General features: G+C 60.5%; 99 protein-coding genes, 1 tRNA gene and 1 pseudogene (2 of these 101 only partly in view). 51 read left to right on the top strand and 50 right to left on the bottom strand.

Going from position 1 to position 115,343, the window contains the following annotated elements; translation table 11 throughout:
• Window positions 1-306, top strand: partial view of a sulfotransferase domain-containing protein gene (locus tag R3E82_12190; protein MEZ5551643.1) — the final stretch only. The gene continues 624 nt to the left of window position 1, outside the view; the window shows 306 of its 930 coding nt (coding positions 625-930); the start codon falls outside the window, past its left edge; it ends in the stop codon at window positions 304-306.
• Window positions 307-325: 19 nt separating this feature from the next.
• On the opposite strand, the gene R3E82_12185 is transcribed toward R3E82_12190, so the two are convergent.
• The 4 genes from R3E82_12185 to R3E82_12170 form a co-directional block, all read right to left on the bottom strand.
• Window positions 326-1,102 (bottom strand): polysaccharide pyruvyl transferase family protein, encoded by a 777-nt coding sequence (locus tag R3E82_12185; protein MEZ5551642.1) that lies wholly within the window; start codon window positions 1,100-1,102, stop codon window positions 326-328.
• Between the two features lie 13 nt (window positions 1,103-1,115).
• Entirely contained in the window at window positions 1,116-3,920 is a 2,805-nt protein-coding gene (locus R3E82_12180) for a DUF349 domain-containing protein (protein MEZ5551641.1), read from the bottom strand.
• A gap of 18 nt (window positions 3,921-3,938) precedes the next feature.
• Complete coding sequence (locus R3E82_12175) at window positions 3,939-4,178, bottom strand: CDGSH iron-sulfur domain-containing protein (GenBank protein ID MEZ5551640.1); 240 nt, start codon at window positions 4,176-4,178, stop codon at window positions 3,939-3,941.
• Between the two features lie 63 nt (window positions 4,179-4,241).
• Window positions 4,242-5,099 (bottom strand): crotonase/enoyl-CoA hydratase family protein, encoded by an 858-nt coding sequence (locus R3E82_12170; protein MEZ5551639.1) that lies wholly within the window; start codon window positions 5,097-5,099, stop codon window positions 4,242-4,244.
• Between the two features lie 270 nt (window positions 5,100-5,369).
• Here R3E82_12170 and R3E82_12165 point away from each other — a divergent pair, with 270 nt between their 5' ends.
• Window positions 5,370-6,500 carry an acyl-CoA dehydrogenase family protein gene (locus tag R3E82_12165; protein ID MEZ5551638.1) on the top strand — a complete coding sequence of 377 codons (1,131 nt, stop codon included), beginning with the start codon at window positions 5,370-5,372 and terminating at the stop codon, window positions 6,498-6,500.
• Between the two features lies 1 nt (window position 6,501).
• On the top strand, window positions 6,502-7,398 hold the full coding sequence (locus R3E82_12160) for an alpha/beta hydrolase (protein MEZ5551637.1): 897 nt from the start codon (window positions 6,502-6,504) through the stop codon (window positions 7,396-7,398).
• 463 nt (window positions 7,399-7,861) lie between these two features.
• On the opposite strand, the gene R3E82_12155 is transcribed toward R3E82_12160, so the two are convergent.
• From R3E82_12155 to R3E82_12140, 4 genes are all read right to left on the bottom strand, one after another.
• Window positions 7,862-8,506: a class I SAM-dependent methyltransferase gene (locus R3E82_12155; GenBank protein ID MEZ5551636.1), complete on the bottom strand. Its 645-nt coding sequence runs from the start codon at window positions 8,504-8,506 to the stop codon at window positions 7,862-7,864.
• 31 nt (window positions 8,507-8,537) lie between these two features.
• A complete protein-coding gene (locus R3E82_12150; GenBank protein ID MEZ5551635.1) occupies window positions 8,538-10,874 on the bottom strand; it encodes a penicillin acylase family protein in 2,337 nt (778 codons plus the stop codon).
• A gap of 212 nt (window positions 10,875-11,086) precedes the next feature.
• Entirely contained in the window at window positions 11,087-12,421 is a 1,335-nt protein-coding gene (locus tag R3E82_12145) for a ribonucleotide-diphosphate reductase subunit beta (GenBank protein ID MEZ5551634.1), read from the bottom strand.
• Between the two features lie 74 nt (window positions 12,422-12,495).
• A complete protein-coding gene (locus R3E82_12140; GenBank protein MEZ5551633.1) occupies window positions 12,496-15,510 on the bottom strand; it encodes a ribonucleoside-diphosphate reductase subunit alpha in 3,015 nt (1,004 codons plus the stop codon).
• 908 nt (window positions 15,511-16,418) lie between these two features.
• Between R3E82_12140 and glpK the strand changes: the two genes are divergently transcribed.
• The 3 genes from glpK to R3E82_12125 all read left to right on the top strand — a co-directional run bounded on the left by glpK (window position 16,419) and on the right by R3E82_12125 (window position 23,210).
• Complete coding sequence (gene glpK / locus R3E82_12135; protein MEZ5551632.1) at window positions 16,419-17,909, top strand: glycerol kinase GlpK; 1,491 nt, start codon at window positions 16,419-16,421, stop codon at window positions 17,907-17,909.
• A gap of 91 nt (window positions 17,910-18,000) precedes the next feature.
• Window positions 18,001-19,095, top strand: a complete 1,095-nt coding sequence (locus R3E82_12130; protein MEZ5551631.1) for a GGDEF domain-containing protein — start codon at window positions 18,001-18,003, stop codon at window positions 19,093-19,095.
• Window positions 19,096-19,136: 41 nt separating this feature from the next.
• Window positions 19,137-23,210 carry a DUF1631 family protein gene (locus R3E82_12125; GenBank protein MEZ5551630.1) on the top strand — a complete coding sequence of 1,358 codons (4,074 nt, stop codon included), beginning with the start codon at window positions 19,137-19,139 and terminating at the stop codon, window positions 23,208-23,210.
• 589 nt (window positions 23,211-23,799) lie between these two features.
• On the opposite strand, the gene argF is transcribed toward R3E82_12125, so the two are convergent.
• From argF to R3E82_12110, 3 genes are all read right to left on the bottom strand, one after another.
• Window positions 23,800-24,714, bottom strand: coding sequence for an ornithine carbamoyltransferase (argF, locus tag R3E82_12120; GenBank protein MEZ5551629.1), 915 nt, complete (start codon window positions 24,712-24,714; stop codon window positions 23,800-23,802).
• Between the two features lie 3 nt (window positions 24,715-24,717).
• Window positions 24,718-25,881, bottom strand: a complete 1,164-nt coding sequence (locus tag R3E82_12115) for an aspartate aminotransferase family protein (protein MEZ5551628.1) — start codon at window positions 25,879-25,881, stop codon at window positions 24,718-24,720.
• 157 nt (window positions 25,882-26,038) lie between these two features.
• Window positions 26,039-27,238 carry a PatB family C-S lyase gene (locus R3E82_12110; protein ID MEZ5551627.1) on the bottom strand — a complete coding sequence of 400 codons (1,200 nt, stop codon included), beginning with the start codon at window positions 27,236-27,238 and terminating at the stop codon, window positions 26,039-26,041.
• Window positions 27,239-27,334: 96 nt separating this feature from the next.
• Between R3E82_12110 and grxD the strand changes: the two genes are divergently transcribed.
• On the top strand, window positions 27,335-27,679 hold the full coding sequence (gene grxD, locus R3E82_12105; protein MEZ5551626.1) for a Grx4 family monothiol glutaredoxin: 345 nt from the start codon (window positions 27,335-27,337) through the stop codon (window positions 27,677-27,679).
• Between the two features lie 22 nt (window positions 27,680-27,701).
• Here grxD and rnt read toward each other — a convergent pair whose 3' ends face one another.
• The gene (gene rnt / locus R3E82_12100; protein MEZ5551625.1) at window positions 27,702-28,346 is read right to left on the bottom strand and encodes a ribonuclease T; all 645 of its coding nucleotides are present in this window, start codon (window positions 28,344-28,346) and stop codon (window positions 27,702-27,704) included.
• Between the two features lie 118 nt (window positions 28,347-28,464).
• On the opposite strand from rnt, the gene R3E82_12095 reads away from it, so the two are divergent.
• The 3 genes from R3E82_12095 (at window position 28,465) to murI (ending at window position 31,185) form a co-directional block, all read left to right on the top strand.
• Window positions 28,465-29,496: an OmpA family protein gene (locus R3E82_12095; GenBank protein ID MEZ5551624.1), complete on the top strand. Its 1,032-nt coding sequence runs from the start codon at window positions 28,465-28,467 to the stop codon at window positions 29,494-29,496.
• Between the two features lie 291 nt (window positions 29,497-29,787).
• The gene (locus R3E82_12090; protein ID MEZ5551623.1) at window positions 29,788-30,372 is read left to right on the top strand and encodes a hypothetical protein; all 585 of its coding nucleotides are present in this window, start codon (window positions 29,788-29,790) and stop codon (window positions 30,370-30,372) included.
• A 9-nt stretch (window positions 30,373-30,381) separates the two neighbouring features.
• Window positions 30,382-31,185 (top strand): glutamate racemase, encoded by an 804-nt coding sequence (murI, locus tag R3E82_12085; protein MEZ5551622.1) that lies wholly within the window; start codon window positions 30,382-30,384, stop codon window positions 31,183-31,185.
• A gap of 37 nt (window positions 31,186-31,222) precedes the next feature.
• Here murI and nth read toward each other — a convergent pair whose 3' ends face one another.
• From nth to metG, 7 genes are read right to left on the bottom strand one after another with little or no spacing between them, the layout of a single operon-like run.
• Window positions 31,223-31,861, bottom strand: a complete 639-nt coding sequence (gene nth / locus R3E82_12080) for an endonuclease III (protein MEZ5551621.1) — start codon at window positions 31,859-31,861, stop codon at window positions 31,223-31,225.
• A 7-nt stretch (window positions 31,862-31,868) separates the two neighbouring features.
• Window positions 31,869-32,546, bottom strand: a complete 678-nt coding sequence (rsxE, locus tag R3E82_12075; protein MEZ5551620.1) for an electron transport complex subunit RsxE — start codon at window positions 32,544-32,546, stop codon at window positions 31,869-31,871.
• Window positions 32,534-33,049, bottom strand: coding sequence for an FMN-binding protein (locus R3E82_12070; GenBank protein MEZ5551619.1), 516 nt, complete (start codon window positions 33,047-33,049; stop codon window positions 32,534-32,536). Before R3E82_12070 ends, rsxE begins: the two co-directional genes overlap by 13 nt.
• Window positions 33,042-33,983 carry an RnfABCDGE type electron transport complex subunit D gene (locus R3E82_12065; protein MEZ5551618.1) on the bottom strand — a complete coding sequence of 314 codons (942 nt, stop codon included), beginning with the start codon at window positions 33,981-33,983 and terminating at the stop codon, window positions 33,042-33,044. Before R3E82_12065 ends, R3E82_12070 begins: the two co-directional genes overlap by 8 nt.
• A gap of 1 nt (window position 33,984) precedes the next feature.
• A complete protein-coding gene (locus tag R3E82_12060; GenBank protein ID MEZ5551617.1) occupies window positions 33,985-34,854 on the bottom strand; it encodes an RnfABCDGE type electron transport complex subunit B in 870 nt (289 codons plus the stop codon).
• Between the two features lies 1 nt (window position 34,855).
• On the bottom strand, window positions 34,856-35,434 hold the full coding sequence (gene rsxA, locus R3E82_12055; GenBank protein MEZ5551616.1) for an electron transport complex subunit RsxA: 579 nt from the start codon (window positions 35,432-35,434) through the stop codon (window positions 34,856-34,858).
• A 6-nt stretch (window positions 35,435-35,440) separates the two neighbouring features.
• On the bottom strand, window positions 35,441-37,510 hold the full coding sequence (gene metG, locus R3E82_12050; GenBank protein MEZ5551615.1) for a methionine--tRNA ligase: 2,070 nt from the start codon (window positions 37,508-37,510) through the stop codon (window positions 35,441-35,443).
• 340 nt (window positions 37,511-37,850) lie between these two features.
• Between metG and apbC the strand changes: the two are divergent.
• Window positions 37,851-38,654, top strand: a pseudogene (apbC, locus tag R3E82_12045) (iron-sulfur cluster carrier protein ApbC).
• A gap of 34 nt (window positions 38,655-38,688) precedes the next feature.
• Complete coding sequence (dcd, locus tag R3E82_12040; GenBank protein ID MEZ5551614.1) at window positions 38,689-39,252, top strand: dCTP deaminase; 564 nt, start codon at window positions 38,689-38,691, stop codon at window positions 39,250-39,252.
• Between the two features lie 8 nt (window positions 39,253-39,260).
• On the opposite strand, the gene purM is transcribed toward dcd, so the two are convergent.
• Window positions 39,261-40,385, bottom strand: coding sequence for a phosphoribosylformylglycinamidine cyclo-ligase (gene purM / locus R3E82_12035; GenBank protein MEZ5551613.1), 1,125 nt, complete (start codon window positions 40,383-40,385; stop codon window positions 39,261-39,263).
• 138 nt (window positions 40,386-40,523) lie between these two features.
• Here purM and R3E82_12030 point away from each other — a divergent pair, with 138 nt between their 5' ends.
• From R3E82_12030 to R3E82_12010, 5 genes are all read left to right on the top strand, one after another.
• A complete protein-coding gene (locus tag R3E82_12030; protein ID MEZ5551612.1) occupies window positions 40,524-41,675 on the top strand; it encodes a DUF2066 domain-containing protein in 1,152 nt (383 codons plus the stop codon).
• Complete coding sequence (locus R3E82_12025) at window positions 41,660-42,256, top strand: CDP-alcohol phosphatidyltransferase family protein (GenBank protein MEZ5551611.1); 597 nt, start codon at window positions 41,660-41,662, stop codon at window positions 42,254-42,256. The genes R3E82_12030 and R3E82_12025 overlap by 16 nt, the downstream gene beginning before the upstream one ends.
• Window positions 42,253-42,951: a DnaA regulatory inactivator Hda gene (hda, locus tag R3E82_12020; protein MEZ5551610.1), complete on the top strand. Its 699-nt coding sequence runs from the start codon at window positions 42,253-42,255 to the stop codon at window positions 42,949-42,951. The genes R3E82_12025 and hda overlap by 4 nt, the downstream gene beginning before the upstream one ends.
• A complete protein-coding gene (locus R3E82_12015) occupies window positions 42,951-44,006 on the top strand; it encodes a UDP-N-acetylglucosamine--N-acetylmuramyl-(pentapeptide) pyrophosphoryl-undecaprenol N-acetylglucosamine transferase (protein ID MEZ5551609.1) in 1,056 nt (351 codons plus the stop codon). Before hda ends, R3E82_12015 begins: the two co-directional genes overlap by 1 nt.
• A 78-nt stretch (window positions 44,007-44,084) precedes the next feature.
• Window positions 44,085-45,260 (top strand): phosphoglycerate dehydrogenase, encoded by a 1,176-nt coding sequence (locus tag R3E82_12010; GenBank protein ID MEZ5551608.1) that lies wholly within the window; start codon window positions 44,085-44,087, stop codon window positions 45,258-45,260.
• 1 nt (window position 45,261) lies between these two features.
• Here the strand turns inward: R3E82_12010 and mnmD are convergent, their stop codons facing one another.
• Both mnmD and R3E82_12000 read right to left on the bottom strand, forming a co-directional pair.
• Complete coding sequence (mnmD, locus tag R3E82_12005; GenBank protein MEZ5551607.1) at window positions 45,262-47,256, bottom strand: tRNA (5-methylaminomethyl-2-thiouridine)(34)-methyltransferase MnmD; 1,995 nt, start codon at window positions 47,254-47,256, stop codon at window positions 45,262-45,264.
• Complete coding sequence (locus R3E82_12000) at window positions 47,178-48,032, bottom strand: sulfurtransferase (GenBank protein ID MEZ5551606.1); 855 nt, start codon at window positions 48,030-48,032, stop codon at window positions 47,178-47,180. Before R3E82_12000 ends, mnmD begins: the two co-directional genes overlap by 79 nt.
• Window positions 48,033-48,237: 205 nt before the next feature.
• Here R3E82_12000 and R3E82_11995 point away from each other — a divergent pair, with 205 nt between their 5' ends.
• Entirely contained in the window at window positions 48,238-49,437 is a 1,200-nt protein-coding gene (locus tag R3E82_11995; GenBank protein MEZ5551605.1) for a fatty acid desaturase, read from the top strand.
• An 18-nt stretch (window positions 49,438-49,455) separates the two neighbouring features.
• On the opposite strand, the gene argS is transcribed toward R3E82_11995, so the two are convergent.
• From argS to R3E82_11965, 6 genes are all read right to left on the bottom strand, one after another.
• Window positions 49,456-51,162, bottom strand: a complete 1,707-nt coding sequence (gene argS, locus R3E82_11990; GenBank protein MEZ5551604.1) for an arginine--tRNA ligase — start codon at window positions 51,160-51,162, stop codon at window positions 49,456-49,458.
• 14 nt (window positions 51,163-51,176) lie between these two features.
• On the bottom strand, window positions 51,177-51,683 hold the full coding sequence (locus R3E82_11985) for a cold shock domain-containing protein (GenBank protein MEZ5551603.1): 507 nt from the start codon (window positions 51,681-51,683) through the stop codon (window positions 51,177-51,179).
• A 96-nt stretch (window positions 51,684-51,779) separates the two neighbouring features.
• Entirely contained in the window at window positions 51,780-52,334 is a 555-nt protein-coding gene (locus R3E82_11980; GenBank protein ID MEZ5551602.1) for a peptidylprolyl isomerase, read from the bottom strand.
• Between the two features lie 384 nt (window positions 52,335-52,718).
• Window positions 52,719-53,489, bottom strand: a complete 771-nt coding sequence (locus tag R3E82_11975; GenBank protein MEZ5551601.1) for a pyridoxine 5'-phosphate synthase — start codon at window positions 53,487-53,489, stop codon at window positions 52,719-52,721.
• 22 nt (window positions 53,490-53,511) lie between these two features.
• The gene (locus tag R3E82_11970; protein MEZ5551600.1) at window positions 53,512-54,228 is read right to left on the bottom strand and encodes a TIGR04211 family SH3 domain-containing protein; all 717 of its coding nucleotides are present in this window, start codon (window positions 54,226-54,228) and stop codon (window positions 53,512-53,514) included.
• Complete coding sequence (locus tag R3E82_11965; GenBank protein ID MEZ5551599.1) at window positions 54,225-54,800, bottom strand: inner membrane-spanning protein YciB; 576 nt, start codon at window positions 54,798-54,800, stop codon at window positions 54,225-54,227. Before R3E82_11965 ends, R3E82_11970 begins: the two co-directional genes overlap by 4 nt.
• Window positions 54,801-54,883: 83 nt before the next feature.
• Here R3E82_11965 and R3E82_11960 point away from each other — a divergent pair, with 83 nt between their 5' ends.
• From R3E82_11960 to R3E82_11940, 5 genes are all read left to right on the top strand, one after another.
• Window positions 54,884-55,495: an L-threonylcarbamoyladenylate synthase gene (locus tag R3E82_11960; protein MEZ5551598.1), complete on the top strand. Its 612-nt coding sequence runs from the start codon at window positions 54,884-54,886 to the stop codon at window positions 55,493-55,495.
• Window positions 55,496-55,540: 45 nt separating this feature from the next.
• A complete protein-coding gene (locus tag R3E82_11955) occupies window positions 55,541-56,752 on the top strand; it encodes a tryptophan--tRNA ligase (protein ID MEZ5551597.1) in 1,212 nt (403 codons plus the stop codon).
• Window positions 56,753-56,816: 64 nt separating this feature from the next.
• Window positions 56,817-57,653, top strand: coding sequence for a ScpA family protein (locus tag R3E82_11950; protein MEZ5551596.1), 837 nt, complete (start codon window positions 56,817-56,819; stop codon window positions 57,651-57,653).
• Window positions 57,650-58,591, top strand: coding sequence for an SMC-Scp complex subunit ScpB (scpB, locus tag R3E82_11945; GenBank protein MEZ5551595.1), 942 nt, complete (start codon window positions 57,650-57,652; stop codon window positions 58,589-58,591). The genes R3E82_11950 and scpB overlap by 4 nt, the downstream gene beginning before the upstream one ends.
• A 143-nt stretch (window positions 58,592-58,734) precedes the next feature.
• Window positions 58,735-59,592: a pseudouridine synthase gene (locus tag R3E82_11940; protein ID MEZ5551594.1), complete on the top strand. Its 858-nt coding sequence runs from the start codon at window positions 58,735-58,737 to the stop codon at window positions 59,590-59,592.
• Here the strand turns inward: R3E82_11940 and R3E82_11935 are convergent.
• From R3E82_11935 to R3E82_11920, 4 genes are all read right to left on the bottom strand, one after another.
• Window positions 59,589-60,440 carry a diguanylate cyclase gene (locus R3E82_11935; GenBank protein ID MEZ5551593.1) on the bottom strand — a complete coding sequence of 284 codons (852 nt, stop codon included), beginning with the start codon at window positions 60,438-60,440 and terminating at the stop codon, window positions 59,589-59,591. The genes R3E82_11940 and R3E82_11935 overlap by 4 nt on opposite strands.
• Before the next feature lie 295 nt (window positions 60,441-60,735).
• A complete protein-coding gene (locus R3E82_11930) occupies window positions 60,736-61,527 on the bottom strand; it encodes a YciK family oxidoreductase (protein MEZ5551592.1) in 792 nt (263 codons plus the stop codon).
• Complete coding sequence (gene ubiG / locus R3E82_11925) at window positions 61,520-62,281, bottom strand: bifunctional 2-polyprenyl-6-hydroxyphenol methylase/3-demethylubiquinol 3-O-methyltransferase UbiG (protein MEZ5551591.1); 762 nt, start codon at window positions 62,279-62,281, stop codon at window positions 61,520-61,522. The genes R3E82_11930 and ubiG overlap by 8 nt, the downstream gene beginning before the upstream one ends.
• Window positions 62,278-63,597: a TRZ/ATZ family hydrolase gene (locus R3E82_11920; protein ID MEZ5551590.1), complete on the bottom strand. Its 1,320-nt coding sequence runs from the start codon at window positions 63,595-63,597 to the stop codon at window positions 62,278-62,280. Before R3E82_11920 ends, ubiG begins: the two co-directional genes overlap by 4 nt.
• A 292-nt stretch (window positions 63,598-63,889) precedes the next feature.
• On the opposite strand from R3E82_11920, the gene gyrA reads away from it, so the two are divergent.
• From gyrA to R3E82_11865, 11 genes are all read left to right on the top strand, one after another.
• Window positions 63,890-66,517: a DNA gyrase subunit A gene (gyrA, locus tag R3E82_11915; GenBank protein ID MEZ5551589.1), complete on the top strand. Its 2,628-nt coding sequence runs from the start codon at window positions 63,890-63,892 to the stop codon at window positions 66,515-66,517.
• Window positions 66,514-67,596: a 3-phosphoserine/phosphohydroxythreonine transaminase gene (gene serC, locus R3E82_11910; protein ID MEZ5551588.1), complete on the top strand. Its 1,083-nt coding sequence runs from the start codon at window positions 66,514-66,516 to the stop codon at window positions 67,594-67,596. The genes gyrA and serC overlap by 4 nt, the downstream gene beginning before the upstream one ends.
• Window positions 67,583-68,692, top strand: coding sequence for a prephenate dehydratase (gene pheA / locus R3E82_11905; GenBank protein MEZ5551587.1), 1,110 nt, complete (start codon window positions 67,583-67,585; stop codon window positions 68,690-68,692). Before serC ends, pheA begins: the two co-directional genes overlap by 14 nt.
• Window positions 68,692-69,849: a histidinol-phosphate transaminase gene (gene hisC, locus R3E82_11900; protein MEZ5551586.1), complete on the top strand. Its 1,158-nt coding sequence runs from the start codon at window positions 68,692-68,694 to the stop codon at window positions 69,847-69,849. Before pheA ends, hisC begins: the two co-directional genes overlap by 1 nt.
• Window positions 69,800-70,684: a prephenate dehydrogenase/arogenate dehydrogenase family protein gene (locus tag R3E82_11895; protein MEZ5551585.1), complete on the top strand. Its 885-nt coding sequence runs from the start codon at window positions 69,800-69,802 to the stop codon at window positions 70,682-70,684. Before hisC ends, R3E82_11895 begins: the two co-directional genes overlap by 50 nt.
• Entirely contained in the window at window positions 70,677-71,369 is a 693-nt protein-coding gene (gene cmk / locus R3E82_11890; GenBank protein MEZ5551584.1) for a (d)CMP kinase, read from the top strand. Before R3E82_11895 ends, cmk begins: the two co-directional genes overlap by 8 nt.
• A 128-nt stretch (window positions 71,370-71,497) precedes the next feature.
• Complete coding sequence (rpsA, locus tag R3E82_11885; GenBank protein MEZ5551583.1) at window positions 71,498-73,183, top strand: 30S ribosomal protein S1; 1,686 nt, start codon at window positions 71,498-71,500, stop codon at window positions 73,181-73,183.
• 221 nt (window positions 73,184-73,404) lie between these two features.
• Window positions 73,405-73,740, top strand: a complete 336-nt coding sequence (gene ihfB / locus R3E82_11880; GenBank protein MEZ5551582.1) for an integration host factor subunit beta — start codon at window positions 73,405-73,407, stop codon at window positions 73,738-73,740.
• Window positions 73,737-74,012 (top strand): lipopolysaccharide assembly protein LapA domain-containing protein, encoded by a 276-nt coding sequence (locus tag R3E82_11875; GenBank protein MEZ5551581.1) that lies wholly within the window; start codon window positions 73,737-73,739, stop codon window positions 74,010-74,012. The genes ihfB and R3E82_11875 overlap by 4 nt, the downstream gene beginning before the upstream one ends.
• Window positions 74,013-74,066: 54 nt before the next feature.
• Window positions 74,067-75,275, top strand: coding sequence for a lipopolysaccharide assembly protein LapB (gene lapB / locus R3E82_11870; GenBank protein ID MEZ5551580.1), 1,209 nt, complete (start codon window positions 74,067-74,069; stop codon window positions 75,273-75,275).
• 88 nt (window positions 75,276-75,363) lie between these two features.
• Window positions 75,364-75,648, top strand: coding sequence for a ComEA family DNA-binding protein (locus R3E82_11865; protein ID MEZ5551579.1), 285 nt, complete (start codon window positions 75,364-75,366; stop codon window positions 75,646-75,648).
• Between the two features lie 112 nt (window positions 75,649-75,760).
• On the opposite strand, the gene R3E82_11860 is transcribed toward R3E82_11865, so the two are convergent.
• The 3 genes from R3E82_11860 to tcuA all read right to left on the bottom strand — a co-directional run bounded on the left by R3E82_11860 (window position 75,761) and on the right by tcuA (window position 79,038).
• Window positions 75,761-76,690 (bottom strand): zinc-dependent metalloprotease family protein, encoded by a 930-nt coding sequence (locus R3E82_11860; protein ID MEZ5551578.1) that lies wholly within the window; start codon window positions 76,688-76,690, stop codon window positions 75,761-75,763.
• Window positions 76,656-77,240 (bottom strand): hypothetical protein, encoded by a 585-nt coding sequence (locus R3E82_11855; GenBank protein ID MEZ5551577.1) that lies wholly within the window; start codon window positions 77,238-77,240, stop codon window positions 76,656-76,658. The genes R3E82_11860 and R3E82_11855 overlap by 35 nt, the downstream gene beginning before the upstream one ends.
• A gap of 310 nt (window positions 77,241-77,550) precedes the next feature.
• Complete coding sequence (tcuA, locus tag R3E82_11850) at window positions 77,551-79,038, bottom strand: FAD-dependent tricarballylate dehydrogenase TcuA (protein ID MEZ5551576.1); 1,488 nt, start codon at window positions 79,036-79,038, stop codon at window positions 77,551-77,553.
• Between the two features lie 84 nt (window positions 79,039-79,122).
• Between tcuA and R3E82_11845 the strand changes: the two genes are divergently transcribed.
• The 5 genes from R3E82_11845 to R3E82_11825 all read left to right on the top strand — a co-directional run bounded on the left by R3E82_11845 (window position 79,123) and on the right by R3E82_11825 (window position 83,293).
• Window positions 79,123-80,220: a zinc-binding dehydrogenase gene (locus R3E82_11845; protein ID MEZ5551575.1), complete on the top strand. Its 1,098-nt coding sequence runs from the start codon at window positions 79,123-79,125 to the stop codon at window positions 80,218-80,220.
• A gap of 84 nt (window positions 80,221-80,304) precedes the next feature.
• Window positions 80,305-81,261 carry an IS481 family transposase gene (locus R3E82_11840; protein MEZ5551574.1) on the top strand — a complete coding sequence of 319 codons (957 nt, stop codon included), beginning with the start codon at window positions 80,305-80,307 and terminating at the stop codon, window positions 81,259-81,261.
• A gap of 25 nt (window positions 81,262-81,286) precedes the next feature.
• Entirely contained in the window at window positions 81,287-82,294 is a 1,008-nt protein-coding gene (locus R3E82_11835) for an LLM class flavin-dependent oxidoreductase (GenBank protein ID MEZ5551573.1), read from the top strand.
• The gene (locus R3E82_11830; GenBank protein ID MEZ5551572.1) at window positions 82,291-82,734 is read left to right on the top strand and encodes a PaaI family thioesterase; all 444 of its coding nucleotides are present in this window, start codon (window positions 82,291-82,293) and stop codon (window positions 82,732-82,734) included. Before R3E82_11835 ends, R3E82_11830 begins: the two co-directional genes overlap by 4 nt.
• Window positions 82,721-83,293, top strand: coding sequence for a hypothetical protein (locus R3E82_11825; protein MEZ5551571.1), 573 nt, complete (start codon window positions 82,721-82,723; stop codon window positions 83,291-83,293). The genes R3E82_11830 and R3E82_11825 overlap by 14 nt, the downstream gene beginning before the upstream one ends.
• On the opposite strand, the gene R3E82_11820 is transcribed toward R3E82_11825, so the two are convergent.
• Complete coding sequence (locus R3E82_11820) at window positions 83,282-84,943, bottom strand: hypothetical protein (GenBank protein MEZ5551570.1); 1,662 nt, start codon at window positions 84,941-84,943, stop codon at window positions 83,282-83,284. The two genes, R3E82_11825 and R3E82_11820, sit on opposite strands and share 12 nt — an antisense overlap.
• On the opposite strand from R3E82_11820, the gene R3E82_11815 reads away from it, so the two are divergent.
• Entirely contained in the window at window positions 84,908-85,372 is a 465-nt protein-coding gene (locus R3E82_11815) for a hypothetical protein (GenBank protein MEZ5551569.1), read from the top strand. The two genes, R3E82_11820 and R3E82_11815, sit on opposite strands and share 36 nt — an antisense overlap.
• A gap of 46 nt (window positions 85,373-85,418) precedes the next feature.
• On the opposite strand, the gene R3E82_11810 is transcribed toward R3E82_11815, so the two are convergent.
• Together R3E82_11810 and R3E82_11805 are read right to left on the bottom strand one after the other, a co-directional pair.
• Window positions 85,419-85,649: a hypothetical protein gene (locus tag R3E82_11810; GenBank protein MEZ5551568.1), complete on the bottom strand. Its 231-nt coding sequence runs from the start codon at window positions 85,647-85,649 to the stop codon at window positions 85,419-85,421.
• Window positions 85,649-86,446 (bottom strand): transglutaminase-like cysteine peptidase, encoded by a 798-nt coding sequence (locus tag R3E82_11805; GenBank protein ID MEZ5551567.1) that lies wholly within the window; start codon window positions 86,444-86,446, stop codon window positions 85,649-85,651. The genes R3E82_11810 and R3E82_11805 overlap by 1 nt, the downstream gene beginning before the upstream one ends.
• A gap of 195 nt (window positions 86,447-86,641) precedes the next feature.
• Between R3E82_11805 and R3E82_11800 the strand changes: the two genes are divergently transcribed.
• Window positions 86,642-87,865, top strand: coding sequence for a tetratricopeptide repeat protein (locus R3E82_11800; GenBank protein ID MEZ5551566.1), 1,224 nt, complete (start codon window positions 86,642-86,644; stop codon window positions 87,863-87,865).
• Here R3E82_11800 and R3E82_11795 read toward each other — a convergent pair.
• Complete coding sequence (locus tag R3E82_11795) at window positions 87,823-90,534, bottom strand: ATP-binding protein (GenBank protein ID MEZ5551565.1); 2,712 nt, start codon at window positions 90,532-90,534, stop codon at window positions 87,823-87,825. The two genes, R3E82_11800 and R3E82_11795, sit on opposite strands and share 43 nt — an antisense overlap.
• A 214-nt stretch (window positions 90,535-90,748) precedes the next feature.
• Between R3E82_11795 and R3E82_11790 the strand changes: the two genes are divergently transcribed.
• Entirely contained in the window at window positions 90,749-91,414 is a 666-nt protein-coding gene (locus R3E82_11790) for a glutathione S-transferase family protein (GenBank protein ID MEZ5551564.1), read from the top strand.
• A gap of 69 nt (window positions 91,415-91,483) precedes the next feature.
• On the opposite strand, the gene R3E82_11785 is transcribed toward R3E82_11790, so the two are convergent.
• Complete coding sequence (locus R3E82_11785) at window positions 91,484-92,695, bottom strand: CoA transferase (GenBank protein MEZ5551563.1); 1,212 nt, start codon at window positions 92,693-92,695, stop codon at window positions 91,484-91,486.
• A gap of 127 nt (window positions 92,696-92,822) precedes the next feature.
• On the opposite strand from R3E82_11785, the gene R3E82_11780 reads away from it, so the two are divergent.
• The 4 genes from R3E82_11780 (at window position 92,823) to R3E82_11765 (ending at window position 99,088) form a co-directional block, all read left to right on the top strand.
• On the top strand, window positions 92,823-94,730 hold the full coding sequence (locus tag R3E82_11780; protein ID MEZ5551562.1) for an NAD(P)/FAD-dependent oxidoreductase: 1,908 nt from the start codon (window positions 92,823-92,825) through the stop codon (window positions 94,728-94,730).
• 32 nt (window positions 94,731-94,762) lie between these two features.
• The gene (locus tag R3E82_11775; protein ID MEZ5551561.1) at window positions 94,763-96,610 is read left to right on the top strand and encodes a SpoIIE family protein phosphatase; all 1,848 of its coding nucleotides are present in this window, start codon (window positions 94,763-94,765) and stop codon (window positions 96,608-96,610) included.
• A 109-nt stretch (window positions 96,611-96,719) separates the two neighbouring features.
• A tRNA-Asn gene (locus tag R3E82_11770) sits at window positions 96,720-96,795 on the top strand.
• Between the two features lie 166 nt (window positions 96,796-96,961).
• The gene (locus tag R3E82_11765) at window positions 96,962-99,088 is read left to right on the top strand and encodes an AAA family ATPase (protein ID MEZ5551560.1); all 2,127 of its coding nucleotides are present in this window, start codon (window positions 96,962-96,964) and stop codon (window positions 99,086-99,088) included.
• A 1,343-nt stretch (window positions 99,089-100,431) separates the two neighbouring features.
• Here the strand turns inward: R3E82_11765 and R3E82_11760 are convergent.
• From R3E82_11760 to R3E82_11730, 7 genes are all read right to left on the bottom strand, one after another.
• Window positions 100,432-100,854 (bottom strand): hypothetical protein, encoded by a 423-nt coding sequence (locus R3E82_11760; protein ID MEZ5551559.1) that lies wholly within the window; start codon window positions 100,852-100,854, stop codon window positions 100,432-100,434.
• The gene (locus tag R3E82_11755) at window positions 100,851-101,450 is read right to left on the bottom strand and encodes a hypothetical protein (protein MEZ5551558.1); all 600 of its coding nucleotides are present in this window, start codon (window positions 101,448-101,450) and stop codon (window positions 100,851-100,853) included. The genes R3E82_11760 and R3E82_11755 overlap by 4 nt, the downstream gene beginning before the upstream one ends.
• 1,214 nt (window positions 101,451-102,664) lie before the next feature.
• Window positions 102,665-104,095, bottom strand: a complete 1,431-nt coding sequence (locus R3E82_11750; protein MEZ5551557.1) for a replication endonuclease — start codon at window positions 104,093-104,095, stop codon at window positions 102,665-102,667.
• Between the two features lie 830 nt (window positions 104,096-104,925).
• Window positions 104,926-105,510 carry a hypothetical protein gene (locus R3E82_11745; GenBank protein MEZ5551556.1) on the bottom strand — a complete coding sequence of 195 codons (585 nt, stop codon included), beginning with the start codon at window positions 105,508-105,510 and terminating at the stop codon, window positions 104,926-104,928.
• Window positions 105,497-106,687, bottom strand: coding sequence for an integrase arm-type DNA-binding domain-containing protein (locus R3E82_11740; GenBank protein MEZ5551555.1), 1,191 nt, complete (start codon window positions 106,685-106,687; stop codon window positions 105,497-105,499). The genes R3E82_11745 and R3E82_11740 overlap by 14 nt, the downstream gene beginning before the upstream one ends.
• 331 nt (window positions 106,688-107,018) lie before the next feature.
• The gene (locus tag R3E82_11735; GenBank protein MEZ5551554.1) at window positions 107,019-108,029 is read right to left on the bottom strand and encodes a tyrosine-type recombinase/integrase; all 1,011 of its coding nucleotides are present in this window, start codon (window positions 108,027-108,029) and stop codon (window positions 107,019-107,021) included.
• A gap of 282 nt (window positions 108,030-108,311) precedes the next feature.
• On the bottom strand, window positions 108,312-108,497 hold the full coding sequence (locus R3E82_11730) for a hypothetical protein (protein ID MEZ5551553.1): 186 nt from the start codon (window positions 108,495-108,497) through the stop codon (window positions 108,312-108,314).
• A gap of 329 nt (window positions 108,498-108,826) precedes the next feature.
• Between R3E82_11730 and R3E82_11725 the strand changes: the two genes are divergently transcribed.
• From R3E82_11725 to R3E82_11715, 3 genes are all read left to right on the top strand, one after another.
• Window positions 108,827-109,069, top strand: a complete 243-nt coding sequence (locus R3E82_11725; GenBank protein MEZ5551552.1) for a hypothetical protein — start codon at window positions 108,827-108,829, stop codon at window positions 109,067-109,069.
• 167 nt (window positions 109,070-109,236) lie between these two features.
• Window positions 109,237-109,473, top strand: a complete 237-nt coding sequence (locus R3E82_11720; protein MEZ5551551.1) for a hypothetical protein — start codon at window positions 109,237-109,239, stop codon at window positions 109,471-109,473.
• Between the two features lie 69 nt (window positions 109,474-109,542).
• Window positions 109,543-110,754: a site-specific integrase gene (locus R3E82_11715; GenBank protein ID MEZ5551550.1), complete on the top strand. Its 1,212-nt coding sequence runs from the start codon at window positions 109,543-109,545 to the stop codon at window positions 110,752-110,754.
• Between the two features lie 303 nt (window positions 110,755-111,057).
• Here R3E82_11715 and R3E82_11710 read toward each other — a convergent pair whose 3' ends face one another.
• From R3E82_11710 to R3E82_11700, 3 genes are read right to left on the bottom strand one after another with little or no spacing between them, the layout of a single operon-like run.
• Window positions 111,058-111,567 carry a hypothetical protein gene (locus R3E82_11710; protein ID MEZ5551549.1) on the bottom strand — a complete coding sequence of 170 codons (510 nt, stop codon included), beginning with the start codon at window positions 111,565-111,567 and terminating at the stop codon, window positions 111,058-111,060.
• Between the two features lie 6 nt (window positions 111,568-111,573).
• Window positions 111,574-112,368, bottom strand: coding sequence for a nucleotidyl transferase AbiEii/AbiGii toxin family protein (locus R3E82_11705; GenBank protein MEZ5551548.1), 795 nt, complete (start codon window positions 112,366-112,368; stop codon window positions 111,574-111,576).
• Window positions 112,365-113,168 carry a type IV toxin-antitoxin system AbiEi family antitoxin gene (locus R3E82_11700; protein ID MEZ5551547.1) on the bottom strand — a complete coding sequence of 268 codons (804 nt, stop codon included), beginning with the start codon at window positions 113,166-113,168 and terminating at the stop codon, window positions 112,365-112,367. The genes R3E82_11705 and R3E82_11700 overlap by 4 nt, the downstream gene beginning before the upstream one ends.
• A gap of 141 nt (window positions 113,169-113,309) precedes the next feature.
• Between R3E82_11700 and R3E82_11695 the strand changes: the two genes are divergently transcribed.
• Both R3E82_11695 and R3E82_11690 read left to right on the top strand, forming a co-directional pair.
• Window positions 113,310-113,897 carry a hypothetical protein gene (locus R3E82_11695; GenBank protein MEZ5551546.1) on the top strand — a complete coding sequence of 196 codons (588 nt, stop codon included), beginning with the start codon at window positions 113,310-113,312 and terminating at the stop codon, window positions 113,895-113,897.
• A gap of 25 nt (window positions 113,898-113,922) precedes the next feature.
• Window positions 113,923-115,343 carry the 5' portion of a type I restriction-modification system subunit M gene (locus tag R3E82_11690; protein ID MEZ5551545.1) on the top strand. It continues 88 nt past the right edge of the window, so 1,421 of the gene's 1,509 nt are visible here — the first part of the coding sequence; it begins with the start codon at window positions 113,923-113,925; the stop codon falls past the right edge of the window.

Raw genomic sequence — 115,343 nt, 5'->3', positions numbered from 1 at the left:
CTGGGTGGTGAAATGCGGCGCATTGCCGGCTATCTCGACATCGATCTGCCGGCCGGGCAGTGGCAGGACGTCGTGCGGCGCTGCAGCTTCGAAGAGGTGAAAAAGGATCCGGGGAGGGTGGTGGGGGAGAACATCGATTTCGCTTTCAAGGGGGGTGCTCACACTTTTATAAACAAAGGAACCAACGGACGCTGGGTCGGCGTGCTGGATGAGGAAGATCTGGCGCTGTATGAAGCAGTCATGGCGCAGCTGCCTGCCGAGTACCGGAACTGGCTGGAAAATGGACGTACGGGCGGGATGGACTGATTGCGCGGTGGCCCGGAGGTTAGCGCGGCAGAAAGGGAAAGCTGGTGCACAGGGCGTCTTTCAGCGTCTCCAGCTCCTCCCGTCGACAGTCACCGATATGGGTGGCGATATCGTCGAGGGTCGGTAGCGAATCCTCGATGCGCAGCGGTTCCGGAGCGTCGAGGCCGAATGCACCGTAATAATCGGCGTATTTGAATCCCTCTCCGCGCTGCCTGTCCGAGACTTTCAGCCAGCAGTTGGGTACCCGGTAGCTGTCGGCCACCACCAGTCCGTGCAGGCTCGAGGACACCACAAAGTCGCAGGACGCGATCTGAGCCACCACGCTCGGCGGTGGATCGAAGACGTCGATGATGCGGCTGCCGCTGATTCCCGCGGCAAGGGCCGCGATGGAGCCATCCTCCTGATCCCGATAGTGCGGGACGATGCCGAGCCGGGTCCGGCGCTGCGGCTTCGACGGACCGAACACACGATCCACCAGCAGACCTGGATCACCGAATACCTGGACAGAATGGTTGGTGATACAGGCGGCAGAGAGCGGTCCGCGCAGGGCGTGATAGTGATGGCGGCTGGGTGCGGGCGCGCGTGCGGCGATATGCCCGGTTCCCCAGACCTCGACACGCCGGTTCCAGAAGTGCTCGGTCGCACGCTGCAGCAGACTGCCCACGGCGACGAGGTCGCAACTGGAAAACTCCGCGTGCACGATCGGACGCCCGCTCAGATACTCACAGATCAGCGGTGACAGCCAGTCGCCGAAATTGGGCTTGGAGTGGGACCAGTGCAGCTTGAGAGGCGCCATGGGCCCCGCAGACTCAGAGCTTTTCCAGCACGTCGAGTGCGGCGAAAAAACGGGATCTGAGCCCGGCCACATCTTCGAGTTTCGGTCCCAGTCGGCACCAGTCCTCGGCCAGCGCCCTGGCGTCTGTGCGCAACGCCCGTCGGCCCATGCCGGAGTTCATGATGTCGACCTGGATCGCCAGCCGGGTATCCCGATCTGCCGGCGGAGAATCCAGTCCGGCGGCGATCTCCGCTTCGATGGTCATGCGCTGCAGTACGTCGGTGGCCACCGGCGCCGTCGACGTCCAGCGCTCCAGGAGCAGCGCATCGGTCGGCTCGGCGCCGGCTTCTGCGCCTTCGGCACGCGCGCGCTCCTGAGCGCTGACAGACTCATCCAGGGTCTGCAGTGTGCGCAGACGATTGCGTCTGCTGGCGGCTGCAGCATCCCGGAGGGCGAACTGATAGCTGCGGGCGAGATCGTCGAAACGTTTCTGTGCTGCCCGCTGGCTGCGTTCGGGGAGCAGGGGCAGGGATTCGAAGCGTGTCTGAAAATCGCTCAGAACCCGCTGCTCGGGCCGGTGGTCGGCATCCAGCGCCGCGACGGCCGCGGCAAACTCGGCAAGCAGCTGCCCGGTTGCCCGTTCATCCGCGATCGCGGCGTCTCTGGCGGCCGCTCGAGCGTCGTCGAGCCCGGCAAATACCCGGTCACTGGCCCGGCGCAGCGCCTGCCAGAGCTGCTGATCCGGACGCCGCGGGGTCGGTCCCACCGCCTGCCAGCGCCGCTGCAGCGCTTTGCTGGCGGCTGCGCGCTCGGACGGACTCAGCTCCGAGGAGAGCAGGGCTTCCGCCTCGGCAACGATGCCACGCTTGGTTTCCAGATTGCGCTCCCACTCGGCCCTGATATGGTCGTGGAGTCGAGCCTGCAGCGACTCGAAGCGGGCCTGAATCTTGTTGCCGGCACCCCGATCCACCGGGTGCAGCGGACGCCAGGCATCCCGGGCGGTGCGCATGATTTTTTCCGCTGCCTTGTAGTCGGCCCGGGGCCAGTCGGTCTCTTCCAGATAGCGCTCGAGCTGGGCACAGATCTGTTCCCGGGCGGCAAGATTCGCGGCGCGCACCTCGGCCTGCTCGGCAAAGTAGGCGCGGCAGGGTTCGAAGGCGCGCTCCGCAGACTGATTGAAGGTCTCGAGCAGAGCCCGATCCTTTGCCTGGGTGATGGGTCCCAGGGCGCGCCATTGGGCACGCAGATTCTTGATGCGCTGGGCCTGATCGGCGGGTGGCAGAGGCGCATCCGCCAGCCGGGCGATGGCCTCGCACAGTGCTTCACGCTTGGGCGTGGTCACAAAGGTCTGCCAGTCACGCAGCTCGCCCAGTCGCGCAGCATCCTGGCCCAGGCGTCGATTCAGCGGCTCCGCGAGATGTTCAGGCAGGCGGCGCAACTGGGCACGCAGTTGCTTGAGACTGGCCTGGGCCGCCTGGCTCTGTCCCTGCTCGACCTGGCTGTCGAGGGTGGCCAGCAGCGCTTCCGCGGCATCGCGCTCGGTTTCCGCCTGGGCCAGCAGTGTGTCGATCCGCGCCTGGGATGCAGTCTGAACTGCCAGGAGCGTAGAGAGGGGCTCGGCCAGCGGCGCCCAGTCCGGCCAGTTCAGGCGCGCTAGAGCCTGTCCGATCTGCCGCAGCTGGCCGCGCTGTCTGCGCACCTGCTGCCACAGTGCCTGGGCCGCGTCGGCCTCTCCGGGAATCTGCTCCGGCAGACTGTCCTGCGCGAGCTGTGGGATCTGGATCCCTGCGAGCTTTTCCCGGGCGTCCGCCAGCTCCCGGTAGGCGTGGGATATCCGCTCGAACACCGCATGCTGAGGTCCGCTCGGCGGCTGATGATCTGCGGCGACCAGCCACTGCTCGGTCAGCGTCTGGCGGGTGGCGGCCAGCGCATCGAAGTCCGTGCGGGTTTGCAGATCCTGCTCGAGGCGTTCGAATTCGCTGACCAGATGGATGAAAGGGTCGATACCGGCGGGCAGGTCGGCTATGACGGGCTGAGGGTCAGCCGCGGCAGGTTCGGCACTTATCTTGACGCGCAGCTGGTCGAGACGCGTCTGCTGATCGGCCAGTGCACTCAGCGGTTCGCCGCAGGCGGCCATCCCGGGTGCAAGCTGCTGCAGATCCGCCAGCGCTGAGTCTGCTTCGACGAGCAGCGCGCGCTGCTTCTGAATCTGGCTGATATCGGCCTGATTGAGTGAGCGCTCCAGTGCATCGAGAAGTTCATCGAGCCGCGTCTGCAGGTGTTGCGCCTGAGTACGGCTGGTCCGGATGGCATCGAGTCCGGTTCGGGCCAGACGGTTCAAGGTCTTATCCCTGTTCCGGGTGCGTCGCTCAAGCTCCGTCAGCGCACTCGACTGCTTGAGCAGGGGTGCGTCGAGGAGTCTGTCACGCGCGCCGCGTTCGGCGCGCAGCAGAACGTCGATCAGTACAACCGGATCGTCAATACCGGCAATGCGCTCCGGGCTCGGTGCCAGACACAACAGCGAGCGGGCAACAAGCGGGTGGTGCCGGTGCGGGCTCGAGGTGTCGGAACCCTGAGCGAGCAGATGTCTGCCGAGACGTTCTGCCGCTGCTTCGGCAAAGTCGTCGGCGTCCAGCAGCGCAGCGAGCTGGCTTTCATCGCTGAGATACTCGAATGCCGCGCGTCGCACCCGATCATCCGTATCGCTGCGAACCATGGCCGCCAGGGTGGCCTGACTGGCCGCGGCCTGGTCATCGTCCAGGGCAGTAATGGCGGCAAGGCGATCCGCCGGATCCGGGGCGTCGAGCCGTTTCTTTGATTTGAGAAGCTTGGAGAGCATGTGATTACCGCGGATCTGTCACAGCGAGTTGTGGGTATCATCGCACAGGGGCGCACCGGCGGTTTTCTTGCAGCCGCAGAAATACAGGGTCCGGTCCTTTTCAGCGGTATAGGCCATCGGCGTGAAGCCGGTGCCTTCGTGGGACCCATCACAGAAGGGTTGTCTGCCGCTGCGGCCGCACGCGCACCAGAAGTATTTCTTACCGCTGGCGACCTCCACGGGGTACGGGGATTTCTGTGCGATTGTCGGTTCTGTCATGGTTCCTCCTCGACGGGGTGCTGATGCGGGGCTGCGTGTGAAAACCCGGGCAGCCGGGCGAGTTTACGAAAAGGGCCGTTCCTCCCACCAGGGAAAGAACTCGGGCAGATCGGTGGACACCTTACCGGGAAACTTTGCAGGGCGTTTTTCCAGGAACGATTGCACACCTTCCTGCGAGTCGGCAGAGCGGCCGGTGTAATAGACGCCTCTGGAATCGATCTTGTGCGCTTCCATGGGGTGATCGGCTCCGAGCATGCGCCACATCATGTGGCGGATCAGGGTCACGGAAACGGCCGAGGTGTTGTCGGCGATTTCCCGGGCGATGGCGCGCGCAGCATCGAGCAGTTCGTCCTTGTCGTGCACACTGCGCACCAGACCCGCCGCCAGTGCCTCGGCGGCCGGGAAAACACGACCGCTGTAACACCACTCAAGGGCGCGATTGATGCCGACCACCCGGGGTAGAAAGTAACTCGAGCAGGCTTCCGGAACGATGCCGCGACGGGCGAAGACAAAACCGAATTTGGCGCCATCTGAAGCCAGACGGATGTCCATCGGCAGGGTCATGGTAACCCCTACGCCAACCGCAGCGCCGTTGATGGCGGCGATGATGGGCTTCTTCAATTCGAAGATCCGCAGGGTGAGTATGCCGCCACCATCGGGCTGCAGACCGGATTCGCGATCTCCCCGGGCGTCGGCATTGAAGGTGTTGCCCCCGGAAGACAGATCCGCACCGGCACAGAATCCGCGGCCTGCGCCGGTGACGATGATGGCGCGTACAGAATCATCGGCGTCTGCCCGATCGAAGGCGTCGAGCATTTCCGCGAGCATCTCCCGGTTGAACGCGTTGAGAATCTCGGGTCGATTGAGGGTGAGAGTCAGAATTGCATCGGCAACTTCGTATTTGATGGTGTTATAGGTCATGACGCCCCCTTCAAGTGAGCCGGCTATGTTGCCTCGAAGTGGCGGTCTTTGCCATTGGCGGTCCTCACGGGGTGCCAAGGATCAAGCGTTCGGGTATGTTGGCGCACTGGGCGGTTGTGCCGGTATGCCGGAAAGTCCGGGCCTTGCCTGCCGGTCTCTGGTCCGCGGCCGCCGCCGGAGTGTTTCAGGACAACTGCCCGTGGAGACCGGTCCGCGCGGATACCATCAACTCAAGCCGAGACCGGCACAGACCGGTCATTAGGGGATTCCATGGATTTTTCTTTTTCCGACGAACAGACCCTGCTGCAGGACAGTATCGGAAAGTTCATCCAGAACGACTACGCCTTTGCGGAGCGGCAGAAGCTGGCCAGGTCTGAGCAGGGTTTCAGCAGCGACAACTGGCGTACCTTCGCGGAACTCGGCTGGCTGGGGGTGCCTTTCACGGAGGCGGACGGTGGCTTCGGCGGCACTGCGGTGGACGCCATGATCGTGATGGAGCAGTTCGGCAAAGGGCTGGTGATCGAGCCCTATCTCGCCACGGTGATTCTCGCCGGCGCAGCGCTCAAGCTTGCGGGCAGTGTGGAGCAGAAAAACCGCTATCTGTCCGGCATCATCGATGGGTCGCTGCAGAGTGCGTTCGCTTTCGCCGAGCCCCAGGGACGCTTCAACCTGGCGGATCTGACGACCACGGCGACCGCTTCCGCGAATGGCTGGGTGCTCAACGGCTATAAGGCGGTCGTGCTCAATGGACCAGCCGCCGACTTTCTGGTGGTGTCGGCACGCACTGCGGGTGGGCAGCGCGATGCGGAAGGTGTGTCACTGTTCATCGTTCCCGCAGATGCAGAAGGCCTGAGCCGGCGTGATTATCCCACCGTGGACGCCTTCCGGGCTTCGGAAATCACCTTCGACAACGTGCAGCTTTCTGCGGATGCGCTGCTCGGCACGGCGGGAGCGGCACTGCCGATCATCGAGCAGGTCATCGACGAAGGCATCATCGCTGTCGGTTCCGAAGCGGTAGGCTGCATGGAGGTGCTCTACAAGACCACTGTGGAATACTGTAAGACCCGGGAGCAGTTCGGCCAGCCGATCGGCAAATTCCAGGTACTTCAGCACCGCATGGTCGATATGTTCATGGAGCATGAACAGGCCAAGTCCCTCATGTACATGGCTGCCATGCGGATGGACGAAGGTTATGGTGATACGGCCCGCAAGGCGGTGTCTGCCTTCAAAGTACAGGTCGGCAAGTCCGGCCGCTTCGTGGGCCAGGGTGCGGTGCAGCTGCATGGCGGAATGGGGATGACCGATGAGCTCAATGTGGGGCACTATTTTAAACGGCTCACCATCATCGACACCCTGTTCGGTAACGTGGATTTCCATCTGAAGCGTTTCGGAGGACTCTGACATGGCGCGGTGGGACAAAGGCGGTGGTTCCACCATCCCCGAGTGGTTCTTCGAGGCGGTGGAAACCGAATACGAGACCGGCTCGGTCGAGGTCGACGAGTGCGATGTGGTTTATCAGCACTGGAAGGGCGGCAGTGGTAAACGCGGGCTGCTGCTCATACACGGCATGTATGCCCACTCCCACTGGTGGGACTTCATCGCACCCGCCTTCCTGGACAGTTACGACGTCGCGGCGACCAATCTCACCGGGATGGGGGATTCGGACTTCCGCTACGAATACGACAGTGTCACCTATGCGGATGAAATCGTCGCGGTGTGTGATGAGCTCGGCTTCGGTAACGATGTGATGGTAGTGGCGCACAGCTTCGGCGGCGCGATGGCGGTCAAGGCCATGAACCTTTACCCGGAGCGATATGGCGGACTGATTCTGGTGGATTCCGGCATCCGCCATCCCGACGATCCACCGCCCGAGCATCTGACCATGATGATGGGCGGCAAGGGCAAGGTGTATCCCGACAAGGCAACCGCGCTCGGCCGCTTCCGCCTGCAACCGCCTCAACCCTGTGAGAACGCCTATATCCTCGAGTACATCGCCCGCCATTCCCTGCTGCCGATGGACGACGGCGGCTGGAGCTGGAAATTCGACGACGACCTGCCGGCGACCCTCAAGGGGGGTGAAAGGGTGCCCGATGACTTCCGCAATCTGCAGGTGAAGCTTGGTCTGATCTACGGTGCAAAGAGCGAACTGTTCTCCGCTCGCACGCTCGAGTACATGCGTGAACTGGTGCCACAGTCGTTTCCGGCCGTTGGCATTGAAGACGCCCAGCATCACGTGTTTCTCGACCAGCCGCAGGCGTTTATCGCTGAGCTTAAGGCGATGCTGACAAAGCTGGGTTGATCCACCGACTCTCTGTTTTTGGAGCGGATTGAGAGGCTGGGGTGGAGAGGGGAGTGTGACGGACCTACGCTCGGGCCCTCCGGGCTGCCCTCGATTGGCGGAGTTGCCTCGCGCAGAGCCGCGAGTCAATCCACCTCACTCGGCCTCGCTCCACGGTCCGCCACACTCCCCTCTCCACCCCAGCTTCGCGTTCGATCCAAGACAGCGCCGGTCGATTTCCCTGGCTGTCAGCCGGACCCACCGCCGCGAAGCTCGGGATGGTGGCCAAGGCGAGGGTGAGGACGGGCTGCGCCGGGCCGTGTAGCGAGGCCGACGACGGCGGGTTGACTCGCGTGTTCCTCACGCGAGGCAAAACGCCACAGGAGGGCACAGCGGAGCTGCCGAGCGAGGCCCGGCGCACCCCGTCCTCACCCTCGCTCTGATCAACCTCTTTCCGAACTTCGTGGCCGTGGTGCCCGTTGGATCACGCTCGAATCGCGTGAACAAACGTGTCCAGCGCGATCGAGGGGCCCGCGCCAGGCTCCGCTGACTCGTTGTGCGCCTTGTCGGTGTGGCCGGGATCACTGTCTACCGTTCGCGATACGACTTCAGCGCGCTGTATCCGGAATCCCGGGAGCGCAGCGCACAGCGCATCCACACCTGGCAGCAGCGCGGCATCCTGGGGACCGCCGACCCCGTGCTCAATATTGCTGGGGTCGTGCCCGATGTAGACGAAGCTGCCACCGGAGCGGACTGTGCTGATGAGATTCGGCAGCCAGATCTGCCGCTCATCGGGAGCGGTGTGCAGGTACAGTATGGCGAGAAGATCACAGGAATCCCGGGGCAGCGATAGTTCGGTGAGATCTGCCGTCACCCACTCGATATTCAGCGCGCGGCGTGCGGCGATCTGTCGCCCTTTGTCGATGGCCACGTCGGAAAAGTCGATGGCGGTGACAGACCAGCCCTGCTCGGCGAGCCACAGTGCATTGCGACCCTCACCACAGGCGGCATCGATGGCATGCCCGGGGGTCAGGGATTTCACCGTTTCAGCAAACAGAGTATTCGGGCCAGCTGACCAGATCAGCTCCTTCGTCGCGTAGCGTGCATTCCAGGTTTCCCGTCGGGACATGCTCGGAACTCCCTCCTCTGACTCAAATGTATCAGGGTTTCGGCAGCGGCTGCAGCTCGATCCGCAGTGCCTGGTTGGCCATCACCGCTGCGCGGGAATAGAGCAGCGGAAAGCTCTGTTCCTGCGCCCAGCCTTCGAGAAGATTGTCATAAAAGGGTGAACGGGGATCACCGGACTGACCGGGTGCGTTGGTCATCTCCGCGTCGTCCCAGTTGCCGACATCCAGCACCATGCGGAAAGAAGCGCCGGAGCGGACCAGAAAATCCCGGGGGGAATAGCCGGTATTGTTCGTGGTGTTGGCGTCGCCTCCCCGGGGATAAGCCTGGTAGGCCATCTGTCCGGCGAGTTCGGGATCGGCGAGGTGTGCCAGGGGGTGGGTGAAGCGGATCTGATGCAGATCCCCCCAGCGCCAGCCCGCAGAATTCTGTCCGAGCAGAATGCCGGTCTCCATCCAGGCGGCATCCAGAGTGGCCAGGATGAGCGCGCTGTTGGCAGGGAGTGCAACCTGTTCGAGCACGACACCGCTGTCCAGGGATGGCAGCAGGCTGCCGTTGCCGGGCAGCAGATGCTCAGCCAGGGCCGGGAGCAGATGGCGGTGGTACCAGACCGCGAAGAAAGCGGCGCGATCGGATTCCGCCGAGAGCACCGCATCCCAGTCTTTGAGCCATTCGGCGGGACCGTTGCCGTAAGGCGACCCCGGCAGCCGGGCCAGGAGTTCCCTGGCCAGCACAGACTGGTAGTCTCTCTGCAGGATGTGGGAGTCGGTGAGATCGTGGGCCTCCTGGCTCTCCAGCACCTCCCAGAGTCGGCGGTAACGCCAGGGTGCCGACCACTCGAAGCCGATGCGCTTCTCGGCGATCGGATAGTCCGGGGGCAGGTTCATGGAGTTGGCGCTGCCCGTGAAACCGCGGACTGGATTGAACTCTTCGGGCAGAACGTCCATGTCGAAAAAACCGTCCCACTCGTAGCGACCGTCGCCGGGTACCGGCAGCAGACCATCCCAGTTGTGGCGGCGCGGGAACAGGCCCGCGGGCTTGTAGCCGATGTTACCGTCCGTATCGGCGTATACCTGATTTTCCGAGGGCGCTCCCCAGCGGTTGAGGGCACCGACAAACTCCCGCCAGTTCCCGGCGCGCATGTATTCCACACTGCCGAAATAGGGCGACATGCCGGGTTTGAGCCAGGCCGCCCGCACGGCGAAGATCAGGTTGCGGGCCTTCATCACGATGGGACCATGACGGGTGAATTCCAGACGCACCGGCCGGGGAGGGCCATCGCGGACGTTGATCAGTTCTTCCACAACCTCGATACGCTCGCTGTCGCCGTCGTAGAGATAGCCGCCGCGGCGGGAGCGGTACACGTAGAGGTCTTCCTGATCGATGGGAAAAATGGTCAGACCGAAGGCAACCGTCTGGTTGTGGCCGATGGAAATACCGGGCAGAGCCGGCTCGCCCGCACCGATGACATCGAGCCCCGGGGCGTTCAGGTGGGCGATGTAACGCAGCGAGGGAGAAGCGTGTCCGCGATGCGGATCATCGGCAAGAATGGGCCGGCCGGTCGCGCTGCGCCCGGGTGCGACCACCCAGTTGTTGCTGCCCGGATCTCTGGACAGCGCCCGGCTGCGGCTCCCGGTGAGCAGAGCCGATCTGTGGTCGACGGCCGTGCTGCCGGGCGTGGCTGGATTGTCGAGCTGATCGGGGAAGCTCACCGGCGCTGTCGCGAGCAGATAGAGGTCCAGCACGTTGGCGGGTATGTCACAGGGGTCGAGACCTTCGGGGACGGATGTCTGCCAGTCCGGCTCCAGGCGGTGCCACCAGCCGGCTGCCTTCAGGCCGGTCTCTGTACCCAGCTCGCAGAGCAGCCGGGCCCGCTGCACTTCGTTTGTCACGTTGCGCCACAGTCCGTTGCTGCGGATGCGCACCACGTCTTCCGGCTGCCAGCGCGCCGGGCGGTAGTCGAGCAGATCGAATTCCGGTGGCATGAGGTGCGGCTGGAGGTCGATCAGATCGACATAGGCATTGATACCGGCGGTGAAAGCCTGGGCAATGCGTTTCGCATCAGAACCGTAAGCCAGCCATTCGGCATACATGTCCCCCCGATAGAGAAACAGCCGGGCGGCCTTGTCCTGCTCGACATGGGCTGCGCCGAACACCTCGGACAGAGTGCCTAAGCCCCGGCGTCGCCAGGTGTCGATCTGCCAGAGCCGGTCCCTGGCTGCGTTGAAACCCTGCACGAAGAAAGCGTCGTAGTGGTCGGCGGCGTAGATGTGCGGTACCCCCCAGTGATCGACGACGATCTCAGCGGGGGCGGACAGACCTGCCACAGTAAAGGTGGTGGTGGAAATGCCTGTCCCGGACGCCTCCTGCACCGCAGCAGCTCCGCCAGCGGCACAACTGAGCAGGATGAGGGCCAGGAGGAGATCGGCGAATGGGTGCTTTCGGCTTCGAGTGGCAAAGCCAGTGGTGTCTCGAATCGGGTGTTGCAGCGGGTCCCTGCCCGTCGAATTGCCAGCGCGCATAAAAAGCCCCTCCATCAGGAGGGGTTAGTGTAACGCGCCATACGCCCTGCGGACGCGGCAGATCAGTCCCAGGACAGGGCGCCGCCGGTCTGATAGTCAGTTACCCGGGTCTCGAAGAAGTTTTTCTCTTTCTTCAGATCCATGATCTCCGACATCCAGGGGAAAGGGTTCTTGACGCCGGGGAACTGCTCGGGCAGTCCGATCTGGGCCAGCCGCCGGTTGGCGATGAACTGCAGATACTCGGCCATCATGTTGGCGTTCATGCCGAGGATGCCGCGGGGCATGGTGTCTTTCGCATACTCGATCTCGAGCTGCATGCCTTCGAGAATCATCTGCCGGGCCAGAGACTGGGTTTCTTCGTCCCAGAGATGGGGATTCTCCAGCTTGATCTGATTGATCACATCGATACCGAAATTCACGTGCATCGATTCATCCCGGAGGATGTACTGGAACTGTTCTGATGTGCCCGTCATCTTGTTGCGACGACCCATGGAGAGGATCTGGGTGAAGCCGCAGTAGAAGAACACGCCTTCGAGAACGCAGTAATAGGCGATCAGGTTCTTCAGCAGTGTCCGGTCCGCCTCGGGAGTGCCCGTGTTGAAGGTCGGATCGTTGATCTCCTGAGTGTACTTCAATGCCCAGGAAGCCTTGCGGGCGACCGCAGGCACCTCATGGTACATGTTGAAGATCTCGCCTTCGTCCATGCCCAGTGATTCGATGCAGTACTGATAGGCATGGGTATGAATGGCTTCTTCAAAGGCCTGGCGCAGCAGATACTGCCGGCACTCCGGATTGGTGATCAGCCTGTAGATGGCGAGCACCAGATTGTTCGCCACCAGAGAATCCGCGGTGGAGAAGAAGCCGAGATTGCGCTTCACCACGGTGCGTTCGTCGCTGGTCAGTCCACCTTCGGATTTCCACAGGGCGATATCCGCCGTCATGTTGATTTCCTGGGGCATCCAGTGATTAGCGCAGCCGTCGAGATATTTCTGCCAGGCCCACTCGTACTTGAAGGGCACCAGCTGGTTCAGATCCGCGCGGCAGTTGATCATGCGCTTCTGATCGACCGTTACCCGGCTGTATTCGCCATCCTCCGTGACCATGGGCGCTTCCAGGGCGGCAACCGCGGCCTGGGCATCTTCCAGAGCGGAAGTTTCCGCTGCCTGCAGCAGAACCTGGGGCTCTGCAGGTTCCGCAACGTTGATGGCTGCCTCCAGAGGTGTCTGCGCCACTGCCGCAGCAGTGTCTGATTCTGCAGCGGGCACCGCGACTGGTGCTGGTGCAGCCGCCGGTGCGGCCACCGAGGTCGCAGTGCGCACCACTGCGGGAGCAGCTGCAGCAGCGGGTGCCTCAGCAGGCGCCGGGGCCATTGCAGGTGCAGTGACTGCTGCGGACATGGCCCCAGTGTCCTCATTCGATTCTTCTTCGTACTCGTCCCAACTCAACATCGTGTTTCGTCTCCTCGAATCTTTTACTGGCAGGCTTCGCAGTCCGGGTCATCCAGTGAACAGGCCAGCGGCACATCGGCAGGTGTGGCGTCTGCGAGACTGTCGTCGATCGCTGGCGCGCCCGCGGTCTGCTTCCGCGATCCCTGTGCGCCTGCTCTGGTGTCCTGCTGACTGGCAGCAACCGCATTCAGCGTGCCACGGTCCAGGGTGGACTTCTCCGCACTGGTGGCGGACAGGGCGCGGAGGTAGTAGGTGGTCTTGAGACCGCGCAACCAGGCCATACGGTAGGTGATGTCGAGTTTGCGACCCGAGGCGCCGGCAATGTAGAGATTCAGGGACTGGGCCTGATCGATCCACTTCTGCCGACGGCTGGCAGCGTCAACCAGCCAGCGTGGTTCGACCTCGAAGGCGGTGGCATACAGCCGCTTGAGTTCATCCGGTATCCGCTGGATCTGACTCAGGCTGCCGTCGTAGTACTTCAGATCGTTGACCATCACCTTGTCCCACAATCCCAGGTTCTTGAGATCGTGCACCATGAAGGGATTCACCACTGTGAATTCCCCGGACAGGTTCGATTTCACATAGAGATTCTGATAGGTGGGTTCGATCGACTGGGAAACTCCGGTGATGTTGGCGATGGTTGCCGTGGGCGCAATAGCCATCACATTGGAATTGCGCATGCCGTTGATCTGCACCTTGTTGCGCAGCTTGTCCCAGTTCAGCGTGCTGGAGAAATCAACATCGAGATGTTCATCTCCGCGCTCTGCTTTGAGCAGTTTCAGAGAGTCGATTGGCAATATGCCGCGGCTCCACAGTGAGCCGGAGAAGCTGGCGTAGGCGCCACGCTCCTTCGCCAGCCTGCAGGAGGCGTCGATCGCGTAGTAGCTGATCGCCTCCATCGAGCGGTCCGCAAAGGTCACCGCCTCGTCGCTGCCATAGGGAATACGCTGCTTGTAGAGGGCATCCTGGAAACCCATGATGCCGAGGCCCACCGGGCGATGGCGCATGTTCGATGTGCGGGCCTGGGGTACCGAGTAGTAGTTGATGTCGATCACGTTGTCGAGCATGCGCAGTGCGGTACGCACGGTCTTTTTCAGCTTTTTCAGATCCAGCTCGCCGTCGACGATGTGCTGTGGCAGGTTGACCGAACCCAGGTTACACACCGCGATCTCTTCTTCTGAAGTATTCAGTGTGATCTCGGTGCAGAGATTGGAGGAGTGAACCACGCCCACGTGCTGCTGAGGTGAGCGGACGTTGCAGACGTCCTTGAAGGTCACCCAGGGATGACCGGTCTCGAACAGCATCGAGAGCATTTTCCGCCACAGATCCTGGGCACGGATGCGTTTGAACAGCTGCAGTTCGCCGGTCCGGGTCATCGCCTCGTAGGCTTCGTAGCGGGCTTCGAATGCACGGCCGTACAGATCGTGCAGATCCACAGCGTCGCTCGGCGAAAACAGCGTCCACTCACCATCGGCGAATACCCGCTTCATGAACAGATCGGGAATCCAGTTGGCCGTGTTCATGTCATGGGTGCGCCGACGGTCATCCCCCGTGTTCTTGCGCAGTTCGAGAAATTCCTCGATGTCCAGGTGCCAGGTTTCCAGATAGGCGCACACTGCCCCTTTGCGCTTGCCACCCTGATTGACTGCGACAGCGGTGTCGTTGACGACTTTCAGGAAAGGCACCACACCCTGTGATTTCCCGTTGGTGCCTTTGATGTAGGAACCCAGTGCGCGCACCGGGGTCCAGTCATTGCCCAGACCGCCGGCCCATTTGGAGAGCAGGGCGTTGTCCCGGATCGCGCCGTAGATGCCTTCCAGATTGTCCGGCACACTGGTGAGGAAACAGGACGACAGCTGTGAGCGCAGGGTGCCCGAATTGAACAGGGTCGGGGTGGAACTCATGTAGTCGAAAGACGACAGCAGGTCGTAGAATTCTATGGCCCGGGCATTCGGATCGTCTTCCTGAATCGACAGACCCATGGCCACACGCATGAAGAACACCTGAGGCAGCTCGAAGCGGGTGCCGTCTGAGTGAATGAAGTAGCGGTCATACAGTGTCTGCAGACCCAGATAGGTGAACTGCAGATCACGCTCGGGTTTCAGCGCCGCACCGAGCGCATCCAGATCGAAGCCGGCCAGATCGGGTGACAGCAGTTCCAGCGAGATACCCCGGGCGATGAAAGCCTTCAGCGTGGCGGGATAGAGCTCCACCATCTCGCTCTGGGTGGCGCGGTGTACCGATCCTCTGCCGACTTCGAGGAACGTCATGGCTTCGGTGCGCAGTTCATCGAGCAGCAGCCTTGCGGTGACCAGGGTGTAGTTCGGCTCTTCTTCGACCAGGGTGCGAGCAGTGATGAGCAGTGACGTGCCCACATCCTTTTCCGAGATGCCGTCGTACATGTTCGCCATGGCTTCGGTGATGATGCGATCGGCATCCACGTCTTCCAGGCCCGCACAGGCTTCCTGCACCAGTCGACGCATGCGTTCGACATCCAGGTTTTCCCTGCTGCCGTCCGCGAGCACCACCTGAATCTGCGGCTTGGGCGCTGCCCCGGGGGCGGCCGCGCGGGAACGTTCCGCACGCGCGCGGGAGCGATCCTCCCGATACAGGACGTAGTCTCTGGCAACCTTGTGCTCGCCCGAGCGCATCAGAGACAGTTCCACCTGATCCTGAATGTCTTCAATGTGAATCGTGCCGCCCGATGGGAAACGACGCCTGAAGGTTGCACTGACCTGCTCACTGAGTTCAGCCACGAGTTCGCGGATGCGGGGGGACGCGGCCGCGGTACCGCCTTCCACGGCGAGGAAGGCCTTGGTCAGCGCTACGGCGATCTTGTCGTCGGTGTAGGGCACCACGGTGCCATTGCGCTTGATGACTTTGAGCTGACCCGGCGCGGTCGCCGCGATCGAGGGAGACAGAGTGCGGGTGATGGCTTCTCTTTGTGCCTCCGCCTGTGTTCCGACTGCGGCCTGAGTCGATCCTTCTGACTTTCTGGCGGCCGATTGTGCTGCTGGCTGATCCGATTGCGTGTGCATTGCTGTTGTTCTACTCCCCGCGGTTGGTTGGAGGTCTGTGCGCCGCATGCTGACGACGCAGTGGCTTATGGCGAGACCTGTTTATGTCGTTCCTGTTACATCGTTCCTGTTTTGTCGTTCCCGTCGTGTCGTTCCTGACCGTGACGCTCGTTCTCTGTGACGTTCCTGTCTGCGGCGCGCTCAGGCAGAAAGGGGCACGGCCGATCGGCAGAAGCGGGCGTGTGATTCTCTCTCTTACCTGGTCACTGCCACCTGGTCACCGCCACCTGGTCACTCTGGCCTGGTCGCAGGGCAGGTGTCACAGAAATGCGTCCCCTCCGAACATATTTCTGTTGTCGCATTTACCGTACGGCTCGAGGGAGCCCGCCGGTCGCTCTGATTGTCTCCGGGGCTTCCTTCCAGAGACCTCTCCCGGTGTTTGACCGGGAAGGGCCGCTGTGCGGGAGCCACTACATGTTGCGGTTCAGGCAAACTTGCTTTCGGAGCAGATTTCACGCCTTTCGGGGTGAATTCTGCGGCATCCGGCGGAGTTCGCTCTGCTGCGCTGTCCGGCGCCTGGGAGGATATGGATCGGGTCTAATTATTGATGGAATTCGGGCGCGAGCCCACCGACCTGCACCGACTGCCACCCCAACTGATTGACCCGCTCCTGCCCTGGGACCGCTATATCTTGGGGTTCCAGCCCAAGGCCACACAAGATAATGCGAAGCCGACAGTGTTGCAAGGATTACCCCGCTGGAGAATCGGATGAGTTTCCTGTGGATAACCTGTGGGGTTGTTGTGACCGGTTTTCGGGGCGGATTTTCGGCGCTGTCCGACCTGACGGAGGGTCCCTGGGACGTCGTCTGGCAGCGCGATAGTGACCACTATATATTGTGGTACGCATAAACCGGCTTAGAGGCAGCCATATGAGCCATATCATGGCCATCGACCAGGGTACGTCCAGTTCCAGGGTCATCATTTTCGATACCCAGGGCAGGGTGATCGGGGCGGTGGCCCATGAGTTCGACATGACTTTCCCCGCGGATGGCTGGGTGGAGCAGAATCCGGAGGTGCTCTGGCGGACAACGCTGGCTGCCGGGCGAGATGCGCTGGAACAGGCGGGCCTGAGTGGATCAGACATTGCCGCTATCGGCATCACCAACCAGAGGGAAACCACCCTGGTCTGGGATCGGCAGTCGGGTCGACCTCTGCATCCCGCCATCGTCTGGCAGGATCGCCGGACTGCCGAACGCTGTCAGGTCATGCTCGAAGACGGCATGGCCCAGACCGTATCCCGCACAACCGGGCTGGTCATCGACCCCTATTTCTCGGCCACGAAGCTGGCCTGGCTGCTCGATGAGGTGCCCGGGATCCGCCACCTGGCCGAGGCGGGGAAGGTCTGTTTCGGGACCGTGGATGCGTTTCTCATCTGGCGACTGACCAAGGGGGCAAGGCATGTCACCGATGCCAGTAATGCATCCAGAACCCAGTTGTTCGACATTGATGCACAGACCTGGTCGCGAGAACTCCTGCGCTATTTTTCGATTCCCGCCAGCCTGCTGCCGGATGTGCTGGACAGCGCGGCAGATTTTGGTGTGGCAGACCCTGAGTGGTTCGGTGCCGCAATTCCCATCTTCGGCGTGGCCGGGGACCAGCAGGCGGCCCTCATCGGCCAGGCCTGTTTCTCGACGGGCATGGCGAAGAGTACTTACGGTACCGGCTGCTTCGCGATGCTCAATACCGGCGCCACGCGGATCCACTCCCGCCAGCGCCTGCTGACGACGGTCGCATACCGGCTTGATGGCAGCACGACCTACGCGCTGGAAGGCAGTATTTTTTCTGCGGGTGTCGCGGTGAAGTGGCTGCGGGATCAGCTCGGCCTGGTGACTTCCGCCCGGGAAACCGAAGCAGCAGCGCGGCGCACGGGCGGTGATACCCGGGGGGTATATCTGGTGCCCGCATTCACCGGGCTCGGGGCCCCTCACTGGGCGCCTGCGGCGCGGGGGCTGCTCAGCGGACTCACACTGGACACCAATCGGGACCATCTGATCACCGCGACTCTGGCCAGCGTGGCATATCAGAGTGCGGAGCTGGTGGATGCGATGGCGGCGGACGGTGTGGCCCTCGCCGGCCTCCGTGTCGATGGCGGCATGGTCGTCAATGACTGGCTGTGTCAGTTCCTGGCGGACATTATCGATCTGCCCGTTGAGCGTCCTGTGAACATTGAAACCACCGCACTGGGCGCCGCTGTGCTGGCTGCACTCGGGGCAGGTCTGGCCGGAGATTTCTCCGAAGCGACCGCGATGTGGCAGCTGGACCAGGAGTTCCGGCCCGCCATGGCGGTGCTCGAGCGCGACCGTCTGCTCGGAGGCTGGCGCCGTGCGGTGGCCCGGACCCTCCTCGACCCAAGGGTTTGAGCGCGCAAAGCGTACATACCCGATACAAGACATCACTTGAGCAGAGCAGGCGCTGACTAGAATAGGCAGCACGTTTACCTGTGCTGGGCGTATGGCTGTGTTTTCCGCCGCAGAATATTTCAACAACCGGACCAACCGGATCTCCTTCGGCGCTGTGGGCGTGATGGTTTACGCGGCTGTCTGTCTGTCCCTGCGACAGGTTGGCCATCTGAATGTGGCGGCTTCAGCCGTGCACCTGCTGGTGGGTGTCTGGGCGGCCGGGCTGCTGACGCTGATGCTGACCGATGATGCCTCGAGTCGATTCGCCAGCGGTGCGCTGTCCCTCAGTAAGGCGCTCTGGTGCAACGTCGGCGTGGTGCTGACCGCGGTGCTGGTTCCCCATCCGTTTCGGCTGCTGCTGCTGGTTGTGCCGCTGTTCGGACTCCTTTACACGGCACTGCATCTGGACCTGCGTCAGCTGGTGATCGTCACTCTGGTCACCTGGAGTGCCTACGCAGGCAGTGTGCTGCTGCTGTCCGCAGTGGCAGCAGTCGATCCCGGTTTCGAGCTCATGCTCGGCCTTGCCTTCACTGCCATGATCGTGGCAATGGCGATCATGGCCCAGGAAGTGACAGCGTTGCGCACGGCCTTCGAGCGACGGCGCGATAAGCTCAACGAGGCAATGGAGCAGCTGTCCGAACTCGCCATGCGCGATGAACTGACTGGTCTGTACAACCGTCGCTACATCATGGATGTGCTGGCCCGACAGAAAGCGCTCGCGGATCGGGGCCACCCGGGATTCACGCTCTGCTACTGTGACCTGGATCACTTTAAACTGGTCAACGATCGCTTCGGCCATCAGCGGGGTGACCGGGTACTGCGCGACTTCGCAGAAGCGGCACTTGGCGTAGTCCGCTCCGTGGACTTTGTCGCCAGACTGGGTGGCGAGGAGTTTCTGCTGGTGCTCATCGGGGCGGATCAGGCGACCGCCCGGCGGGTCTCCGAGCGCCTCTGTGAAAGCACTCGACGCATGCAGATCGGGCCGGAAATGGAACCCCTGGCGCTGACCGTATCCGTGGGGATTTCCAGCTACCGGCGTGGAGAGCGACTCGAGGATGTGATCCAGCGCGCAGACCGGGCACTGTATACAGCAAAGTTCGGTGGCAGAGACAGGATCGAACTCGCAGATTCCGCAGCCTGCGCGTGACCTCACACGGGATATCGGGTAATGTCCGGACGGTTTCGCAGATGGATCCTGCATTAGTGAATCGCCGTAAATTTCCTCGGCAACCCATATCGCTTTCCGCCCTCGTGCACCCCCAGCAGGGTCGCTCCTGGCTGTGCACGATTCGTGACTTCTGTCAGGAGGGCATGTTGCTCGCGGGTGCAGGTGGCGCCCGGTCGCTCGGAGCGACCGGCGCAGATCCGAAAGCCGGCGACGAAATTGCGCTGCATTTCTCTGTGGCCACACCGGCGGGTCAGAGACACTACCGGACCCAGGCGCGCATCGCGCGCATCTCCGACTCCGGCAATGGGCTCGGTGTGCTCTTTCCTCAGGGGATGCCGGAAGAGGCCTTCAACTCTCTGATTGAGTTCGCAGTCGCATCCGGCACGCTCGCGCGATCGGCCGTGGGGGGCACAGAGCCTGCTGAGGACCAGAGCGCGGACTCCGGCGAAGCGGCGGGGAGTTCGAGGCGCGGCCAGAAAGAGCATCAGGAGATTCCCGAACAGCTGCTGCGGGACCGCCGCATAAGCGATGATGACGCAGCCGCCATCCGCACCAAGATCCGTCGTGTGGTGCAACGTGCACTCGATCGAATCTGCTCCCAGTTCTTCGGCATCGTCGACAACGAACTGCTTGTCAAGGCGCGGGATGCCGGTACCAACGCGATGCAGACGATGTATTTCGAGGGTCTTGAAATCCTCGAGAAAAACAAAGACCGGATGCGCCACGATTTCATCGGTGACGTGCTTCGGCAGATCGATCAGGTTTCCGAACTGCAGGATGTCCTGGGTCGACGGCGACGCAGGGAATCAGGTAATACGCCCAAACTCGAGCTGGTGGACACCGAAAAGTTCGAAGAGTGGCTGGCAGTGGCCGAGGTGATTTCGAAAGCCGAAAACCGCTATCACGAAGACCTTCTCGATCTGCGGGCACAGCTTGGCCTCATTGCCAAGCCATGGACGCACAAGGACGTGGTTCCGGTTGGACCGGCAGTTTTCACCTGGGCCTTCGACGATGCGATCAGCGATTTCGAATTCCGAAGGGTCGTGAAGCAGGATATCTATCACTGTTTCGAAAATGCCCTGATGCCGATGCTCGGCAATCTCTACTCGGCGCTCGGCAAACTGCTCGAAGACAGCAATGTATTCCCGTCGGTGGAAGAGCTGCGGGAATCGCTGCAGCGGGCATCGGTGCGGCGCACACCATCCGGCGTGAAGGTTGAGCCCGAGGCCTACCAGGAGATGGAAACCTCGGTGCGGGAAGCCACGATGGCGGCGGAGGGGCTTGGCCCGGCGGTACCCCGGGTGGACCACAACCCGTTTGTGCAGCCGGCGGGAGCCAACCGTGGCCTGTACAACACCGCCCGAACCATTCTGAATATCGACCGGCGCACCAAGGCCCTGCTCGGCAAGGCGCCGGACGATATCCTTGCGACTCCGGATACACCGCCCGCTGATACCTTCGGCACGACTGACATTCTGGCTGCACTGTCCACCATCGAATCCGAATTCGGCGATGCGTCCCTCACCGACCGGAGGCTGCGCCCTCGCCTGGTGGAGATCCTGCGCAGTCGCCACGGTGATCGCAAACGTTTCGCCGAGGATGACTACGATACCCTCAGCGTCATGGAGAACCTGGTGGGTTCCCTGCGCGATGATCGTCTGCTGACAGACGGCATCCGTGAGTGGATCCAGCGCCTCGAAATCACACTGAACAAGCTCGCAGCCCAGGACCCGGGATTTCTGCGTCCCGAATCCGACAGTCCGCACAGCGCGGTACAGATGCTCAACCAGCTCGCCCGGCTGGGTAATCAGAAGGACACCCGTGAAGGTATCGACCGGGAGGTCGGCCGCCGGGTGGATGAGCTGCTGCAGAAGGTGGTGAAGGAATACGACCGGAACCCGGAAGTGTTCACCGAAGTGGTGGACGAACTGCACCCTCTGGTGGATAAACAGACGCGCGCTTATCGCGGCAACATCGAACGCACCGTGCGGGCGAGCGAAGGACAGCAGAAACTGGCCCGGGCCCGGCGTCGGGTGCTCAAAGAGATTGATTCACGTTTTTCCGGAGAACGGGTTCCCGATCTGCTCCTCGAGCTGCTGAACCCGGGCTGGCGCAATCTCCTGGTGCACACACACCTGCGTCGCGGTGTGGACAGCAACGAATGGCACGATCAGCTGGGTCTGATCGATCAGCTCTGGGGTCAGCTCGATGGCAGCATTGCGCCAGGCACGGAAGGTTATGTCGACCCGGATGTGCTGCTCAAGCGGGTAGTGTCCGGCCTCAACAGCATTTCCTTCGACCCCAGCAAACGCACACCGCTGATCATGAAACTGTCGTCCGCGCTGGTCGGTGACACGACCGGCAAGCGGACCAATGTCACCTACAGCCCCGTGGAGCCCAGTGGCATCGCCGATGCCCTCGGTCTGGAAGGGCTCCTGCCGGAATCCGATCCGGTTCTCGAAACCGAAGACGAAGACGTGCGCCGCAGCTGGTCCAGGGCGGTGGAGCGTGCGCGTCGGATGCAGGTCGGCGAGTGGCTGGCTGCGACCGATCCTCAGGGTCGCCCGCTGATCCTGACCGTCGCCTTTGTGGGTGACGATGCGTCTTCCTTTGTGCTCGCCAATCGTAAAGGCGTGAAGAACCGGGAGCTCAACCTGAAAGCCATGGCCGATGGTCTGCATCAGGGTGAGATCACGCTGCTGGACGACTACGATCTGCCGCTGATGGAGCGTGCCTCGCAGCGCATGCTGGAGAACATGCACAAACAGCTGGCATTCCAGGCCAGCCACGACGATCTCACCCAGCTCATCAACCGCAAGGAATTCGAGCGCCATGTGACTGCGAGTATCCAGAGCGCGAGAGGCGAAGAGCTGCAGCACGCCCTCCTGTATCTCGACCTCGATCAGTTCAAGATCGTGAACAATACCAGTGGTCACACCGCAGGAGACGAGCTCCTGAAGATGATCGCCGATCAGATCAGCAAGGCGCTGTCGAATTATCAGGCTACGCTGGGTCGACTCGGCGGTGACGAATTCGGGGTGCTGGTGGAGAACATCGGAACCCAGGAAGCGCGGGACCTGGCGGAAGACCTGCTCAATGTGGTGCGGAGCTCCAAGTTCGAATGGGATGGCCGCAAGTACAACCTTTCCGCCAGCATGGGTCTGGTGTTTGTGGATCAGACCACGGAACACGTCGACAGCCTGATGCAGTACGCGGACGAAGCCTGCTACACCGCCAAGGATGCAGGTCGCAACCGACTGCAGGAATACGAACTCGGCGATGCCAAGATGCAGCGTCGGCATGGAGTGATGGAGTGGGTCAGTCACCTGGACAAGGCGATCGAAGAAGACCGGCTGATCCTCAACTGTCAGCGCATCGAGCCGATTCTCAACGGCAAGACAGGCAAGGGTGCCGGCGCGGGCGCTAAAAAGAGCAATGATTTCCATTATGAAATCCTGCTCACCATGATCGATGAGTTCGGCGACACCATGCCGCCGACGGATTTCATCATTGCGGCCGAGACATACAACCGCATGACGGCCATCGACCGCTGGGTCATTGAGCGGGTGCTGCACTGGATGTCGCTGAATCGTGACAAGCTCGATCATTTTGCGGGCTTTTCGATCAATGTGTCGGGACACAGCGTCAACGACGAGACGTTCCCGGACTTCGTGCTCGAACAGTTCTCGAAGAGTCAGGCGCCGACCAGCAAGGTCTGTTTCGAGATCACCGAGACCGCCGCCATCGCGAATCTGGAAAACGCCGTGGACTTCATGAATCGCATGAAGATCATCGGCTGTCAGTTCTCACTGGATGACTTCGGCACCGGCCTGTCGTCCTACTCCTACCTGCGCAATCTCCCGGTGGACTTCGTGAAGATCGATGGCGTGTTTGTGAAGGACATCGTCGACAATCCGGGCGACTATGCGGTCGTGCGCTCGATCAACGAGATCGGTCACTACATGGGTAAGCGCACCATTGCCGAGTACGTGGAAAGCGGCGACGTGCTGGATCGGCTCAAGGAAATCGGTGTCGATTTCGCTCAGGGTTATCACATCGCGAAACCGCATCTGCTCGAGGATCTGAGGCTTTAGGCTGAAACCGCATCTGTCGCTGATTCGTGGCTGATGACATGGGCGGTTGATCTCGCTGGACTGATGTTCGGCGGGCTGTTTTCGGAGCGTATTGCGAGGCTGTGGTGGTGAGGGGGTTGCGCCGGACCTACGCTCGGGCCCTCCGGGCTTCCCTCCCTCGGCGGAGTTGCCCCGAAGCGGGTCAATCCACCTCACTCGGCCTCGCTCCACGGTCCGACGCAACCCCCTCACCCCACAGCTTCGAGATGGCTCCTTGACCGGCCGCTGAGACCAGATCAGCGCTGGAGCCTCCTGTGCGATTCACGAAATGCCGTATCCGCGGATCCGCATTCAGGGCCCGGAGATCTTCTGACCCTCAGATCGTAGCGCGGCCACGAAGCTTGGAAAGAGTCAGCAAGCGTGGGCGAAGACCCGCTACCCCGGGCCGTGGAGCGAGGCCGAGTAAGGCTTTTTGACTCGCGGGCTTCCCGCGGGGCAAAAAGCTGCACGAGGGCACAGCGGAGCTGCCGAGCGAGGTCCGGGGTAGCGGGTCTTCGCCCACGCCCTGATCAACCTCTCTCCGAATTTCGCCTGACCGCAGCATGGAGCGTCAGCAGTCGCCGTTGATGAGAAATTCCAGCAGCGCTTTCTGACTGTGGAGCCGGTTACCGGCTTCATGAAAGACGCAGGAGCGCGGATCGTCCAGCAGGGTTCGGCTGATTTCTTCACCCCGATGGGCTGGCAGACAGTGCATGAAGAGCACGTCGGAGCGTGCGCCATCGAGCAGCGCCTCATCCACCTGAAAGCCCTTGAACGCGGCTGCCCGGGTGTCTTCCTCGCCTTCGTGGCCCATGGAGGACCAGACGTCGGTGACCACCAGATCCGCGTTGGCGACGGCCTCGACGGCGGTCTCCACCAGTGTGGCGTTGTTGGTACTGGCAAGCACGCTGGCGTCGGGACGATAGCCCTCGGGGGAGGCGATCTTCAGATTAAAACCCCATTGCCGCGCCGCATTGATATAGGAATGGCACATGTTGTGGCCATCGCCCACGAAGGCCACCGTGCGCCCTTCAATCGGCCCGCGCAGTTCCTCGAAGGTCTGCACATCCGCCAGCAGCTGGCAGGGGTGGGAGCGGGTGGTCATCGCGTTGATCACCGGCACCGTGGCAGTCCGGGCGAACTGTTCGATCAGGTTCTGCTCGCGGGTACGGATGATGACTACATCCACCATCTCCGACAGCACCCGGGCGGTGTCTTCCACCGGCTCGCCACGGCCCAGCTGACTGCTTTCCGGATCCAGATACAGGGCTGTGCCGCCAAGCTGGCTCATGCCGACTTCGAAGGCCACCCGGGTACGGGTTGAATTGAGTTCAAAGATCATCGCCGCGGTGCGGCCATCGAGCGTCTTCGGATGATTGTGGCGCGGCTGCAGACTGCGCAGCGCCATTCCGCGGCGAACGATTTGCCGCAGTTCTTCCGTCGACAGATCCAGGAGTGTGAGAAAGTCCCGCTTGGCGGTGCTCATGGATCAGCCGCCGTTAAGGACTCGCGCCACGCGTGCAATCAGATCATCGGCTTCCGCGTCGGTGAGGATCAGCGGAGGCAGCAGGCGTACCACGGTGTCGTGAGTAACATTGATCAACACACCGGCTTCCAGGGCTGCAGCCACAAGTTCGGTGCAGGGATCCCGGAATTCGATACCGATCATCAGACCTTTACCGCGCACGGCGACGACCTGGTTGTTGCCGGAAAGTGCGCTGCGCAGGCCGTTGACGATGCGCTCACCGAGTTCGGCGGCGCGGGGCATGAGATTCTCTGATTCCAGAGTGTCCAGCACTGCCAGTCCGGCAGCGCAGGCGAGCAGATTGCCGCCGAAGGTGGAGCCGTGATTACCCGCCTGGAGCACGTCCGCCGCTTCACCCCGGGCCAGGCAGGCGCCGATCGGCATGCCGTTGCCCAGGCCTTTCGCGGTGGTGACCACGTCCGGCAGGATTCCCGACTGCTGATAGGCAAAGAACGTCCCGGTACGGCCGTTGCCGGTCTGCACTTCATCGAGCATCAGCAGCCAGTTGTGTTCGTCGCAGATGCGGCGCAGCCCTGCAAGGTAGTCATCGTCGGGAATGAGAATTCCACCTTCCCCGAGCACGGGTTCGACCAGGATCGCAACCACGTCCGGATTGTTGTCAGCGATAAGGCTGATCGCCGCCAGGTCGTTGTAGGGCGCGCGAACGAATCCCTTCACCAGAGGTTCGAAACCAGCCTGAGCCTTGCGGCTGCCGGTGGCAGTGAGTGTGGCCAGGGTGCGGCCATGGAAGCTGTCTTCCACCACCACGATCGCTGGATCCTTGACGCCGCGCTTGTGGGCACGCAGGCGGGCGAGTTTGATCGCGGCTTCATTGGCTTCCGCGCCGGAGTTGCCGAAGAAGACCCGATCCATACCGGATATTCTGCACAGCCGGTCCGCCAGTTCGCTCTGCAGGGGCACTTCGTAAAGGTTGGACGTGTGCAGCAGGGTGGCTGCCTGTTCGCTGAGTGCACGGGTGACGGCAGGATGGGCGTGGCCGAGACCGCATACGGCAATACCGGAGAGCGCATCCAGATAGCGCTTGCCGCTGGTATCTTCCAGATAGGCGCCACTGCCACGCACGAATGCCACGGGAAGTCGTCTGTAGGTCGTCATGAGGTGGTTCATGGCAGTCCGGTTTCCTGCGCCCGAAAACGAAAACAGGCAGCCAGCGCCGCCTGCGAAAGGGGAAGAATGCTACTGCAGCGCTGGATTCAGATCAATGTGGGCGGCAGAGCGCTTTTGCACCTGCGGCGGGTTTTCAGCACCCGGTGGTGGGAAACGGTCAGAGGCTGGACATGGCCGCCTGGTAACGGTCCAGACCGCGCTCGAGCATCGAACGGGGGCAGGCGAAATTGAAACGGACGAAACCCGGTCCGCCGAAGGGTGCGCCATCAGAAAGTCCGAGCCCGTGGGATTCGAAGAATGTGCCAGGACCACCGGCCACCGGTGTATCAGACAGATCGATCCAGGCGAGGTAGGTCGCTTCCACCGCTGTCATGCGATTTCCCACCACCTCCTGCACCCGGCGGTGGTTGCCGCGCAGGTAGGCGAGCAATTCCGGCAGATAGTCCGACTGGTCAGCGAACGCGGCCTGGGAGGCGGCAAAATTCAATGGCCCGATACCGGGCACAAGGCCACCCATCGAGTGGATGAATGCCCGCCGCAGCGCCAGGTCCGGGATCACTGCCACCCCGCAGCTCAGTCCGGGCATGTTATAGGTCTTGGTTGCAGCGAAAAGGGTGATGGTTCGCTCGGCGATCGTCTGCGAAAGACTGGCGACCGGGATGTGGCGCGCCTGTTCGTCGAGGATGATCGGGCTGTGAATTTCATCCGAACACAGCACCAGATTGTTGCGCAGGCAGAAATCGGCAAGCAGTGAAAGTTCAGCCCGTGTGTAGGCGCGGCCTGTGGGGTTCTGCGGGTTGCTGAGCAGCAGCAGACGAACGGGTGCGCCGGTCCACTGATCGAGGGCATCCTGCATGGCATCGAAATCCATGCACCAGCGGGCGCCGTCGCGCACCAGAGGAACGCTGAGGGCCTGCTGGTCTGTGTTGCGGGGCACGCTCAGAAAGGGGTAGTAGACGGGTGTCGGAATCAGGATGGCGGTACCCGGGTCCGCCTTGTGCGCAGTGTCGGCGAGTCTGGCCGCTGCCAGTGCGGCCAGATTGAATCCGGTGACGACACCCGGAATCCACACCAGCCACTCTGCGGGGACGGCCCAGCCGTAGGCGCGCTGCAGCCAGCCCTGGAAGGATTCGATGAAATCCGGCGGGGTGCGCGTGTAGCCGAGGATCGGATGTTCGAGGCGCGCCCTCACCGCGTCGAGCACGAAGTACGGCGTGGGAAATTCCATGTCTGCCACCCAGTACGGCAGAATGTCGCGACCCGCGTATTTCTCCCATTTACTGCTGAAGGTAGCGCTGCGATCGATTTCGGTGTCGAATCCATAGTCCACGGACGAACTTCCTTTTGCTGCGGTCATCTAAGTTTGCGCCGCTGGTCCCTGTGCAGAATCGGCGGCAGAGGCTACAATATGCGACCCGCACTTACACAAGCCGCCGACAGGTGGAGAAGCTTCATGAGTGAACAAGTACAGACTACGATCGATACCATCAAAGAGCAGATTGGCTCCAATCCCATCCTGCTCTACATGAAGGGCTCTCCCCAGTCGCCACAGTGTGGTTTTTCCGCTCAGGCGGTGCAATGCCTGATCAGCTGCGGGCAGCGCTTCGCCTATGTCGACATCCTCAGCAACCCGGACATCCGGGCCACCCTGCCCGGCTATGCGAAATGGCCGACCTTTCCCCAGCTCTATGTGCAGGGCGAACTCGTGGGAGGCTGCGACATCATCACCGAGATGTTTGAATCCGGTGAACTCAAGACCCTCGTCGACGGCGCGGTACCCGCCGAGCCCGGAAGCTGATCGGGCTTCCATCGCGCTGGCGTCAGTCTTCGTCACCGCCCAGATTGAGGGGCGCCGGCCAGCGATTCACGATAGTGCAGAACAGCTCCGCAGTACGTTCAGCATCGTAGAGCGCGTTGTGCGCGCGGGCAGCTTCGAAGGCGATCCCCGCCCGGGCGCAGGCCTCACTCAATACCGTGTGACCGAATGCGACCGCGGCGAGCGAGGCAGTGTCGATGGCGCTGAAGGGATGGAAGGGGTTGCGCTTGATGTCGTTTCTGGCGATCGCGAGATTCAGAAACTGCTGATCGAAAGACGCGTTGTGGGCGACCAGTATGGCGCGCTGGCAGTCTGCCGCCTTGATCTGATGCCGCACCACCCGGAACATCTCCTTGAGTGCGGTATCCTCGCACAGAGCGTTGCGGTTGGGATCTTTTGGATCTATGCCCGTCACTTTCAATGCGGCGGGATCGCAGAGACTGCCGGGATAGGGTGCGACCGCTCGACGCCAGCGCTCTACAGGCACCAGTTTGTGGCCCTTGAAGCCCACGAAGACCAGAGCGACTTCGAGAATGGCATTGGTGGCCGGATTGAAGCCGCCGGTCTCCAGGTCGAGCACTACCGGCAGGAAACCCCGGAAGCGATCGGCCATCTGCGGTGCGGCATTCACGCCGTGGGATGCTGACATCGGCGCACCTTAGCACACTCCCTGATGAACCAATGAGGGCGCCTGGGGGCAGGTGCTAAAGTTTCCCGCGCCGCCGCCGATCTCACTAGAGACAGCCACAGGAAGTCAGTGAGTCCGCTTGAGCGAATCAGCCTGCAGGGGTTTCCGGATACTCGTGTCGTTGCCTCTGGCCGTCGTGGCCAGGGTGCTGCTGGCGGGCATGCCGCTCATGCTGGTTTCCCTCGTGTGGGTTGCGGGTCCTGCACGGATCCATGCGGCGGAAGCGGAGGAAAGCCCGGTGGCTGCGGCCCAGCCACCCGCGAGTCAGGGCACCGCCATGGTTCTGGGTGGTGGCATCGACGCCAGCTGGCACTTCTTCCAGCAGAACGGACTCTGCGTGCTCGAACAGCAGATTCCGGACTTCGGCACCGCACGTTTCTTCGGTGGTACCGGAACGGAACTGGTGTTCGAGCTGATGGGGCATCGGATTCTGGCAGCTGCCAGCGCTGTCAGGGTGCGCGAGCTGACCCCAACCTGGCACCCGGGGTTTCCCGCCTGGCGGGTCATCGGTGAAATGGGTGAGGTACTGCGCAATGGCGCCAGCGGTGGAGAGCCTCTGTCCGGCGAACTTCTGATGAGCCTGTATCGGGGCTATGACCTGGAGCTGGGTCCCTTCGGTACACAGCCGGAAGTCGTGCCTGCCGGTTTTGACGTGCGCATCGGCGCTCAGCGCTTCCGCACACCCTACGGTCCCTTTCTCGCCTGTACCCGCAATCCCTCGGCGTACAGCTGGGCGGACATGGAGCGCACCCGGATCAATCACGGTGAGCAGATCTGGCAACTCGAAACAGAAGATCTGATCCATCTCGAGGCCCTGGCTCAGTTTGCCCGCGAGAATCCGAGTGTGCGGGCCATCTATGTCGATGGCCATGCGGATGCCACCGGCACACCGGCGGCTAACCTCGCCCTGTCGAAGCGTCGTGCTGAGACCGTCGCACGGGCACTGGAAGGGTTTGGTGTGCCGAGTGCGATGCTGGTGCTGCGCTACCATGGTGACCGCTACCCGGTAGCTGACAACGCCACAGCGGCCGGTCGATCGGCCAATCGGCGGACCACGGTACGGCTGGCCCGTGAGGCGCCCGCCGGTGAGTCCGAAGTCGCCGGACGCTGACCGCTTCGCGTCATCGGACGCCCCTTCGCAATCCGTGTATCGGCAAGCCTGCCCGGTGCGTGTCCAGCACAGGCACCCTGGCCTGGCACCCCGGCTGTTGCGCGGTGAACAGCAGTCAGAATGATGCGAACGTCGTCACATTTGACCAGGATCGGGGCGCGTATCATCAGCGCGATGGGGCGGCTTTCATCCGCCTCGGCGGCCTGCATTCGCGCTGGCGAATCAGGTCTGCCGCCAGGCACTGCGTTTGCGTTCGGCGCAACACGCAGGAAGAAGTTATCGGAGTGATCGATGGGTAACTATCAGGTGCTTTTCAGCGGTGAAGTTTCCCAGGGTGTCAGGGAAGAGACGGTGCAGGCCAACCTGGCCCGGGAACTTGGAATAGACGATCGCAAAGCGCGGCAGCTGTTCAGCGGCCGCACCGTGGTCATCAGATCTCAGCTCACCCAGGAGGAGGCGCAACGCCTGCAGGCGCGCTTCGCGGATTTCGGTGCCTTGTGCCGGATCAAGGATCTGACTCCGAGAACGGAGCCCAAGCTCGACTATCGGATCGATCGGGACGATCGCGGCGAAGGCCGCGACGACAAGACGCTGCGTGATATCACCGCCGCGCACATGGAATGTCCGCGCTGCGGTCATCTGCAGCTCGAGACGAGCCACTGTGCACGCTGTGGTATCGATATCGGCGCGGCACTGAAAGCCAAGCGTAAAGAAGATCTGATCATCGAAAAGAAGATCCGCGAGATGCGCGACGGCCGTCAGCCGCCGCGGCCGAAGAACGTTGAAGAAATACGTTTTGAAACCGCCACGGAAAGTGAGCCCGGGAAATCAGAGCGCAAAAACGGTGTAATGTCCTGGTTCCGTAAAACCTCATAGGACTCACCTTTGACCGCATCTCCTGGTGGTGCCGACCGGATCGGCGTGTTCGACTCCGGCATGGGCGGCCTGACCGTGCTGCGCGCACTGCAGAGCGCGCTGCCGGATCGGCGTTTTCTCTATCTGGGTGACACCGCACGGCTGCCCTATGGCAGCAAGAGCGCGCATACGGTGCGCCGCTATGCGCTGCAGGCCGCCGGGTTTCTTATCGATCGGGGTGTGGGTGCACTGGTGGTGGCCTGCAACACAGCCTCTGCCTTTGCGCTGGATACCCTTCTGGAAACTTATGCGCCGCTTCCGGTATTCGGTGTGGTTGCGCCCGGCGCTGATGCCGTGCGCAGTGCGCCTGTGGCGAGCAGCGTGCTGGTACTTGCGACCGAGAGCACGGTGGGGGGCGGTGCCTATCAGCGGGAAATCCTCTCCCGTCGCCCGGATCTGCAGGTGCATGCGAGAGCCTGCCCGCTGCTCGTTACCCTCGCGGAGGAAGGCGAACATAGCGGCGACTTCTGTGAAGCAACTCTGTTGCGCTATCTGCAGGGATTCACCGGTGCGCATGCCCCGGCCACCCTGGTGCTGGGATGCACCCACTTCCCTGTGTTCCGGTCCAGTCTGGAGAAGCTGCTGCCCGGTACCCGGATCGTCGACTCCGCGGCTACCACCGCCCGGGTGGTCGCTTCAGCCCTGGCGGGGACAATGGGTACAGGCCACCCCCAGACTCAGCTGCTCGCGACGGACGGTCTGTCGCGCTTCCGCCGGGTGGGGGGCTATTTTCTGGGTCGGACGATCGAGTCGGTGGAACTGGTCGATCTCTGAGATTCGCTGAGACTCTCGCTGCGCGCAGCGATCCGGTTCACTCTGCTTCCACCTTGTGCCTGTACTCGCAGAGATCTTCAATCACACAGGCGCCGCAGCGGGGCTTGCGGGCCACGCACACATAGCGACCATGCAGGATCAGCCAGTGGTGGGCGTCGTGCAGGTACTCTTTCGGTACCACCCTGAGCAGCCGGTCTTCGACCTCCCGCACGGTCTTTCCCGGCGCGATCCGGGTGCGGTTCGCAACGCGGAAGATGTGGGTGTCCACGGCGATCGTGGGGTGACCAAACGCCGTATTCAGCACCACATTGGCCGTTTTCCGACCGACTCCCGGCAGGGCCTCGAGTGCGCTGCGGTCCTCGGGAACCTGTCCTGCGTGTTCCTTGAGCAGCACATCGCAGGTCCTGAGGATGTTGGCTGCCTTGGTATTGAACAGGCCGATGCTTTTCACATAGGACTTCAGCCGTGTGAGTCCCAGAGCCTTCATTGCAGCAGGCGTGTTCGCGACTTTGAACAGCGGTCCTGTGGCTTTGTTCACGCTGACATCGGTAGCCTGGGCAGACAGAATCACTGCGATCAGCAGCTCGAAGGGGCTTGCGTATTTGAGCTCGGTGGTGGGTGCCGGGTTGCTGGCAGCCAGACGCCTGAAGATTTCCTGTCGGATTGTCCTGTTCATCGGTTTGTCAGTCCCTGTCTTCCGCGGCTCGGTCAGTCCTGGCCAGTGTCCTCAGCACCCTGGCCGAGGCCAGCAGCAGCCCGGCAATAATGAAGGCCCCCGGTGGCAGCGCGGCGAGCAGAAGTCCACTGTCGACGCCGGGCAGCTGCAGGTGCCAAGACGCTGCTGACGGACCAAACAGCAGGTCCATGTTACCCAGCAGTCCGCCTGTTGCGAGCAGTTCGCGCACGCTGCCAAGCGCGATGAGTGCCAGGGCGAACCCGCAGGCAGTACCCAGCGCATCCATCAACGCCACACCGATCGGCTGCCGGCTTGCGAAGGCTTCCGCCCTGCCGAGAATCATGCAGTTGGTGACGATGATCTGCACGAACAGGGCGATGCGCAGATAGAGATCGAACGCGAATGCCTGCATCAGCAGTACGGCGAGCGTGGTAAAGGTAGCGATCACCAGTACAAAGCAGGGCAGCCGGGCGAAAGCGGGAATCTGGTGCCGTAACGCCGCGATCATCGAATTGGCGCCGACGAGCACCAGGGCACTGGCCGCGGCGAGACCGAGAGCGTTGACCAGACTGTTGCTCACCGCGAGCAGCGGGCAGAGTCCCAGCAACTGCACCCAGGCCGGATTGCGCTCGAGCACCCCCTCACGGAAAGTCTGCGCCGCTGTAGCGGGGGTCATCGTCTGCATTCCATCTCCGCGCCTGCTGTCCGATTGATGATCGCATTGAGCAGCGCCCGGCTGGTGATGGTCGCGCCGCTGACCGTATCGATCGCGCCGAGTTGCTGATGATCCTGTCCGCGCAGCCGGGCCATCCACCCCGTGTCCGGCCGATTCAGAAAATCGGCGATTCCCGGGGTTTCCTGATGCGCGGTCACCCTGAGCCTTTCCAGCCGGCCGTCCGCCAGGGTGGCCAGCAGGGTCATTGGTCCGCCATAGCCGGTCGTCTGCATTCTGTGCAGATACAGACCGGGTGCCGGGAGATACCAGCAGTCCCCGCCTGCGCTGACATCCGGAAGTTCCTCTGTGCTGAAGCTGTGTTCTGTGCCGAGCAGCAGACGCAGATCGTCTCGACTTTTCTGTGACTGGTTGTCGGCGATGCGCGGTGCGGTGAGCCAGTGGGTGAGACCGAGCAGGGCGGCACAGACTGCAGCGATCAGCAGCAGGCGGGTCGCGGCAAGCAGATCAGACACGGGCGCTGAGTCCGGCGAGGCGACGGTCGAGGTAGGGGGTCATGGCATTGGCCAGCAGCACGGCAAAGGCGATGCCGTCGGGATAGTTCCCGAAAGCGCGGATCAGAAACACGATGCTGCCCACGAGAAGTCCGAACAGCCACTGACCCTGACGGGAGGTGGGATGGGTCACCGGGTCGGTAACCACAAAGAATGCGGCGAGCAGGGTGCCGCCGGCCAGCCAGTGAAACAGCGGCGAACCATGGCTGGCGGAGCTGCCGCTGTCCCAGGTGAGTGCGGCCAGACCACCCAGTGCGAGCAGCATGCCGGTGCTGGTACGCCAGGCCGTGATGCGCAGAGACAGCAGGATCAGACCACCCAGCAGATAGCCGAGGTTGATCCATTCCCAGCCCGATGGCCCCAGGGTGCCGAACAGTCCACCGGCCAGATGCAGTTCTTCGATGGTCGCCGCGCCTTTGAAGCGCAGAGCCGTCAGTGCGGTCGCGCCGGTCAGAGCATCGACGGAAGCCTCGCTGACAGACGGAACACCTGCCAGAGCAGGCCAGGCGGCAAGCGCTGCCGGAAAACTGACGAGTACCACGGCGTAACCCACCATTGCCGGGTTGAAGACATTGTTGCCGAGTCCGCCGTAGGCGTATTTGCCGAGACAGATCCCAGCGGCCACTGCGAGCAGCAGCACAAACCAGGGGCAGGCGGGCGGCAGTGCGGCGGCGATCAGCAGTGCGGTCACCAGCACGCTGCCATCGCTCAATCCGGCGCGGATCGGTCGCTGCAGCAGCTTCAGACACCCGGCTTCGGTGCCGAGCCCGAAAGTGACGGCAAGCAGAAGGTTGTGCAGCACGCCAGTGCCGAACAGCAGTGTCTGGATGACCAGACCGGGCACCATGCACAGACTGACCAGCAGCATGATGCGGCGTGTGTCCAGCGTCGCCATGTCAGTGCTCGGAGTCCGTCAGCGCCGCGATCCTGGCGTTTCTGCGTTCGGCCGCGATCAGACCTTCCCGATTGAGCCTCGCGAGATGCTGCTCATAATCATCGCGGGCTTTGTCTGCCTGGCGGCTGGCCAGCTCCCGGCTTGCCAGTTTTTTCCGGGCTACTCTGAACACTGCGAGCAGATCTATGCTGCTGGGACACACGGAATTGCACAGACCGCATTCGATACAGCGCTCCAGGCCCAGATCCACTGCGCGGGACAGATCTTCGCCCCGGCTGTGCCACCACAGATGCTGGGGCGCCAGTGCTTCGGGGCAGACAGGTTCGCAGAGATTGCAGCGGATGCAGGGGGCATTGTCCGCCGGCAGAGCTGGCTCGGGTGGTACCGGCACCGCCACCAGCTCGATGCAGTCCATCGGGCAGGGTGCAATACACAGCTCACAACCGGTGCAGCGCTCGTTGATCACCGTGTGCAGGAAGCGTGGCGCGCCCACGATCGCGTCCACCGGACAGGCTTCGATGCACAGATAGCAACCCACACAGCGGGACTCGTCGATCAGTGCCCGTACCGGTGCCGGGGAGCCGATCCGGGCGCCGGGGTTGCGGTTGAGCAAATGGGCCAGCGCTGCCTGGGTAGCCGCGCCTCCGGGCGGGCAGAGGTTGATGGCTGCACCCTCAGCGACGGCCCGGGCATAGGGCCGGCAGCCGGGATAGCCGCACTGGGCGCACTGGGTCTGGGGCAGCAGGGCGTCGATGGCGTCGACCAGGGTTGTGTCCCCGGCAGGCAGCCGGCGTCTGAAGAGCAGCAGCGCCGTGGTTATGGCGGCGAACAGCCCCAGCAGCAGTGCGATGCTGTAGATGAGCGTAAGCATGTCAGTCCGCTAGGCCGGCGAAACCCATGAAGGCCAGCGACAGAATGCCGGCGCTGATCAGGGTGATGGGGCTGCCCTGAAAGGCGGCGGGAATGCGTGCCGCGCTCAACCGCTCCCTGAGCGCGGCGAAGAGCACCATGACCAGTGCAAAGCCCAGTGCCGCGCCCGCGGCGTAAACGAGGGTGCCCGCCAGGCTGAGGTCCTGCTGTACGGAAAGCAGGGCCACCCCGAGCACGGCGCAGTTGGTGGTGATCAGGGGCAGATAGATGCCGAGTACCTGATACAGCAGCGGACTGGTGCTGCGAAGGTAGAGTTCGGTGAGCTGCACCACACCGGCGATCACGACGATGAAGGTGATGATGCGCAGGTACTCGAGTCCCAGGGGCACCAGCAGGCCGACATTGAGCAGATAGCTGAGGGTTGCCGACAGTGTCAGTACGAAGGTGGTGGCAAGTCCCATGGCGGCCGCGGTGTCGTACTGGCCCGTGCTGCCGAAGAACGGGCACAGCCCCAGAAACTGCGCGAGCACAAAGTTATTGACGATGAGGGCGCCGAGCAGAATGAGAGCGAGTTCTCCCATCTGACTTCAGCGCACTAGCATGCCTGGTGCGGCCCCTGAATCCGGTTTCAACAGGAAGATCTCGCTGCCGCCGGGGCCTGCGGCAAGCACCATGCCTTCCGAGGTGCCGAAGCGCATCCTGCGGGGAGCGAGGTTGGCCACAACCACCGTGAGCTGACCGATCAGCGCTTCCGGTGTGTATGCCTGGCGGATGCCGGACAGCACCTGACGCTGACTGTCACCCAGATCCAGGGTGAGCTGCAGGAGTCTGTCGGCGCCTTCCACCGGAGTGGCAGCGGTGATCCGTGCCACCCGCAGTTCGATTTTGTTGAAGTCGTCGATGCTGATGAAGGCGTCCGATTCCTTGTTTTGAGCCCCCGCACCCGCATCCGTAACTTCACCGGTAGCGGCACTATCCGGGCTGTTGCTGCTCGCAGGCTTTGTCTCTGGTGCCTCGCTCACCGTGCTGGCAGCGACTATGGCGTCGAGTTTTTCGCGTTCCAGGCGCGCAAACAGCGGCCTGTAGGGCTCGATCCGATGGTCTGTCAGCGGCGTCTGGGCATCGGACCAGCGCAGCGGCGCTACCTTGAGAAAACTGGCGGCGTCTTCCGCCATGCGTGGCAGGATGGGCGCCAGATACACGGCCAGTACCCGGAACAGGTTGACTGCCTGGCTGCAGACAGCCTGTGTGGCCGCGTGCTGTTGCGGGTCTTTGATCATCGCCCAGGGTGCATGATCGGCGATGTAGCGGTTGGCCAGATCCGCCAGCGCGGTGATCTCCCGCACTGCTTTCGAGCAGTCGCCGGACTCGTAGTGGTCGGCGATGCTGGTCGAGGCCTGGGTGAAGCGGCCCCAGAGTGCCTGGTCGTGCAGTTCGGTAGCAAGGGTGCCGTCGAAGTGTCTGGTTATGAAGCCCGCACAGCGGCTGGCGATGTTCACCACCTTGCCGACCAGATCTGCGTTCACCCGCTGCACGAAGTCGTCGAGATTGATGTCCATGTCATCGACACTGCCATTGAGCTTGGTTGCGTAGTAGTAGCGCAGATATTCCGGCTCGAGGTGCTCGAGATAAGTCGAGGCATTGATGAAGGTGCCCCGGGATTTGGACATGCGGGTGCCGTTCACGGTGATGAAGCCGTGGGTGTGGATGCGGGTCGGCGTACGGAAACCGGCGCCGTCGAGGACCGCGGGCCAGAACAGCGCGTGGAAATTGATGATGTCCTTGCCGATGAAGTGATGGACTTCGGTCGAAGCACCGGCGGACCAGAATTCGTCGAAGGACACCTGGTTGTGCGCATCCGCAAAGTTACGGAAGCTCGCCATGTAACCTATGGGGGCATCCATCCAGACATAGAAGTACTTGTCGGTGGTCCCGGGAATCAGGAAGCCGAAATAGGGTGCGTCCCGGGAGATATCCCAGGGTCGCAGACCGGCTTCCATCCATTCGGCGAGCTTGTTCGCCACCTCGGGCTGCACGGTGCCGCTGGCCAGCCATTTGCGCAGAAAATCCGCATACTGAGGCAGATCGAAGAAGTAGTGCTCTGATGCGCGCACCACGGGTATGGCGCCGGACAGAGTGGAGCGCGGATTCTTCAGATCCATCGCATCGTAAGTGGCACTGCAGGCGTCGCAGTTGTCGCCGTACTGATCTGGTGTGCCACAGCGGGGGCACTCACCTTTGACAAAGCGATCTGCAAGAAACAGTTTCCGCTGTGGATCGTAGAGCTGCTCCACTTCCCGGGTGAAGATCAGTCCGCGCTGCTTGAGGCGATTGAATATCAGCTCAGAGTAGTGACGGTTTTCGTCCGAATGAGTGGTGTAGTAGTTATCGTGGCTGATCAGAAAACGCTCGAAATCGCGCGCATGCTCCGCACGGATGGTTTCGATCAGGGTCTCAGGGGTCATGTCGCGCTTTTCCGCGAGCAGCATGGTGGCGGTGCCATGGGTGTCGTCGGCACAGACATAGATCACCTGATGGCCGCGCATGCGCTGAAAGCGCACCCAGATGTCGGTCTGGATGTGTTCGAGCAGATGCCCCAGATGGATGGCGCCGCTGACGTACGGCAGAGCGCTGGTCACCAGAATACGTCGTGTCATGCGCGAAAGAAGTGCAGGTCGGAAAAACCGCGACTATAACTGCAAGTCTCCTATAATGCGCGGCTTTCGGGCTTTTCCAGCCTGGTGTGACGCGACGCGATGAGACGCGAAGAGATGAAGAATGAAAATTGAGCAGTTTCCCGACCCGCTCCTCGGCCGGACCTGGGGCGAACTCGGTGCCCGCATCCTGACCAGCGGTAAACGCATTGGTGTGACACTCGGCTATCCGGCCCAGGGGGCGGTTGCCGAGTATCAGCGACTGCTCGGTGAGTTTCTCGGCACCCCGGATATCGAGCTCGATCTGCAGTTCGTACCGCCGCCGGGGCGCGGTGTTCCCCAGATCCGCCATGTGATCGCTGTTGCCTCGGGCAAGGGCGGTGTCGGCAAATCCACCACGGCGGTCAATCTGGCGCTGGCCCTGGACCGGGAAGGGGCGAAGGTCGGCCTGCTCGATGCAGACATCTACGGCCCGAGCCAGGGCATGATGCTGGGGGTGGCGGAAGGCCGGCGGCCGGAAATACGCGGCGGTGACACCTTCGTGCCCATCAAGGCACACGGACTCCAGGCCATGTCCATGAGCTTCCTGATCACCGAAGAAACCCCCATGGTGTGGCGCGGGCCCATGGTGTCCGGTGCCCTGCAGCAGCTGCTCGGCAAAACAGCCTGGGACGATCTGGACTATCTGGTGGTGGATATGCCGCCCGGCACCGGCGACATACAGCTCACCCTTTCGCAACGCGTCCCGGTTTCCGGCGCCGTCATCGTCACCACGCCCCAGGACATCGCGCTGCTCGATGCGAAGAAAGGCATCGAGATGTTCCGCAAGGTGGACATCGAGGTACTCGGGGTAATCGAAAACATGAGCACCTTCATCTGCCCGAAGTGCGGCACCGCCAGCGACATTTTCGGCAGTGGTGGTGGCGCACGGATCGCGGCGGCGTTTGACACGCCGCTGCTCGGGGCTCTGCCTCTGACCCTGACCATCCGTGAACAGGCGGACGGGGGTAATCCGACGGTGGCGGCGGATCCTGAAGGTGCCGTGGCGGGCATATACCGCCGCGCCGCCCGGCATCTGGCTGCGCGTCTGTGGGAACGCAGCAGCAGCGCAGCTGCGGGACCCAGAATCTCCATGTCGGATGATTAGATCGATGAGCGCACGATGACAGAGGGAATTTTTCATGACGATCAAATCTGACCGCTGGATCCGCGAAATGGCGGAGAAAGGCATGATCGATCCTTTCGAACCGGCCCAGGTACGCTACTCGGGCTCGGAGAAGGTGATTTCCTATGGCACCTCGAGTTACGGCTACGATGTGCGCTGCGCGCCGGACTTCAAGGTGTTCACCAACATCTTCTCCGCCACGGTGGATCCGAAGAAATTCGACGAGCGCAGTTTTGTCGACGTGCGCGGCGATGTCTGTGTGATACCGCCGAATTCTTTCGCGCTGGCCAGCACCGTCGAGTACTTCCGGATACCGTCTGATGTGCTGACCATCTGCCTGGGTAAATCGACCTACGCGCGCTGCGGCATCATCGTCAATGTCACGCCGCTGGAGCCGGAGTGGGAGGGGCATGTGACCCTGGAATTTTCCAACACCACCACCCTGCCGGCGAAGATCTATGCCAACGAAGGTGTTGCCCAGATGCTGTTCTTCCAGTCGGATGAGCAGTGCGAGGTCACTTACAAGGCGCGGGGCGGGAAGTATCAGGGCCAGCGCGGGGTAACCCTGCCCAGAACCTGACGGTCGATTCAGCCGATCAGCAGTTGTCCGCTGCCGGCCCGGGTACCCGGATCGACCAGAGTGCCGATGCGGCGGGGATGTTCACCGGCTTCCTCGAGCAGGGCGATGGCCGCATCCAGCTGATCTGCCTGCACGGCAATGACAAAGCCCAGGCCGCAGTTGAAAGTCCGCAGCATTTCCCGCTCTGCCACATTGCCCGCCTGCTGCAGCCAGCTGAACACATCGGCCCGCTGCCAGCTGTCGACATCGATCAGGGCCGCAAGCGGCCGCCCGGACCACATCCGGGGCAGATTCTCCAGCACACCACCGCCGGTGATGTGCGCCATTCCTTTGATGCCGGGACCGGGGTTGGCTGCTGCGGCAAGACGGCGGCGCAGTTGCAGTACCGATTTTGCGTAGATGCGGGTGGGTGCCAGCAGTTCATCGAGCATCTTCGGTGAAGGCAGGAGCGTACGGTCTTCGAGGATTCTGCGGATCAGGGAATAACCGTTGGAGTGGGGGCCGCTGCTGGGCAGGCCGATGAGGACATCGCCCGGAGTGAGGTCCGCACCGCTGATGATTTCAGATTTTTCGACCACGCCCACACAGAACCCGGCGAGATCGTAGTCGCCGCCGCTGTAGAAGCCGGGCATTTCTGCCGTTTCGCCACCAACCAGTGCGCAACCGGCAAGTTCGCAACCCAGGGCGATGCCTTTGATCACCCGCTCGGCGACATCGACGTCGAGTTTACCGGTGGCGTAGTAGTCGAGGAACAGGAAGGGCTCGGCGCCGGTCACCAGCACGTCGTTCACACACATGGCCACCAGATCCTGGCCGACGGTGTCGTGGCGATCGTGGTCGATGGCAAGTTTGAGTTTGGTGCCGACACCGTCTGTTCCGGTCACCAGCACCGGCTGCCTGTACCCTGCGGGCAGTTCTGCAAGGGCGGCAAAACCACCCAGACCGCTCAGCAGTTCAGGGCGGCTCGTCGCCCGGGCGGCCGGGCCGATGCGACGGATGAGCTCATCCCCGGCGTCGATATCGACACCGGCATCCCGGTAGGTGAGGCTCTTTTTTGGTGCATTTTCCGCTGTGCCGGCTGATCCGCCCTGGGGGTGGGCGCCGGGTGCGTCGCTCTGTTTTCGGGAACCCAATTCCGTGGCCAGCATCAGCAAAATGGGGGCGAGAGTGTATCAGACCTCCGAGCGCCAAATTCGGTAAACTTGCCGCCCTTTTGCGGCGTTGGAGCTGGCCTCTTGGTGAGAGGGCAAGGTGGGCGAACGGCCCCTGCAGTGCGATCGGAAGTGATTGCTGCGGTGAAATCTGCGGCGAGATCTGCAACAGCGGCGGCGCAGGCTGCCGGCGCTGTCGTGGTCGCGAGCGCTGCACAGGTAATTCTGCTGATCGGCAGCCTGACCGGCAGCGCCGCCTGGTCGGTCGCGCCGGTACCCTGGCTGTACGAGGTTGCGGTGCCTGTGGCTTCCCAGAGCGCCGAGGACCGTGGCGCTGCGTCCTCAGCAGCCCTGCTGGAACTGCTTGGCCGCCTGTCCGGTCTCGCCTATGTGCCCCGTACCCCGGAAGTAGCGCGGGCTCTGGCTTCACCGGAGTCCTACTACAGCCAGTTCCGCTTTGCCGAGGCCCGGTCCGGCCCGGATGTGCCGTCCGGTGCCCTGGATCTGGTGGTGCAGTTTGATCCGCAGCCCGTGCAGGAACTGATCAAACGCGCCCAGCTGCCGATCTGGCGATCTGTGCGTGAGCAGGTGCTGGTCTGGGTCGTCCTTCAGGAAGGGGGCGCGCGGACTCTGCTCGGCGCGCGACCGGAAATGCCACTGGCCGCGGAAGTTGCCCAGGCGATGCAGCGCCGAGCCCGTGTGCGGGGACTGCCACTGACCCTGCCCCTGCTCGATCTTGAAGATCAGATGAATGTCTCCGAAGCCGCGGTATGGGGCAGGCTGACCCAGGTTCTCGAACCCGCCGCCGCGCGCTACGGCGCGGATGTGGTGGTTGTCGGTCGCGCCGAACTGCAGGCACAGACGGGCTGGGTGAGCGACTGGGTGTTCTGGATCGACGGAGAGGAGCTGACCTTCAGTGGTGAAGGTGCAGACCTCGCGGAACAGGCCGGCGCTGCAGTGGACCTGGTGGCCACGGAACTTGCCGATCGACGCGCCGTGCTCGGGCGCGCGGCGGGCCAGCTGCTGATTGCCGTTTCCGGATTGCGCAGTGCCGCAGACTATGGATCGCTGCTGCGCTATTTCGGCGGGCTGGAGTTCATCGAACAGGTGGATGTGGCGGAACTGATGGGGGACCGGCTGCTGGTGCGCCTCACCACTCCCGCCTCCGTGGAGCAGCTCATGCGCCTGTTCAGCGCCGACGGCAGGCTCTTCGAAGACCAGCTGGCCATTTCACCGATCAGCGACCTCAGTCTGGTATGGCGGGTGCGCTGACAGCGATCGTGCAGATTTCCCAGCTCCCCAATGTGATCACGACGATACGCATCCTGCTGGTGGTGCCCACCGCCTGGCTGCTGCTCGAAGATCGCTATGTGGACGCCCTGGTGCTGATGAGCATTGCCGGCGCGAGTGATGCGCTGGATGGCTGGATGGCACGGCAGTTCGGCTGGACCAGCCGTTTCGGTGCCGCGATGGATCCGGTGGCGGACAAACTGCTGGTGGCGGCCATGTTCATCGCTTTCACCGTGCAGGGGCACATTCCGATCTGGGTGGCCGCGATTGCGGTCGGGCGGGATGCGGTGATTCTCAGCGGGGCAGGTCTCTATAGACTGCTCTTCGAGCAGATCGAGTTTGCGCCTACGTTTATCAGCAAAGCCAACACCGCCATGCAGATCGTCATGCTGCTGCTGCTGCTGGTCGAGCTGTGTGAGTTTCCGTTCCTCAGTACCACCGCCGGGCAGCTGGTGGACCCCTACTGCTTCTACATTCTGGCAGTGCTGGGTATCGGCTCCGGCCTCGATTACGTGTTCACCTGGGGCCGCCGGGCCTGGCACAACAGGCGCCGCTCCGCGTGAGCGATCAGCTCCGCCAGCTGACGATTCCGCTGCGGCTCAATGCGTTGTGCGACTTCGAAAATTTTCATGCGGGCCGCAACGCTGAACTGGTGAACCGTCTCGAGAATCTTACTGCGGCCGGGGTTTTTTCCGGGCTGTTTCTGTGGGGACAGAAAGGGCGCGGCTGCAGCCATCTGCTGCAGGCGACCTGCCACCGATTTACCGCAGCTGGCAGACGCTCAGCCTACCTGCCGCTGGCGGATCTGCCCCGGGACCCCGATCTGTTGAGTGGGCTGGAGGACGCCGATCTGGTGGCTGTCGATGATCTGCAGACCTGGCTGGGCTCAGTCGCCAGAGAAAGCGCACTCATGGCGCTTTATCAGGGGCTCCTCGCCAGCGGACGGCGCCTGCTGGTGGCGTCTGCGGCCGCCCCGACGAAGCTCGACTTCGCCCTGGCGGATCTGGCCTCGCGCATGCGTGGTCTGGAAGTCTTCGAGGTACAACCCCTGGATGACGATGGCCTGCGCGATGTGCTCACCCTGGTGGCCAGGCGCAAGGGGCTGACCCTCGATGAAGCCGTGCTGGATTTCTGGCTGCACCGCTCCAGCCGTCATCTGCCGGATCTGCTGGAACAGCTGGAAGCCCTGGATCTCGCCGCCCTCGCTGCCCAGCGTCGACTCACGATTCCCCTGCTCAAAGCGGTTCTGGAGCTCTGATGCACGTGGTCTGCACCGGTGGTGGTACGGCGGGGCATGTGGTGCCCGCCATTCCCGTGATACAGGCGCTGCTTGCCGAGGGACACCGGGTCAGCTTTGTCGGCAGCCGCTCCGGGCTGGAGGCGCAGCTGCTCGGTGATCTGCCGATCGCCTATCACGGCATCGCGGCGGGCAAACTGCGCCGCTATCTGTCATTCGAAAACTTCCTGGACGCCTTCAAGGTGCTGTTCGGCATCCTCGAAGCACTGGTACTGCTCAAGCGGCTGAAGGCTGACGTGGTGTTTTCCAAAGGGGGCTTTGTGAGTTTTCCCCTCGTGCTCGCCGCCGGTCTGTGGCGGATTCCTGTGGTGGCACACGAGTCCGACCTTACACCCGGTCTGGCCAACCGGCTCGCCTTGCCCTTCGTGCACAGCCTCTGTGTGAATTTTCCGGACACTAAGCCTGCGCGCTTTGCGGGCCGGCTCATCTGCACGGGGACACCGGTGCGCCAGGCTCTGCTTGATGGCAGCCCGGAACGCGGCCGCGCGCTCCTGGGTGTGGATGCCGGGCGACGGATCCTGCTGGTCACCGGTGGCAGTCTCGGCGCGGACCGGCTCAATGCGGTGGTGCGCGCAGCGCTCCCGCAACTGCTGCCCGAAGCGGATGTCGTTCTGGTGTGTGGACCGGGCAAGCTCAGCGGCATCGAGCGGACCGGCTTCCATGAATTCGAGTTTGTCAGCGACGCCTGGGGGGACCTGCTGGCCTGTGCGGATCTGGTGGTTTCCAGAGCGGGTGCTAACACCCTGTATGAGCTGCTGTGCCTGGGTAAGCCCAACATCCTGGTGCCGCTTTCGCGTAAGGCCAGCCGGGGAGATCAGATAGAGAATGCCGCCTATGCCCGGCGCCAGGGATTCAGCCGGGTGCTGCAGGAAGAGGATCTCGCGCCACAGCCGCTTGTCGCACTGGTAATCGATGCGCTGGAAGAGACGCATTCTGGCAGAATGGCCGGCTTCCAGCCGCCGGACTCGGTACGTCTCATCTGTGAGGCGATCACAGAGGCCGTCAAAGCTGCCTGAGCGGTCGGGCGCCCGCACGGGATGCCGGTGGAGATCAGGCCCCGGTGCGAACCCTATTCGAAAGTGAAGGACCCTGTGATGTACAAAATCAGAACCTACAATCAGATCGCCGTGCGCGGCCTCGAACGGTTTCCGCGGGACCGCTATGAAGTGAGCTCCGAAATAGCGGATCCGCATGCGATACTGCTGCGTTCTCATCAGCTCGAGGGCGCACAGCTCAGTCAGAGCGTCCGTGCCGTAGCCCGGGCGGGTGCCGGTTTCAACAATGTGCCGGTCGCAGAATGCACTGAGCGTGGCATCGTCGTTTTCAATACTCCGGGTGCCAATGCAAACTCGGTGAAAGAGCTTGTCATGGCAGCGCTGCTGCTGTCTGCCCGGGATATCGTGGGCGGCATACAGTTCGTAATGAGCCTGAAAGGAATCGCTGACGAAGCAGAACTGGATCGTCTGGTCGAGGCTGAAAAGAAACGCTTCAAGGGTCGTGAGCTCTATGGCAAGTCGCTTGGTGTGGTGGGGCTCGGTGCGATTGGATCGCTGGTCGCCCGGGCCGCGCTGGACATGGGTATGAAAGTGCTGGGCTTCGATCCGGCAATCTCAGTGGATGCCGCCTGGCGTTTGCCCAGTGAGGTTCAACGCATGGAGAACCTGCCGAGTCTTTTCTCCCGTTCCGATTACGTGACCCTGCATGTGCCGTTGATGGCGGAAACCCGGGGCATGATCAATGAGGAGAGCCTGCGCTCTTTTCGTAAGGGCAGTGTGCTGCTGAATTTTGCCCGCCAGCCGATCGTGGACACCCTGGCACTCAAAAAGTGTCTGGACGATGGTCGCGTGGGCCTCTATGTTGCAGACTTTCCGGTACCCGGCCTCACCGAGCATCCCAATGTGCGGCTTACGCCGCACCTCGGCGCCAGCACGGACGAGGCGGAAGAGAACTGCGCGGTCATGGCGGCGGAGCAGCTCGTCGAGTTTCTTGAAACCGGCAATATCCGCAATTCGGTCAATTTTCCGGCGGTGAACCTGGAACCCGTGGGGGGCAACCGGATCGCGATCACCAATCGCAACGTGCCCGGCATGCTCGGCCAGATCACCTCTCTGCTTGCGGAGCGGCAGATCAACGTGGTGGACATGATCAACAAGAGTCGGGGCGATGTGGCCTACAACCTGATCGATGTCGGCGGAGATGCGCCGGATGGCCTGGTGGAGGCGATCCGCGGCATCAGCAGTGTGATGAACGTGCGCGAGTTTGTGATCTGAGTCAGCCTGAACCGGTCGCGCCGAAACGATAACCCCTGCGGGCCTGCCTGCGGCGGAACCGGGCGGGGGAGACCGCTTCGGTGAGGTCGCCGGTAGCAGGCGTGAACTCCCCGAGGATGTGTGCGCTGATCAGCAGCGCACTGAAGTGCGCGCTCACCGTGCCCATGGACCCGTGACCCGTGGTTACGTAGCGATCCGGCAGGCAATCTCCTTCCAGAGTCGTCAGTGGTCCGGCAATCGGCACCCGGTCCGAAGAAACACAGCGCAGGGCCTTGTGATGTCCGGCACTCCGCCAGCCTTCGAGCCCGTAGCCGGTGCTGTGTGCCAGATTCGCCCGGGTCGCGCGCTCGACCGACCAGGGCCGATACTCGTAGGTCGCTCCGACGCCAATGCGGCGGATCGTCTCCCGGTCCGTGCAGGCCCCCGGGTCGCCCCCGCAAAGGTCGGATCCCGGCACTGCCAGATCAGCGGGTGCGAGATAGCCGGGTCCGACCAGCGCGCAGCGCAGCGCATCCGGGTCGGGTACGGCGGCCTCGAGCAGATTGATCTGGCCACCGATCCGGCTCAATTCCAGATAGCCTGCGCCGGGAAACGTCCGGGATTCGAAACCGGCCGCCAGCACCGCGGCCGCGTCCGGCCAGTCTGCAACCCTGGTTCCCGGCCGGTACTCGATGCGCGGATGGTCCAGAAGGGCGCGGCAGAATCTGGGAGTGTCCAGCACACAGGCATCCGGGAACCAGAGCGCCGGGGTGCCGAGCGACAGTCCGCAGCGCGCACTTGCCTCTCGCGCATCCAGCATCTGGATCCAGTCTCCGCTGGCGGAACAGGCCTGGGCCAGCTGCTGCAGCCGTTCCAGCGGAAAGTTGGCGGACGGCAGCTGCAAAGCACCAATACGGCAGATTCCGGTACCAGGGAGATCTGCAAAGCTGCGGCAGTAGTGGGCCGCATAGAGAAACATGTGCAAGCGCAGACCGGAATCCTGATTGAGCCCCTGGAGCCGCCCGTGCATCACGGTGATTGGCACGCTGCTGGATGCTGGATCAGCCGAAACAGCAGCGGCACTCGACGTACCTGATGCACCAGTGCCGGAGTCGAAGATCTGCACCTCAACGCCTGCTTCGGCGAGATGGCGCGCGGTACTGGCACCCGCCAGTCCCGCACCGATCACGTGAACCTGGCGCGGTGGAGTGAATGCCGGCAGTCCGGCCCCTTCGAAGACGCCGGCGAGGCTTTCCCGTTTGTGAGGTCGCTGATCCACCCGCCGGGTGTTGAAACCGGCGGCAATCAGTCCGCGGCGCACCCGTCCGGCGGAGGTGAAGGTCGTCACCCTGGTGCCCGGCTGCGACAGCCCGGCCATGCCATTGAACAGCGCCAGGGTCCACAGATCGGGATTGCGATCCGGTGCAAAGCCATCGAGCAGCCAGAGATCGAATGGCTGGCGCTGCCCGCCGGCAAGCAGATCCAGCCCGGTCCGCGCGTCGCCGAAAAACAGCGACAGGGTGATCAACCCGTCGCAGAGCGTCCTGCGGTGCCAACCGGAAATCAGCGGGGGGTAGATGCGGGCAAGTTCGCCGTAAATGGGTAGCGGTTCCGCGGCTGCCTGTCCGCTTCCGCCGGTCCGGCGTTCCGCCAGGGCGTGGAAATCCCGGTTGGACAGGGGCGCTGACTCGAAGCTGACGAAATGCAGGGGCACACGGCGGGCCAGGCAGCGCTGGGCGATCACCGCGAAATTCAGACCCGTGCCGAAACCCGTTTCGCCGATCATCATGCGCCTGCCGGTGGCAAGACGCTGCTCGAAATCCGCCGGCTGGAGGAACACGCGCTGCACCTCCCGGACCCCATCCGGCGCGTGGTAGATGTCGCCGAAGGTTGCTGAATACGGCTGGTCGTCGCGCCAGACGAGGTCGGCGGCTCGAATCATGGCCGACCAGCGGGCTGCGGCGTGGAAGCCACGGGAGTCGCGGGTATGCGGGGTCTTGACGGGTCCCGGATCCACTCACTCCAGGAGCCCGGGTAGAGGAAGGGTTCGGGATATCCCGCGATCCGCATCGCCAGCACATTGTGCGCGGCGGTCACGCCGGATCCGCAGTAGCAGACCACGGGCTCGACCAGGTCTGCAAAGCGCTCGCGCAGCAGATCGGCACTGAGGAAGCGTCCGCTGCTGTCCAGATTGCCCTGGAAGGGCAGGCAGCGGGCACCGGGAATGTGACCGGCCACCGGATCTACGGGCTCTTCCGTACCGCTGAAACGGGCTTCGCTGCGGGCGTCAGTGAGCTGGAAATCCTCCCCACGGCTGAGCAGGGTAGCTGCATCCACGGTGCGGGTGAGAGAAGGACGGATGCTGAAGTTTCCGGGTACAACAGCCCTGGTCTCCTCTGTCAGTTCACCGCACCAGCCTGCCAGCCCGCCATCCAGCAGCGCGACGGCTTCGTGGCCGAGCCAGCGCAGGCACCACCAGGCACGTCCGGCGAAGGCACCACCGGCATCGTCGTAGACGACGACCTGATCCGCGTCGTTTATACCCAGCGACCGCAGTTTGAAGGCCAGCTGCTCAGGGTCGGGCAAGGGATGGCGCCCGCCCTCGCCGGGTGCTGCGGCCAGATCCCGATCGAGGTCGAGGTGCCGGGCGCCGGGGATGTGTCCCGCCTCGAAGCGGCGGCGACCGGCCTCGGTATCCCCGAGCACGGCTCGACAGTCTAATAGCCTGACAATGTCTTGCTGCAGTAACTTTTCGAGGGATAGCGGGTCTATGAGGGTGTCGTATCGGATCATGCTGTTCTCTGCGACTGCGCCGGGCGGCCTGTGTTCCGGGAGGATCATGATGAACCTCTCAGGCAGGGCAACTGACCCGTCTGGCGCGGTTTCGGGCAGTTATACTCACCATCATGCGTCGCCAAGGTGGTTTTTTCGAGGGTGAGTTGTCAGAATGCCGCGAATTCAAACCACTGAATAACACTTTATCGGGAGGCCTATCAGGGTGACTGCCATATTGAACTGGCTCAGCAACGGACTCTGGGAGCTTTCCTGGCCTGGCGTCCTTGCCTTCACACTGGTGGTGACACACATCACCATCGTTGCCGTGACCGTATACCTGCATCGGTATTCGGCGCACCGCGCGCTCACCCTGCATCCTGTGCTGCAGCACTTCTTCCGCTTCTGGTTGTGGCTGACGACCGGCATGGTCACCAGAGAGTGGGCGTCCATTCACCGCAAACATCACGCCGTCTGTGAAACCCCGGACGATCCACACAGTCCGAAAATACAGGGCCTCAAAAAGATCTTCTGGCAGGGTGCCGAAGTTTATCGCGCAGCTTCCAGGCAGCCGGAGATCATGGAGCGCTACGGTGCCGGCATGCCTGATGACTGGATCGAGCGCAACCTGTATTCCCGCCACAGTGCGCGCGGTGTGGTGATCATGCTGTTTATCGATCTGGCACTGTTCGGCGCCCTCGGACTCACAGTCTGGGCGGTGCAGATGATCTGGATCCCCCTGTTTGCCGCCGGGGTGATCAACGGCATCGGCCACTACTGGGGTTATCGGAACTTCGAGTGCGCGGATGCGGCCACCAATATCGTACCCTGGGGCATCCTTATCGGTGGCGAAGAACTGCACAACAACCACCACACTTATCCGAACTCTGCCAAATTGTCCCAGAAGCCCTGGGAATTCGACATCGGCTGGTTCTATATCCGCATCTTCGAAATCCTGGGCCTGGCCAAGGCACGCAGCAGAGGCCCGGTGGCGCTGAAAATTCCCGGCAAGCAGACGCTCGATCTGGACACCGCCTGGGCGGTGCTCAATGACCGTTTCCGGGTGATGGCCCGCTACGCTGAAAACGTGGTGAAGCCCCTGGTGGAGCAGGAAATGGCGGCCACCGGTCGGGTGGTGCGTCGAGCACGCAAGGCGCTGATCCGGGAAGAGTCGCTGGTGGACGATGTCGGACGGGACCGCATCCGCGAACTCGTGGAAGACAATGCCACCATCAGGACCATCTATGAGTTCCGGCTGCGCCTGCAGGCGGTCTGGGCCAAGCGTGGGGGCAACGCCGAGGAGATGCTGAACGCGCTCAAGCAGTGGTGCCACGACGCTGAAGAGACCGGTATCCAGTCACTGAAGGAATTCGTCGGCGAGCTGCGCTCCTACACCATGCCGAAGGCGACACCCGCCAAGGCCTGAACCTACAAAGGCCTGAACCTACATGCGCTCCGTGGTCTCGATCCCCAGCAGATCGAGGCCCGTGTGCAGCGTCTCTGCCACCCGGCCGCTCAGCAGCAGTCTCGAATCACGGATCGGTTCAGCCTGATTGAGAATCGGGCAGGCTTCGTAGAAGCGGGTAAACGCAGCTGCCAGCTCATAGAGATAGGCGCAGAGCAGGTGCGGAAAGCCCTCCAGTGCCACCTGATCGACGACTTCCTGGAATCTCAGCAACGCAACCGCCAGCGCCCGCTCTTCGGCAGCTTTGATATCCGGTGTGCCCGCGAGGCTGTCTTCCGCCACTTCACCGCGCCGGAACAGGCTGCGAATGCGGGAATACGCATACTGCAGATAGGGGGCGGTGTTGCCTTCGAAAGACAGCATCTGATCCCAGTCGAAAACATAATCACTGGTCCGGTTCTTTGACAGGTCGGCATATTTCACCGAACCGATCCCGACCACCCGGGCGATCTCCCGGCACTCTGACTCGCCAAGTTCAGGATTTTTCCCGCGCACCAGTGCCAGAGCCCGGGATTCGGCTTCGTCCAGCAGTTCGTTGAGTTTCACCACACCACCCTGGCGGGTTTTAAACGGCTTACCGTCCTTGCCGAGCATGTTGCCGAAGGGCTGGTGTTCGAGAGAGATCGCGTTGGAGGTAAAGCCCGCCCGCGCGGCTACCGCGAATATCTGGCGGAAGTGCAGGGCCTGACGCGCGTCGGTCAGATACAGAGCCCGGTCGGCGCGCAGGGTCTGCGAACGATAACGCACAGCGGCGAGGTCAGTGGTGGCATAGAGATAACCACCATCGGTCTTCTGCACGATCACCGGCAGCGGCTGACCGTCTTTGCCTTTGAACTCGTCCAGGAACACACACTGGGCGCCCTCTGATTCGACCAGCAGTTTTTTCGTACGCAGCGCTTCGACGATGCCTGGAAGGTCGTCGTTGTAGGCGCTTTCGGCCATCACATCCCGGCGTGTGAGGGTGACGCCGAGTCGATCGTAAATGGCCTGGCAGTGGGAGAGGGAGATTTCGATGAAGCGCTGCCACTCCGCCCGGGTGGCGGCATCGCCGGACTGCAGCTTCACCACGCGCGCCCTGGCTCGTTCGGCGAATTCTGCGTCGCTGTCGAAGCGGGTCTTTGCGGAGCGATAGAAGGTCTCGAGATCAGCAAGTTCGTCCGAAGCGCCACCGCTTTCGTCCAGGTAGGCGAGCAGCATCCCGAACTGAGTGCCCCAGTCCCCGACGTGATTCTGGCGGATGACGACATGACCCAGGGCTTCGAGGATGCGCGCCAGCGCATCCCCAATGATCGTGCTGCGCAGGTGGCCGACGTGCATTTCCTTGGCGAGGTTCGGGCTCGAATAGTCGACCACGATCCGCAACGCCTCTGACGCCTGCTGGATCACCCGAAACTCAGCACCGAGTTGTCGGCTCAGGAAGTCCGCGTGAAGGCGGATGTTGATGAATCCGGGACCGGCGACATCCAGCCCTTCCGCCAGATCGGCGACCTGAGCCCTCTCGATCACTTTTGCTGCGAGTTCCCGGGGCACCAGACCCAGGCGCCGCGCGGCGGCCATCGCACCGTTCGCCTGGTATTCGCCGAGTTCGGGTTTGCCGGAGGTCTGGATGACCGGGTCGATGGCCTCACCGGTGGCTGATCGAAAGGCCGCAGCGAAGCGCTCGGTCAGCAGTTTCTTCACGTTCACGAGGGTTTACCCGATCACGTCGGGTCGACGTCTTCCGCCTGCAGGCCCTTGTCGCGGTGAGCCACGCTGAAAGTAACTGTCTGCCCGTCGCGCAGGCTGGGGCGGCGGCGGTTGTCGCCCTCACCCGACATTCGGATAGAGCGCTGGTGCACGAAGATTTCCTCGCCGGATTCCCTGACCACGAAGCCGAAGCCTTTGGAGCGGTTGAACCACTTCACGGTGCCGGTTTCGCGAGGGCCATCGGCAACCGGTGTGGATTCCTCATGACGCGGAGCGTCTTTCTTTTTGGGCTGTCGTTTCGCCTGCTGCCTGGGCGGGCGGCTGCTGGTCTCCGCGGCCGCAGCATCCGCGCGTGGAGTCGAGCTGATGGTGCGGATGGCCAGGTAACCCTGCACGAGCAGGGCGATGACCATGGCGGACAGGGTTGCCAGGTGGCTGTCCGGCCACAGGCGACTGGTCAGTTCGATGACGACGGCAGCCAGCAGAAGCGCGCTGGCAGTCAGAATAGTGAACGTTCTCATGCTAACCCTCGAGAAAAGCGCTGCATGATACCGAACCAGGCGAACGAGCGCCTCGCCTGATTCGATCTTCCGGGTCCCGGCCTTCGGTCAGAGTGTCTAAAGCCGCTTCGTGGCAGTGATGATGACGTCATGCACCGGCACGCCGGCCATACCAGCCTCGGTCCGGGTGTCGAGCAGCTCAATCTCGTGTACCACCGACATGCCGGCCACCACCTGGCCGAAAACGGTGTATCCCGGTTGCAGGCGACTGCCGTCGAGGTGGGTGTTGTGCTTCACGTTGATGAAAAACTGGGTGTCCGCAGAGTCCGGATCGGCAAGCCTCGCCATCGCGACCGAATACTTCCGGTTTGCCAGCCCGTTACCCGACTCATTCGGCACGGTACGGGGTGGCGGGCGATAAGTCAGCTTCTCGTCATAGCCGCCGGCCTGGATCACGAACCCCGCAACGACCCGGTGAAATACCAGCCCATCGTAAAACCCGGTGTCGACCAGTTCGAGAAAGTTCTCCACGGATTTCGGCGCCTGCTGTGGATACAGTTCGATGTCGATGTCACCCAGGGTGGTGGTGAGCCTGACTTTCGGATTGTCGGCGGCGGTGGCGGGAAGACCGAACAGCGTCGTCAGCAGCAGGAGGAAGCTAAGTTTTTTCATGGGGCGCATTCTAGCGGGCAGGGTGGGTTGCTGGAACAGGCATCCGGGCGCCACGCTGAAACTTCGGAAGGTTGATGCATGGCGCGTGGGGTGGCGGGGTGGAACTGTTTGCCTGGCGTAACGCGTCACTGCTGGTGAGTGATGCTTGGCTGGATGTGCGTTTTGAGCTGTGGGACTGCGTAATACCGCTCCTTCCTGGAGCATGATTGGTGGGTGTCGGTGTCCATGCAGTGTCCGGACCGTGTAGCGCTGCACCCCGACGGCGGATTGACTCGCGGCTTTGCGCGAGGCAAGTCCGCTTAAGGGGTGGCACCGCGGAGCGGCAGCGCGAGGTCCCGAACAACCACTGGCACATCCGACTGTCGAATCACCCAGAGAAAGACACTACGCAGCTGAGAGCACCGCCAAGTACGCCGCAACCGCCCCCGCCAGCCCCATCCGCAATGCATCCGCCACCAGCGCATGCCCGATGGAGACCTCCAGCACCTCGGTGATCGTCGCGAACAGTGGCAGGTTGTGGAGGTCCAGATCGTGGCCGGCGTTGACCCCCAGGCCGATCCGGGTAGCGTGTTCAGCGGCGCGCCGATAGGTCTCTAAGCTTTTCATTGTGCGCGGGTCATCGAGCCCGGCACCGGCCGCCAGCGCGGCAAAGGGACCTGTGTAGAGTTCCACCCGGTCTGCGCCGGTCTGTTTTGCCCGGTCGATCTGCTCGAGGTCCGGGTCCATGAACAGGCTGACTCGTGCGCCCCAGGCCTGGTAGCGGGCGATGCGTTCGCGCAGTGCTCCGTTGTCACCGCTCAGATCGAAGCCATGGTCCGAGGTCAGCTGGTTGTCGCCATCCGGTACCAGGGTTGCCTGGGCGGGTCGCGCCTGTTCGATCAGGGCATCAAAGCCCGGATAACCGTTCGGACGCGCAGCAGCGAAAGGATTGCCTTCGATATTGAATTCGATGCCGGGATGCTGTTTGAGCAGAACGGTCAGGTCGGTGACATCCCCGGGTCGGATGTGTCGCTGATCCGGGCGGGGGTGCACGGTGACGCCGGCAACACCGGCGGCGATCACCGTCTGCGCGGCCCACTGCACACTGGGTGTGCCGCCGTCTCTGGCATTACGCAGCAGGGCGATCTTATTGACGTTGACACTCAACACGGTCATTTCGGATCGAATTCTACGACACTCAACTCCAGGCGCTGCGCCTGGGTCGGGCTTTGATGGAGATCCCGAGAACGAGTCCGCCGAGCACCAGTCCGCCCCCGATGAGCAGCCAGCGCTGCTGCACATTGTCCTCGAGGGCGGCGATGGTGATCACCAGTTCATCGACCTCGGCGCGGAGCCTGTCATTCAGCGCCCGCAGTTCCCTGTTGGTTTCATTCTGTTCGATGGCGCCTGTGGAGATGCGGCGTATTTCGCTGAGCTCCGCCTGGGTACTGGCGAGCTCGGCGCGCAGCTCGCTGTTGCTCTGCTCCGTCGCGCTTTTATCTGCGTTGACACTGCTGAGCTGGCTGCGCAGCGACTCCAGGGTGCTGGTGAGTTCGCGCACTCTGGCCTGGGCAGCAACCAGCTGGTCCCGTGCGATCGGCTCGGAGACCAGGTACTGTTCCGGTAACCAGCCTTCCATCTCCCGATCGGTACGGACCTGCACAAAACTGCTTGCCTCGTCCCGGCTGAGTACTTCCAGTCTTGTGCCGCTCGGCAGGCCGCGATGCAGGATGCGGTGTCCGGTGGAAGGACCGCTGCGCAGGGGTACGGTCAGATTGTCTGAGATCCACAGTGTCTCGGCGCGGGCAGGTGCAGCGCTGAGTGCCGAGACCGCAATGAGGGCCGCAGCCAGCAGGCCGGCGAAGGAACTCAATGCACCTGAAATCCGCTGCCGGTGGATGTGTGATGAAATCATCCGGACTTGCTCTGATCGAGTGGTTGAGGGGTCTGCGCGGGCTCCTTGAGATAGCCCTTGCGGCCCAGATAAATCATGGTGATCACGATATAGCTGAAGGTGAGGGCGAATCCGCCGATGAGCTTGTAGCTCACCCAGACCTCCATCGAAAAATTGTAGGCGACAAAGAGGTTCAGGGCACCGGCAATGAAGAACCCCAGTGCCCAGCCGAAATTCAGGCGGACCCAGACCGCGTCGATGAGGCTCAGCTGTGTGCCGAGCATCCTCTGCATCAGATTGCGTCGGCCGAGGAAATGACTGCCCAGCAGACCGCCGCACAGCAGCCAGTTGACGATTGTCGGCTTCCATTGAATGAAGGTTTCGTTGCGGAAAATCAGGGTCAGTCCGCCGAACAGAATGCTCGCCCAGAAAGTGATCTTCAGTTCGCGGCTGATGGGTTTCTTCAGCGCCCAGTAGGCGGCGACCTGTACGGTGACCGCGATCATCAGCGCAGCGGTGGCGATGAAGATGTCGGATGCGAAGAAAACGGCCACAAACAGCAGAATGGGCGCGAAGTCCAGAAGCTGAGTCATCGAGGCTGATCGTCCTTACTGGGTGGGCAGTGTCGTCGCGAATCGTGTGATAATACATGGTCTTCATCGGTACCGCCCCCGCAGTGAGCCAGTACTTCAGCGTCCATCCCACCCATCCCCAGTCGCGACTGTTGAGTCGGGCAGCCGAAATTCTCTCCGCTGGTGGCCTGGTGGTATTTCCCACAGACACGGCCTATGCCCTCGGCTGTCACATCGGCGACAAGCAGGCACTCGAGCGCATCCGCAAGCTGCGCAAACTCGATAAGCATCACCATCTCACCCTGATGTGCCGGGATCTGTCTGAAATCTCGCTCTATGCCCGGGTGGATGACGCCAACTATCGGATTCTCAAGCATCTGACCCCGGGACCTTTTACCTTCCTGCTGCCGGCTACCAGAGAGGTGCCCCGGCGGCTGGTGCACCCGAAACGCCGGACCATCGGCCTGCGGGTTCCCTCCAACCCCATCATCCTGGGCCTGCTGGAGGCGCTCGGCGAGCCGATCATGAGCACCACACTGCGGCTGCCCGACGCTGAACTGCCGCTGGTCGATCCGGAGGAAATCCGCTCACAGCTGGAGCGCCAGGTGGATCTGGTGATCGACGGCGGCCCGGGCGGGCTGGTGGCAACCACCATTGTTGACCTGACCCGGAGGCCCGCTGAGATCATCAGGCAGGGACTGGGTGAGTTTGAGTGAGCGCCTGCCTATAATGCGCCGATCAACGTTCACTAAGGTGCTGCTTTGAGCAGTCATGAATCGAGCCGGCGGGTGCTCTCCGGGATGCGCCCAACCGGCCGTCTCCATCTGGGCCATTATCACGGCGTGCTCACCAACTGGGTACGCCTGCAGCACGAGTACGAGTGCTTCTTTTTTGTGGCCGACTGGCATGCCCTGACGACCGATTACGAGCATACGGAAAACATCGAGAAATACGTCTTCGATACCGCCGTCGACTGGCTCGCTGCGGGAATCAATCCGGGGGCGGCGACGCTCTTTGTCCAGTCCAGGGTGCCCGAGCACGCGGAGCTGCACCTGCTGCTGTCCATGATCACCCCCCTGTCCTGGCTCGAGCGGGTGCCGAGTTACAAGGACCAGCAGGCCAGGCTCAATGACCGTGATCTGGCAACCTATGGTTTTCTCGGTTATCCGCTGCTGCAGTCTGCGGACATTCTCATCTACCGGGCCGGCAATGTACCCGTGGGTGCAGACCAGGTTGCTCATGTCGAACTCACCCGGGAGGTCGCCCGGCGCTTCAATCACATCTACGGCCGCGAGGAAGGTTTTGAAGAGCAGTCCGAGGCAGCGATTCGGAAGATGGGGAAAAAGCCCGCCAAGCTCTACCGCGAACTTCGGCGCAGCTATCTGGAACAGGGAGACCAGGAAGCGCTCGAACGCGCCCGCGCGCTGCTGGGCGAGCAACAGAACCTCTCCATCGGTGATCGGGAGCGGCTGTTCGGCTATCTCGAAGGGGGTGGCCGGATCATTCTGCCCGAGCCCCAGGCACTGCTGACCCGGGAGGCCAAAGTACCCGGACTGGATGGCGAGAAGATGTCCAAGTCCTACCAGAACACCATCGAGTTGCGGGAAGCACCCGAAATGGTGGAGGAAAAAATCCGCACGATGCAGACAGATCCGGCCCGGGTCAGGCTGCAGGACCCGGGCGATCCGGAGGTGTGTCCGGTATTCGCACTGCACCGGATATACTCGGAAGCTGCGGTTCTCGAATGGGCGGCGCAGGGTTGCCGGAGCGCGGGTATCGGCTGCCTTGAGTGTAAAAAACCACTGATCGATTCGATCAATAAAGAACAGAACGAGATGCGGGAACGGGCAAAGCCATTCGAAGAGGATCCGGGTCTGGTGCATTCGATCCTGCGTGAAGGGTCGGAGAAGGCACGGGATGCAGCCCGGGAAACCATCGAGGAAGTCCGCTCCGCGATCGGGCTGAGCCTCTAATCAACTTCGAATTCACAGACCGCGCGCCGGAAACAGGACCGGTGCGCAGGGAGACGCCAGGAGGATGATCGATATCAGTGCACCCCGACTCGCGCAGGTCCGGCAGTCGGAAGGCGGTCAGATGACCCTTGCGCTTGTGCATGGCGAAGCCGTGACCGAGCTGCCGACCGATCTGTATATACCGCCGGACGCGCTTGAAGTATTCCTCGAAACCTTCGAAGGTCCGCTGGACCTGCTGCTGTATCTGATTCGACGTCAGAATCTCAACATCCTCGATGTTCGGGTGGCGGAAATCACCGAGCAGTACATGGCGTACATCGAACTGATGAGTGCCATGCAGCTGGAGCTTGCAGGGGAATATCTGGTCATGGCGGCCATGCTGGCTGAGATTAAATCGCGGATGCTGCTGCCGCGTCCGGCAGGTGCCGAAGACGATGAGGACGATCCCCGGGCGGAGCTCATACGAAGGCTGCAGCAGTACGAACAGATCAAAACGGCTGCCGAAGATATGGATGGCCTGCCGCGACTCGAACGCGACATATTCATTGCCCAGGCCGCGCGCCCCCAGCTGGTACGGGAACAGGCGGATCCGCAGGTCGATCTGAAGGAGATGCTGCTTGCGCTCGCTCAGGTACTGAAGCGGGCGGACATGTATCAGCGTCATGCCGTGCAGCTCGAACCGCTGTCTGTCAGGGAGCGAATGGTCAGTATTCTGTCGAGGGTCAGCGAGACGCATGACTTCCTGAATTTTGTCTCACTGTTTACTCCGGAAGAAGGCCGGCGAGGCGTGGTGGTGACCTTTCTGGCGGTGATGGAACTGCTGCGCGAATCTCTGCTCGAGATCGTGCAGAACGAAACATTCGGCCCCATCTATCTGCGGGCTGCAGGAGCGCAACAGTGATCGAGAATTCCAGACTCAAGCAGATTGTCGAGGCGGCTCTACTCGCTGCACACGAGCCGCTTACCATTGATCAGCTTGTTAAGCTGTTCCGGCCGGGTGAAGTGGACGATGCCACGGTGAAAGACCAGCTGCGCGAAGTACTCAGAATACTGGAGACCGAGTGTGAAGGTCGTGGCTATGAGCTGATCAGAGTGGCGTCGGGTTTCCGTTACCAGGTGCGGCAGGATCTTTCGGAATGGATCAGCCGGCTGTGGGAGGAGAAGCCACCGCGCTATTCCCGGGCGCTGCTCGAGACCCTCTCGCTGATCGCCTACCGCCAGCCTGTCACCCGCGGCGACATCGAGCAGGTTCGCGGGGTCAGTGTCAGTCAGAGCATCATGCGCACACTGCTCGAGCGGAACTGGATTCGGGTAGTGGGCGAGCGCGACGTACCGGGCAAACCCGCCATGTACGGCACCACCCGGGAATTTCTCGACTATTTCAATCTCAAGAGTCTGGACCAGCTGCCGCCTCTGGCGGAGATTCGTGCTCTGATCGAACCGGTTTTCCTGGATGAAGACGGTGAGGAGGTTGTCGAGCACGGAGCCGCCGAGATGACCGGTGGCAGTCTCGACGACACGGTGGATATCGACGCGGCAGACGAAGACGCGGCGGACGAAGATGAGCTGGAGCACACCGGCGCTGATCCGACAGAGGCCTCCGCGGCGCGGGAAGCCGCTGAGGCGGAGGAAGACCGCACAGCAGAAGACAGCACCGCTGCGGAGTTCGAAGAAGACGTAGAGCTGGAAATAACCCTCGCAGAAAGCGGCGTAGAATGCACCGGGTCCGATACAACAGGCCACGCATCGACCGCCGGGACCAGCAAGGATGAGGAACAGGACCCGAAGCCTGAGCGTCGTCGCGCCCAGGTCGTGCCTCTGCCTACAGCCTCCCGCTGATCATGGCGCGCGCGAAACCCCCGACCGGGCGACCGCCGCGCGAAGGTAAGCAGCCGGCATCCGGCAAAGGCCATCAGGGGGCGGGCAGGCGGCGGGCTGGTAACCGGCAGAAGCCCACGCAAGCCGCGGGCAAACCCACATCGGTGAAAAAACCCAGGCCGGATTCTGCAGACATCGTGCCTCAGACCGAGAAGCTGCAGAAAGTGCTGGCGGAACAGGGCCTGGGTGGCCGTCGCGAAATGGAGCGCTGGATCACCTCAGGCCGGGTGCAGGTGAATGGAGTGGTGGCTCATCTCGGACAGCGTGTGTCTGCGGGTGACCGGCTGCGGGTCGATGGCAGGGATATCTATCACAGCCAGGCACCTGTCAATCGGGTGCTGCTGTATAACAAGCCCATGGGTGAAGTCTGCTCCCGGAAAGACCCGGAAGGCCGCCCCACGGTTTTTGATCGCCTGCCGGACCCGGGCAGGGGGCGCTGGATATCCATCGGCCGGCTCGATTTCAACAGCAGTGGCCTGCTGCTTCTTACCAACGACGGTGATCTGGCCAATCGCATGATGCACCCGAGCACCGGACTCGATCGGGAATACGCGGTTCGAGTCAACGGCAAGTTGAGCAATGCTCAGATCGCTGTCCTGAAGGCGGGCATCGTCGATGAGGGCGAGACACTGGCCTTCAGCGACATCGAGTACTACGCCGGCTCCGGCACCAATCACTGGTACCACGTAACCCTTCGTGAAGGCCGTAATCGTGAAGTGCGCAGGCTCTTCGAGAGCCTTGAATTCATGGTCAGCCGTCTCAAGCGTGTACGCTTCGGTCCGGTAATTCTGCCTGCACGGATCGTCAGAGGCCGGTGGGAAGAAATGAGTGGCGCCGATCTCGAATCGCTGTATCGGATGCTCGGTCTCGGGTTGCCGGCAGCGCACAGCCGGCGTGTCGATGAGCGGGCCGGTCGCAGGAAATCGGTGCTGATTCCTTACCCGGAGATTCCTGCCGGTTAGCCGGCTTCGGCGACCGCGCTGCGCAGCGAATTCGGTCCGCTTTTCCGGGCCAGCTTCAGGGCCTCACGGGCCTGGTCGAGAACCGCTTCTGCCGAACTTGCGCGATCGGCGCCGGCGATTCCCATGCAGGCGGTCAGTTGTTGCGGCACTTTGCCGTCTTTGAGATGCAGACTGGCGATCAGCACCCGCAGTTTCCTGGCGACGTCGATGGCCTGGGTGGAAGCTGTGCCGGGCAGCAGCACGGCCAGCGTCGCGTCGTCGATCTGGAAGACGCTGTCGCCATCCCGCAGACCGGCTATCAACTGATCCCGAACACTGGTGAGCAGGGTCTGGGCCCGGTCGTCTCCATCCCGTTCACGAATCTCAGCCATGCCGTCAATCTGCACCAGCACCAGGCTGTCGCCCCGTTCAGGCCTGGTCTCGGCGCGTTGCGTCGAACGTTCGTGCAGTTCGGGTGCGGGTGCACCCTGCAGTGCCGCCCGGTAGGTCAGGGCGTTGCGTATCGCAGGCATCACCAGCGCGATCAGATCCTCGGCGGTATTGAGCACCTCCTCGTTCACCCGCCGGTTGAAATTCAGGATCAGCTCGCCGAGATGGGTTTCCTGATAAGTCAGGTTGTAGCTTGCCGTGTGTCGGCCGGATGTGCCGATGAGCCTGTCGATACCGGCCTGACTGTTGCGGTAGTGCGAACCCGTCGCCTGCAGCAGCGCGGTTACCTGGGAATGGAACATGCCCAGGAGCGCGTCCAGATCCAGCTGACGGTGAAAGGCCAGCACCAGATTGAACGCCACTGCCGGCTCGAAGTGCTGAATCGACTGGGCGGTCTTGAGTTTGGTGATCGAGGTCATACAGCGTTGTTCATCCTGATCGGGTGATGACGCCGGACTGAAATGTCAGACAACGGACGTCCTGTGCTAGGGAACCTCTGATTAAGTATCAATGCCTCGGAGGTTCCCTAAGTAAAGCCAAAATCGTGCCAGTTGCCAGATCGGACGGAATGTATAAAAAACAACCGCTTAGCGGTGGCGGCCCGTCCGGGCGCCGTCAATGGATTGACGAATGACCTGCGCAGCGACGGAATGTTGACGCGATGAGCATGGCTGGCGGTGGCAGGTGCACTGAAAAAGTGCGAATCACAGGTGATCAGACGCCAGGCCAGTCCCGGGCATCGAACTGAGTACCGGTTACGCCTCGGGACAGATCCGACATCAGATAGAGGTACAGATCCATGTGTCTCTCCGGTGTCGGGACCAGTTCCGGGTTCTCCGCAGGGTAGGCCTGCCGGCGCATGGCGGTGCGTGTCCCCCCGGGATTGAGGCTGTTGAAGCGCATGCGGCCGGTGTGTTCGTATTCGTCTGCCAGTACCTGGGTGAGACCTTCCACGGCGAACTTCGAAGCCGCGTAGGCGCCCCAGTAGGCACGCGCGGTCCGCCCGACGCTGGAAGACGTCAGGATCACCGAAGCGGCCTCGGACAATTCGAGCAGAGGCAGCAGGACGCGGGTCAGGATGAAGACCGAGTGGACGTTCACCTGGAAGACTTCCTGCCACTGCTCGGTCTGGTAGTGGGCCAGCGGCACTTTCGGGCCGAGCAGCGAAGCATTGTGCAGCAGTCCGTCGAGCCGGCCGAAGGTCTCGTCGATGGCATCGGCGAGAGCGTCGGCGTTTGCGTCGCCCAGGTGGGCAAGGTCGCAGGGAACAATGACTGGTTCGGTTGCGGTGTTAGCGGCAATCCAGTCGAAAACAGTTTCGAGCTTACTGCGTGTACGACCGAGCAGGATGACATTGGCACCATGGCAGGCGAAGGTTTTTGCCGCCGCCAGACCAATCCCGTCACCGGCACCTGTCACCAGGATGACTTTGTCCTGCAGGCAGTCGAGGGCGGGCTGATACCGCCAGTCGGGCCTCGCAGCACTCAACTCGGGATAGTCAGGCATTCGCACCCGGCTTCCTGGCATGCAGCAGGTAGTTCACATCCACATCCCGCTCCAGCGAACACTGGCGGGTGAAGGGGTTGTAACGCATGCCGATGATTTCCACGACCTCGAGTCCTGCCCGCCGCACCGCACCGGCAAGCTCGGCGGGTCGAATGAATTTTGTATAGTCGTGGGTGCCGCGGGGCAGCAGACCCAGCAGATACTCCGCGCCGACAACCGCCAGAAGATACGCCTTCGGGTTGCGGTTGATCGTCGAGAAAAACAGATTTCCCCCGGGTGCGCAGAGGTCGGCACAGGCCTGCACGGTGGAAGCGAAGTCGGGCACATGCTCCAGCATCTCCAGACAGGTCACAACGTCGAACTGGGCAGGGCGCTCGGCGGCAATGGCTTCAGCGGTGGTCGCCAGGTATTCGATGTCCGCTTCCGAGCTGGCGGCATGGATACGGGCTACCGCGAGCGGGCCCTCAGCCATATCGACACCCGTGGCGTGTGCGCCGGCTGCGGCAAGGGATTCGGTGAGGATGCCGCCACCGCAGCCAACGTCGATCACCCGGGCATTCGCAAGACCCGACCGCTCCCCGATGTAGCGCACCCTGGCGGGATTGATGTCGTGCAGTGGTTTGAAATCCCCTTCAGGGTCCCACCAGCGATGGGCGAGTGCTTCAAATTTGCGGATCTCCTGGGGATCCACATTGCCGGGTCCGCCGGCTGTCGAACCGGGCTGCTGTGGATCCTGTGTGGTCTGCGGGTTCACTGTTGCATTCTCTGCTGCCATTGTGCTGCGTTGGCCAGGATGGCGGTCGTGTCCATGCGGGTCAGGGCATAGTCTTCCAGCAGGCACTCGCCGTCTACCCAGACATGACTCACCCGAGCGCCACTGCTCGTGTGTATCAGTTGTGCGAGTGGATCGAAGAGTGGCTGCTGGCCGGGGCCGCTCATGTCCACGGCGATAAAGTCTGCGGCGAGTCCGGCCTGCAGTGAGCCGGTCTCGGCAGCCAGGCCGAGCGCCCGCGCGCCTCGAACTGTCGCCATCTCCAGCGCAGTGCGCGCAGGTAATGCGGCTGCATCGGTGCGGGTGAGCTTGGCGAGCAGACTGGCGAGTCGCGCTTCACCCAGGATGTCGAGGCTGTTGTTGGATGCCGCGCCGTCCGTACCCAGACACACGTTGATGCCGGCGGCAAGCAGTTCGGTCACTGGACACAGGCCGCTGCCGAGTTTGGCGTTGGAGGTCGGGCAGTGGACGATCTGCACGCTGGATGCCGCCAGCAGTTCCAGCTCTCTGGGACTGATCTGGGTCATGTGCACCGCCTGCAGTCGAGGACCCAGCAGATCGTGGGCGTGCAGATGATCGATACCCGACATGCCGAAGAGGCGCCTGCAGTCATTGAGCTCGGTGGCGTTCTCGTGGAGATGGATCTGAACGTTCGCGTCGAGCTCCTCCGAGAAGGTGAGGATCTTGTCCAGGTCGGCGGTGGCGATGCTGTAGACCGAGTGCGGGCCGAACGCGATGCGGATACGGGGGTCGTTGCGATACAGATCGTGGAGGTCGAACCCCTTGTGAAACGCTTCTTCCGTTGAATCACTCCAGGCGTTGGCGAATTCGATCACCGGAAACGCAATCTGAGCTCTCACACCGGCCAGACGGGCTTCTTCTGCAGTGGTCTCGGGGAAAAAGTACATATCCGAGAAACAGGTGATACCGCGGCTGATCATCTCAGCCAGCGCCAGGCGCACGCCGTCCCGCACGAAGGCTCTGTCGGCCCAGCGGGCTTCCAGCGGCCAGATTCTTTGCTTCAGCCAGCTCTGCAGCGGCACATCCTCGGCAAATCCCCGCAGCAGCGACATGGCGGCATGACCGTGGGCATTGACCAGGCCGGGCAGCAGTGTGTGGGTGGGCAGCGACAGGTGCCGCGCCGGCTGAAATCGGTCAAGAACCGCTGCCGCGGGTCCGATGGCGAGGATTCGACCGTCACCCACCGCGATTGCACCCGCCTCAATGATTTCCCAGGGTTCGGTGACGGGAATCAGCCAGCGGGCTTCAACCACCAGATCTGCAGGTTGTTTCGACATCGCGCGAGTATAGCGAAGGAAGCCGACCTTCGATGCCCGGCGAGCCTGATCGCAGGAGTTTTAAAGCGTCGCGCCCTTATGCTTCGAGGGTTGCTTCATGTTAAAATTCGGCGCTTTTTCAATCCGTGAAACTATGTCTGATATCGACGCTGACCAGGAGCCGGGCGAGGCTGTGAGCGACCCATCTGCGCAGGATGCGGAAGCCGGATCCGATGGATCCGGGACATCCGATGGATCCGGCGGATCCGGAGCGGCTGCCCCTCCCGGGGGTACCGGTGCGGGCGGTCGTGAAATACTGCCGGTAAACATCGAAGACGAACTGCGGCAGTCGTATCTCGACTATGCCATGAGCGTGATCGTCGGTCGGGCGCTGCCTGATGTACGGGATGGTCTCAAACCCGTGCACCGGCGGGTGCTGTTCACGATGAACGAGCTCAACAACACCTTCAATCGCCCGTATATGAAGTCTGCGCGGGTGGTGGGTGACGTCATGGGTAAGTATCACCCCCATGGTGACTCGGCCATTTACGATACCGCAGTGCGGATGGCGCAGAGCTTTGCCATGCGTTATCAGCTTGTGGACGGACAGGGCAACTTCGGGTCCGTAGACGGCGACCCGCCGGCGGCCATGCGCTACACCGAGATCCGTATGACCAAGCTCGCCACGGAGCTGCTGTCGGATCTCGACAAGGAGACGGTGGAGTTCGTCCCCAACTACGACGACACCCTGAAGATGCCGTCGGTGCTGCCCACCCGGGTGCCGAATCTGCTGGTGAATGGCAGTTCGGGTATCGCTGTCGGCATGGCCACCAATATTCCGCCGCACAACCTCCGTGAGGTGATCGACGGCGCTCTGGCGCTCCTCGACGATCCGTCGATCACTATCGACGGACTGATGGAATTCATTCTCGGCCCGGATTTTCCGACAGCGGGCATCATCAACGGCCGCGGTGGCATTGTGCAGGCCTACCGGACCGGCCGTGGCCGTATTTATGTGCGCGCGAGGGCGGAGGTGCAGCCCGATCCGCGCGGCGGCCGTGATGTGATCATCATCTCCGAGCTGCCTTACCAGCTGAACAAGGCGCGGCTGATCGAGAAGATCGCCGAACTGGTGAAAGACAAGAAGATCGAAGGCATCACCGAGCTGCGTGATGAATCAGACAAAGACGGGATGCGTGTTGTTATCGAGCTGCGTCGCGGTGAGTCCGGCGAGGTGGTGCTCAACAACCTCTACTCCCAGACCCAGCTGCAGTCTGTTTTCGGTATCAACTGTGTGGCGCTGGTGGAAGACCAGCCAAGGGTACTCAATCTCAAGCAGATGCTCGAAGCCTTCCTGCAGCATCGCCGTGAGGTCATCACCCGACGCACCATTTATCTGCTGCGACGCGCCCGTGCACGGGGACACATTCTCGAAGGCCAGGCCGTCGCCCTGCATAACATCGACGCCGTCATCGAGCTGATCAAAGCCTCACCTGCCTCCGCGGAAGCCCGGGTTGCGCTGATGGCCAGGGGCTGGGGCTCGGACGGGGTGCGCGAACTGCTCGAGCGCGCCGGCAGCGATGCCTGTCGTCCGGAGGGCCTGGGCGCCGAGTTCGGCTACCGGGACGGTCTCTACTATCTGTCCGAAGAGCAGGCCCAGGCCATCCTGGAAATGCGTCTGAACCGGCTCACCGCGCTCGAGCAGGACAAGCTCATCACCGATTACCAGGGCGTGCTCGATGAGATTGCCGATCTGCAGGACATCCTCGGTTCGAAGCAGAGGCTGCTGCAGGTCCTGCGGGAAGAGCTGAATGAGATCCGCCAGACCTATGGCGACGATCGCCGCACGGAGATCCTCAGCACCCAGGAAGATCTCACCATTGAAGACCTGATCAGCGAGCAGGATCTGGTGGTGACAATTTCCCACCAGGGTTACGCGAAAACTCAGCCGCTGGATGCTTATCAGGCGCAGCGCAGAGGTGGCCGTGGCCGCGCGGCGACGGCAGTGAAAGACGAGGACTTCGTCGAACATCTGCTGATCACCCACAGCCACAACACGCTGCTGTGTTTTTCCAACCTCGGCAAAGTCTACTGGCTCAAGGTCTACCAGATACCCCAGGCGAGCAGAATTGCCAAAGGGCGGCCGCTGATCAACATGCTGCCCCTGGACGGTGCAGAACGCATCACCGCGGTGCTGCCTATCGAAGACTTCTCAGAAGACCGCTTTGTGTTCATGGCCACCGGCAACGGCACGGTCAAGAAGACGCCACTCGAACAGTTCTCCCGTCCCCGCACCAGCGGGCTGATCGCCCTCGAACTGGAAGAGGGCAACACGCTGATTGGTGCAGCTGTTACCGATGGCAGCGATGACGTGATGCTGACGGCGAGTTCCGGCAAGGTTGTGCGTTTCAAAGAATCCGATGTGCGGGCGATGGGTCGAACCGCGCGCGGCGTTCGCGGCATCCGCCTGAAAGAAGGACAGTCGGTCATTTCTCTGATCATCCCCCAGCCGGATGGCTTTGTGCTGACTGCCAGTGAACACGGTTTTGGTAAGCGTACCTCGGTCGAAGAGTTCCCGGTGAAGGGTCGCGGCACCCAGGGTGTGATCGGGATGCAGATCTCGAAGCGCAATGGCGAGCTGGTGGCTGCGGTGCAGGTATTCGAAGGCGACGAACTGATGCTGATCAGCGATCTGGGTACTCTGGTGCGCACCGCGGCGGATGGCGTTTCCCTGCTGGGACGCAATACTCAGGGCGTGAGACTCATCAACCTGCGCGGCGAGGAACTGCTCGTGGGTGCTGGCCGGATTGCGGAACAGGAAGAGGAATTGGAAGGGGATCCTGCAGGTGGATCCCTCGACGACGAAGGATCCCCGTCTGCGGAGGCAGACGATGCCGCGGCCGATCCCGACACTGCCGCCGATGCCGGGGATGCTGAATGAGCCGGGTGCATAATTTTTCGGCAGGCCCCGCCGCGCTGCCGCTGGAAGTACTCGAGCGTGCGCGTGCGGAGATGCTCGACTACGCCGGCACCGGCATGTCGGTGATGGAAATGAGCCATCGCAGCAAGGCGTTCATCGACATCGCGGAACGTGCCGAAGCGGATCTGATCGAACTGCTGCGCATTCCCGCGGACTACAAGGTGCTGTTTCTGCAGGGTGGCGCGACGCTGCAGTTTGCCATGGTGCCCTTGAATCTGCTGGGTGACGCAACCAGCGCGGACTATGTGAATACCGGGGCCTGGTCGACCAAAGCCATTCAGGAAGCGGGTCGCTTCTGTGTCGCGAATGTTGTGGCGACTTCGGAGGGCAGCGGCTTCGATCACATTCCCGAGCCGGCCAGCTGGAAGCTGGATGCGAATGCCGCCTATCTGCACATCTGCTCAAACGAGACCATCGGCGGCGTGCAGTTTCACGAACTGCCTGCAGCAGACGGCCGTCCGCTGGTGGTCGATGCATCTTCCGACATCCTCTCCAGGCCGCTGGACGTATCCCGCTGCGGGGTCATCTATGCGGGTGCGCAGAAAAACATCGGACCAGCCGGTCTTACCGTTGTCATCGTCCGCCGCGATCTCCTGGGGCGCGCGGGACCGACGGTGCCGAGCATGCTCGATTATTCGGTACATGCCGGCGCAGACTCGATGTCGAACACCCCGCCCACCTATGCCTGGTACCTGGCTGGACTGGTGTTCCAGTGGCTGAAAAAGCAGGGGGGGCTCGAAGCCATTGCCGCCGTCAATGCGCGCAAGGCCGGCAAGCTCTACGACGCCATCGATCACAGCAATTTCTATACTTCGCCGGTCGCCGAAGCCGATCGCTCTCTGATGAACGTACCCTTCACACTCCCGGATCCGGAACTCGACAAGCGTTTTCTGGCGGGTGCCGAAGAGGCCGGTCTGACCAACCTCAAGGGTCATCGCAGTGTCGGCGGTATGAGGGCGAGTCTCTACAATGCGGTTCCGGAGAACGCTGTGGATGCGCTCGTGCAATACATGCAGACCTTCGAGTATGAGCAGGGCTGACAGTGAAGAAAAACCGTCGCTCGAGTCGGTGCGTAAGCGCATCGATGAGATAGACGAAGCGCTGACGCAACTGCTCAGTGAACGTGCCGGCTGCGCGCTGCAGGTTGGGGAGATCAAGCAGGCGGAGCCCAGCTCCGAGCCGCCGGTTTTCTTCCGGCCGGAGCGGGAAGCCCAGATCCTCAAGCGGATACAGGCGCGGAATCCCGGTCCGCTGAGTAATCAGGAACTGGCACGTCTGTTCAGAGAAATCATTTCCTGCTGTCTGAACCTCGAACAGCCCCTGACCATCGCCTACCTCGGCCCGGCGGGCACCTACACCGAAGCCGCAGCGGTCAAGCAGTTCGGCCATTTCGCCACGACCCGTGCGCTGGCCTCCATCGACGAAGTTTTCCGGGAGGTCGAATCCGAAAGTGCCCACTACGGCGTGGTGCCGGTAGAAAACTCCACGGAAGGGATGGTCAACCACACACTGGACTGCTTCATGGCCTCCGCCCTGCGCATCTGCGCAGAAGTGGAAATGCCCATTCACCACGCACTGATGGTGGATCCGCAGGCCGGTGACGCCGCGATAGAGGAAATCATTTCTCATTCCCAGTCCCTCGCCCAGTGTCGCAAGTGGCTGGACGCCCACTATCCCGGAATTGCCCGTACCCCGGTGAACAGTAATGCGGAAGCAGCCCGTCTGGTGCTCGATCACCCCGGCAAAGCGGCGATCGCAGGAGACGTGGCGGCCGAGCGCTACGGCCTGCGGGTAGTGGCGCGCAACATAGAAGATCAGGCGGATAACAAGACCCGGTTTCTGGTGATCGGCCGGCAGAATGTCGGACCCAGCGGCGATGACAAGACCTCGCTGCTGGTGTCGGTACGCAATGAGCCCGGTGCCCTGTACAGAGTGCTGGAGCCTTTCCACCGCCACGACATCAGCCTGAGTCGGATCGAGACCCGTCCGGCGCGCTCGGGCAACTGGTCTTATGTGTTCTTCATCGATTTCGACGGTCATCGCAGCGACCCGAAGATCCAGCAGGTGCTGGCAGAGGTGGGCGAGGTGTCTTTAGAAGTCCGAACCCTCGGCTCTTATCCCCAGGCGGTGGTCTGATGGCATTGAAAGGTCCCGTACACGCCGGTATTGCCGGACTGAGTCCCTACCTGCCCGGCAAACCCGTGGAAGCCCTGACCCGGGAGCTGGGGATCACCGATGTGATCAAGCTCGCCAGTAACGAAAACCCCCGGGGTCCGGGCGAGCTCGTGCAGGAGGCGATCAGGCGTGCGCTGGCCACCCTGTCGCGCTATCCCGATGGCAGCGGTTTCAGGCTCCGGCAGGCGCTGGCGGCCCATCTCGATGTGAAACCTGAGCAGATCACGCTCGGCAATGGATCCAATGATGTGCTCGATCTGGCGGCACGGATCACTCTGAACCCCGGAGCCGAGGCGATCGTATCGCGCCATGCTTTTGTCGTGTACAGGCTGGTGGTCGCAAGCTGCGGTGCCCGACTCATCGAAGTACCGGCGCTGAATTACGGCGCTGATCTGTCTGCGATGCTGGCCGGCATCAACGAGCAGACTGCCATGATATTTCTCGCCAACCCGAACAACCCGACGGGAAACTGGGTCGGTGCCAGGGCGCTCACCGATTTCCTTGATCGGGTACCGGAGCGGGTGTGGGTGGTGCTGGATGAGGCCTATGCGGAGTACGTGGAAATCGACGACTACCCGGACGGTGTGCGTCTGCTCGAGCGTTATCCGAACCTCATCGTGACCCGCACGTTTTCCAAAATCCATGGCCTGGCAGCGCTGCGTGTCGGTTACTCTGTGACGTCACCCGAAGTGGCGGATCTGATGAATCGCGCGCGTCAGCCGTTCAATGTCAACGCACTCGGACTCGCGGGTGCTGAAGCAGCGCTGCGGGACCAGGAATTCGTGAGCACTTCCCGGGCAATGAACCGGGAAGGCATGCAGCAGATCCGCACCGGACTCACTGCGCTGAAACTCGAAACGATTCCCAGTGCGGGCAATTTTCTGACCTTCGACCTCGGCCAGCCGGCTGCGCCTGTATACCAGGCGCTGCTGCGGGAAGGTGTCATCGTGCGCCCGATCGCCGAGTACGGGCTGCCCGATCACCTGCGGGTGAGTGTCGGCCTGCCCCGGGAGAACGAGCGATTCCTCGCAGCACTTGGCCGTGTGCTGGCGTCTGCAGAGAGACCCGATGGCTCACGCCCGTCCGGCGCGTCAGCTGACGCGCGTTCCGGCGGGTGAGTTGAAACCGCGACTCACCATCGTCGGCACCGGACTGATTGGTGCCTCCTTCGCCCTTGCATTGCGCGACAGTTTTTCCCGGATCTGCGCGATCGAGCCGGACCCGGCGCACGCCGCAGCGGTGCTGGATGGCGGTGTGGTGGACGCGGTAGTGAAGGAAGTGGCTCCTGATCAGGATGCGGTACTGCTCGCCTGCCCCAGCAACCGGATTGCCGAGTGGGTGATCCGACTTGCAGACCATCCCGGTACTCTCTTCGATACCGGCAGTGTAAAAAGTGGTGTTTTGAAGAAGATCCGCTCGCGACTGGGGCGGGTGCCGGAGCAGTTTGTACCCTGCCATCCCATTGCCGGGAGTGAGCGCAGCGGACCGGCTGCGGCGGACGGCGCGCTGTTCCGGAACTGCCGGGTGATCCTGACCCCCCCGGCCGGCACCGACCCGGTGCGCAGCAGTCGGGTTGCCGACTGGTGGCGGGCTGCTGGTGCCCGGGTGTCAACAATGGATCCGGAGGAGCACGACCGGGTGTACGCCCTCACCAGTCATCTGCCCCATCTGCTGGCATTCACCTATCTGCAGGCCATAGAACCGGAACACCTCGACCATACCGGCGGCGGCTTCCGGGATTTCAGCCGCATCGGTGCCTCGGATCCCCAGATGTGGACGGCGATATTCGAAGGCAACCGCACTTTCCTGCTGCCCCTGATCGATGACTTTCAGCAGCAGCTGGAAAAATTCCGTCTCGCCATCGAGCGTGGCGATCGGGAGGAATGTCTGAGGCTGATCGGCCGGGCCAGGGCGCTGCGGGCAAATCTGACCGAGGAACCGCCGGGTGACTGAGGCCTCCGCTGCCGGACAGATTCCGGTAGTCACCATCGACGGTCCGAGTGGCTCCGGCAAAGGCACCATCGCCAGCCTCCTGGCCGAACGGCTCGGCTGGCATCTCCTGGACAGCGGTGCGCTGTATCGGGTGGTGGCAGCGGAGGCGCTCAGAACGGGTGTCAGTCTCGAGGATGAGGCTGGGCTTGGCCGGCTGGCGGGGGCGCTGGACATCCGTTTCGATGGAGAGTCGGTGTGGGTGGACGGTCGGGATCTGGGCGTGGAGATCCGCACCGAGGTGGTGAGCGAAGCGGCCTCCATCGTGGCAGCCCTGGCGCCGGTACGCGCTGCCATTCTGGCCCTGCAGCGGGGCATGCGGCGGGCCCCCGGGCTTGTGGCGGATGGCCGGGACATGGGCACCGTGGTCTTTGCCGATGCGCCGTTGAAGATTTACCTCGACGCCAGTGTCGAGGCGCGCGCGGAGCGCCGCTATAACCAGTTGAAAAACAAAGGGTTAACTGTTAGCCTCCGCGCCCTTCTTGCGAGCCTGAAAGATCGGGACGAGCGAGATAGAGCCCGCGCAGTCTCACCGCTTGTGCCGGCCCGCGATGCAATCGTCATCGACAGCACGGAAATGTCCATCGACGCCGTGCTGTCGCAGATCGTTGCAGAGGTCGAGGCCAGACAACTGCGAGAAAGCGCATAACATCAACCAACGTTGATGCCTCTTACCGGTGCGACGTCGGAACAACCGGCGGCCGGTAGCGCGGTGTCATCACAACAGGAGCGTTCACCCCGGAGAGATTCTCCGCAGGTGATACACGAAATTACTCAATGAGCGAAAGTTTTGCCGATCTGTTTGCAGAGAGCCTTGAAACCATCGAGATGGCCCCCGGGTCCATCGTTACCGGCACGGTGGTCGATATCGACAGCGACTGGGTGGTTGTCCACGCCGGTCTGAAATCCGAAGGGGTCATTCCCAAGAGCCAGTTCCTCAACGAACAGGGTGAACTCACCCTGAAGATCGGTGACCGGGTTCAGGTTGCCATGGAAGTGGTGGACGATGGCTTCGGTGAGACGCGCCTGTCCCGTGAAAAAGCCAAGCGGGCCGAATCCTGGATGCATCTGGATGCCGCCTTCGATAAGAACGAAGTGGTCATCGGCATCATCAATGGCAAGGTGAAGGGTGGCTTCACCGTGGATCTGAACGAGATCCGTGCGTTCCTGCCCGGCTCCCTGGTCGACATCCGGCCGTTGCGGGAGACGGCTCATCTGGAAGGCAAGCCGCTGGAATTCAAAGTCATCAAGCTCGACCAGAAGCGCAACAACGTCGTGGTATCCCGGCGCGCGGTACTGGAAGAAGAGAACAGCGCAGAGCGCGAACAGCTGCTGGCCCAGCTCGAAGAAGGCCAGGATGTGAAGGGTATCGTGAAAAACCTCACGGACTACGGTGCGTTCGTGGACCTCGGCGGCGTCGACGGTCTGCTGCACATAACCGACATGGCCTGGCGCCGTATCCGCCATCCGAGCGAGATGGTGAATGTCGGCGACGAAGTGCAGGTCCGCATTCTCAAATTCGATCGCGAAAAGAACCGGGTCAGCCTCGGCATGAAGCAGCTGGGTGACGATCCCTGGGTGTCCATCACCCAGCGTTACCCGGAAGGCTCCCGGGTTGCCGCGACCGTCACTAATCTCACCGATTACGGCTGTTTCGCCGAGATCGAGGAAGGGGTGGAAGGTCTGGTACACGTCTCCGAGATGGACTGGACCAACAAAAACATTCACCCGTCCAAAGTGGTGCATGTCGGTGACCAGGTTGAAGTGATGGTGCTGGATATCGACGAAGAACGTCGTCGTATTTCACTGGGCATCAAACAGTGCCGTCCCAATCCCTGGGAAGAGTTCGCGATCAACCATGCCAAGAACGACCGCATCAGCGGCAAGATCAAGTCGATCACGGACTTCGGTATCTTCATCGGTCTCGACGGCGGCATCGATGGTCTGGTGCATCTGTCCGACATTTCCTGGAACGAGCCTGGCGAATCCGCCGTGCGCCGCTACTCGAAAGGGGAAGAGATCGAAACGGTCATTCTCTCGGTCGATCCGGAGCGTGAGCGGATTTCCCTCGGGGTGAAACAGCTCGATCAGGATCCGTTCTCCGATTACACCGCGGTGAACGATCGCGGCAGCGTGGTCAAAGGCACGGTGATTGAAGTCGAGCCGAAGGAGGCCATCCTCGAACTGGCACCCGAAGTGCGTGGCCTGCTCAAGGCTTCAGAAATCAGCATCGACCGGGTGGAAGACGCGCGTAATGCGCTGTCTGTCGGCCAGGAAGTCGAGGTCAAGATCATCAGCATCGACCGCAAGAACCGTGGGATCAGCCTCTCCATCAAGTCCAAGGACGTTGAGGAAGAGCGCACGGCGGTCCGCGAGCATCGCGCCAAAGAGAGCGACAGAGCGGGCCCGGCGACACTGGGTGATCTGATCAAGGCCCAGATGAATCAGCCCGAAGGCGACTGAAGCCAGGCTGACTGATCCGACCACAGGGCACCGTTGCGGGTGCCCTGCGGCCGGAGTTAACGTCTCAAACTGCTACTGGGGGTGGCGGTGTGGATCAGGTTCCCAAAAAGCCCGCCGGCGAGTCGACGGTGTCTGCGAATTGCCCGATCAGTGCGCAATTTCGATACAAATCCGGCGAAAAAAGCTATAAAAATCAAAGACAAAAGCTTTAAGATCTGACAATGACGAAGTCCGAGCTCATCGAGATCATTTCCGCCAAGCAGACCCAGCTGTCCGCCAAAGACGTCGAGCTGGCGGTGAAGACCCTTATCGAGCAGATGTCAGAAACCCTGGCTGCCGGGGAGCGGATAGAAATCCGCGGTTTCGGCAGCTTCTCCCTGCACTACCGGGCGCCGCGTATCGGACGCAATCCCAAGACCGGCGAGTCTGTCGGACTTGCCGGAAAATATGTCCCCCACTTCAAGCCCGGCAAAGAACTCCGGGACCGGGTCAACGACGCGCTCGTCGAAGAAATGAAGTCAGCCAGTGCAGGCTCAGCGGGAAGCATGCCGGAGTGATTGCCTGGCTGATTCGGCTTTTCTGGGGGCTGCTGGCTGTCGGGCTGTTTCTTCTCGCGGCGCTGGTGGTCAACCAGGAGCCTGTGGCGCTCAAATTTCTCAACTGGCAGTCACCCGAAGTCAGCGTATTCTGGTGGCTGCTCGGGGCATTCGGTGCGGGTCTGTTCCTGGGCCTCCTGGGTACTCTGGTGGCAACCACCCGGCTGCGACTGACCAATCGCCGGCTTGGCAAAGAGCTGACGCGTGCCGAAAAGGCGCTCGACAACGGCTGATCGGGTGCCTCTGAGCAGATCTCTCTGATTAGCTAGGAAGGGCCGCAGCGGGATATGCCGGACAACCTGACTCTTTATCTATTGCTCGTCATCGCTCTGGGTGTCGGCTTTGCCCTGGGCCGTCGGGAGTGGCGCAAGCCTCCCAGAAGCCTCGGTATGGTTGCGCGGGATTATCTCGACGGCCTCAATCACCTGCTCAACGAACGTCACGATGAGGCGATAGATACCTTTGTGGAACGGATGTCTGTCGACAGCGACACAGTGGATACACATCTGGCGCTGGGCAGCCTGGTCCGCCGCCGGGGTGAGGTAGACAAAGCCATCCGCATTCATCAGAACCTGCTGGCAAGGCCGGTGCTGTCCGCCCAGCACCGCCAGCAGACAGAACTCGAACTGGCACGGGATTACCTCGTTGCCGGTCTGCTCGACCGGGCGGAGAGCCTGCTGCTCGAACTGGTGAGCAGATCCGGCGCACAGCGGCAGACGGCTCAGGAGTTGCTGGTTGAGGTGTATCAGCGTGAAAAAGAATGGGACAAAGCGGTGGCAGTGGGTCGGGAACTGCTGCGGGTGGATCGCGGGGTACGGCCGAAACTCGCCCAGTTTCAATGTGAGATCGCCCAGCAGGCGATGGACGAGGGAGATCTGCGCGGAGCGCGGGAGGCGTTGGGCAAGGCCACGGATTTCGACAGCCGCTGCGCGCGCGCTTATCTCATCCGGGCCGGTGTGGAACTTTCGGCCGGTCGCTATCGGGATGTGCGGCGCCTGCTGCGCAAAGCCTGCCAGTTCGATCCGGAACTGGTGCAGGAAACCCTGGCCATGTTCCGTACTGCCAGTCTCGAACTCAATGACGAAGCCGGCTACATCAGCTTCCTGCAGGAAGTGGTAGCCAGTGCGCCGGTGTTACCGGCCATTGAAGCGCTGGGCGGTCATCTCGAACGTCAGTCCGGGGCCGCTGCTGCCAGGGATTTCATGATCGAACAGCTGCTGAAAAATCCCACGCTGGCTGGATTCGTGCTGCTGCTCAGACACCTGGATGTGCATGGTGAAGCGCTGGAGGCTGAACAGCTGGCGCTGGTTCGGCGGTTTTCTGAAGCGTTACAGCAGAAGCAATCCAGCTACCGCTGTCACCACTGCGGTTTTGGCTGCCATTCTCTGATGTGGCAGTGTCCCAGCTGCCGTACCTGGGACAGCGTGAAACCGATCAGCGGCCTGGCACTGCAGAAAAATGGTGGATCGTCGAGTGCTGAACTGAAACCGGGTTGAGGGCTGACCCGCCTGGACGTCATCTGCTGCTGCCGGTAGTCGCAAAGCCTTCGTAGGCTGGCCCGACCACTGACAGACAGGAGTGATCATGGCCTTCAAATTTTCCGGTTTCTCCCTCCCGCTCGCCGTTCTCTGCCTGGCGTTGCTCACCCGACCGGTTTTTGCAGTACCGGATTCGGTGAACGTCAATTCGGCAGACGCGGCAACGATAGCCGCGGTACTCGATGGAGTCGGAGCGAGCAGAGCCCAGGCGATCGTCGACTATCGGGACCAGAATGGCGCCTTCAGCGACCCCTACGACATCGCCAACGTGAAAGGCATCGGCGATCGACTGATCGAGATGAATGCCGACAAAATCCGCCTGAAGGATTGACCCGGCAGACGCTCTGAAAGGGGCGGTCTACCGCCCCTTGCTCCCCCGTCCTCGACCACGCCCTGATCAACCCGTTTCCGAGCTTCCTGACTGACTCGGTGACGTATGAGGCCTAATCGCGATAGCCGGCGACCTGTTCCACCACCTGGCTCAAGGCAAGGGTGGCGTCCGCTCCCTGCACAGGATCGGCAGAGTCCACACCGCAGGCCTGCGCGTTGCACAGGGTTGTCGGGCTGGAGAAGCGGGGCAGGCGCACCGCGTTGAAAATCCTCGGGCTCGCCATGATGGTTACGAAGTCGTTGTCGACTCCGAAACCTGCGCCGTAGGGCAGGCTGCCGCCATCCGGATCTTCGCGCCGGGAATGGACCAGGCCCAGGTTATGGCCGAGTTCGTGTACCAGGGTGTAGTCCGAGCAGTCGATGGCGACTGCCGAATAGCCGAAATCCGCCTCCGCAGGATGGGAAAAATCTCCGTTGGCACCGAATCCGCCGACCCAGGCGTATCCGCAGAGTCCATCATTGGCATAGGGTCGAAACAGGGTTACCAGATCGGCCTCGACCAGATCCCGGGTCGCCGCCACCTGGGCAAAGGACGGATGCGAGGCGAAGGTGAGCGCTTCCAGGGCTTCGGTGATCAGATAGTCGTCCGGGTAGTCGGTTGCCATCGCCCGGGCAAGTTCAAAGCGCACCGGCACGTTCGAGTCTTCCATCACCGTGTTGGCGACGTTGAGCAGGTGCGCGATGCGCAGTTCGATGTTGGAGAAGTGTGCCCTCGTGCCGGTGGAGTACAGAGTCAGCACCCGGATCACCGCATCCGGTGCTGGCGCCGGAATCAGGGTGGGAGGGGGTTGTGCTGCCGTGGTACTGGCCTGCACGGGTGCTGCGGTGCTGGTCGGTGGCGCATTCACCGGCGTGTCCGCTGAACCGCCGCTGCTGCCACCGCAGGCGCTGAGCAGGCACACCAGAAGCAGAGCGACCGGCGGCCGGAAGACTGCAGTCTGGCGAGGATCAGGCCAGCGGGGCATGACGGTAATCGCGGGCATCGGGATTGTTTCTGAGATCGAGCTGCTGCTGGCTGGCGAGCTGGGTGTGACCATTGCGCCGCTCAAGGGTATAGACGCCCGCCGGGGTCGCGATGGTGGCGAAGTAGTCACCCAGGCATTCGGTGATCACGCCGCGTAGTCCCGCACTGGTGATATGAAGTATCCGCACAGTGTCTGCTTTCTCCAGCCGCAGCAGATCGATGCGCAGCAGCCCGCCCTCCGGGTGCAGTACATCGAGAAAGCCCTGTTCGAGCAGCAGATCCAGCTGTCTGTTGTCCATCGCCAGAGATCCCGGTCCGCCATCCGGCTCCGGTCCGTCGCCGGCGGCAGGGGAAGGCCTGTCAGTCAGCACAGGCCAGGACGCATCCAGCGCAGCTTTGCCAGTGCGGGCTGCAGGTGACGCATGGCTGATCCGGTCATCTGGCGCTGCTGCACCGGCCGCGCGGTCTGACCCCGGGCTGCTACCCGGCGCGATGAGCGTCGGAAGACTCAGCAGTGCCACTGCAGCCACCAGCGTCCCGATCCGCGCCTGTTGAGCGATCCTTGCCATGTATTTCAGTGTAGAAGGCTTCGCGCGCTTTGCCGGGGATGTTAAAGTCGTTGGCCGTTTTCGAGTGGGTGGCGATAGGAAGCGGAAGAGCGGGGCGGATCAGACGAGCATGACAAGAAGGGAAGCAGCGGCAATCACCCGGCTCTGGCGGGGATGGATTCTGGATAGGAAGGCCAATAATCAGGCCTATCGGGAATTCGTGCTGGATGTGATCCATGCAGAACCCGGCCTGCAGCATCTGAGTGTTTTCGACATCCTCGATGCAGTCGTCAACGGTGAAGCCTGGGCAGCAGTCCCCGGCGAGGGTCGCTCAGAGCCTGGCCGTGCCGCTGCCCGCAGCACCCGCACCGGCGATACGGCCGAAGACCGAACCCGCGGTCAATCCGCTACCCCCCGGATAGTTGAAGTAGAAGAGTCCGCCAACTAGCTCCCCCGCGGCAAAGAGTCCGGGAATCGGCTCGCCTTCCTGAGAGCAGACCCGGGCGGTGTTGTCGACATGCAGGCCACCGAAGGTGAAGGTAATCCCGCAGGTCACCGCGTATGCCTCAAACGGCGGTGTGTCGATTCTGTTTGCCCAGTTCGACTTTGGAATCGCCAGTCCCCGGGTACCTCTGCCGTCCCGGATAGCGGGATCGAAAGGCACCTCGTCCATCACCCCCTCATTGAACCCCTGGATGGTCGCCAGCATTGCGGGAGCATTCATGCCATCCATTCTGTCCGCCAGTTGCACCAGGCTGTCGGCTCGAACCCGGGTGGCGCGGCGGATCCGGTACTCGTCCCGCAGCAGCTTCGACACCCGTGCGTCGAACACCTGCCAGGCTGTCTGCCGGGGCTGTCTGAGGATCTCAGCGCCATAGCGGGCATAGGTGAAATTGCGGAAATCCGCGCCTTCGTCGAGAAAGCGCTGACCCTGGAGATTGAGCATCAGGCCCAGGGGGTAGGAGTGCTTCTGGAAGGCATCCCCGACCTCGAGATCCCCGTATTCGGGCGCGTTCAGGTCCCAGGCGACCGCGTGGCAACCGGACCAGTGGCCACGGGGTGCGGCGCCGACATCCAGGGCCATACTGATACCATCGCCGGTGTTGAAGCGTGTGCCGCGAACCCGGGCCAGATCCCAGCCGGGCCCGAGATAGCGTGTGCGCCACTCGGTGCTCGACTCGAATCCGCCGCTGGCAAGGATCACTGCATCGCCATGAAAGGCATCCTCGCCTGCCACGGTGCGTGTGACCACGCCTGTTATGCGGCCCTTTTCCAGCAGCAGCCGGATGGCCCGGGTATCGTAGCGGATGGTTACCCCGGCACGGGTGGCCGCGTCGGTCAGTGCGTCCACCAGGCCCGGACCACCCCCCCAGGCTTCGACCGTGAGTCCCCCCCAGAATCGTACTCTGCCGTCGACCTCGAAGGACTGGCGGCCGTAGAGGGGTAGAAACCGCACCCCGTGCGAATGCATCCAGTTCAGGGTCGGGAAGCTGTTTTCTATGAGCGTCTCGGCGAGTTCGGGATCGGTGCGATAGTGGGTGACCCGTCCCAGGTCTTCATAGAACTGTGCGGCAGTGTAGCTGCCGAAGTCGGTACGTTGGCATTCCTGTTCGGTGAGGTCGGGCATCAGTCTGCGCAGGTCATCCACACCCTGGTAGACGGTGCGCATTGCACCTGCCGTGAATCTCGAGTTACCGCCCCGCAGTTCGTGAGGCGCACGCTCCAGCAGAGTCACCCTCGCACCGTGATCGGCGGCACTGATGGCCGCACACAGTGCGGCGTTGCCGCCGCCAACCACGATCACCTGAGGTGTTGTCATTTGCTCTGTTGCCCGCTTCCCCGTAGGCTCATCCGAGCCTATCACAGGCGGGCATGTGGCGAAGATCAGCTCCTGAGAGCGTCGATGAATTTACCGAAGACTTCCTTTGCGATGGTGCAGACGGGTGTCCGTAAGCTCGAGCCGAAAGACATTCCGATCCCGGACATCGATGCGGACTCCGCACTGCTCGAACTGGAAGCCTGCGGTATCTGCGGCAGCGACTACGAACAGTTCGAAGGCATGTTGCGCACGCCAGTGCCGGTGGTGCCGGGCCATGAACCTCTCGGACGCATCGCCCGCATCGGTGAACGTGCGGCGCAGCGCTGGGGTGTGCAGGAAGGCGATCGGGTTGCAGTCGAGACCATGATTTCCTGTCGCCACTGTCAGCCCTGTCTCACCGGCAGTTATCACCTGTGTGATCACCGCAGGATCTACTCCTATATCCCGACCACCGAAGCGCCCGGTCTCTGGGGCGGTTACGCGCAATACCTGTATCTGCATCCGAACTCCATCGTGCATCGGGTGGCGGACTGGCTGTCTCCCCAGATCGGTGTGATCTTTAATCCGCTGGGAGCGGGGTTTCGCTGGGCGGTGGAGATGCCCCGGACCCAGCCGGGAGACACGGTAGTAATCCTCGGGCCGGGGCAGCGCGGGCTGGCCTGTGTGATCGCCTGCAGGGAAGTGGGTGCGGGCACCATCATCGTCACCGGACTGGAAGTGGATGAAGACAAACTGGCGCTGGCCCGGGTCTTCGGCGCCGACCACACCATAGATGTGGACAACGAAAATGCCGTCCATCGGGTGAAGGAACTCACCAGCGGCCGGGGTGCGGATGTGGTGGTCGATGTCAGCGCCTATGCGACCCGGCCGGTGGTGGATGCACTGTCGATGGTGCGCCCGGGTGGTCGGGTGGTGCTCGCTGGAGTGAAGGGCTTCAAAGCTGTGGAAGGGTTCATCTCGGACCTGATAGTGATGAAGGAAATCAGGGTGATGGGCGCCATCGGCGTGACCTCGAGCGGTTACCGCAGTGCCATCCGGCTGATCGAATCCGGCCGGGTGCCGGTGGAGCGCATGCACACACATGACTTCCAGCTCGCGGATGCGGAACTCGCGATCCGTACACTCGCCCGGGAAGTGCCGGGCGATGCTTCGATTCACAGTTGCCTGATCCCGCCACACTAGATGTGATCTAGAGGTGGGTTGTTCATGCGAGGCATCCGAGGAATTCTATAGGTGACGAAACCAAAAGAATTACCAGGAGCTCGCATGAACGTTCACAAGAATGCCCCATTGACCCCCGAAGGTCGACTTAGAATGGTTCGACGGTCGCTGGGAAAAGGCGTGTCAGCGTCTCAAGTCGCCAGAGAGTTCGACACCAGCACGCATACCGTACTGAAGTGGAAAAAGCGGTACCTGGAGCAAGGTGAGCCCGGTCTCCAGGACCACAGTTCCCGGCCGCACAGTCGCCACCCCAGAGCTCTGACGCCTACCCAGATCCGCCGGATCAAGGCGTTGAGAAAACGCCGTTGGACCATGGATCGGATCGCCCGGGAGGTGGGCTGTCACATCACCACCGTTTCTCTGCATCTGCGAAAGATGGGTCTGAACAAGCTCTCGGCACTTGAGCCTGCCAAACCAGCCAATCGCTACGAGCGTAGCCATGCTGGATCGCTCCTCCACCTGGACATCAAGAAACTAGGCCGTTTCCGGCATGCCGGGCACCGGGTAACTGGAATCAGGCAAGGCAAGCCCTCTCGAGGCATTGGCTGGGAGTTCGTCCACATCTGCATCGATGACCACTCTCGGGTCAGCTATGCCGAGATCCTGCCGGATGAACGCAAAGAGAGCGTCATCGAGTTCTTCCGTAGAGCAAAGACCTACTACGAGTCGCTGGGTATCCGGATCGAACAAGTCATGACGGACAATGGCCCCGGCTATCGCTCAAAGCTGTTCAGTCGGCTGCTGGAGGCTTGTGGAATCCGCCACTTGTTCACCCGGCCCTACACCCCCAGGACCAATGGCAAAGCTGAGCGCTTCATCCAGACCGCCCTTCGAGAATGGGCTTATGGTGTTCGCTACCGGTCATCCCACTTCAGAGCCAAGGCGCTGTGGCCCTGGCTCCACGACTACAACTGGCACCGCCCACACGGTAGCCTGAACAACAAACCACCAATCTCTCGGATAGGACTTTCCATGAACAACCTTATTAGGCGCCACAACTAGAGAAATTCTGCAGGAGCACGATTTCATGAAACACGGAATCATCCTCGGCTCTCCAACCATTGCCGGTCAGATCGCCACCGCCCGGGCTGCGGAAGCGGCAGGCTTCGAGTCGGTGTGGACGACGGAGTTTTTCAACGCCAACGGCCTGGTGCGGCTGGCGGCGGTCGCCGCGGCAACCCGACGGGTAAAGGTTGGGACCGGGATTGCCTACGCCTTCATGCGCTCGCCGATGCTCGCCGCGTCCGCGGCGATGGACATCGACGAGATCTCCAGCGGCAGGATGATTCTGGGACTGGGCAGCGGCACGGAGCGGATGAACCGGGAATGGTACGCCATGCCTTTCGATGCTCCCCCTGCACCGCGAATCAGGGATGCCGTGGGGCTCGTCCGTGCGGCCATAGCTGCCCAGAAGGGTGGTGGTCTGGTCTATGACGGCCCCTACTACCAGGTAAAGATCCCGGCGTTTTCCCGTCCCCGGGCCGCCCGGGAAACGATCCCCATCGCGCTGGCGGCGGTGAATCGCGGGATGATCCGGGCCGCCGCTGCGGTCGCGGATGGTCTGATCGGTCATCCCGTGTTCACCCGAAAGTACATCACAGAAATGGTCCTGCCCCAGCTCGAAGGATCCGAGTGTGAGCTGCTGCCCTATGTGATCACGGCGGTCGCCGATTCGACCGAACAGGCGCGCAATGAAGCGCGTGGCCAGATCGGCTTTTACTACACCACCCGGCTGTATCACACGATCCTCGAGCCGCACGGCTGGAAAGCACAGGGAGAGGCGATTGCCGCGGCTTTTCGCAGAGGTGATTTTGCCGCCATGGCAGCCGCGGTCACCGATGCAATGGTGGACGAGATCGCCATTGCCGGCACACCGGATGAAGTGCGGGATCAACTCAAAGCCTGGCAGCCGCTCACCGATCACGTGTTGCTCTACACGCCCAGTATCGGTATGAAACCGGGTCGTGTGCAGGAAAACCTCGATGCGATTGTGGATACTTTCGCAACTGCAGGAAATCAGGAGCGGATGGCGTGACCGGAACGACGAAAGCGATACCCTTTGATGAGCACATTGCGCAGGGTTTTCTCAAGGCCCCGCGTGGTGCGGGGGGAGGACTCACGGAATTTCTCGGCTTCGAGATGCTCGAAGCGGGCCCGGGTTTCATGGTGGGGCGTTTCGAAGTGCGGCCGGACCTCCTCACCCCGATGGGCAACATGCATGGCGGTGTGCTCTCTGCGTTCTGTGATCACATGCTGGGCTGTGTCTGCTATCCGGCCATGAAGAAAGGCCAGTGGGCGGCGACCACCGAGTTCAAAATCAACCTCACAGCGCCGGTGACCAGGGGGGAGGTGATAGCCCGGGCGGAAGTCATCAATCTGTCCCGAACCCAGGCGGTGGTGCGGATCGATGTGACGAACGAAGGGCGGCTCACCGCCATAGCCCAGGGAACGGTGACGATTCGTGATCCACGCTGAATACAGATCCGCTCAGCGCCCGCGGACACGATCGGCACGTGGCTGGCGCCTGTGCATCCGCATCCTCGGTGCGCCGCTGGTCATACTTGCGCTTGCCGCCTGTTCGGGCACACCGCTGGAACCTCCACCCCGGTCCTTCGATCTGGGTGGTGACTGGGTGCTTGATGCGTCCGCGAGCACCACACCGGCAGGCCCGCCGCCTGAATCCCTGCGGCCACGCCGGGGAGACCTGGCAACCCGCTTTCTCGCCCAGGACTTTCCGGTACTGTTCGCCGAACGCATGCAGATCGAGCAGAACCGGGATTCCATGGGTATCGACTTCGGTCAGGGCGCCTACCGGGATATTTCCTGGGGTGAACGGGATCGTGGTCCCTGGCGGGTGCAGGCGGGCTGGCGTGAAGGGCAGTTACATGTGTATTCCAGGACACACGATGCCAGTTCGAGGGAGCTGTACAGTCTGTCCCCGGACGGCCAGCGACTTACCATCGACATCGAGGTGGACAATGCCGGTCGGCGTCAATCCTTCACCCGGGTCTTCACACGGCGCTCACCGATCTGAAGGCTCCGCTGCACCGAGCCGCTCCAGGGCCAGATCGGCCAGTTTCTGCCAGTACAGGTCCGGTGCCCAGTTGCGGGCGTTGGTCAGGTAGGTGCGCGCACGGGTGTCTCCAATCAGTCGATACCCTTCGCCGAGGTAGAAGTTCACCACCGAAGCCCAGGGCACGCGCTGATAGGCGACCTGCAGGTAATTCACCGCATCGCCTGGTCGGCCGGAATGCAGGTAGGAAAGACCCAGTCCGAATACCGCATCGATTCGGTCCGGGTCTTCGCGAAGGCTGTCCCGATACAGCGATGCGGCACGGCGCCAGGCGGCGCGACAGGTCTCGGTGACTTTCTGCAGACAGTCGTCCACCAGCCGATCTGCAAAATTGACCATGGCGTTGAGGTTCCGGTCTCCAGACGATGCGCTCAGCGGTTCCCTGCTGTAAGCGCTCTCTGCGAGGGCGAGCGCGATTGCAGACTCTCCCAGAGCAGCGTGGGCGCGGGATTGGGCCACCAGCAGTTCAGGATCCTCCGCGCGTTCGGCAAGCTGGGGTTCGAGGAGCTTCAGTGCGTGGGCGGGATTGTGCGCGAGCGTAGCGAGCGCGAGCTCGAAGTCCCGTTCCTGATCGGACAGACATCGGATCGAGCGGGCGGACTGCCGGGAATCGGCCGGAAGTTCCACCCGACGGGGTGTATCGAATTTCCGCAGGTGAACTTCCAGTGCACGCTGGAGATCGCGCACAGAAGTATCGAGATATTCCGTCAGGCGCCCGTTCCTGTCGCTGAGGTATGCCGTGAGTACCCCGCGTGTGTCGACAGCGAGTGCTTCAGGCGGGAAATACAGGTAGTGGGTGAGCAGCCACGACCAGTGGTAGAAACTGCGCATCCGGTCCCCGGCCCAGTCTGAGATCTGAACCGCGGCAAGCGTTTCCTGGAGTGTGAGCGGCCGGATTCTGCGCCTCGGATCCCGGTAGAAGAGCTCCTCCATGCGCTTTCTCGGCAGTTCGCCGACGACCGCAGCCCCCGCCTCGTAGGTCACGGCACCCAGCAGACTCGCGAGTCCCTCGTCGTACCAGGTCGGCAGGCTGATGTCCAGACGGCTGCGCAGCAGATAGTGTGCGTATTCGTGTTGTGCGGTTTCCAGGGTGCTGCGCTGGTCGGGACCGATGAGCAGTCGATGGGTTTTCAGCGATGGCTGCATGACACCGGCAAAGCGTCCTGTGCCCAGATGGCGTCTTAAGTCGTTGCGGCTGGAAAAGACGATCAGTTTCAGTGGCGCCGGCCTTAAAACGGCTGTACCGGGCAGCAGCGGCTGCGCTACTGCGTCCAGTCTTTCAAGACGCAGCAGCAGCTCGTCGAGGTCGGTCTGCCTGAGGTCGGTGATGACGGTGAAAGCGTCGGTCCTTGTTTCGCACCAGGGTCGTTGCGCAGCAAGGGCGCCAGTGGCCGTGCCCGCCTGCAGGGCCAGGGATGCAAGAAACAGGATGACTCGACCCGGCCGGGCGCGACCTTCTACACTCGGGCGACGGATCAGGGCAGGAGGGAGGACATCGTGTCCAGAATCTGCTGGTGGCTGACACTGCTGGGTTTGGGCACGACCGCCCAGACTGCAGAGCTTTCGCTTCCGCTGTTGAACTGCATCGCAGAGCAGACGGGTGGTTTTCACGACTACCCGGAGAACGAGGAACTCTACGAGCCGGCGCTTTTTCATCCGAGAGCCTTCGAGCTCGAGGAGAATCTCGTGTTCAAACGCAATCTGGTGGACCCGGCACAATCGAAGGATCGGGAACTGCCTGCGGATCTGTATGTCACGCTGCGAATGCTGGGGGGCGGGTCTGACGCAGGCATGGATGCGCCTGAAACCGAGCTCGAGTGCCGGCAGGTTCGTGGCGCGGACGGCTCCCAGGGTGTGAGCTGTGTGAATCTGCCCCCCTCGGAATTGCTGCTGCTCAACATGGCAACATTGCGTTTCACACGCGCTTCGGTTGGTGGCTGGACCTTCACCGGTGCCAGAGATGCGCACGGTGGCGACTCGATCTATGTCGAGTACGGGCGCTGCAGGTCACACTCCGACTCTGACGCGTCCGGCGGCTGAGCACCGGACCGATCCCGGACCGGCGCTCTCCGGACGCAGAACCCGATTACTCTGCCTCTTCCGTTTCCAGAGCTTCGACTTCTGCCAGCAGTGCCGCGAGCTCCGCATCGAGAGGTTCAGCTGCGTCGGAGACCGGCCGCTGGGCAGTGACGTTGATCAGTTCCAGAGTCTGAATTCTGTCTTTCACTGCGAGGGCGGACGATCGGACGACCGCATCATCCGCGTCTGCGGCCGCGTAGGAGGAGAGCAGGAGAAGACACAGGGTAAGCATTTTCATCAGGATTGCTCCTTGTCAGTGGTGGAAAACCAGTGGTGGAAAGTCAGTGGTGGATAGTCGGTGGCAGGTGGTGCGCGTTCATCCGCGCGAGGTCTGGCAATCAGATCACCGGAGCCGGTGGATTCGTGATCCCAGATAGAGACTTCGTTGAGCGAATACACGAACTGGTAGTCGTGGCGGTTCTGATTGCGGATGATGTTGTCCGTGTCCAGCAGCCAGATGTTGCCGGACGCCAGTTCCACTGCGAGAACCGCGTGATGTCGTCGGGCAGCCCGATCGAAAGCGATGACCACCCGCATCCTTGCTGCAGGCAGGCCGAGTGTGCGCAGGAGAAAATATTTGGTGCTGGCATAGTCCTCGCAATCCCCGCCGCGCTCGATGAATTCAGCCGCCGTTGACCAGCGGCTGCGATACTTCAGCGGCTCTGAGTCTGGATGGACGGCCACTGTGCGAACACGGTCCCTGCGGTAGCGCTTGCGGTTCACATAGTGATTCACAACGGAAATCTGCCGCTGTTCGCTCAGGCTATGTGCTTTTCTGATCAGGTGCGCGAGCGGCTTGAGGCGATTCTGATCTGCGGAGCAGGTTGTTTCGTCATCGATACAGGCGGTGAGCTGGCGGGATTGTTCTGCCTGACGGGCGAGGGTCTGCTGCCAGCCCGGCATGAGAGCCGCCTCGCCCAGGTAGCCGGAGTCGTCAAACAGGTACGGGGCGGCTGCTGCTGGAGCACAATAGCCCAGCAGTCCACACAGAAACCACGCGTACAGCGCGATTGGCTGACGACGATTCCCCTCCATGGGCGTTATCCTGCTCCAGGACAGCAGCCTGCGCAATCCCGGCCCGGGTAGCGGGCCCAGGGGACACATTGTCCGACAATGCCTCGATTCGCACTTTGACCGACTCGTGTTGTCCGAAAAAGCGGGCAGGGCTAGTATCGGTGGTGCTCGCATCGCCCCTGGTGACACCCGGTCGTAGGGGTGCTGGAGGAATACATGGAGCAGAACATCGTCCCCACGAGCGCATCGATCCGGCCCGCACTGGATTCTGTTCCCTTGCGCATGATTGGCACGGTATCCGCCGGGCTGCTGCTGAGCGGCTGCGTGTCATTGTCGAATCCCTATTGGGATCGGCATCAGGGCGTTCCGCAGGATCTCATCACTGGCGCAGCCGTCTTCGGTGAAGAGGTCCGTGCGGAGGAAGTGCCTGAGGAAGACATCCTCGCTGTGACACCACAGATGCAGGCATACGTGGATGACACGCTGGCCGGTGGGCGTTACACGTCGGCCCGCTTCAAACGCATCATGCAGGGACTGTTGCGGGATGGCTATTTCAACGCGAGCTATCAGCCGAACAGAACCAACACCGCAGCGGAAACCTTTGAGCAGAAGGCGGGGAACTGTCTTTCCTATACGAACATGTTCATCGCCCTGGCGAGAGCCTCAGGCCTCGATGCCCGCTATCAGGTTGTCGATGTACCCCCGAGCTGGGACGCGGACGACGGCTATCTGATCCGCTACACACACGTCAATGTGCTGCTGAAAGGCGTGCGGTTCGATAAGGCTTACGGAGAAGATTTCACGGTGGACTTCAATGAAGTCCACCCTGATGTGGATGACCCGGCACGGGTGATTGATGACTCATACGCCAGCGCGCTGTTTTATGCCAATCGATCTGTGAATCTGTTCCGGCAGGGAGAGAATCGTCAGGCCTTCGCATACCTGCGTCGTGCCATCGAGCTGGTGCCGGACAACATGGATTTCTGGCTGAATCTCGGCGCCTTCTACGCCAAGCTCGAACACTACGACGAGGCCATTCGAGCGTATGAGCGGGTGCTGCAGCTGGATCGCCACAATCGAGGGGCGATGTCCGGGCTAGGCCGCGCCTATCAGGTGCTGGGCGACAGCGAACGCGCGGATTACTATATCAACCAGGTCAGGCGCTATCGGGACAGCAACGCCTACTACCATTTCGCCATCGCTCAGACCGAATTTGAGCAGGAGCGTTACGTCGAAGCACTTAACGCCATCAACACAGCGATTGATCTGAAAAAGCGCAACGGACGCTTTTATTTCATGAAGGGACTCACCGAACAGAAGCTGGGAGATGTGGAAGCGGCCAGAGAGAGCTTCAAGCGTGCTTCCCGACATGGCAACTATCGGGATCTGAAAAAACGCTATCGTGAGGAGGTGGCAGGGATCACTTTCGTTTCCTCCTGATTTTCGATTGCGGTCGCAGCCCGCAGCAGTGCCTGGCGCAGATCCTCCAGGCGCACGGGTTTGGCGATGAAGTCGTTCATCCCCGCGTCCAGGCATGCCTGCCGGTCGTCTGACAGCGCGTTTGCCGTCATCGCGATGATGTGAGGCTGTCTGATCGTGTCGGTCACCCGGATACAGCGTGTCGCTTCCAGGCCATCCAGTTCGGGCATCTGGACATCCATCAGGATCAGTTCGTAGTTCCGCCGGGACAGCATGTGCACGGCTTCAAGGCCGTTGGCAGCTATGTCTGCGCGGACACCGAGGCGCAGCAGCATCTGCGCGGCCACCTTCTGATTCACCGCATTGTCCTCAGCGATCAGCACGCTTATACCCGCATAGGGCGAGTCATCTTCCCTGAGGGGACGGTCTTCGTCGAAGGCGCCCTGGGTTTGTGGTGTCAGTGCAGAAGAGATACTCCGGATGAGGGTAGCGGGCCGCACAGGCCGTCGCAGACTGCGGCTGCCCTGGCGTTTCCCGGACCCCGGATTGACGAGGTGGATCGCGGGTACATCGGTTGGCGTGTACGACTGTGCATCCGCGATCACGATCTGCGGATCGTCGATGACTACCTGTGCGCCCGCCTGCTTCAGGGTCAGTTCGAGTTGCTGCCGGGAGAGGAGGAAGGGTTCGACGATCTGAATCCGTGCACCGCTGATATCCGGGTTTTTCTTTGCTGTTGCCGGTATCGCGGAGAGGATTACGGTAACGCGGAATTCTGATCCTGCACCGAATTCACTGTAGACGCTGATGGTGCCGCTCATGAGTTCAACCAGGTTCTTGCTGATGGAAAGACCAAGACCGGTACCGCCGTATTTGCGGGTGGTCGATGCATCCGCCTGGGTGAAGGGATCGAAGAGATTTTTGAGCTTCTCCGCAGGAATGCCGATGCCCGTGTCTTTTACCGTGACGGCGATTTCCACCAGATCCTGTACCAGCGGAGTGACCCTGGCAGACACGGATACTTCACCCCGATCGGTGAATTTCACGGCGTTGGAGATGAGGTTCACGAGTATCTGACGCAGGCGGCTCACATCGCCCAGATACTGAGTCGGCTCATCGGGCAGCGGGTGGCGCACTGACATTGACAGCACGATGTTCTTGGATGCTGCCGACAGCGCCACGACATCCAGGGCATCGCCGATGCATCCATCGAGATCGAAAGACTGGGGCTCGAGCACGATATGACCGGCATCGATCTTCGAGAAATCGAGAATTTCGTTGAGAATGCTCAGCAACCCTTCGCCACTCGTGCGGATCGTTTCGAGCTGAGCTCGCTGTTCTGTACTCAGATCGGATTCGAGCAGCAGAGAGGTCATGCCGATCACTCCATTCATGGGTGTGCGGATTTCATGACTCATATTGGCAAGAAAACGACTTCGTGCGCTGGCAGCCGCCTCAGCGGATTCTTTTGCTTCTTTCAGCTGCGCCTCGCGTTCGACTCTTTCGGTGATGTCCGAAACAACGCCGACAACTTTGACCTGCCTGCCGTTCTCATAAACCGGCTCGGCGATGTAGCGCATCCACTGGCGCTTGTTGCGAATCATCAGTTCCGCCTGCAGGTCGAAGCCGCCACCGCCTTTCACACAGTGAATCATGGCCTTGCGCATCTGCCTGAACTCCGCTTCGTGCACGAAGAGTTCGGGCGTGTTGCGCGGCGGGACGGATCCCGGCTCGAGAGCAAGCAGTTCGTACATCGCTTCCGTCCAGAACAGGCTGTCGGACGCCAGGTCGAACTCCCAGCCAGCCACACGTGCCATGGACTGCGCCTTCCCCAGCAGACGATCCTTGCGCCTGAGATTTGCCTCATCCTGGATGCGCTGACTGACATCGGTGAAACGCACCAGCAGCACGTCGTCTTCGTTTACCTGTACCCGGCGAATCGACAGATCTGCCCAGAAGGTCCGGCCTTTTGCGCTCGTCATCTGCAGTGTCCCGCCCCAGGAAGCGTCGCTGCGGGCGCGTTTCAGAATTTCGTCTTTTCCTGCAGGTGCCCGTGCGCTGAGAAAGGCTGCTTCGGTGAGCCGCGTGATTTCTGCCGGGTCGTCGCTTTCACACAGCTCCCTGGCTCGAGCGTTTACCCCGAGGGCTTCACCGGTTCGAAATCTCGCGTAGATCAGGGCGTCCATAGACTGATCGAAGACCCCGGTCATCAGTTTCGCGGTATAGCTTTGCGCCTCTTTCGCGGCCAGTGATGCGCCGACGACCAGGTACAGGAAAAAGTTGGCGGTACCGACCGTGAAGATGAAATAGGCCACATTGATCTGGGGTGTCTCGCACAGAAACGCTGCGGTGCTCACGCCTGTGAACCAGCCCAGCAGATGCGCGCCGAGTGGCTCGCGCTCGCTCAGAACCATACTCACCACTACCGAAGCGAGAAGGGTGGTGATGACGGTTTCCATCGTCAGGTTGTAGTACAGGATCGCGGCAGCCTGAAGCAGCAGCAGGGCGAGCCAGGTCAGGCCGAACCAGAAGCCGGGGTTCTGCCGGCACACTTGTACCCAGCGCAGCAGCAGTCCCACGGTCAGCATGACCAGGATGGCCAGCGCGCGGGCGATGAAGGTGAATTCCGATTCGAGCTCAGCGTAGTTCTTCAGCCCGGCGAGCAGGCACAGCAGCCCGGCCCCGATCAAGGATGCCGCGCTGTATCGGCTGGCGGTGTCTAATGCATTGAAATGTCTTAAGAAATTCACACGATTTCGAACCTGTAACCCTGCCATTGAGTGTAGACAAGGATCCGGGAACCGCTGCGGCTGCCTCCCGGGTAGCCGCGGCTACCTCCCGGGTAATTGGATGGCCCGGGGGAGACTCCTACACTCGCGGGCTCAATCGTCAGAGGAGCGACAGATGTCTACGCTACTGCTGTGGTCCGGTGTGCTGAGCCCCTTCTCGGCGAAAGTACGAATCGTGCTGGCCGAGAAGGGTATGCAAGTGGAGATCCGGGAGATTCCCTGGAGCCGGGCGACTTTGTGGGGCCCGAAACCCGAAGATTTCCTCCGGGCCAGCCCGCGCGGAGAAGTTCCGACGCTGGTCGACGGAGAATTGGCGATATTCGACTCCACGGTGATCTGCGAATACCTCGAAGATGCGTATCCAGCACTTCCCCTTATGCCCGAGTCTCCGGCCGACCGGGCGCGCTGCCGGATGTGGGAGGACCGGGCAGATGGTGTGATGGCGAATCAGCTGACGGTTCTGATCCGGGAGCTGTTTCTGAAACCGGATGGCGTCGGGCCGGATGGTTCGCAGCGGGATCTCGACGCGGTCACCCAGGCCATGACCCGGTTTGGTGAGTTCCATCGCGAACTCGACGGGGTGCTGGAAAAGGCCGATTGTCTGTGTGGATCCTACTCAGTCGCGGACATTGCGACGTACGTCTGCCTGGCCTTCGGACAGACTCTGGGTGCCGGCTTCGATGGCTATCCCAGGCTGCTGGACTGGTTTGGTCGAATTCAGGCGCGGCCGGTGGTGAAGGGCGAGTTCGAAAACATTCTGGCAGCGGCTGCGGCTGCCTGAGTGGCGGTCACGTGTGAGCGCTTTACCCTGCCCGGTTCCCGGAGAGCTCATCGACCGTGCGATACGCCGTTAGCCGAGGATGCCCTGCTCCCGGAGCGCGGTGATCTGTGCGGCGTCGTAGCCGAGGGCAGCCAGGATGTCGGCGCCGTGTTCGCCCATCTCCGGCGAGGCCAGGCGCAGGTTTGACGGGGTGCCGTGAAACTGGGCTGGCGGACGCGGCTGGCGCATGGGACCGCCGACGGGATGCTCGAAATGGTGCAGTGCGTCCATGGCGTCGATCTGCGGGTCGTCCGGGACGACAGGGCGATCGTTGATGTGGGAGTAGGGCACATCCTCGCTTTCCAGGCGCGCACAGATTTCCTCGGTGGTGAATCTGGCGTAAGCGGCGTTGATGATGTCCTGCCACAGGGCCATGTTGGCGAGGCGTGCGTCCAGGGAGGCGAAGCGCTCGTCTTCGTAGAGATTCGGCAGATCTAATGCGCGAAACGCGCCTTCCCATTCGGCGGCCTTCACCGGCATAACCGCCACATAGCCGTCCGCCGTGGCGCGTACGAACTGGCTGTGATCAAGGTAGGGCGCACTTTCCACACCCTCACCGAGGAAGGTGAAATTGCTGAATCCATCCGGCCACAGGAAGTGGAGGCTGGCGTCGAGCATGCTCAATTCGATGTACTGGCCTTTGCCTGTTTTTTCCCGGGCGTAGAGCGCTGCCGCCACGCTCTGTGCTGCGGTGAGTGAGGTGATCTTGTCGCAGGCGAGGGTGTTGATCATCTGGGGTTTGCCGGTCTCCATGTCGGCCTGAATCGACGCCATTCCGGAAATGGCCTGGATCACTGCGTCGTACATGCGCCGTTTGGCATAGGGACCCGTAGCGCCCACGCCGTTGATGGACAGGTAGATGATGCGTGGATTGCGGGCGCTGACTTCCCCGTAACCGAGCCGCAGACGCTGCATGACACCGGGTCGGAAGTTTTCCACCAGCACATCCGCGTCTTTGAGCAGCTTCATCGCGACGGCGTGGCCTTCATCCTTGCGGACATCCAGCACGATCGAGCGTTTATTGCGGTTCATCATCGCAAAGGCACCCGATACCCGGTTGCGCGAGGGCCGACCCCGGCGCATGAGGTCGCCATCAGCAGCCTCGATCTTCACCACATCCGCGCCCTGATCTCCGAGGATCGCAGTGGCGATGGGGCCGGAGTAGATAGCGGTGAAATCGACCACTTTCACCCCGGCAAGCGGGCCGGTAGCCGGCTGGTTCAGCTCTATGGTTCTGCTCATGATGGTCTCTCCCCGCTTCCCGATCTGTCGGTTCAGGGGGGTACAGGCGCATGCATATCCGCTCCGCTCAGCCCCTCCCCTGCGCTAAGATTCCATGTGCCGCATCAATGTACAAGGGCTGGGTCAGATGGAAGCAGGCAACACCGATACCCGGACACCGGCGGTCCGCACCGATCCGGTCAGCGGGCTGAAGGTCTTCAATACCCGCGCCGCACCGGCCTCTGAGCGGATCGCGGGCAAGGGTTATTCGGTGATCAGCGACGAATCTCTGAAAATCCTCCCGCCGCCGCCACCCGGTGCTGTTTTCAACGCGGCGGAACAGGCCCGCTACCGCGAGTTCAAGGAATCCCGGGCGGGTGCCGCGGATTACATGGCCATGGAGGGTGAGTTCAGCCGCTATCTCGAAGACGTCTACTCCGCTGACCCGGTACCCAGGGAAGCGCTTGACGATGAGTGTGAAATCCTCGTGGTGGGTGCCGGCTTCGCCGGTCTGCTGCTCTGGCACAAGCTCAAGGCCGCCGGATTCGAGGATGTGCGCTTCTGTGAAAAGGGTGGCGATGTCGGCGGCACCTGGTACTGGAACCGTTATCCGGGAATTGCCTGTGATGTGGAGTCCTACAGCTATCTGCCGCTGCTCGAAGAGATGGAGTACGTGCCCACGATGAAGTTCGCGGCGGGCTTCGAGATCATGGAGTACTGCCAGAAGATGGCCGAGAAGTTCAGCTTCTACGATCACGCCCTGTTTCACACCACCGTCGAGCGGACCGAATGGGATGAAGCAGCCGGGCGCTGGACGGTGAGCACGGATCGCGGTGATCGCATGCGCGCCCGCTTCGTAGTGCTCGCCAACGGCATCCTGACAACACCAAAGCTGGCCCGTATCGAAGGCATGGAGACATTCCAGGGGGACGCCTTCCACACCTCGCGCTGGAACTATGACATCGATCTGCGGGGAAAGCGGGTCGGCATCATCGGCACCGGTGCGACCGCAGTGCAGGTGATACCCGAGATCGCGAAGATCGTGGGAGAACTTTATGTCTTCCAGCGCACCCCTTCATCGATTGACGTGCGCGATCAGCGCGCGACGACGGCGGAGGAGGCCGACGCCTGGTCCCGGGAGCCGGGTTGGGCCAAAGCCCGCCGGGCGAGGTTCGCAAAGATCTCAGAGGGGCGCACGGCACTCAAGGCCAACGACGACTTCCTCGCCGGCAGGGTGGAGGACTACAAGGAGCGCAGGGAGTACGAGCGGGAACTCACCGCAGAGGAACTGATCCAGAAGCAGCTCGAAACGAACTTCCGCATCATGGAACAGATCCGTGCACGGGTGGATGCCATCGTAGAGGACCCCGTAACCGCCGCAGCGCTCAAGCCTTACTACCCCTATGGGTGTAAGCGGCCGACTTTTCATGACGAATACCTGCCGACTTTCAATCTGCCCCACGTCAAACTCGTAGACACCGCGCCGCGCGGCGTGCGGCAGATCAATGCGCACGGAGTGGTTCACGATGGCGTCGAATACCCTCTCGATGTACTGATCTATGCCACAGGTTTCGAGTGGATGGCCACGTCCACTTTCAACATGATCGCTGGTCGAAATGGGCAGACTCTGAGGAACAAATGGCAGACCGAAGGGACTAAGACGTTTCTTGGTATTCACAGCCGGGGTTTCCCCAATCTGTTTATTGTGTCCGGTCCACAGGGTGGAGGCGGCAGTTTCAACTTCACAAACGCCATAGAAGAGCACGGTGACTACATCGTGTGGATGCTGTCCACGATGCGGGATCGAGGGGCGGCCATTGTGGATGTGGCAGCCGAGCCAGAAGATGCCTATGCGGAGCACTGCCGCAGGGCCGATCAGATGACCCGGCCGCTGCGCGACTGCATCACTTATTACAACGGCCACGGCGAGGCAGAGCCGGGGAGTCTCGCCTATTACGGCGGCGGCCGCTGGCACAAATACCGGATCCAGGCCCAGCAGACGCTTGCGCCCTACCTGTTTGAAAGTCGTTTGTCGCGAGCCGGGAATCAGTCTTAGCTAATTCAGGGAAATTGATTTAACTTAAGCCCATGAGACCCGCACCTCCGCCGAATGAGGAGATCGAACGTCTGGCCGCGTTGCAGGATTACGCGATCCTCGACACGCTGCCCGAACAGGCCTACGACGACATCAGTTTCCTCGCCTCACAAGTGTGTGAAACACCCATAGCAGTGATCAGTCTGGTCGATGAACATCGCCAGTGGTTCAAATCGCACCTGGGTGTCGATGCCCAGGAGACGCCGCGAGAGGTCGCCTTCTGTGCCCACGCCATACTGCAACCCGATTCACTGCTGGTGGTTGAGGATGCTACCCGGGATGAGCGTTTCGCGGACAATCCGCTGGTTCTTTCCGATCCTGGGGTGCGCTTTTACGCCGGTGCTCCGCTGGTTACCTCGGAAGGCCATGCGCTGGGAACTCTTTGTGTCATTGACAGAAAGCCGAGGAAGCTGACCCCGGCGCAGGCTGAGACGCTGAAGGCGCTTTCCCGTCAGGTCATCGCACAGCTCGAACTGCAACGCACCGTGCGGCGCCTGGAGAACCGTAACAGGCAGCTCAAGAAATCCCGAGGCGAACTCACCGCGCTGGTGCGGATGCTCGAAGGTCAGGCCAGCGTGATCGAGCGCGATCTGCATCGGGCCGAGATCATCCAGCGCTCGCTGCTGCCCCACGAAATACCTTCGCTTGCGAACTTCAATGTCCACAGTCTCTATCGGCCCGGCCATACCATCGGCGGTGATCTCTATGATGTGATGACCATCGGAGATCGCTATCTCGCCCTGGTGATTGCCGATGCTTCCGGCCACGGGGTCAGCGCGGCCATGCTCTCGGTACTGTTCAAACACCATCTGCACCTCAAGGATGAGACTACCGGAGAGCCCCACCGGCCCGCCGCTGCACTGGCTCAGATCAACGCGTCGCTGCTGGCGAATCAGCCGGCACCAGGCGTATTCGTCACCGCGGCCTGCTGCCTGCTGGACACCGTCGAACGCAAGCTGATTGTGGCCTCCGCCGGACATCCGCCGCTGTTGTGTGTGCGTTCCGATGGCACACTGGAAGAGATCGAGCACACGGGTCCCGCGCTCGGCCTCGAGGCGGATGCAAGCTATGAGGAGCGGGAACTGCTGCTGCAGGAAGGCGACAAACTGCTGCTGTATACGGATGGACTGTTTGATATCTGTGAGGCGACTCCCACGGTCCGCTACATCGCAGACAGCCTGGATCAGTTTGTCGGCGATCCTCACGTGCTTGAAAAGATGCTGCTGGAAGTCACCCATCGCAAAGCGCGCCATGACTGCGACGACGTCACTCTTGTGCTGCTCTCTGCAAGTTCCGGTGCCAGTATTTTCAACGACTCTGCCGTTGACCTGAACCTCCTCTCTGCGCCGGCGGGTGCCGAGCCGGGCATCAGCTATGCGGAGACAGCAGACACCACAATCGTCATGCTCGAAGGGCGCCTCACCTGGTTCTACGGGCAGATTCTCTTCGACACCGCCATGGCGGTGGTCGAATCCAAGCGCAACCTGGTGATCGATCTGGCCCGCTGCGAATATCTCGACAGCACCATGCTCGGCACACTGCACGAGATCATCCAGCAGGCGAGTGCGGCCGACGGATCTGTGCTCCTGCAGAATGTGGGAGCCAATCTCCGGGAAGACTTCGAAGAGCTGAGCATGAAGATCGTGCTGGCGAACATCAGCGAAGATGCCGTCGAGATACCGGAAAAACGGGTCGCTCTCGATCTGAAGTCGTCGACCCTCGATCACCAGCAGCTGCGGCTGTTGCGTGCCCATGAGGTGCTGGCTGAGCTGAGCGATGACAACCGGGAGCAGTTCGGCGCCCTGGTGGAGACCCTGCGGGGGGAGATGAAGGCCAGGTAGACGGGCTCTGGACGCCTGAAACCCGCGGATCGGCCCTCGTGCTTGAATTTGCCCCCTTGGGCAGTAAACTACGCCTCCGCCCGGCAGACCCCCGGGCGACGAGTTCTATTCCGCCTTAGCTCAGTTGGTAGAGCAGCTGACTGTTAATCAGCGGGTCGCTGGTTCGAGCCCAGCAGGCGGAGCCATCTATCGTGCCGTTTACCGTAAGTGCCTACTTACATCTAACTTCTGTGGGTAACGCAGAGGGTAACGGCGCTGAGCGCCATCGTTAATCTTTATTGTTCCGCAAAGTCTATTATCCTACTTTGTCATTCGAAGGCAGCCGCCCGTCTCGACGGTCGCCACTCGCCTTTGGTCAGCAACATTCGAATTGGTGGACTCAAAAGTAGGGGTGAGGCATTGGCTCAGAAACTATTAGGGTTCCGTACCCGCAACTTTCGATCGATTGTAGATAGTGGATGGATTGACGTAGATGACGTGACCGCGCTAGTGGGAATAAATGAATCTGGAAAATCGAATCTTCTTGTATCGCTATGGAAGCTAAATCCGGCAAGAGAAGGGGATATCGATCCGATAGCAGACTTCCCACGTGACAGATACCACGAGTTTCGAGTACTGGAAAAGAAACCCACTTTCATCACTGCCCGATTCGCAATCGACCCGCACCTGGCAGGGGAAATAGAAGAAAAAACTGGCTTCCCTGCTGCGGGGTTCGATCTTCTAGAAATCAGCCGATCCTTCGATGGTAAATACACGTGGAGTTTTCCCAACTGCGATGTTCCGAGATCCATCGATCCTACGAGATTAAAGCAACTTGCCGATAGAGCTGTGGCTGATTTGCAGAAAGTAGAACCGTTTCAGAGCGAAGGTGATCTGAGAGACCGAATGATCGAAGCTGTTACGAGCACAACCCGGAAACTCGGTGACTCTCCAATAGACTCGACCGAGTTATCCAAGAGGTTAGCTTACCTTTCCATTGATAAGGAGCAGGCAGCGAAGACATCAAAAATCACCCCTATTTTCGATACGCTAGTGGAACAAACGGCCCACCTTATGTCAGAACTATCCCGACCACCGCCTACAAGTGTGGATGGGCTCTGGAAACATGTATTCCCCCAGATTCCGAAATTTGTTTACTACTCTAACTACGGCAATCTGGACTCAGAAATCTATCTTCCGCACGTTATCGAGAACCTGACCCGTGAAGATCTTGGAGAGAGGGAGGCTGCAAAATCGCGCACACTCAAGGTCTTGTTCGAGTTTGTTCAGCTTAGTCCTAGGGAAATCTTAGAGTTGGGAGTAGAAGCCAGCCAAGGTGAACTGAGCCAAGAAGTAATAGAGGCTGACGCTGAGAAGAAAAAGGAACGAGAAATCCTATTAACTTCAGCTTCCACTCAACTTACTAGTAGGTTCAGGGAGTGGTGGAAACAGGGAGACTATCGGTTCCGCTTCAATGCCGATGGCAATCACTTCAGGATTTGGGTATCTGACGCAATTCGACCGGAAGAAATCGAACTTGAGGGAAGAAGCACGGGGCTGCAGTGGTTTTTTAGCTTCTACTTGGTGTTTTTGGTCGAAAGTCGAGACGCACACGTCGATACGATTCTGCTCTTAGACGAAGCGGGTCTTTCATTGCATCCGCTCGCGCAGCGAGACTTGTCCCAGTTCTTTGAAGGACTTACGAATCAGGTCCTTTTTACGACCCACTCACCTTTCCTCGTTGAGCCGGATAAGCTTGATCAGGTGCGTGCTGTGTACATCAATGAATTCGGAAAGACCGTAGTGTCCCCAGATCTTAGGTCCAATCCAAAGTTTCCGTCCGCCGAGAAATCGATTTATGCCGTACACGTTGCACTCGGCCTAAGTGTGTCCGACACTTTTCTACTCGGATGTTTGCCGATTGTGGTTGAAGGTGTATCCGATCAGAGGTATCTGACCGCGATAAAAAATTACCTCATTGGAAGAGGTCGAATTTCACCTGACAAAGACATCGTTTTCTTGCCAGCTGGCGGTACAGGTACGAAAGGTGTTGCGGCTGTTGTTTCTATAGTTACAGCTAAGGATGAAGAACTTCCTACTGTGTTTGTTGATTCGGATAGTCCGGGAAACTCCCTGAAAGAAAGGTTGCTATCTGGTCCCTACAAAGGGGTGGGAAACAGGGTCAGGCAAGTTGGTGATTTCTGTTCTATCCCAGAAGCGGAGATGGAAGACCTTGCGTCCGGGTCGCTTTTAGCAGGGATTGCATCACGAAGTTTCTTACGCCCTGTCGAATCTGATGAAGAGTTTGAAGATGTCTATGACCCATCTCTTGCGATAGTTCCTCAAATTGAAAACTTCGCAAAGAAGCACGTTATTGATCTTCCTGACGGCTGGAAGGTGGTCCTGGCTACGGATTTCAAGCGCCGACTACGAAAACTAACGGTTGATGCAAAGATCGAAGATGCCTGGACAAATGCATTCACAGTTTTCGTTGATTAGTGCCGAGCAGAAACATCAACTACCTTGAATCCACCCTGACCTAGCTATCCATTGTCTCGCCTCGCTGGCGGATTCGGAGTCAGAATCAAAGTTGAGTCCGGAATCTTTGATAAGTATCCACTCATCATCGTACACGCGAAAACCCCAGGAGCCATCTTCGCTGTAGGTATCGTAGGTAAGGAGGTCAGTATCATCGTCCATTAATCCTCCGTAGTCTGATTAGCCTGAGCCTAGCTTTTCACAGAATTGAGTTGGCCAGTTAGACAGTTCTGGATGGTTCTCGGCTTCTTGATTTGGCCGATCTGGCTTAACAGCTTGGGACCCAGCTGGGTCTTAGCCATGGAATCCAATCCAGCTATCAACCGAACCGCGAATAGACTCGTTGCAATCTGCAGAGGCGGCAACACGCTAAGCAGATGTCTACGGAACTTCTGTAAAAGGTTTGTTTCCAAACCAGCTTACGTTTTCAGCCTTATTGGCTCCGACGGTAACGAGCTACACCACGTGGCCTTCGAAGATACTACGCTGCAAAAACATGCGGACAAATTGCCGAGAATTGGAGGAAGTCCCTAGAAATAGTATGTGCGTTATCATATCGGATTTGAAATTCGCATCGTGTGTATCATCTCCGATCATAGATCCGAATTCTCTTTTCGCTCTTGGAAGTCCCGTTACAGAGCATCCTGTCGTCCTTCAAGCTTATCCAAAGATACTACTCGGTTGTCACTTTGTGCAACGAATAGGCGGTTGTAGAAAAGAACTGTGGGTTTAACACGGAGCGACATCACCTTCGCGGCATCAGGTTAGTTCGAATCGGGAACGATCTTCATTCGCATAGAGTAGATTTTGGTCAGGCTGAGTTGCAGAAAAGTCCGACTCCATATTTGAAAAGCGCGTGCTAAATCATGATGAAGATCGACGATCTCTACTTCGCCTCTAATCATTCAGACGATGCTCTTGATTCGACGGGCAAGATGCTAAATCGTGTTGTCGTATGGCTGAGGTTCAACGCTAGTGACTGGATTGTTGAGGAGACTTAGTCGTTTGCATCGATGCTTTTCTCAAGGCGCTAATTGCACTACTCGCATACAATCTCCGGCGCCGCGTAGTCATCGAGAGCCTTTAGAGTGAGCCGCATTCGCCGTTCAAGCAACGCCGTTCCATCAATGCCGATGATTGTAGAACAACAAGCAGGATTGTGAGTGCGAGTTGCGCTACGCTCTCTTTTTGGCATGCCGGGCGTACGATCACCGGACAAAATGGAGCCCCGACTGGCGGGGCTCGTAAGGAAGAACAAATGCGGAGTTGTTGCTCAAGTCTGCGAGAGGTGATCCTGTTTCTTCTCAGAATACGACTCCTGAACCTTCACAATCATCGGAGAAATTGAGCCAGCCTGGAGGAATAAACCCGCCTCCCGAAGTATAGAACCTCATTTTTGTCTCGCCCAAATTCGTAAGAAATATTGGGTCGAATGGAAAGGTGGCAATCCAGCTTACGAAACTCCCTGCCCCGACGGGGTCAAAGTCGCCGGACTCATATTCAGCGATCGGTATAGCACCTTGAAACCAGAGGGTGTCATGATTGGCGGCGGAGTAGATATCGCCTTCGACGCTATTCCACACGCTAATGTGTAAGAGATTACTACTTGGACCTGTTTGACCACTCGGGGGCGAACCCGGAGTGCAAAGTGCAGTGAATGCATGTGCTTCCACTGAAAGCAGGATTGTTCCAAGTAACGCGATACATCGAGATGTTAGATTGTTCATCTTAGCTCTCCGCTAGCTGATTTTTTCTCGCACATCTTTGCCACATTCGATTGAAAAGCACTGGGATAGTCTCCAAAGAGCCTGGCGAAGTCGACTTTCTGAGTCTTGAATGACGGAATGACATGTTGATCCACATAACTACCGATTTCTGCTGACGCTGTCGGACTCAACTCAGACATCAGCTGACGGTAGAGCTGTGCATGTCTTGCATCCTCCTCTTCCATCATTCTATTCATGCGTATTCCAAATGAGACCACTTCGGCCTCTGTCGGATCCTCCGAAACTCCGTCACATATTCTGAGACGGTCTGCCACCGCAGTCTGACGCTTCGCGTCGATGCGCTGCTGGATATTCTGCAAATCAGTCTGCGTTAACGAAATCATGGAAGACAGCAGCGAGCCTTGATCAGAATCTCCGGCAAGGGCTAGTACGACACGATAGGATACCGCATCGGCAAGCTGTGGTGACGCGGTGTATTGATCGACTGACGCCGAATAGGATGATGGTTCGAACTTCGAGTCAGCGGAGTAGACTACGGATAGCGGGGCCCAACTGCCGAGCGCTATAATAAGTGGACCAAAGCGGGCGAATTTCATTGTGATTTCCTCCATACCTATTACCGTACGATGCGAGGTCGCTTATTTTCGACGTAAGCGTGTGCTCACGTGGCTAGAATAAAGCTCCCAACGCAACATATGATTGTAGCCCTACGTGAATCAAGTGGTGCCGGCATAATGGAATGCAAGCGGGCACTGGAAGCAACGAATTGCGATTTGGTGCGAGCCCAGAAGCTACTTGAAGAGCGCGGACAAACCAATTCGAGCATACGTGTCCCTAGAAAGTAGCCGTTGCCGAAGAAGCCATTTCGCCACATGCTATGTGCGGTCGTTCGTGTCGGCAGTCTTCGCTAGTGCAGCGTCGTTGATAACGTGAGCACGGAAGCGAAGCACGTGCATCATTTCGTTTGGTAGTCTTCCTGAAACTGTTGGGTTTATATGGGCCCTGTTTCCCGTGCCGAGTAAAGTTGTCTCGATTTGACGGAGCAGGCTGCTTTGTGCGTTTTCTCGGAGGGGGCAACTGAACGAGCGCTGCAACGGCATGCTTGAGTCCTTTCAACATGGTGCGACACAAATAGAACGCCTCTCACCCCGTGATCGCAATACATTTGTTGGTAGTGTCCGACAACATGGGTGAAGTCGAAAAAAGGTTCTCCTGACATTTCAGATTGTTGCAAGGCCAATCAAAAATCTCTTCTAGTAATTGCATGTTCGACGAAGTCCTCGACGAAAATGCGCTGCCGGACGACGACATTTCATTTAAAACTCTAACGCCACTGGCGCTCGGCAGCACACGTGTTTGCAGGTGCAAATGGATTGGTTAAAGGTTTCCGGTGAAAGAACACCCCGATTTAAGAAGGATAATTGCTGTTTGGCCGCGAGCTGGTTCGTGCGATGCACAAACCAGCGTCTACTTCATCTGGGTTAATACGCTCATGGCTTTACCCACCGTTTGCACGAGTGAGACGACGAACTATGGAAAGCGCTGACTACCTGTCAGCACAAAAGACGCGGTGCCTACCAGTATCGATGGCTTGGCCACGAGCCGCCCGTCGAATTTCGCTTCCTCCCCTGCATAATTAGCTTCCATCGTGGTTGGTGGATCATTCTCAGTTTCAATGATTGGCTCGGCCTGGTGGGCAGGACAATCTGGATGCTCGCCTGCATCTTCTACAATGTTTGGTGGCATCTCCGAATTGGCCTCGGGGAACCATTCGGTCTCCTGCCAGATACGCGCGATTGCTGATGGGCCCTCACAATCCCCCGCACTCGGAATAGACTGTGCGGCCTATGGTTGGGTTATTTCGCCAAGGCATATCAGACTCTCTTGTAAGAGCGTTTGGTTGTAGTAATGCCGGCATTGGCAGTGGCTGCGCCGGCGGTGGCCCCTGACCAAAGCCAAATCCTCCGGATCCAGCTCTACAATTATTGTCACGAGTCCAAGGGCCATCGAACCTCACGGTATCGGTGGCCAAAGAAAGGATTGTTCGCAATGCGGTAGTCCAGAATTTGGCATAGGTTCGGAGGAAATCCTCCCCGCACCGCAAACCGATCACCGGCAACATGTTCCAACCGTCAGTCTTGAGGGGTTCGCCATACTGATTCTCGGTAGGACTGCGCTCTCCGTTGATCCCTTCTTTGATGCCTTTCTCAACGTTGATGGGGTAGCCAGATCCTCGACAAGGACCGCCCATGGCCTCCATGTATGCACACGAGTCTTTTGCCTGAACCGCGATCCAAGCCGGCAACATCGATTTTGGAACCTTCTTTTCATCCCGCACACTCCATAGACGCCTCCACACTCCTACCGAAGGGCAGCCGAACTGGTCGAATTGCCGGAATCCCCAGATTCGAGCCCACGCTACGATTCGTGAGGCGTGGCCGCGTTCTTCAACACCGAGTGCTTCCCCATCGATATTCTTGGAAACGTACTTCGCGATATAAGCTGTAGCGGAACCCTTTTTCGGATCGCCATCCACGATCTTGATGCCGATGGCAGGGTTTGGGTGTTCTCGGCCGAAGTAGTGCTCGATTGATCGCTTGAAAGCGTCGCGCAGCTCCGCCGGTACGAACACCAGAAGGTGCCAGTGAGGTGTACCGTCGTGGTGTGGCTCAATCACGCGAAAGCCGTAGTAGAGCAGTCCAGCATCGTTGAGGCCAGCCCGGCACTGCCTCCAGCGGTCGTTAAACCATGCGTTAGCTTCGATGGGGTTAGATCCGTTGTAGTTTTTGACCAGCGAACCATCGGACTTGTTTGCGACATGCCACTCGCCGGGCAGCGTGAGGGTTATGAAAAGTGAGTCATGGCCATGCTTTGTCGCATAGTCCTCCATTCCAGAGATTCTTGTCATGAGCTCTGCACGTCGAATCTTTGGATTGCTGACAGTCTTATCCGAAAGCGCTGCCACGGGTTCCATGTCCCCGTGATCGGAGATCGCTACCAATTCCTCCTCAAGCATTACACGGTTGCTTGCGTCACGAGCTTGCTTGAGTTTGTAGATCGGGTCGCTCAGATACAGAGCCTTCCCATTGCGGACGTATCCTCTGACTCGATTTCTTTGCTCCCTGGTCCGGTACCAGACTGGACTTAGTCGCCTGCTCCAGTATTGGGGAGCTTTCGCCCTGGCGATCCGACCTTCTGCGGTCTTGCCTTTGGGAGCCGGGATTTCCAATCGACTTGCCATACGTTTGAGGTCAGCTTCGTTTGATACATCTCCAAACTGCCGAGAGATCCATCGAGCCGCGAGCTTCACGTTCCATCCGGTCGTTGTGAGGATCTGGACGAACCCCACGCTCATCTGCTCTGAATCTCTCGCAGCCAGGCATTCGCTGGGGCGCGTCCCATACGTTCGAAAATACTCCCATACTGGCGCACGACCGTTTCGCGCTCCTCAAGAGGTAATCCGTCGAGATGCCCACAGACCCATCGGTAATCATGCGGATGCCCTGGGTACCATTCAGGTCGCTCGGCGACTGGATCTACGAGAGGCCCATCACCCGACCACCAACAGTCCCGATTTAGATGGGGTGACACACGTACCGCCTACGCACAGATTGGATTGAAGCGGTCGGTGACGACTGAGCAGCAATGCGATTGAAAGTCACACTGCGTTCAAGTCCCCGACTGGAAACGGAGCGAATTACCGGTAGCGGTACAGGAGCTATCGGAGCGGATTGTCCGGAGAGAGGAGCGGCGCTCAAAGAGTTGACTCCACCGTCCACCGCTCGATCGCTTCGGCATCCCAGTAGTTACGGCCGTGGAGTTTCAACGGCCGTGGGAAGCCGCGGTGCTGCATCCAGCGCCACAGCGTCATATCGGAAATCCCACCGAAGTGGCTTTTGACCGTTGCGCTACGTAGTAACGGTTGCGATTGGGGTGTTTCTGCCCCTGATACGTGGCTGGACATCGCACTGTTCCTCACTTGATCTAACGTGAGGAAGGATTTTGTGGGCGGCCCGAAACCGACCCCCAGCCAAACTAGGGGTTTTTGGGGGTTTGACTGGGGGCTGGCGGTTAATCCGGCTGGAAGTGCTGACTAATCAGGTCGATCTGCTTCTTCTGAATCGCTTGGTCTTCAGCATATTTTCTGATGTGATCCAGAACATCGAGAAATATACGACCCGCCATTCGCTCCATTGATGCGAAGCCTTTTCCGGCCGTGTACCACAGCCGTAGTCTCTCATCGGGAAGGGCGAATACGGCTTTGGCTCGTTCGAAGGTGTCTGTTTGTCCCATTTCTTTCCGCTCGATACACCACTCCACGAAAATGCAGAGAAAAATTCGATCCAGTGATTCGCTTGGTCGTCCACCAGCCTTTGCGGTTTCACGAGTTTTCTTGATCAAGCCGTTAGCAAGAAGTCGTCCGAGCCGCCATTGCGCATCGGTTGTTGTGGGAAGCGTAAGGTCCCCCAGAAAACTGAGTACCGCCCAGTTCGAGAGCTTGTACTTGATTGGACCAGCAAACAGGAAATCAGCAACACCATCGGTCGAAAATTCTGAAGGATCGAAATCGATCTCAGGAATGTCGAGCGATTCGAAGAGGTCCGGAGCGAGTAACTCCAGAATTTTCTCGAAGAGTTGTTTGTCATCTGCGTTCATGGATATGAACCACCTTTTCGTTGGTGACCAGCCGATCTATAAACCGCCCCCATTCACCAAGGGCTGTCTCCAATTCGCTTTCATACGTAGCCCGGTTGTAGACGGCCATCACGCCCTTGATCGTCCCTGAACGGCGATTCTGAAGTCGCTCAACCACATAGGGATGCTTGCCTAAGTGTTCTCCAAAACAGGTTGCGACCGTGCGACGAACGTCATGAAACCGCCACCCAGTCACCTTGGACTTTTCATCGAGCTGCCGCTTCGCTTTCGAGTATCCACTGATCGGCACTTCGCCGGCCCGAGTACTGAACACGTATGGCCCCTCGAACCTCGGTAACCCGTCTAGGATCTCCAGTGCCAACGTGGAAAGGGGGACTCGGTGAGAAGTCTCGCTTTTGGTGGGTTCCTCGATCTCCCACCAAACACCCTTGATCTCTGCCCAGCGCATATGGGAAACGTCCCGCTCCCGCTGACCCCCGGTCAGAAACATCAGTTTCAACCACGGCCCGAAGGGATAGCCCAGGGAACCAGCAGCCTTCCAGAGTGCCTTGATCTCGGCCAGGGTCAGAACCCGGTCGCGGGAGACTTCCTTGGCGGGTGGTTTGACGCCCAGGGCAGGGGAGGCTTCCAAATAGCCCCGCTCCACGGACCAGTTGAACAGCTTGCTGCTGGCCGCGAGCAGGCGATTGGCTGTGATGCCTTTCCCGGCATCGACCAGCTCATCCAGCAGGATATGGACGTGTCGTCGGGTGAGCTTAGCGATAGGCAGATGCCCCCAGGCGGGAATCAGGTGATTCTCGACATAGCGCTTGGTGCCTTTGTAGGTGGTCGGCTTCTGGTGCACCTTGGCGTAACGCTCGAGAAATTCCTCGGCGATGGGTTTGAACTGCTCTTTGCTTTGTTTCAGGGCTTCGAGCTTGGGGTCTGCACCACCACTGGCTAGCCGTAAGGACTTAATGGCATCCGCTCGCGCATCTGCCAGCGTGGTTACTGGATACTTTCCGAGCGTCTCGCGGAATTGCTTGCCGTGTACTCGGTACATGACAAAAAATGCCGGTCGACCGGAGGTGCCGATACGAACCCCGAACCCGGGCACCAGTGCATCGAAGATTTCAAGACGTCCCGCGCTCGGCGGTTTGAGGTTCTGCAGGAACTTATCGGTCAGCTTTTTCTTCATTCGCCTGGACCCGATGATTTTTACTCAGCGGGTCTTTTGGGTAACGTGTGGGTACCGGTTACCCACGTTAGCGAATGTTTGGGAGAGTTAAAAGCGATTTCGATCTAGTAGGAAAAACACTGGAAAAACCAATCGTTTAGATCGATTTTGAGGTGCGTTTGTTATCTTGTGGTAAGGCGAAAAAAATGACTGTTAATCAGCATGTCGCTGGTTCGAGCCCAGCAGGCGGAGCCAAACATATAATAAAAACAATGGGTTACAAGCGCCGCTCTGCGGCGCTTTTTCTTTGTTGTCTCATAAATTCGCGTTTGTCTCATAAACGCGTGCTCTATCAGGACTTCCTGGCGGTCCTTTCGAGAACGCTGACCTGTGCCGGCTTGCGCCGGTAGACGCGGTGCGTGAGCTGGCTCGACTGATGACCGAGACGGGTCTGTGCCGCCGCCAGGGATTCAGAGTCGGATGCCACTTTGGCGCGCAGGTCATGGTCAGTGAACCGTTCCCCGCCAACAGCCATGTACTTCGCCATCGCGCGTTGCCAGATGCTCCGAAACCCATCGCCCGAGTAGGGGCGCCCGGTTCTCGTCGCGAACAAGAACACGGAGCGCAGAGCGCGCCCTTTGCGCAATTCCCGAACGGCTTCGAAGGCTTCTGCTAATCCATCACCGGAATAAACAACCGTTCGTCCACCCTTTGCGCCTGGCACAGTCAGTTTTTCGCCATCCCAATCCGATAGCTTCAGGGCAAGTATTTGTCCCTGACGCAGACCGGTGAGGAGTTTGAGCTCGACATAAGCTTTGAGCATCGCCCCGCACTGCGCAAGAAACAGCTCGACTTCCTCATCTGTTACGTAGCGATCGCGCGGTCGCTCCGTATTCCGTTTGACCTCGCGGATGAGATTGCGATCGAGCGCGCCCCAGCGTACGCATGCGGTGAAGATTGCGCTGAGCGTTGCCTTCTCACGGTTTGCAGCCGTGGGTGGCCGCTTATCCATGTACTGGTAAACATGACGTGGCCGCACGCTCTTAGGCGCCATGAGGCCAAAGACCGGCCTGAGCCGCGCAATGGCCTTCAGGTATTCGGATTGCGTTTTCTCGGCCTTCTCAGGCAATACCTCGGCACAGTAGCGGTCCATCGCCGCGCTTACTGTCTTTGGTACGCCGTCTTCGACCTGCACGCGGGCATGCCAGGTCGTGTAGGCTTCGCCAAGCGTCTTGCCAAGTGGGAACCATTTCTTCCCGTCCCACTCGTCTTCCAGCCCTTCGGGAACCCGGTAGTAGTAGCGCCCGTGTTTTAGCGACCACCTAGAGGGAAGAGAAGTCTGGTTCTTCCGTTTTCGCCCCATGAGTGAGCTCCTCCTTTACGACCCGCGGCCACCCGTCTGGCGGTACATGGAATCGCACACGCATCAGCGCCAGCGCTTCGATCTGTTTCGCGCGCTGGCGATAGCCTGTGAGTTGTGCAACTTCTTCGCGGTCCAAAAACATGAGTCTGCAGGATTCCGCCTGCCTTGCAATGATTCATCATCAATTCTTGTCCGACTCTGCCGCGCACCTCCTCGCAGTGTCCTCGTAGGAACGAGAAAGGCCGGAATTCGAGATGAAAACCGGCCTAGCTTTTAAAACGGTTAGCGTTTGAAGCGATGCCGCTGTGCAATTGCCCGTCTGACATTTTCCAGTGATGCCAAAGCCTGCTGACGCTCGGACGAGCCTAATTCATGCGCTTGTGCATCGAGGGTGAGGTCGCGAAACAAGGTTGAGAGCTCACCGCTGGTGAGTTTGTCCAGTGCGGACGGTGTGATGATCCTGTCCATCTCCGGTCTCCTTCACTTGGTTGTGAAGGCCCCGACCATCAGGGCCTTTTCGGCCCCGTTCCCATCATCATCGAATAGGAAAGGTCCCCTGATGGTCCGGTGGTCTGATACGGATCAAGGCAGAGACGACCGGAGAGCGGCAGACAGCGCCCGTGACGCCGCTGAAAAAAAGTGCATCTAGCGGGTGTGCTCCTAAGCCTTTCGCACACCTGACAAATCCTCTGTAACCCGCAGAAAACTGCGCCTTTCGGCTAACCCTGTTAGGAAAGCCTTAAGGCTTTGGTATGTATTCTGGAAACAGGAGGCCAACCTCAGGTTGATTACGAAAAATGGAAATTAAGCTCAAAGGAGAGATGACGATTGCGGAAGTCCGCCAGGCGCTATTCGAGAAGCTCCACGAAATCGAGGATGACTATGCGGTGCGTTTTTCACGCGGCGCGACCCTCTACATAAATCCGACCAATGGCTTTGGCGACGATGTCGTCCCGCGCGATCGTGCCGGCTACAAAGTGGAAAACATCCGCTCTGAAGGTCCGTACCGTAGTGCCGCCGATGAGTTCGATCCGCACTAGAGAAAGGAGAAACACGTGAAAAGCAATCATACGATGACGCTACCGAAATATTTCAATGTCGTAATGTCAGAAGGCGAGAGCGCCAAGAGCACCGCTTCGGATTCCAAGACCGGCTCGGTACCTGCCGTGAACTACCAAAAGGATTCCGGCCCTCGGAAGGAAGTCCGATGAGCAAACCATTCTTCATTGATCTAAATCAGGCACGAGAGGTGCTCGCTGAAATCGGAATCGATCTCAACGAAAGACAGATGAAACGTGCGGCAGAAAAAGATGCGATGGGTCAGCGCAAGCTGCCGTTCTTCGTCGATCCCATCGACAAGAAACTCAAGATTGAGAAACACACGTTGATGCGTATCTACAACAACTGTCAGGTTGAAGCGGAACGGAACTGGCGTGGTGAGTAACTGTGGAGTCTTTACGCGCGATTCGTTTTTTCCTTGAAGCTGCGGGAGAAAGGTTGCTATAGCAACAGTATGTCGGATATCAGGAAGAGAGTTGGAAAGAAGGGTACGACCTATCAGGTTCGCTACCCAGACGCGGCCGCAAAGAGCGGACACAGCTACAGAACATTTCGCACGTATAAAGAAGCAATCGCATTTCGAGAGGATGCCAGTGCGCGGGTTGGGACTGTGTCGGCGGACCCGGATGTCCGGACAGTTCCTCAAGGAATTCAAAAATGGCTAGATATCTGCGAAAAAGAAGGGCGTGATGGCCGAGACCCGGTTACGCACTACACGCTCAAAAACTATCGCTATCGCGCAGACATCGTTACGAACTATCCCTGGACGAAAGAACTAACCGAGCTGACCAAGCCAGACATCATCGAGTTTCGCTCCTGGCTTCTACAGAACCATAGCCGTGATGTCGCGCACAAGGTTCTATCCTCGTTTCACTCCATGGTGCTCGAACTTATGAGCCGTGGCGTCATCTCAAAGGACTTCGCGTCTGGGGTCACAGTGGCTTCGAGTTCGCGCTATGACGAACCGATCAGTATCCCGACCGAGAAGGAAATCCATGCCCTGCTCGGTGCTGCCGACAAGCTGGCCAATTTGCGTAACGCCCAGGTCCAACGCACTTGGGAAAAATACCGGCCGATGCTCTACCTTGCGGTCGATTCAGGGATGCGTCCCCAGGAGCACATCGTTGTTGCGCGCTCAGCGATCACGGATCGCGGCGTTCAGATCGATCGCGCGCTCGATGGCGGCGGTACGGAAATCACCGTCACAAAGACACGCGCCGGGCGACGCTTCATTGATCTGAACGACACAACGCTGGATATGCTCGATCACTATGCCCAGAACCACACGATCGACAATCGACATGATTTGGTTTTCCCGACGTCTAATGGTAGATGGCAAACGGTTCGAAATTGGCGGCGTCGCGCCTTTAATCGCGCTTGCGAGGAAGCCGGTCTCATGGAAGTAGTGAATCGACAAGGCAAGAACATCGAGCGACCGATGTATCGCCCGTATGACCTTCGTCACTTCTACGCGTCCATGTTGATTGATCAGAAGGTAAATCTAAAAAGAATCCAGACGCTCATGGGGCATCGGAATATTCAAACGACTCTGAATACGTATGGCCATCTCATCGAGCGCGCCGAAAGTGCGAAAGAAGAGCGAAATAGTGTTTTGAGTTTTATAGAGGAAAATTCATGTGGCAAATCTGTGGCGAGCCCTCTGTAACCCGCAGAAACTCTAGGGTTTTGAGTTGCTCGACACGCAAGGGGTCGTAGGTTCAATCCCTACCGCGCCCACCACTTTAAAAACAATCACTTAGCAGCAGAATACGGAAAGAAACGGCCCTGGAGGGCCGTTTTTGCCACAAAAATGGTGTCCGCTGTAAACCGCAGAAAACCGCCATTCTCTGAACTGACACTTTTAGCCATGTGGCAAATTTGTGGCGAGAACACTCTTTCCATAAGGCACAATTTCCGGCCCGCATGACACCTTGAGCCGCCATCAAGGGGTCGCCGTGCGATGTAACGATCAGTAGCGGATAGGTCCTTTCCAGTCGTCAAATATGGACCAGTAGCGCTTTTCTTCATCCGTCCACCGAATGGTCGATATCCCGCTGGGCCAGCGCTCGCCCTTATCGTAAGGAGGATCGGTATCGGGCTCGACAACACCCAACCGGCTAAGCAGTTCATACAGAGGCCCTACGTCCGGATGGTAGTCCAGCAAGCATATGGCAGCGATTACCAACCCGTCGTAACTCACAGCGTTCGCTTGGTTCGCTTTGATTACCCGCGCGAACTCGTCCGGCCCGCATGTGAAATCGTTTCTGATCTGCCGATCATCCAGCGGTTTGAGTATCCCCAGAGAGTTCAGAACACGCGTCGGGATCTCCAGCCCCGTTGTGGCCATGTTGTTTACGTTTCGCTCCGCCCCAAGTTCTCCGCTAGGAAGATACTTACCCTCTTCAAGGTAACGTTCCTCGTACACGCAATGTGCGATAGCCTCCGCCAGCTCTTCATATGTCGGTGCCTCGTCCGCCACTTTCTGTTATTCCGATAGCCGGGACACAAGCGACTCGCTAACGTGCTCAGCCATCTCGTCAAAATCACACTCTACGCCCGATGCGAGTAGCGGCCCGATATCTGCCCGGAAGTTCTTGTTGCCCATCTTCTTTTCAAGATTCTCTTGGAAATCCTTGCGCCGGACTTCATGCCCTTCATGCTTCATGTATGCGTGGAAGGTTTCAACGATCTTATCGGGGTCGACATCATCGTGTTCAAGTGCAATTCCAAGATCGAACAGGTCCCGCCCTTTACGCCTTTGGTAGAGCGCGCGGAGTTTTGTCCCGAGCAATTCGTTGAGAACGTAGGTATTAATGTTGCACGAGCCATTGAACCAGCGTGATGTGACCGTGAAGGGCAGCTCTTGGAATCCATTTACTGCGAAGTGCTCACGCGTGTTGATCTCGACTTTTAGGCGCAATCTCGCCGGCGGCGTATCTTCTGAGTCAAAGCGATAGTTCAGCGTGACCATACCGTGGCCCTGTTTGTATCGCGGCGCGCCAAGCCACGGGTCCAGGAGCTCGTGCAGCTTATCCAGTACCGGTCCTGCCGCTTCAGCCTCTACCTGTACCAGGTCGATGTCTTCCGAATACCGAGCGGCTGGTGTCAGGTAGAGCTTATAGAGTGCCGTTCCGCCACGGAACGCAAGCGAGCTCTGGAGTAGCGGGTCTGAAAAGATGTCCACGAGGGCTCTGCTGATGACGAGGTCCTGTTCAACCTGGGCATCTTCAACCCACGGCGCTTCGGTACGCCATTCTGTGATGTAGTCGCGTGGGATCAAATGTCCGGCTCCACCTCTGTATTTACGACGATTTTCCACGCTGATGCGCGAGGTCCGTCTTCATCCCGCGCGGACGGAGCAAGCGGTGTGTAGTCGCGTGCTTCTTTCGCTATGTATTCGCGCAGCGGCCCTACAACATGCTCAGCCTCAGCGAGCTCAAGCAGATAACCAAGCCGCTGTGCCCACGGTAGAGGAGCTGTTTGCGCCGCCGCTGGTAGCAAGGCCGCGTCGATTTCTTCGGCCAGTTCGGAAAGGATTGTGGCCACCTGGTCGAGTCCGCCCACGTGTTGCGGGTAACCGGCCAGGTCGATGGCTGTGGCCTCCGGCGTTGATACGTTGATCTGTCCTCGCTGCGTATTGAATTTGCGCACCGGCACCCGGGCCATATTTTTACGCGCAACGAATTTCACGCGAACTTTGCCGCAGCGGATGTCGCGCCGGTTCTTGGAAACCATCACCTGAAACTCTTGGGGGCGCTGATGTGCCGCGCCGTAATACTGGGCGGCTGACAACAAACCTGCGTAGTAGGCAATTCCCTTCTCTTCCATGAGAGCCGGGATGAACTGATCTGCGGGCAACGAGCCAACCGAGCGGTACTCAGGAGGTACGATGACGTAGAAGCCACGCGCGGGTGCTGCGATCAATCCTTGCCGACTGAGCCTCGCCAGAGCAAGCTTGACGGCATCCGTTGAAGCTCCGAACGCCTTTTTGGCCTCTTTGGACGTGAAGCTATAGCGTCCCGCAGAGGCGAGCTGCTCTATATACTCTCTAGCCAGTAAATGTCCTGTTTCCGATTTCACTCTCACAAAGTATCTATTTATGATACTTTACGCAAGTGTTTTCGGAATCCACTCTGAATTTCGCGTAAACCAAAATTGCATCAGAACAAATGATGCATTTTTTATTTGACATGCGTTCGCGCGCGAGCGTATAACTGCACCATGAATGATGATGCAGTAAAAGTTGTTTCCCTCAAAGAGATCGCGGACACCCGCCTCGGCTATCCCTTTCGCGGCGCGATCCAGGATTCCGCAGGGGGCAACGTTGCTGTCGTTACGATGAAGAACGCTGATCCGGACGCCGGTGTGGACTGGGCCGCCCTTCCACGAACAAAACTGACTGGGCGGAAAGAGCCTGACTGGCTGCGCCCTGGCGACGTTCTCTTTGCCGCCCGCGGCAGCCGCAACTTCGCCGTCCACCTGGATCAAGTTCCAGACAAGGCGATCTGCGCACCGCAGTTCTATCTGCTGCGCGTCAACGCTAAGACCGTCCAGCCAAGCTACCTCGCTTGGTATCTCAACCAGCTCCCGGCCCAGCGGTATTTCGCGCAGAGTGCCGAAGGAACGCTTGTGCAGAGTATTCGGCGCGCGGTTCTTGTAGGCATGCCGTTTCCTATCCCCTCAGTGAAGCGTCAGACCCTGATCGCGAAACTCAGTGACGCCGTGAGACGTGAGAAACAGCTAACAGAAAAACTACTTCATAACCGCGAACAACAATTGATGCTGGTCGCGAGCGAATTGATCGAATAGGTTCGAAGAGAAAGGAAAGATACCGATGAGCAGTTCAGTGAACCAGAAAGACATTAATCAGGCCGTCTGGGAAGCCTGTGACACCTTCCGGGGAGTCGTCGATCCGAGTATCTATAAGGACTACGTCCTCACAATGCTCTTCCTTAAGTACATCTCCGATGTATGGCAGGACCACTACGATGAGTACCAGAAAGAATATGGCGACAAACCGGAACTCATCGAAGAGATGTTGAAGAACGAACGCTTTGTGCTCCCTAGAGATGCGAGCTTCTACGCGCTCTATGAAAAGCGCTACGAGCCAGGAAACGGAGAGCGTATCGACAAAGCTCTGCACGCGATCGAAGAAGCCAACGCTCACAAACTACAAGATGTCTTCCAGGACATCAGCTTCAACAGCACCCGCCTTGGTGATGAAGCGCAGAAGAACGACATTCTGCGCCACATGCTCGAAGACTTCGCCAAACCGCAGCTCAGTATGAAGCCCAGTCGCATTGGCAAACTCGACATTATCGGCAACGCATACGAATTCTTGATCAAGAACTTTGCCGCTACCGGCGGCAAGAAAGCCGGTGAATTCTACACGCCGCCAGAAGTGTCCGAACTGATCGCGGAGCTGGTCGACCCTCAGGAGGGCGATGAGATCTGCGACCCGGCGTGCGGCTCCGGTTCCCTGCTCATGAAATGTGGCCGACAGATTCAGAAAGCGGGATCACGCAAGTACGCACTCTATGGTCAGGAAGCGATTGGCAGCACGTGGGCGCTTGCAAAGATGAACATGTTTCTTCATGGCGAAGACAACCACCGCATTGAGTGGGGCGACACGATCCGCAATCCCAAGCTGTTGGACGACGAAGACAGCCTTAAGCTGTTCGACATCGTCGTCGCTAATCCGCCGTTCAGCCTTGAAAAGTGGGGTCACGAAAAAGCCGAAGGCGACAAGTTTGGACGTTTCCGCCGCGGCGTTCCTCCTAAGACAAAGGGCGACTACGCCTTTGTGCTTCACATGATCGAAACCCTAAAGCCGAAGACGGGACGAATGGGTGTAGTCGTGCCGCACGGCGTGCTTTTTCGGGGTGCGGCGGAAGGAAAAATCAGGAAGAAACTGATTGAGGAGAATCTCCTCGATGCCGTAATCGGGTTGCCGGAAAAACTTTTCTACGGGACGGGTATTCCAGCGGCTATTCTCGTCTTCAAGAAAAACAAAACTGATACGAGTGTGCTCTTCATCGATGCCAGCCGTGAATACAAGGACGGCAAGAATCAGAACCAGCTCTTGAACGAGAACATCGCAAAGACTGTCGAGACCTTTAAGGCACGAGCGGATGTTGAGAAGTATGCACATCTCGCTTCGCTAGGTGAAATACAGAGAAATGACTTCAACCTCAATATCCCACGGTATGTAGACACGTTCGAAGAAGAGGAAGAGATCGACCTTCTGGCGGTACG

It is taken from the genome of Pseudomonadales bacterium (genome assembly GCA_041395945.1).
Taxonomy (GTDB): domain Bacteria; phylum Pseudomonadota; class Gammaproteobacteria; order Pseudomonadales; family Azotimanducaceae; genus SZUA-309.
The sequence above is the reverse complement of the archived record's forward strand: the minus strand, read 5'-3'. Positions and strand labels throughout refer to the sequence as shown.

What these genes read in the sequence shown, in the direction of transcription:
- R3E82_12185 (MEZ5551642.1), bottom strand. Translation starts at nt 1,102, where the DNA reads ATGGCGCCTCTCAAGCTGCACTGGTCCCACTCCAAGCCCAATTTCGGC.
- R3E82_12180 (MEZ5551641.1), bottom strand. Translation starts at nt 3,920, where the DNA reads ATGCTCTCCAAGCTTCTCAAATCAAAGAAACGGCTCGACGCCCCGGAT.
- R3E82_12175 (MEZ5551640.1), bottom strand. Translation starts at nt 4,178, where the DNA reads ATGACAGAACCGACAATCGCACAGAAATCCCCGTACCCCGTGGAGGTC.
- R3E82_12170 (MEZ5551639.1), bottom strand. Translation starts at nt 5,099, where the DNA reads ATGACCTATAACACCATCAAATACGAAGTTGCCGATGCAATTCTGACT.
- R3E82_12165 (MEZ5551638.1), top strand. Translation starts at nt 5,370, where the DNA reads ATGGATTTTTCTTTTTCCGACGAACAGACCCTGCTGCAGGACAGTATC.
- R3E82_12160 (MEZ5551637.1), top strand. Translation starts at nt 6,502, where the DNA reads ATGGCGCGGTGGGACAAAGGCGGTGGTTCCACCATCCCCGAGTGGTTC.
- R3E82_12155 (MEZ5551636.1), bottom strand. Translation starts at nt 8,506, where the DNA reads ATGTCCCGACGGGAAACCTGGAATGCACGCTACGCGACGAAGGAGCTG.
- R3E82_12145 (MEZ5551634.1), bottom strand. Translation starts at nt 12,421, where the DNA reads ATGTCCGCAGCAGTCACTGCACCTGCAATGGCCCCGGCGCCTGCTGAG.
- R3E82_12140 (MEZ5551633.1), bottom strand. Translation starts at nt 15,510, where the DNA reads ATGCACACGCAATCGGATCAGCCAGCAGCACAATCGGCCGCCAGAAAG.
- glpK (MEZ5551632.1), top strand. Translation starts at nt 16,419, where the DNA reads ATGAGCCATATCATGGCCATCGACCAGGGTACGTCCAGTTCCAGGGTC.
- R3E82_12130 (MEZ5551631.1), top strand. Translation starts at nt 18,001, where the DNA reads ATGGCTGTGTTTTCCGCCGCAGAATATTTCAACAACCGGACCAACCGG.
- R3E82_12125 (MEZ5551630.1), top strand. Translation starts at nt 19,137, where the DNA reads ATGGATCCTGCATTAGTGAATCGCCGTAAATTTCCTCGGCAACCCATA.
- argF (MEZ5551629.1), bottom strand. Translation starts at nt 24,714, where the DNA reads ATGAGCACCGCCAAGCGGGACTTTCTCACACTCCTGGATCTGTCGACG.
- R3E82_12115 (MEZ5551628.1), bottom strand. Translation starts at nt 25,881, where the DNA reads ATGAACCACCTCATGACGACCTACAGACGACTTCCCGTGGCATTCGTG.
- R3E82_12110 (MEZ5551627.1), bottom strand. Translation starts at nt 27,238, where the DNA reads ATGACCGCAGCAAAAGGAAGTTCGTCCGTGGACTATGGATTCGACACC.
- grxD (MEZ5551626.1), top strand. Translation starts at nt 27,335, where the DNA reads ATGAGTGAACAAGTACAGACTACGATCGATACCATCAAAGAGCAGATT.
- rnt (MEZ5551625.1), bottom strand. Translation starts at nt 28,346, where the DNA reads ATGTCAGCATCCCACGGCGTGAATGCCGCACCGCAGATGGCCGATCGC.
- R3E82_12090 (MEZ5551623.1), top strand. Translation starts at nt 29,788, where the DNA reads ATGGGTAACTATCAGGTGCTTTTCAGCGGTGAAGTTTCCCAGGGTGTC.
- nth (MEZ5551621.1), bottom strand. Translation starts at nt 31,861, where the DNA reads ATGAACAGGACAATCCGACAGGAAATCTTCAGGCGTCTGGCTGCCAGC.
- rsxE (MEZ5551620.1), bottom strand. Translation starts at nt 32,546, where the DNA reads ATGCAGACGATGACCCCCGCTACAGCGGCGCAGACTTTCCGTGAGGGG.
- R3E82_12065 (MEZ5551618.1), bottom strand. Translation starts at nt 33,983, where the DNA reads ATGGCGACGCTGGACACACGCCGCATCATGCTGCTGGTCAGTCTGTGC.
- R3E82_12060 (MEZ5551617.1), bottom strand. Translation starts at nt 34,854, where the DNA reads ATGCTTACGCTCATCTACAGCATCGCACTGCTGCTGGGGCTGTTCGCC.
- rsxA (MEZ5551616.1), bottom strand. Translation starts at nt 35,434, where the DNA reads ATGGGAGAACTCGCTCTCATTCTGCTCGGCGCCCTCATCGTCAATAAC.
- metG (MEZ5551615.1), bottom strand. Translation starts at nt 37,510, where the DNA reads ATGACACGACGTATTCTGGTGACCAGCGCTCTGCCGTACGTCAGCGGC.
- dcd (MEZ5551614.1), top strand. Translation starts at nt 38,689, where the DNA reads ATGACGATCAAATCTGACCGCTGGATCCGCGAAATGGCGGAGAAAGGC.
- R3E82_12025 (MEZ5551611.1), top strand. Translation starts at nt 41,660, where the DNA reads ATGGCGGGTGCGCTGACAGCGATCGTGCAGATTTCCCAGCTCCCCAAT.
- R3E82_12015 (MEZ5551609.1), top strand. Translation starts at nt 42,951, where the DNA reads ATGCACGTGGTCTGCACCGGTGGTGGTACGGCGGGGCATGTGGTGCCC.
- R3E82_12010 (MEZ5551608.1), top strand. Translation starts at nt 44,085, where the DNA reads ATGTACAAAATCAGAACCTACAATCAGATCGCCGTGCGCGGCCTCGAA.
- R3E82_12000 (MEZ5551606.1), bottom strand. Translation starts at nt 48,032, where the DNA reads ATGATCCGATACGACACCCTCATAGACCCGCTATCCCTCGAAAAGTTA.
- R3E82_11985 (MEZ5551603.1), bottom strand. Translation starts at nt 51,683, where the DNA reads ATGAGAACGTTCACTATTCTGACTGCCAGCGCGCTTCTGCTGGCTGCC.
- R3E82_11980 (MEZ5551602.1), bottom strand. Translation starts at nt 52,334, where the DNA reads ATGAAAAAACTTAGCTTCCTCCTGCTGCTGACGACGCTGTTCGGTCTT.
- R3E82_11975 (MEZ5551601.1), bottom strand. Translation starts at nt 53,489, where the DNA reads ATGACCGTGTTGAGTGTCAACGTCAATAAGATCGCCCTGCTGCGTAAT.
- R3E82_11970 (MEZ5551600.1), bottom strand. Translation starts at nt 54,228, where the DNA reads ATGATTTCATCACACATCCACCGGCAGCGGATTTCAGGTGCATTGAGT.
- R3E82_11965 (MEZ5551599.1), bottom strand. Translation starts at nt 54,800, where the DNA reads ATGACTCAGCTTCTGGACTTCGCGCCCATTCTGCTGTTTGTGGCCGTT.
- R3E82_11950 (MEZ5551596.1), top strand. Translation starts at nt 56,817, where the DNA reads ATGATCGATATCAGTGCACCCCGACTCGCGCAGGTCCGGCAGTCGGAA.
- R3E82_11935 (MEZ5551593.1), bottom strand. Translation starts at nt 60,440, where the DNA reads ATGACCTCGATCACCAAACTCAAGACCGCCCAGTCGATTCAGCACTTC.
- R3E82_11930 (MEZ5551592.1), bottom strand. Translation starts at nt 61,527, where the DNA reads ATGCCTGACTATCCCGAGTTGAGTGCTGCGAGGCCCGACTGGCGGTAT.
- R3E82_11920 (MEZ5551590.1), bottom strand. Translation starts at nt 63,597, where the DNA reads ATGTCGAAACAACCTGCAGATCTGGTGGTTGAAGCCCGCTGGCTGATT.
- serC (MEZ5551588.1), top strand. Translation starts at nt 66,514, where the DNA reads ATGAGCCGGGTGCATAATTTTTCGGCAGGCCCCGCCGCGCTGCCGCTG.
- pheA (MEZ5551587.1), top strand. Translation starts at nt 67,583, where the DNA reads ATGAGCAGGGCTGACAGTGAAGAAAAACCGTCGCTCGAGTCGGTGCGT.
- hisC (MEZ5551586.1), top strand. Translation starts at nt 68,692, where the DNA reads ATGGCATTGAAAGGTCCCGTACACGCCGGTATTGCCGGACTGAGTCCC.
- R3E82_11895 (MEZ5551585.1), top strand. Translation starts at nt 69,800, where the DNA reads ATGGCTCACGCCCGTCCGGCGCGTCAGCTGACGCGCGTTCCGGCGGGT.
- rpsA (MEZ5551583.1), top strand. Translation starts at nt 71,498, where the DNA reads ATGAGCGAAAGTTTTGCCGATCTGTTTGCAGAGAGCCTTGAAACCATC.
- ihfB (MEZ5551582.1), top strand. Translation starts at nt 73,405, where the DNA reads ATGACGAAGTCCGAGCTCATCGAGATCATTTCCGCCAAGCAGACCCAG.
- lapB (MEZ5551580.1), top strand. Translation starts at nt 74,067, where the DNA reads ATGCCGGACAACCTGACTCTTTATCTATTGCTCGTCATCGCTCTGGGT.
- R3E82_11865 (MEZ5551579.1), top strand. Translation starts at nt 75,364, where the DNA reads ATGGCCTTCAAATTTTCCGGTTTCTCCCTCCCGCTCGCCGTTCTCTGC.
- R3E82_11860 (MEZ5551578.1), bottom strand. Translation starts at nt 76,690, where the DNA reads ATGCCCGCGATTACCGTCATGCCCCGCTGGCCTGATCCTCGCCAGACT.
- R3E82_11855 (MEZ5551577.1), bottom strand. Translation starts at nt 77,240, where the DNA reads ATGGCAAGGATCGCTCAACAGGCGCGGATCGGGACGCTGGTGGCTGCA.
- tcuA (MEZ5551576.1), bottom strand. Translation starts at nt 79,038, where the DNA reads ATGACAACACCTCAGGTGATCGTGGTTGGCGGCGGCAACGCCGCACTG.
- R3E82_11845 (MEZ5551575.1), top strand. Translation starts at nt 79,123, where the DNA reads ATGAATTTACCGAAGACTTCCTTTGCGATGGTGCAGACGGGTGTCCGT.
- R3E82_11840 (MEZ5551574.1), top strand. Translation starts at nt 80,305, where the DNA reads ATGAACGTTCACAAGAATGCCCCATTGACCCCCGAAGGTCGACTTAGA.
- R3E82_11835 (MEZ5551573.1), top strand. Translation starts at nt 81,287, where the DNA reads ATGAAACACGGAATCATCCTCGGCTCTCCAACCATTGCCGGTCAGATC.
- R3E82_11810 (MEZ5551568.1), bottom strand. Translation starts at nt 85,649, where the DNA reads ATGAAAATGCTTACCCTGTGTCTTCTCCTGCTCTCCTCCTACGCGGCC.
- R3E82_11805 (MEZ5551567.1), bottom strand. Translation starts at nt 86,446, where the DNA reads ATGGAGGGGAATCGTCGTCAGCCAATCGCGCTGTACGCGTGGTTTCTG.
- R3E82_11800 (MEZ5551566.1), top strand. Translation starts at nt 86,642, where the DNA reads ATGGAGCAGAACATCGTCCCCACGAGCGCATCGATCCGGCCCGCACTG.
- R3E82_11790 (MEZ5551564.1), top strand. Translation starts at nt 90,749, where the DNA reads ATGTCTACGCTACTGCTGTGGTCCGGTGTGCTGAGCCCCTTCTCGGCG.
- R3E82_11785 (MEZ5551563.1), bottom strand. Translation starts at nt 92,695, where the DNA reads ATGAGCAGAACCATAGAGCTGAACCAGCCGGCTACCGGCCCGCTTGCC.
- R3E82_11780 (MEZ5551562.1), top strand. Translation starts at nt 92,823, where the DNA reads ATGGAAGCAGGCAACACCGATACCCGGACACCGGCGGTCCGCACCGAT.
- R3E82_11775 (MEZ5551561.1), top strand. Translation starts at nt 94,763, where the DNA reads ATGAGACCCGCACCTCCGCCGAATGAGGAGATCGAACGTCTGGCCGCG.
- R3E82_11760 (MEZ5551559.1), bottom strand. Translation starts at nt 100,854, where the DNA reads ATGAACAATCTAACATCTCGATGTATCGCGTTACTTGGAACAATCCTG.
- R3E82_11755 (MEZ5551558.1), bottom strand. Translation starts at nt 101,450, where the DNA reads ATGAAATTCGCCCGCTTTGGTCCACTTATTATAGCGCTCGGCAGTTGG.
- R3E82_11750 (MEZ5551557.1), bottom strand. Translation starts at nt 104,095, where the DNA reads ATGGCAAGTCGATTGGAAATCCCGGCTCCCAAAGGCAAGACCGCAGAA.
- R3E82_11745 (MEZ5551556.1), bottom strand. Translation starts at nt 105,510, where the DNA reads ATGAACGCAGATGACAAACAACTCTTCGAGAAAATTCTGGAGTTACTC.
- R3E82_11740 (MEZ5551555.1), bottom strand. Translation starts at nt 106,687, where the DNA reads ATGAAGAAAAAGCTGACCGATAAGTTCCTGCAGAACCTCAAACCGCCG.
- R3E82_11735 (MEZ5551554.1), bottom strand. Translation starts at nt 108,029, where the DNA reads ATGGGGCGAAAACGGAAGAACCAGACTTCTCTTCCCTCTAGGTGGTCG.
- R3E82_11730 (MEZ5551553.1), bottom strand. Translation starts at nt 108,497, where the DNA reads ATGGACAGGATCATCACACCGTCCGCACTGGACAAACTCACCAGCGGT.
- R3E82_11725 (MEZ5551552.1), top strand. Translation starts at nt 108,827, where the DNA reads ATGGAAATTAAGCTCAAAGGAGAGATGACGATTGCGGAAGTCCGCCAG.
- R3E82_11720 (MEZ5551551.1), top strand. Translation starts at nt 109,237, where the DNA reads ATGAGCAAACCATTCTTCATTGATCTAAATCAGGCACGAGAGGTGCTC.
- R3E82_11715 (MEZ5551550.1), top strand. Translation starts at nt 109,543, where the DNA reads ATGTCGGATATCAGGAAGAGAGTTGGAAAGAAGGGTACGACCTATCAG.
- R3E82_11695 (MEZ5551546.1), top strand. Translation starts at nt 113,310, where the DNA reads ATGAATGATGATGCAGTAAAAGTTGTTTCCCTCAAAGAGATCGCGGAC.